Origin of the sequence: Amycolatopsis sp. NPDC057786, from assembly GCF_042797905.1 — a bacterium.
Lineage (GTDB): Bacteria > Actinomycetota > Actinomycetes > Mycobacteriales > Pseudonocardiaceae > Amycolatopsis.
In genome coordinates this window covers 14,461-103,723 of record NZ_JBHVKW010000017.1, presented here as the reverse complement: position 1 = coordinate 103,723, position 89,263 = coordinate 14,461, and the positions used below count along the sequence as shown (strand labels likewise).

General features: G+C 68.7%; 86 protein-coding genes, 1 other RNA gene and 1 pseudogene. 37 read left to right on the top strand and 51 right to left on the bottom strand.

The genetic code is table 11. The annotated features are described in order from the left end of the window. The first annotated feature begins 398 nt into the window (after nucleotides 1–398). From ACFVM3_RS13230 to ACFVM3_RS13210, 5 genes are all read left to right on the top strand, one after another. A complete protein-coding gene (locus ACFVM3_RS13230; RefSeq protein ID WP_378438349.1) occupies nucleotides 399–1,691 on the top strand; it encodes an extracellular solute-binding protein in 1,293 nt (430 codons plus the stop codon). After that, on the top strand, nucleotides 1,688–2,674 hold the full coding sequence (locus ACFVM3_RS13225) for a carbohydrate ABC transporter permease (protein WP_378438347.1): 987 nt from the start codon (nucleotides 1,688–1,690) through the stop codon (nucleotides 2,672–2,674). The genes ACFVM3_RS13230 and ACFVM3_RS13225 overlap by 4 nt, the downstream gene beginning before the upstream one ends. After that, entirely contained in the window at nucleotides 2,671–3,501 is an 831-nt protein-coding gene (locus ACFVM3_RS13220; protein ID WP_378438345.1) for a carbohydrate ABC transporter permease, read from the top strand. Before ACFVM3_RS13225 ends, ACFVM3_RS13220 begins: the two co-directional genes overlap by 4 nt. Before the next feature lie 3 nt (nucleotides 3,502–3,504). Continuing rightward, on the top strand, nucleotides 3,505–4,950 hold the full coding sequence (locus tag ACFVM3_RS13215) for a glycoside hydrolase family 3 protein (RefSeq protein WP_378438343.1): 1,446 nt from the start codon (nucleotides 3,505–3,507) through the stop codon (nucleotides 4,948–4,950). A gap of 144 nt (nucleotides 4,951–5,094) precedes the next feature. Further along, entirely contained in the window at nucleotides 5,095–6,060 is a 966-nt protein-coding gene (locus tag ACFVM3_RS13210; RefSeq protein WP_378438341.1) for an LLM class flavin-dependent oxidoreductase, read from the top strand. 13 nt (nucleotides 6,061–6,073) lie between these two features. Here the strand turns inward: ACFVM3_RS13210 and ACFVM3_RS13205 are convergent, their stop codons facing one another. Genes ACFVM3_RS13205 through ACFVM3_RS13190 form a run of 4 tightly spaced genes read right to left on the bottom strand, consistent with a single transcriptional unit; the run spans nucleotide 6,074 to nucleotide 9,349 of the window. Beyond that, the gene (locus tag ACFVM3_RS13205) at nucleotides 6,074–6,940 is read right to left on the bottom strand and encodes an NAD(P)-dependent oxidoreductase (protein ID WP_378438339.1); all 867 of its coding nucleotides are present in this window, start codon (nucleotides 6,938–6,940) and stop codon (nucleotides 6,074–6,076) included. Between the two features lie 37 nt (nucleotides 6,941–6,977). Continuing rightward, complete coding sequence (locus tag ACFVM3_RS13200) at nucleotides 6,978–7,601, bottom strand: NADPH-dependent F420 reductase (protein ID WP_378438337.1); 624 nt, start codon at nucleotides 7,599–7,601, stop codon at nucleotides 6,978–6,980. A gap of 33 nt (nucleotides 7,602–7,634) precedes the next feature. Beyond that, nucleotides 7,635–8,369, bottom strand: a complete 735-nt coding sequence (locus ACFVM3_RS13195; protein ID WP_378438336.1) for an SDR family NAD(P)-dependent oxidoreductase — start codon at nucleotides 8,367–8,369, stop codon at nucleotides 7,635–7,637. Nucleotides 8,370–8,413: 44 nt separating this feature from the next. Next, entirely contained in the window at nucleotides 8,414–9,349 is a 936-nt protein-coding gene (locus ACFVM3_RS13190) for an SDR family oxidoreductase (RefSeq protein ID WP_378438334.1), read from the bottom strand. A 176-nt stretch (nucleotides 9,350–9,525) separates the two neighbouring features. Between ACFVM3_RS13190 and ACFVM3_RS13185 the strand changes: the two genes are divergently transcribed. After that, nucleotides 9,526–10,419, top strand: coding sequence for a LysR family transcriptional regulator (locus tag ACFVM3_RS13185; RefSeq protein ID WP_378438332.1), 894 nt, complete (start codon nucleotides 9,526–9,528; stop codon nucleotides 10,417–10,419). Between the two features lie 381 nt (nucleotides 10,420–10,800). On the opposite strand, the pseudogene ACFVM3_RS13180 reads toward ACFVM3_RS13185, so the two are convergent. The 3 genes and pseudogenes from ACFVM3_RS13180 to ACFVM3_RS13170 form a co-directional block, all read right to left on the bottom strand. Then, a pseudogene (locus ACFVM3_RS13180) lies at nucleotides 10,801–11,532 on the bottom strand (GNAT family N-acetyltransferase); the annotation flags it as partial. Between the two features lie 54 nt (nucleotides 11,533–11,586). Further along, nucleotides 11,587–12,681 (bottom strand): glycosyltransferase family 4 protein, encoded by a 1,095-nt coding sequence (locus ACFVM3_RS13175; protein WP_378438330.1) that lies wholly within the window; start codon nucleotides 12,679–12,681, stop codon nucleotides 11,587–11,589. A gap of 79 nt (nucleotides 12,682–12,760) precedes the next feature. Beyond that, the gene (locus tag ACFVM3_RS13170; protein WP_378438328.1) at nucleotides 12,761–13,549 is read right to left on the bottom strand and encodes an inositol monophosphatase family protein; all 789 of its coding nucleotides are present in this window, start codon (nucleotides 13,547–13,549) and stop codon (nucleotides 12,761–12,763) included. An 18-nt stretch (nucleotides 13,550–13,567) separates the two neighbouring features. On the opposite strand from ACFVM3_RS13170, the gene ACFVM3_RS13165 reads away from it, so the two are divergent. Next, nucleotides 13,568–14,263, top strand: a complete 696-nt coding sequence (locus ACFVM3_RS13165) for a creatininase family protein (protein ID WP_378438326.1) — start codon at nucleotides 13,568–13,570, stop codon at nucleotides 14,261–14,263. Here ACFVM3_RS13165 and ribA read toward each other — a convergent pair. Genes ribA through ACFVM3_RS13140 form a run of 5 tightly spaced genes read right to left on the bottom strand, consistent with a single transcriptional unit; the run spans nucleotide 14,219 to nucleotide 19,087 of the window. Next, entirely contained in the window at nucleotides 14,219–15,811 is a 1,593-nt protein-coding gene (gene ribA / locus ACFVM3_RS13160) for a GTP cyclohydrolase II (RefSeq protein WP_378438324.1), read from the bottom strand. The two genes, ACFVM3_RS13165 and ribA, sit on opposite strands and share 45 nt — an antisense overlap. Further along, nucleotides 15,808–16,626, bottom strand: coding sequence for an SAM-dependent methyltransferase (locus ACFVM3_RS13155; protein ID WP_378438322.1), 819 nt, complete (start codon nucleotides 16,624–16,626; stop codon nucleotides 15,808–15,810). The genes ribA and ACFVM3_RS13155 overlap by 4 nt, the downstream gene beginning before the upstream one ends. Beyond that, entirely contained in the window at nucleotides 16,623–17,690 is a 1,068-nt protein-coding gene (locus tag ACFVM3_RS13150) for a glycosyltransferase family 4 protein (RefSeq protein WP_378438320.1), read from the bottom strand. The genes ACFVM3_RS13155 and ACFVM3_RS13150 overlap by 4 nt, the downstream gene beginning before the upstream one ends. Next, nucleotides 17,687–18,085 carry a 6-pyruvoyl tetrahydropterin synthase family protein gene (locus tag ACFVM3_RS13145; protein WP_378438318.1) on the bottom strand — a complete coding sequence of 133 codons (399 nt, stop codon included), beginning with the start codon at nucleotides 18,083–18,085 and terminating at the stop codon, nucleotides 17,687–17,689. The genes ACFVM3_RS13150 and ACFVM3_RS13145 overlap by 4 nt, the downstream gene beginning before the upstream one ends. A 21-nt stretch (nucleotides 18,086–18,106) precedes the next feature. After that, a complete protein-coding gene (locus tag ACFVM3_RS13140; protein ID WP_378438316.1) occupies nucleotides 18,107–19,087 on the bottom strand; it encodes a zinc-binding alcohol dehydrogenase in 981 nt (326 codons plus the stop codon). Between the two features lie 60 nt (nucleotides 19,088–19,147). On the opposite strand from ACFVM3_RS13140, the gene ACFVM3_RS13135 reads away from it, so the two are divergent. Beyond that, nucleotides 19,148–19,843, top strand: coding sequence for a CDP-alcohol phosphatidyltransferase family protein (locus ACFVM3_RS13135; RefSeq protein WP_378438314.1), 696 nt, complete (start codon nucleotides 19,148–19,150; stop codon nucleotides 19,841–19,843). Here the strand turns inward: ACFVM3_RS13135 and ACFVM3_RS13130 are convergent, their stop codons facing one another. The 4 genes from ACFVM3_RS13130 to ACFVM3_RS13115 all read right to left on the bottom strand — a co-directional run bounded on the left by ACFVM3_RS13130 (nucleotide 19,844) and on the right by ACFVM3_RS13115 (nucleotide 24,521). Continuing rightward, a complete protein-coding gene (locus ACFVM3_RS13130) occupies nucleotides 19,844–20,206 on the bottom strand; it encodes a tautomerase family protein (protein WP_378438312.1) in 363 nt (120 codons plus the stop codon). A 1-nt stretch (nucleotide 20,207) separates the two neighbouring features. Further along, nucleotides 20,208–20,771: a TetR/AcrR family transcriptional regulator gene (locus tag ACFVM3_RS13125; RefSeq protein WP_378438310.1), complete on the bottom strand. Its 564-nt coding sequence runs from the start codon at nucleotides 20,769–20,771 to the stop codon at nucleotides 20,208–20,210. A gap of 471 nt (nucleotides 20,772–21,242) precedes the next feature. Further along, a complete protein-coding gene (locus ACFVM3_RS13120) occupies nucleotides 21,243–21,824 on the bottom strand; it encodes a hypothetical protein (RefSeq protein WP_378438309.1) in 582 nt (193 codons plus the stop codon). A gap of 120 nt (nucleotides 21,825–21,944) precedes the next feature. Beyond that, nucleotides 21,945–24,521 (bottom strand): EAL domain-containing protein, encoded by a 2,577-nt coding sequence (locus ACFVM3_RS13115; RefSeq protein ID WP_378438307.1) that lies wholly within the window; start codon nucleotides 24,519–24,521, stop codon nucleotides 21,945–21,947. Nucleotides 24,522–24,655: 134 nt separating this feature from the next. Here ACFVM3_RS13115 and ACFVM3_RS13110 point away from each other — a divergent pair, with 134 nt between their 5' ends. The 3 genes from ACFVM3_RS13110 (at nucleotide 24,656) to ACFVM3_RS13100 (ending at nucleotide 27,247) form a co-directional block, all read left to right on the top strand. Next, nucleotides 24,656–25,807, top strand: a complete 1,152-nt coding sequence (locus ACFVM3_RS13110; RefSeq protein ID WP_378438306.1) for a beta-ketoacyl synthase N-terminal-like domain-containing protein — start codon at nucleotides 24,656–24,658, stop codon at nucleotides 25,805–25,807. Between the two features lie 81 nt (nucleotides 25,808–25,888). After that, nucleotides 25,889–26,554 carry a DUF998 domain-containing protein gene (locus ACFVM3_RS13105; RefSeq protein WP_378438304.1) on the top strand — a complete coding sequence of 222 codons (666 nt, stop codon included), beginning with the start codon at nucleotides 25,889–25,891 and terminating at the stop codon, nucleotides 26,552–26,554. A 66-nt stretch (nucleotides 26,555–26,620) separates the two neighbouring features. Further along, on the top strand, nucleotides 26,621–27,247 hold the full coding sequence (locus tag ACFVM3_RS13100) for an AAA family ATPase (RefSeq protein ID WP_378438302.1): 627 nt from the start codon (nucleotides 26,621–26,623) through the stop codon (nucleotides 27,245–27,247). Nucleotides 27,248–27,381: 134 nt separating this feature from the next. Here ACFVM3_RS13100 and ACFVM3_RS13095 read toward each other — a convergent pair whose 3' ends face one another. From ACFVM3_RS13095 to ACFVM3_RS13080, 4 genes are all read right to left on the bottom strand, one after another. Beyond that, a complete protein-coding gene (locus tag ACFVM3_RS13095) occupies nucleotides 27,382–28,536 on the bottom strand; it encodes a 4-hydroxybenzoate 3-monooxygenase (protein ID WP_378438300.1) in 1,155 nt (384 codons plus the stop codon). Between the two features lie 72 nt (nucleotides 28,537–28,608). After that, nucleotides 28,609–29,556: a non-homologous end-joining DNA ligase gene (gene ligD, locus ACFVM3_RS13090; RefSeq protein WP_378438298.1), complete on the bottom strand. Its 948-nt coding sequence runs from the start codon at nucleotides 29,554–29,556 to the stop codon at nucleotides 28,609–28,611. 71 nt (nucleotides 29,557–29,627) lie between these two features. After that, entirely contained in the window at nucleotides 29,628–30,143 is a 516-nt protein-coding gene (locus ACFVM3_RS13085) for a lytic polysaccharide monooxygenase auxiliary activity family 9 protein (protein ID WP_034317732.1), read from the bottom strand. Between the two features lie 211 nt (nucleotides 30,144–30,354). Next, nucleotides 30,355–32,844 (bottom strand): CHAT domain-containing protein, encoded by a 2,490-nt coding sequence (locus tag ACFVM3_RS13080; protein ID WP_378438360.1) that lies wholly within the window; start codon nucleotides 32,842–32,844, stop codon nucleotides 30,355–30,357. 753 nt (nucleotides 32,845–33,597) lie between these two features. On the opposite strand from ACFVM3_RS13080, the gene ACFVM3_RS13075 reads away from it, so the two are divergent. Then, entirely contained in the window at nucleotides 33,598–34,209 is a 612-nt protein-coding gene (locus ACFVM3_RS13075) for a hypothetical protein (protein WP_378438297.1), read from the top strand. Beyond that, nucleotides 34,148–34,540, top strand: coding sequence for a hypothetical protein (locus ACFVM3_RS13070; RefSeq protein WP_378438295.1), 393 nt, complete (start codon nucleotides 34,148–34,150; stop codon nucleotides 34,538–34,540). The genes ACFVM3_RS13075 and ACFVM3_RS13070 overlap by 62 nt, the downstream gene beginning before the upstream one ends. A gap of 185 nt (nucleotides 34,541–34,725) precedes the next feature. Here the strand turns inward: ACFVM3_RS13070 and ACFVM3_RS13065 are convergent, their stop codons facing one another. Next, entirely contained in the window at nucleotides 34,726–35,184 is a 459-nt protein-coding gene (locus tag ACFVM3_RS13065; RefSeq protein ID WP_378438293.1) for a hypothetical protein, read from the bottom strand. A 156-nt stretch (nucleotides 35,185–35,340) separates the two neighbouring features. Here ACFVM3_RS13065 and ACFVM3_RS13060 point away from each other — a divergent pair, with 156 nt between their 5' ends. Both ACFVM3_RS13060 and ACFVM3_RS13055 read left to right on the top strand, forming a co-directional pair. After that, nucleotides 35,341–36,237, top strand: coding sequence for an ABC transporter ATP-binding protein (locus ACFVM3_RS13060; RefSeq protein ID WP_378438292.1), 897 nt, complete (start codon nucleotides 35,341–35,343; stop codon nucleotides 36,235–36,237). Further along, on the top strand, nucleotides 36,227–37,051 hold the full coding sequence (locus ACFVM3_RS13055) for an ABC transporter permease (protein ID WP_378438290.1): 825 nt from the start codon (nucleotides 36,227–36,229) through the stop codon (nucleotides 37,049–37,051). The genes ACFVM3_RS13060 and ACFVM3_RS13055 overlap by 11 nt, the downstream gene beginning before the upstream one ends. Nucleotides 37,052–37,096: 45 nt before the next feature. On the opposite strand, the gene ACFVM3_RS13050 is transcribed toward ACFVM3_RS13055, so the two are convergent. The 3 genes from ACFVM3_RS13050 to ACFVM3_RS13040 all read right to left on the bottom strand — a co-directional run bounded on the left by ACFVM3_RS13050 (nucleotide 37,097) and on the right by ACFVM3_RS13040 (nucleotide 39,158). Further along, complete coding sequence (locus ACFVM3_RS13050; protein ID WP_378438288.1) at nucleotides 37,097–37,954, bottom strand: oxidoreductase; 858 nt, start codon at nucleotides 37,952–37,954, stop codon at nucleotides 37,097–37,099. 86 nt (nucleotides 37,955–38,040) lie between these two features. Continuing rightward, nucleotides 38,041–38,715 (bottom strand): TetR family transcriptional regulator, encoded by a 675-nt coding sequence (locus ACFVM3_RS13045; RefSeq protein WP_378438286.1) that lies wholly within the window; start codon nucleotides 38,713–38,715, stop codon nucleotides 38,041–38,043. Between the two features lie 29 nt (nucleotides 38,716–38,744). After that, nucleotides 38,745–39,158, bottom strand: coding sequence for a PGPGW domain-containing protein (locus ACFVM3_RS13040; protein WP_125681394.1), 414 nt, complete (start codon nucleotides 39,156–39,158; stop codon nucleotides 38,745–38,747). 139 nt (nucleotides 39,159–39,297) lie between these two features. Between ACFVM3_RS13040 and ACFVM3_RS13035 the strand changes: the two genes are divergently transcribed. Beyond that, nucleotides 39,298–39,639, top strand: a complete 342-nt coding sequence (locus ACFVM3_RS13035) for a YciI family protein (protein ID WP_378438284.1) — start codon at nucleotides 39,298–39,300, stop codon at nucleotides 39,637–39,639. A 176-nt stretch (nucleotides 39,640–39,815) separates the two neighbouring features. Here the strand turns inward: ACFVM3_RS13035 and ACFVM3_RS13030 are convergent, their stop codons facing one another. Further along, on the bottom strand, nucleotides 39,816–40,400 hold the full coding sequence (locus tag ACFVM3_RS13030) for an FMN reductase (protein WP_378438283.1): 585 nt from the start codon (nucleotides 40,398–40,400) through the stop codon (nucleotides 39,816–39,818). Then, nucleotides 40,397–41,470, bottom strand: coding sequence for an LLM class flavin-dependent oxidoreductase (locus tag ACFVM3_RS13025; protein WP_016331687.1), 1,074 nt, complete (start codon nucleotides 41,468–41,470; stop codon nucleotides 40,397–40,399). Before ACFVM3_RS13025 ends, ACFVM3_RS13030 begins: the two co-directional genes overlap by 4 nt. Before the next feature lie 135 nt (nucleotides 41,471–41,605). On the opposite strand from ACFVM3_RS13025, the gene ACFVM3_RS13020 reads away from it, so the two are divergent. Then, nucleotides 41,606–43,030 (top strand): glycoside hydrolase family 76 protein, encoded by a 1,425-nt coding sequence (locus ACFVM3_RS13020; protein ID WP_378438280.1) that lies wholly within the window; start codon nucleotides 41,606–41,608, stop codon nucleotides 43,028–43,030. On the opposite strand, the gene ACFVM3_RS13015 is transcribed toward ACFVM3_RS13020, so the two are convergent. After that, entirely contained in the window at nucleotides 43,014–43,907 is an 894-nt protein-coding gene (locus tag ACFVM3_RS13015) for a hypothetical protein (protein WP_257488903.1), read from the bottom strand. The two genes, ACFVM3_RS13020 and ACFVM3_RS13015, sit on opposite strands and share 17 nt — an antisense overlap. 278 nt (nucleotides 43,908–44,185) lie before the next feature. On the opposite strand from ACFVM3_RS13015, the gene ACFVM3_RS13010 reads away from it, so the two are divergent. Continuing rightward, nucleotides 44,186–46,237: a type IIA DNA topoisomerase subunit B gene (locus ACFVM3_RS13010; RefSeq protein WP_126737099.1), complete on the top strand. Its 2,052-nt coding sequence runs from the start codon at nucleotides 44,186–44,188 to the stop codon at nucleotides 46,235–46,237. A gap of 29 nt (nucleotides 46,238–46,266) precedes the next feature. Next, on the top strand, nucleotides 46,267–48,753 hold the full coding sequence (locus ACFVM3_RS13005; protein ID WP_378438278.1) for a DNA topoisomerase (ATP-hydrolyzing) subunit A: 2,487 nt from the start codon (nucleotides 46,267–46,269) through the stop codon (nucleotides 48,751–48,753). Between the two features lie 276 nt (nucleotides 48,754–49,029). Here ACFVM3_RS13005 and ACFVM3_RS13000 read toward each other — a convergent pair whose 3' ends face one another. The 5 genes from ACFVM3_RS13000 to ACFVM3_RS12980 are packed head-to-tail and all read right to left on the bottom strand — an operon-like array spanning nucleotide 49,030 to nucleotide 53,608. Then, on the bottom strand, nucleotides 49,030–50,250 hold the full coding sequence (locus tag ACFVM3_RS13000; RefSeq protein ID WP_378438276.1) for an acyl-CoA dehydrogenase family protein: 1,221 nt from the start codon (nucleotides 50,248–50,250) through the stop codon (nucleotides 49,030–49,032). Further along, nucleotides 50,247–51,116: an SDR family oxidoreductase gene (locus ACFVM3_RS12995; RefSeq protein WP_126737102.1), complete on the bottom strand. Its 870-nt coding sequence runs from the start codon at nucleotides 51,114–51,116 to the stop codon at nucleotides 50,247–50,249. Before ACFVM3_RS12995 ends, ACFVM3_RS13000 begins: the two co-directional genes overlap by 4 nt. A gap of 10 nt (nucleotides 51,117–51,126) precedes the next feature. After that, complete coding sequence (locus ACFVM3_RS12990) at nucleotides 51,127–51,969, bottom strand: MaoC/PaaZ C-terminal domain-containing protein (RefSeq protein WP_378438273.1); 843 nt, start codon at nucleotides 51,967–51,969, stop codon at nucleotides 51,127–51,129. After that, the gene (locus ACFVM3_RS12985; RefSeq protein ID WP_378438272.1) at nucleotides 51,966–52,397 is read right to left on the bottom strand and encodes an SRPBCC family protein; all 432 of its coding nucleotides are present in this window, start codon (nucleotides 52,395–52,397) and stop codon (nucleotides 51,966–51,968) included. Before ACFVM3_RS12985 ends, ACFVM3_RS12990 begins: the two co-directional genes overlap by 4 nt. Before the next feature lie 17 nt (nucleotides 52,398–52,414). After that, the gene (locus ACFVM3_RS12980) at nucleotides 52,415–53,608 is read right to left on the bottom strand and encodes a lipid-transfer protein (RefSeq protein ID WP_378438270.1); all 1,194 of its coding nucleotides are present in this window, start codon (nucleotides 53,606–53,608) and stop codon (nucleotides 52,415–52,417) included. 173 nt (nucleotides 53,609–53,781) lie between these two features. On the opposite strand from ACFVM3_RS12980, the gene ACFVM3_RS12975 reads away from it, so the two are divergent. The 3 genes from ACFVM3_RS12975 to ACFVM3_RS12965 are packed head-to-tail and all read left to right on the top strand — an operon-like array spanning nucleotide 53,782 to nucleotide 56,361. Continuing rightward, nucleotides 53,782–54,729 (top strand): hypothetical protein, encoded by a 948-nt coding sequence (locus ACFVM3_RS12975; RefSeq protein WP_378438268.1) that lies wholly within the window; start codon nucleotides 53,782–53,784, stop codon nucleotides 54,727–54,729. A gap of 9 nt (nucleotides 54,730–54,738) precedes the next feature. After that, nucleotides 54,739–55,446, top strand: coding sequence for an RraA family protein (locus ACFVM3_RS12970; protein ID WP_378438266.1), 708 nt, complete (start codon nucleotides 54,739–54,741; stop codon nucleotides 55,444–55,446). Between the two features lie 30 nt (nucleotides 55,447–55,476). Beyond that, entirely contained in the window at nucleotides 55,477–56,361 is an 885-nt protein-coding gene (locus tag ACFVM3_RS12965) for a LysR family transcriptional regulator (RefSeq protein ID WP_378438264.1), read from the top strand. Between the two features lie 120 nt (nucleotides 56,362–56,481). Here the strand turns inward: ACFVM3_RS12965 and ACFVM3_RS12960 are convergent, their stop codons facing one another. After that, entirely contained in the window at nucleotides 56,482–57,276 is a 795-nt protein-coding gene (locus ACFVM3_RS12960; RefSeq protein ID WP_378438262.1) for a DsbA family protein, read from the bottom strand. A gap of 2 nt (nucleotides 57,277–57,278) precedes the next feature. Continuing rightward, nucleotides 57,279–57,767 (bottom strand): MauE/DoxX family redox-associated membrane protein, encoded by a 489-nt coding sequence (locus ACFVM3_RS12955; protein WP_378438358.1) that lies wholly within the window; start codon nucleotides 57,765–57,767, stop codon nucleotides 57,279–57,281. A gap of 91 nt (nucleotides 57,768–57,858) precedes the next feature. Between ACFVM3_RS12955 and ACFVM3_RS12950 the strand changes: the two genes are divergently transcribed. Beyond that, nucleotides 57,859–58,686, top strand: a complete 828-nt coding sequence (locus tag ACFVM3_RS12950; protein WP_378438261.1) for a glutamate ABC transporter substrate-binding protein — start codon at nucleotides 57,859–57,861, stop codon at nucleotides 58,684–58,686. Further along, nucleotides 58,683–61,076 (top strand): ATP-dependent helicase HrpB, encoded by a 2,394-nt coding sequence (gene hrpB, locus ACFVM3_RS12945; RefSeq protein ID WP_378438259.1) that lies wholly within the window; start codon nucleotides 58,683–58,685, stop codon nucleotides 61,074–61,076. Before ACFVM3_RS12950 ends, hrpB begins: the two co-directional genes overlap by 4 nt. Here hrpB and ACFVM3_RS12940 read toward each other — a convergent pair. Continuing rightward, nucleotides 61,061–61,849 (bottom strand): ion transporter, encoded by a 789-nt coding sequence (locus ACFVM3_RS12940; RefSeq protein WP_378438258.1) that lies wholly within the window; start codon nucleotides 61,847–61,849, stop codon nucleotides 61,061–61,063. The genes hrpB and ACFVM3_RS12940 overlap by 16 nt on opposite strands. 135 nt (nucleotides 61,850–61,984) lie before the next feature. On the opposite strand from ACFVM3_RS12940, the gene ACFVM3_RS12935 reads away from it, so the two are divergent. The 3 genes from ACFVM3_RS12935 to ACFVM3_RS12925 are packed head-to-tail and all read left to right on the top strand — an operon-like array spanning nucleotide 61,985 to nucleotide 64,676. Then, the gene (locus ACFVM3_RS12935) at nucleotides 61,985–62,902 is read left to right on the top strand and encodes an ABC transporter ATP-binding protein (protein ID WP_378438256.1); all 918 of its coding nucleotides are present in this window, start codon (nucleotides 61,985–61,987) and stop codon (nucleotides 62,900–62,902) included. Then, nucleotides 62,899–63,933, top strand: coding sequence for an alpha/beta hydrolase family protein (locus tag ACFVM3_RS12930; RefSeq protein ID WP_378438254.1), 1,035 nt, complete (start codon nucleotides 62,899–62,901; stop codon nucleotides 63,931–63,933). The genes ACFVM3_RS12935 and ACFVM3_RS12930 overlap by 4 nt, the downstream gene beginning before the upstream one ends. Further along, the gene (locus tag ACFVM3_RS12925; RefSeq protein ID WP_378438252.1) at nucleotides 63,930–64,676 is read left to right on the top strand and encodes an ABC transporter permease; all 747 of its coding nucleotides are present in this window, start codon (nucleotides 63,930–63,932) and stop codon (nucleotides 64,674–64,676) included. Before ACFVM3_RS12930 ends, ACFVM3_RS12925 begins: the two co-directional genes overlap by 4 nt. A 273-nt stretch (nucleotides 64,677–64,949) precedes the next feature. On the opposite strand, the gene ACFVM3_RS12920 is transcribed toward ACFVM3_RS12925, so the two are convergent. Continuing rightward, nucleotides 64,950–65,495 carry a TetR/AcrR family transcriptional regulator gene (locus ACFVM3_RS12920; RefSeq protein ID WP_378438250.1) on the bottom strand — a complete coding sequence of 182 codons (546 nt, stop codon included), beginning with the start codon at nucleotides 65,493–65,495 and terminating at the stop codon, nucleotides 64,950–64,952. Between the two features lie 43 nt (nucleotides 65,496–65,538). On the opposite strand from ACFVM3_RS12920, the gene ACFVM3_RS12915 reads away from it, so the two are divergent. After that, nucleotides 65,539–66,660 carry an FAD-dependent monooxygenase gene (locus tag ACFVM3_RS12915; protein ID WP_378438248.1) on the top strand — a complete coding sequence of 374 codons (1,122 nt, stop codon included), beginning with the start codon at nucleotides 65,539–65,541 and terminating at the stop codon, nucleotides 66,658–66,660. Here ACFVM3_RS12915 and ACFVM3_RS12910 read toward each other — a convergent pair. Together ACFVM3_RS12910 and ACFVM3_RS12905 are read right to left on the bottom strand one after the other, a co-directional pair. After that, nucleotides 66,605–67,279 (bottom strand): response regulator, encoded by a 675-nt coding sequence (locus ACFVM3_RS12910; RefSeq protein WP_378438246.1) that lies wholly within the window; start codon nucleotides 67,277–67,279, stop codon nucleotides 66,605–66,607. The two genes, ACFVM3_RS12915 and ACFVM3_RS12910, sit on opposite strands and share 56 nt — an antisense overlap. Beyond that, nucleotides 67,254–68,834: a sensor histidine kinase gene (locus tag ACFVM3_RS12905; RefSeq protein WP_378438356.1), complete on the bottom strand. Its 1,581-nt coding sequence runs from the start codon at nucleotides 68,832–68,834 to the stop codon at nucleotides 67,254–67,256. Before ACFVM3_RS12905 ends, ACFVM3_RS12910 begins: the two co-directional genes overlap by 26 nt. A gap of 139 nt (nucleotides 68,835–68,973) precedes the next feature. On the opposite strand from ACFVM3_RS12905, the gene ACFVM3_RS12900 reads away from it, so the two are divergent. Genes ACFVM3_RS12900 through ACFVM3_RS12890 form a run of 3 tightly spaced genes read left to right on the top strand, consistent with a single transcriptional unit; the run spans nucleotide 68,974 to nucleotide 70,703 of the window. Beyond that, nucleotides 68,974–69,183: a hypothetical protein gene (locus ACFVM3_RS12900; protein WP_034322109.1), complete on the top strand. Its 210-nt coding sequence runs from the start codon at nucleotides 68,974–68,976 to the stop codon at nucleotides 69,181–69,183. Next, complete coding sequence (locus ACFVM3_RS12895; RefSeq protein ID WP_378438244.1) at nucleotides 69,180–69,929, top strand: hypothetical protein; 750 nt, start codon at nucleotides 69,180–69,182, stop codon at nucleotides 69,927–69,929. The genes ACFVM3_RS12900 and ACFVM3_RS12895 overlap by 4 nt, the downstream gene beginning before the upstream one ends. Nucleotides 69,930–69,935: 6 nt before the next feature. Further along, complete coding sequence (locus ACFVM3_RS12890) at nucleotides 69,936–70,703, top strand: hypothetical protein (protein ID WP_378438242.1); 768 nt, start codon at nucleotides 69,936–69,938, stop codon at nucleotides 70,701–70,703. On the opposite strand, the gene hutI is transcribed toward ACFVM3_RS12890, so the two are convergent. Genes hutI through hutH form a run of 5 tightly spaced genes read right to left on the bottom strand, consistent with a single transcriptional unit; the run spans nucleotide 70,666 to nucleotide 77,464 of the window. Next, entirely contained in the window at nucleotides 70,666–71,808 is a 1,143-nt protein-coding gene (gene hutI, locus ACFVM3_RS12885; RefSeq protein ID WP_378438241.1) for an imidazolonepropionase, read from the bottom strand. The two genes, ACFVM3_RS12890 and hutI, sit on opposite strands and share 38 nt — an antisense overlap. Beyond that, nucleotides 71,796–73,091, bottom strand: coding sequence for a formimidoylglutamate deiminase (locus ACFVM3_RS12880; protein ID WP_378438239.1), 1,296 nt, complete (start codon nucleotides 73,089–73,091; stop codon nucleotides 71,796–71,798). The genes hutI and ACFVM3_RS12880 overlap by 13 nt, the downstream gene beginning before the upstream one ends. Continuing rightward, complete coding sequence (locus tag ACFVM3_RS12875; RefSeq protein ID WP_378438237.1) at nucleotides 73,088–74,284, bottom strand: allantoate amidohydrolase; 1,197 nt, start codon at nucleotides 74,282–74,284, stop codon at nucleotides 73,088–73,090. Before ACFVM3_RS12875 ends, ACFVM3_RS12880 begins: the two co-directional genes overlap by 4 nt. Continuing rightward, on the bottom strand, nucleotides 74,281–75,933 hold the full coding sequence (hutU, locus tag ACFVM3_RS12870; protein WP_378438235.1) for a urocanate hydratase: 1,653 nt from the start codon (nucleotides 75,931–75,933) through the stop codon (nucleotides 74,281–74,283). The genes ACFVM3_RS12875 and hutU overlap by 4 nt, the downstream gene beginning before the upstream one ends. A gap of 4 nt (nucleotides 75,934–75,937) precedes the next feature. Further along, nucleotides 75,938–77,464: a histidine ammonia-lyase gene (gene hutH, locus ACFVM3_RS12865; RefSeq protein WP_378438233.1), complete on the bottom strand. Its 1,527-nt coding sequence runs from the start codon at nucleotides 77,462–77,464 to the stop codon at nucleotides 75,938–75,940. A gap of 349 nt (nucleotides 77,465–77,813) precedes the next feature. Between hutH and ACFVM3_RS12860 the strand changes: the two genes are divergently transcribed. Further along, the gene (locus tag ACFVM3_RS12860) at nucleotides 77,814–78,599 is read left to right on the top strand and encodes an IclR family transcriptional regulator (RefSeq protein WP_378438231.1); all 786 of its coding nucleotides are present in this window, start codon (nucleotides 77,814–77,816) and stop codon (nucleotides 78,597–78,599) included. Here ACFVM3_RS12860 and ACFVM3_RS12855 read toward each other — a convergent pair. Beyond that, nucleotides 78,587–78,802: a hypothetical protein gene (locus ACFVM3_RS12855; protein WP_125680489.1), complete on the bottom strand. Its 216-nt coding sequence runs from the start codon at nucleotides 78,800–78,802 to the stop codon at nucleotides 78,587–78,589. The two genes, ACFVM3_RS12860 and ACFVM3_RS12855, sit on opposite strands and share 13 nt — an antisense overlap. 481 nt (nucleotides 78,803–79,283) lie before the next feature. Next, nucleotides 79,284–79,656: a transfer-messenger RNA gene (gene ssrA / locus ACFVM3_RS12850) on the bottom strand. A gap of 155 nt (nucleotides 79,657–79,811) precedes the next feature. Here ssrA and ACFVM3_RS12845 point away from each other — a divergent pair. The 5 genes from ACFVM3_RS12845 to ACFVM3_RS12825 all read left to right on the top strand — a co-directional run bounded on the left by ACFVM3_RS12845 (nucleotide 79,812) and on the right by ACFVM3_RS12825 (nucleotide 84,071). After that, complete coding sequence (locus tag ACFVM3_RS12845; protein WP_378438230.1) at nucleotides 79,812–80,489, top strand: sensor domain-containing protein; 678 nt, start codon at nucleotides 79,812–79,814, stop codon at nucleotides 80,487–80,489. Continuing rightward, the gene (locus ACFVM3_RS12840; protein ID WP_378438228.1) at nucleotides 80,486–81,625 is read left to right on the top strand and encodes a sensor histidine kinase; all 1,140 of its coding nucleotides are present in this window, start codon (nucleotides 80,486–80,488) and stop codon (nucleotides 81,623–81,625) included. Before ACFVM3_RS12845 ends, ACFVM3_RS12840 begins: the two co-directional genes overlap by 4 nt. Nucleotides 81,626–81,677: 52 nt before the next feature. After that, a complete protein-coding gene (locus ACFVM3_RS12835; protein WP_125789213.1) occupies nucleotides 81,678–82,319 on the top strand; it encodes a response regulator transcription factor in 642 nt (213 codons plus the stop codon). A gap of 81 nt (nucleotides 82,320–82,400) precedes the next feature. Then, on the top strand, nucleotides 82,401–82,652 hold the full coding sequence (locus ACFVM3_RS12830) for a hypothetical protein (protein WP_378438226.1): 252 nt from the start codon (nucleotides 82,401–82,403) through the stop codon (nucleotides 82,650–82,652). 93 nt (nucleotides 82,653–82,745) lie between these two features. Next, nucleotides 82,746–84,071, top strand: a complete 1,326-nt coding sequence (locus tag ACFVM3_RS12825; RefSeq protein ID WP_378438224.1) for an acyltransferase — start codon at nucleotides 82,746–82,748, stop codon at nucleotides 84,069–84,071. On the opposite strand, the gene ACFVM3_RS12820 is transcribed toward ACFVM3_RS12825, so the two are convergent. The 6 genes from ACFVM3_RS12820 to ACFVM3_RS12795 all read right to left on the bottom strand — a co-directional run bounded on the left by ACFVM3_RS12820 (nucleotide 84,061) and on the right by ACFVM3_RS12795 (nucleotide 88,929). After that, a complete protein-coding gene (locus ACFVM3_RS12820) occupies nucleotides 84,061–84,957 on the bottom strand; it encodes an amidohydrolase family protein (RefSeq protein WP_378438222.1) in 897 nt (298 codons plus the stop codon). The genes ACFVM3_RS12825 and ACFVM3_RS12820 overlap by 11 nt on opposite strands. Further along, nucleotides 84,954–85,436 carry an SsrA-binding protein SmpB gene (gene smpB / locus ACFVM3_RS12815; protein ID WP_038518755.1) on the bottom strand — a complete coding sequence of 161 codons (483 nt, stop codon included), beginning with the start codon at nucleotides 85,434–85,436 and terminating at the stop codon, nucleotides 84,954–84,956. The genes ACFVM3_RS12820 and smpB overlap by 4 nt, the downstream gene beginning before the upstream one ends. 52 nt (nucleotides 85,437–85,488) lie before the next feature. After that, nucleotides 85,489–86,382 (bottom strand): permease-like cell division protein FtsX, encoded by an 894-nt coding sequence (ftsX, locus tag ACFVM3_RS12810; RefSeq protein WP_378438221.1) that lies wholly within the window; start codon nucleotides 86,380–86,382, stop codon nucleotides 85,489–85,491. Between the two features lie 51 nt (nucleotides 86,383–86,433). After that, nucleotides 86,434–87,123 carry a cell division ATP-binding protein FtsE gene (gene ftsE, locus ACFVM3_RS12805; RefSeq protein WP_005168409.1) on the bottom strand — a complete coding sequence of 230 codons (690 nt, stop codon included), beginning with the start codon at nucleotides 87,121–87,123 and terminating at the stop codon, nucleotides 86,434–86,436. Nucleotides 87,124–87,258: 135 nt separating this feature from the next. Next, nucleotides 87,259–88,362, bottom strand: a complete 1,104-nt coding sequence (gene prfB, locus ACFVM3_RS12800; protein WP_034322242.1) for a peptide chain release factor 2 — start codon at nucleotides 88,360–88,362, stop codon at nucleotides 87,259–87,261. Nucleotides 88,363–88,428: 66 nt separating this feature from the next. Then, entirely contained in the window at nucleotides 88,429–88,929 is a 501-nt protein-coding gene (locus ACFVM3_RS12795) for a PadR family transcriptional regulator (RefSeq protein ID WP_034322153.1), read from the bottom strand. Nucleotides 88,930–89,263: the final 334 nt, after the last annotated feature.

Sequence of the window (89,263 nt, the reverse complement as noted above, 5' to 3'; positions counted from 1 at the left end):
CGAAAGCCACTTTCGCAACCTTCACCGTTGCGAAAGTGCTTTCGCAACGCGTCGGCGACTCCGATCCGCACGGTGATCACCATGCCGTACCCCCTCTCGGCGAACGCGAACCCCGCCTTCGTCCGAACGGCGCAGCGGCCTCCCGCCGAATGCCCCGATCACCGGTACAGCCAAAGAAAAACCGCATGTCAGCGTGCCTCGCGAGGCACTGACGACAGTGCCGAAATCCGATCATCCGCGTGATCATGCGCTCACTCAAGGTGAAAGATTGCGGCTCGTTTACAACGAACCGGCCACCTGCTTGACAGTCGGAGTGGTACGTACCACGCTGCCCGCATTGGTCTACACCATTTTGTGGGAGCCCGGCATGGTGGCCGGGCATCGAAAGGACGGCACGAGTGAAGCGCTGGCTCAAGATGGCTGCGGGCGCCGCCGCCATCACCCTCGCGACGGCGGGCTGCGCCGGTTCCGGCAGTGGCGACAGCACGAATTCGAGCGCTCCGGCCTCGAACGGCACGCTCACGGTCTGGCTCATGACCGGGACCGCCCCGGAAGCCCTGACGAACTCGCTCCACAAGGAATTCGAAGACGCGCACCCCGGCGTCAAGATCAAGTACGAGATCCAGCAGTGGAACGGTATCCAGCAGAAACTGACCACCTCGCTGGCCAGTGACAACCCGCCGGACGTGATCGAGCTGGGCAACACCCAGACCCCCGCGTTCGCGAACCAGGGCGTGCTCGCCGACCTCACCTCGAGCGTCGGCGACTTCAACGGCGCCCAGTGGCTCCAGGGCCTCAAGGCATCGGGCGAATTCGACGGCAAGACCTACGGCGTCCCGTTCTACGCGGCCAACCGTGAGGTCATCTACCGCAAGGACATGTTCGAGCAGGCCGGTATCACCGCGACGCCGAAGACGCGCGCGGAGTGGCTCGACGCGATCACCAAGCTCAAGGCCAAGTTCGGCAGCGACCCCGAGTTCCAGGCCGTCTACCACCCCGGCCAGAACTGGTACGAGCTGCTGTCCTACATCTGGGACGAGGGCGGCGACATCGCGCAGGCCAACGGGAAGTCCTTCAAGTCCACTCTGGACACCCCGCAGGCCAAGGCCGGGCTCGAGTTCTACAAGCAGCTCACCGACGCTTCGGGAACCAAGGCGCCGAAGGACGCAGACGAGGCCACCCCGCAGCAGGCCGGCATCTACGGCGCGGGCAAGGTCGCGATGATGATCGGTGTCCCTGGCGAGGTCGACACCGCGGCCAAGACCGACCCGACGATCAAGGAGAAGTCGGGCGCGTTCCCGATCCCCGGCAAGACCGCCGACAAGTCGGCCCCGGTCTTCCTCGGCGGCTCGAACCTGGTCATCCCGGCCAACAGCAAGAACGCGGCCGCGGCCAAGGACTACATCAAGCTGTTCTCCACCCCGAAGTACCAGACCGAGCTGGCCAAGGCCGGTTACGTCCCCGGTACCTCGACCGACGTGTCCGCGCTCGACGCGAACCCGCTCACCAAGGTCATGGCCGAGGCGTCCAAGAACGGCCGCGCCGTGCCGACCAGCCCCAAGTGGGGTGACGTCGAATCGGGCCAGAACCCGATCAAGGACATGCTGACCGCCTACCTGACCGGAACGAAATCGCTCGACCAGGCGACCGCCGACGCCAACGCAGCGCTCGACAAGCTCATCGGCGGATGACCACGACCGAAGATGTGACGACGCCGGCGGGGTCCTCCCCGCCGGCTTCGCCGCGCATCAAGCCGCCGAAGTCGAATCGGCGCCTCCGTCTCGGCGAACGGACGGCGCCGTATCTGCTGATCCTCCCCGCGCTGGTCGCGATCCTGGTCCTGCTGGGCTGGCCGACACTGCAGCTGATCGGGATCAGTTTCCGCAAGCTCGACCTCCGTGAGCTGGTCTCCGGAGAGATGGTCTGGGTCGGGTTCGAGAACTTCTCCGAGATCCTTTCCGACCCCGAATTCTGGGAGATCACCGTCCGCACGCTGGTGTTCACCGCCGCGGTCGTGATCACCACCCTGCTGCTCGCGCTGTTCATGGCGCTGCTGATGCGGCATCTCAACCCGGTCGTCCGAGTGGTCCTGCAAGTCGCGCTGATCCTCGCGTGGGCGACCCCGGTACTCGCGACGACCACGGTCTTCCAGTGGATCTTCGATCAGCAGTACGGGATCCTGAACAAGACGCTCGCGAAACTCGGCTTCGACGGGTTCATCGGGCATTCCTGGTTCTCCACCGGGCCGAGCACGCTGACCGTCATCGGTCTGCTGGTCGTCTGGCAGGCCGTGCCGTTCGTGGCGTTCACCCTGTACGCCGGGCTTCTCGGCGTTCCGAAGGAGCAGTACGAGGCCGCGGGCATCGACGGCGCGAACGCCTGGCAGGCGTTCTGGGCGGTCAGCTGGCCCGCGATCCGGCCGATCCTGACCATGGTCACGTTCCTGTCGGTCCTGTGGGACTTCAAGCTGTTCGCCCAGGTGTGGGCGATCCGCCAGGGCGGGCCGGACGGCGCCAGCACGACACTGCCGGTCTACATGTACCTCAAGGGCCTCGCGGGCAACCACTTCGGCCTGGCGGCGACCGCCGCCCTGCTGATGATGCTCGTGCTGATCCTGCTCACCGCCCGGTACGTCCAGCTGCTGGTGCGCACGAAGGAGGCCGACCTGTCATGAAGAAGTCCCTGATCCAGCGGATCGGCCTCGGCACGTTCGGGGTGATCGTGGCCCTCCTGTTCGTCTTCCCGACGTACTGGATGGTCACGTCGTCGCTGAAGACGCCGGGCGAGGTCCTGTCACCGAACTACGACCTCATCCCGCTCTCGGTGACGTTCGAAAACTTCGTCACGGCGCTGACGAAGCCCGGGTTCACCACCTATCTCGCCAACAGCCTGATCGTCACGATCGGCGCGGTGCTGTGCTCGCTCGTCGCGGGCGTGCTGGCCGCGGTCACCTTGTCCCGCATGCGCTTCCGCGGGCGCAAGGGTTTCCTGATGCTGGTGCTCGTCGCGCAGCTCGCACCGTTCGAGGCGCTGCTGATCCCGATGTACCTGCTGATGCGGGACGCCGGGTTGCTCAACCAGTTGCCTTCGCTGCTGCTGGTGTACTTCGCGGCGACACTGCCCTTCACGTGCTGGATGCTTTACGGCTTCGTCAACGGCATCCCGTACGACCTCGAAGAAGCCGCGATGATCGACGGTTGCAGCCGGGCGGGCGCGTTCCGCCGGGTGACGCTGCCGCTGCTCGCACCGGGACTGGTGACCACTTCGGTGTTCAGCTTCATCACCGCGTGGAACGAGTTCCTGTTCGCGTTCGTGTTCATGCGCGACCAGAGCAAGCAGACGCTGCCGGTGTGGCTTTCGTCGTTCCGGACCGCGTTTTCCGTGGACTGGGGCGGCATCATGGCGGCGTCGGTGATCTACGCCGTGCCCGCGCTGGTGTTCTTCATCCTCGTCCAGCGCAAGCTCGTGTCCAACCTGACCGCAGGCGCAGTGAAGGGATAAGCGTTGTCTTCACCGGAAAAGCTGGCCGAATCCGTTCTCGTAGCGGGCTTCGACGGCACGACCGCACCGGATTGGCTGCGGCGCAAGGTGGCCGACGGCCTCGGCGGCGCGATCCTCTTCGGCCGCAACGTGGTCGACGACGAGCAGGTGGCGGCGCTCAGCGCGCGGCTGAGGGCGGAACGGCCCGATGTGCTCATCGGGATCGACGAGGAGGGCGGTGACGTCACCCGGCTCGACGTCGCCACCGGCTCGTTCGTCCCGGGGCCGCTCGCGCTCGGCGCCGCGGACGACGTCGAGCTGACGACCTCGGTCGCGGCGGCGCTCGGGGAACGGCTGGCCGCGTGCGGGGTGACGATCAACTTCGCCCCGTGCGCGGATCTGACGCTCGCGGCGGAGGATCCCTCGATCGGGGTGCGAGCGTTCGGTTCGGACCCGGTGAAGGCGTCGCCGCATGTCGCGGCGTACATCACCGGCCTGCAGAAGTACGGCGTGGCCGCGTCGGCCAAGCACTTCCCCGGGCACGGGGCGGCGACCGACGATTCGCACCACGCGCTCCCGGTGCTGCCCAGGACCGAGGCGGAACTGCACGAGCTCGAACTCGTCCCGTTCAAGGCGGCGATCGCGGCGGGGGTCCGCGCGGTGATGACCGGGCACCTCGTCGTACCCGCGTGGGGTGAGCTGCCCGCGACGCTCAACCCGAAGGCGCTCACCGACGTCCTGCGCGGCGAACTCGGCTTCACCGGCGCGGTGGTCACCGACGCGCTCGACATGGGTGCCGTCGCCGGCGAACTCGGCAAGACCGAGGGGGTCGGCCGGGCGTCGGTGCGGGCCCTGATCGCCGGTGCCGACGCGCTCTGCCTCGGCGGTGTGTCGTTCGAAGAGGACGAGCTGAACCGGATCGCGGCGGTCATCGCGGCCGCCGTCAAGTCCGGTGAACTGCCGCTGGAGCGGCTGGCCGAGGCGTCGGAGCGGGTCGCGGCGCTCGGCACTCCCCCGGTGTCGACGCCGATCTCGCCGGTGGATCACGGGCTCGGGCTGGAGGCGGCGCGCAAGGCGTTGCGGATCAAGGGATCGCCGAAGCTGGCCGGGCCACCGCTGGTGATCGACATCGAGACCGAGCCGATCGTCGCGGCGGGCCCGATGCCGTGGGGGCTCGGCTCGCATCTGACCGAACTCGTGCCCGGCACCCGGACGCTCAAGGTCGGCGCGGACGGGATCGCGACCGCGATCGAGGCCGTCCACGGCGCACGCGACGTCGTGATCGTGACACGCGAGGCGCACCGGCACCCCGAGGTGCGCGAGTTCCTCGACTGGCTGCGGGAGTCCACTGTGGACTACATCCGGGTCGAGACCGGCGTACCGGGACCGGACTCGGGCGACGGTCCGCGGATCGACACGTTCAGCGGGTCCTACGTGAGCCTCCGGGCCGCGGCCGAATACCTGGCCTGACCCTGTCGCATTTCGTCCTCTGAATGCGGTAATTGCGTATGCATGTACCGCGTTCAGAGGACGAATCGCGTTATTCGGTTGCGGCGCCGGGACCGGAGTGTTGTAGTCCCTGAAGATCGGTACCCGGCCCAGGAGTTGATCGACTTGGTTGCACGGCTCGGAGTCAGGATCCCGCGCGAACTGCCCGCCGCCCGGCTGAAGAGCCTGGCCCGGCGCGCGGAACAGGAAGGCCTGGACGAGGTCTGGATCGTCGAGGACTGCTTCTACGCGGGCGGCATCGCGACGGCGTCGGCGGTGCTGGCGGCGACCGAGAAGATCACCCTCGGCATCGGCATCATGCCCGCCGTGGCGCGGAACCCGGCCATCGCGGCCATGGAGATCGCGGCGCTGGCGGAGCTGTACCCAGGTCGGCTGATCGTCGGGTTCGGGCACGGGGTGCCGAGCTGGATGCGGCAGATCGACGCGTGGCCGAAGTCGGCGCTGGCCGCCTTCGAGGAGACCCTGACGGTGATCCGGCGGCTGCTGGCCGGTGAACGCGTTTCCTTCGAGGGAAAGCACGTCCGGCTCGACGAGGTCGAGCTGGAGTTCCCGCCCGCGCTGCCGCCGAAGCTCATCGCCGGCGTGCGCGGCCCGAAGTCGCTCGCGGCGGCGGGGCGGGTCGCCGACGGGACGCTCCTCGCCGAACCGGCGACACCGGAGTACGTCCACGCGACGCGGGACCTCACCGGCGTCGAAGGTCATACGATCGCCACCTACAACTGGCTGGCCCTCGACGCCGATCCCGAGCGGGCCCGCGAGCGCGCCCGGGCCGACGTCGCTTCCGCGATCGGGCCGAACTCGGGCCCGGCGCTGGAACCGCTGGACTTCGGCGCCGAACTGCTGGCCGAGGTCGCCGCCGTGAACGGCGACCGGGCGGAACTGGCACGGCGGCTGCGGCCCGAGTGGATCGACCGGCTGAGCATCAGCGGGCCGCTCGACCGTTGTGTCGAGCAGATCCGCGCGCTGTACGCGGCCGGGACCGAATCCGTCATCCTGCTCCCCCTGCTCGGCGAGCCGGAGGAGGAGGCCTTCGCCGCCGCGGGCCGGATCGCGGCGGCCCTGCGCGGCTGACCCCTGCCCGCGTTTAGTCCTCTGAATGCGGGCGGGCGCCGAGCGCCTTGACGACGGCCACCATGTCCTCTTCGCCGAAGCCGAGCCGCGCGGTCTCGGCGTAGAGGGCGCGGGACGCCTCGATCAGCGGCAACGTGAGTCCCGCTTCCCTCGCCGCCGCCGCGATCAGCTCGACGTTGGCCAGGACGTTCGCGATCGAGGCCTGCGGCGCGAAGTCCTCCTCGACGAGTTTGGGCGCCTTGACCCGCACGATCGGGCTGGCCAGCTGCCCGGCGCCGAGGACGTCTGCGAGCAGGCCGAGGTCGAGCCCATGCGTCCTGGCGAAGTGCACGGTCTCGGCCAGGCTGGTCACGACGGCGGTCAGGTGCACGTTGACCGCCAGCTTCATCAGGAGCCCGTTGGGTACCGGCCCGCACTCCACGGTCTCCCGGCACATCGGCCCGAAAAGCTCCCTGATCTCCTCGATCGCGGCAGGATCGCCCGCGAGCATGGCGACCAGTTCACCCGCCTCCGCCGGAACCCGCGAGCCGGAAACCGGTGCCTCCACGTACTTCGCCCCGGCCGCGAGGAGCTCCGACTCGATCGCGCGGGAATGCTCCGGCGCCGTCGTTCCCATGTGGACGATCGTGCGGCCCGCCAGCGCGGACCGCCCGCGGTCGAGCACCGCGTCGACGGCGGCCGCGTCCTTCAGCATCAGGATCACGACTTCGCACCGCTCGAAGAGCTCCGCCGCGTCCCCGGCGACCTCGGCCCCAGCCACCGCGGTCCGGCCTGGCGTGCGATTCCATACGAGCAACGGGATCCCGGCCCGCGCCAGGTTCACGGCCATCGGCCCACCCATACTGCCCAGCCCGGCGAAACCGACTCTGGAGATGCCCATGGGACCTACTTTGCCCGATGGCGGGCGGTGCCGGGGCTCAGCCGGTGAATTCGTCGACACCGAGGGCGAAGTCCCAGTGGCCGACCCCGTTCCGGGCGAGGCCCATCGTGACCACCCCCATTCCTTCCAGCCAGTGCGCCATTTTCAGGCCGCCGACGTCCAGCGGGCGCAGCCCGAGGCTCTCGATGAAGGCCGCCACGCCCGCCTTCGCCCGCGCGTCGTCGCCGGCGATGAAGACGTCGGGCCTGCCCTTCTCCAGGACATTACGGAAGACGGTGTTGAACGCCTTCACCACGCTCGCGCCCGCCGGGGCCACCTTGGCGGCTTCCCGCGCGATCGAGGTCTCCTCGCGGTGGGCCAGTCCGTCGGACGTGGCGTTGAAGGGGTTGCTGATATCGACGATGACCTTGCCCGCGAGGGCGTCTCCGTACTCGGCGACGACCGGGACGACACCGTCGGCCAACAGGGCCGTGACGACGATGTCCCCGGCCGGGACGGCACCCCACTCGCCCGCCGTCGCGCCGCCGCCCAGTGCCTTGGCCAGGTCATCGGCCTTGGCCTGATCCCGTCCCATGACCTCGACGGTGTTGCCGCCCGCGACCGCGAGCGTGCCGATGGTCCGGGCCATGTTCCCCGTGCCGATGAGGCTGATGCTGCTCATGAGATGTGCTCTCACTTTCTGTTCTCGAGTGGTTCAGACGGCGGTGGTGCCGCCGTCGGCGACCAGTTCCAGGCCGTTGACGTAGCTGGAGTCGTCGGAGGCGAGGAACAGGGCGACGGTGGCGATTTCTTCGGGACGGCCCATCTTTCCGCGAGGAATGAGGGATTCGAACGCGTCCTTGGTCGCCTCGTCGAACAGTTCTTCCTGTTTGGCGGTGGCGACCTGGCCGGGGGTCAGGACGTTCACCCGGATCTTGCGGTCGCGCAGTTCGTTGAGCCAGACGCGGGCCCAAGCCTGCTGGACGGCTTTGCTTCCCGCGTAGAGGCTCCAGCCGGGGAAGGCGCCGAGGGAGGCGTTGGATCCGGTCATGAGGATCGAGCCGTTGTCGTTGATCAGCGGCAGTGCCTTCTGCACGGTGAACAGGGTGCCGCGCGCGTTGAGCCAGAAGGCACGGTGGAACTGTTCCTCGGTGATCTCGCCGAGGGCGGCGGGTTCGCCCATCCCGGCGCTGGCCCACAGCACGTCGATCGAGCCTTTTTCCCGTTTGACGATGTCGTACAAGCGGTCCAGGTCGTCCAGATCGGCCGCGTCACCCTGAACGGCGGTGACGTCGCGGCCGATCAGCTCGACGGCGTCGTCCAGTGCTTCCTGCCGCCGGGCCTGGATGAAGACGTGCGCGCCTTCGTCTACGAACAGCTCGGCGCCCGCCAAGGCCATGCCGGTGGATCCGCCGGTGATCACCGCTACCTTGCCATCGAGCTTTCCCACGATCACTCCTTTGAATTAATGGGTAGATACCGTCAGACGGCGGATCAGACGGCGGAGAAGTAATGGCCGTTGTCCAAATCGGCGAGCAGGCCGGGCTGTGCAGGTTCCCACCCGAGGGTCCGGCGGGTGATGAGACTGGACGCCGGATAGTTCTGGGTGACTATGTTCGCGAGGAATCCGAAATATCCCGGCACCATCAGGACATCCGCGGGAATACTCACGGCAGGCAGGCCCAGACGGCCGCCGATGGCCTCGGCGATCTCGCGGAGCGGGATGCCGCCGTCCGCGATCGCGTGCCAATATTCGCCTGCCTGCCCTTTCTCCAGTGCCAGACGGAACAGGGAGGCGGCATCGCGGATGTGCACGGCGTTCCACAGGTGCGCGCCGTCTCCGGGGTAGCCGACGAAGCCCTTCTCCTTCGCGATCGCGATCAGCTGCACGAGGAAACCGGCGCGATCGGTCGTGCTGTGGGCGATGTTGGCGATTCGCACGATCGAAGACCGCACTCCCCGCTCGGCGAGGCCGATCACGGCGGTTTCCACGACGTTCCGAACCCGCAGCGTGCCCTGATACTCATCGCCTCCGGGAAGGGCCGGGTCCTCCTCGGTGACCGGACGGCCCAGGTTCCCCGGCGAGCCGATGCTCCCCGCCGCGACCAGCGGCTTGCCGGTTCCCGCGAGTGCCTCGCCGTACGCGAGCATGATCGGGAGCTCCGCCGCGGCCACGGCGTCGATCCCACCGGACGGAAGCAGGTCCTGCCGGTGCGCGACGTGGATGACGCCGTCGGAATCCGCGGCCGCCTCCTTGAGCCCGTCGAGGTCCTCGATGTCTCCGCGACGCACCTTCGCGCCGAGCGCGGACACCGCCGCCGCGGCGGTGTCCGACCGGGCCAGGCCGGTGACCTCGTGCCCGGCGGCGATGAGCTCGGGAATGATGTACGAACCGGAATGGCCGGTCCCGCCGGTGACGAAAACGCGCATTGGCGTGCCTGCTTTCCGGAGTCGAAAAGGACGCGATGGACGGCACTGAATTCCTGCTTCGAATTCTTTTTCGCCCCATCCGTTACTTATTCAGGTTGCCATTGCCCCGAGTAGGTGTCCAAGACCGTTTCCGGTTGTGGTGATACCCTGAAGGCATCACCAGACCGGGAGGCGCCATGGATCTGGACCTGCGCAAACTGCGCTACTTCCTCGCCGTCGCCGACCGGTTGCACTTCGGCCGCGCCGCCGAGGAACTGCATATCGCGCAACCGGCGCTCAGCCGCCAGATCCGCGCGCTGGAACAGGATCTCGGCGCCCCGCTGTTCACCAGGGATCGCCACGGCGTGGCGCTGACCGACGCGGGCACGCAACTGCTGGCCGACGCCGGTCCGCTGCTCGCCTCCGCGCACGCGGTCCGCCGCCGGGTGACCGTGGCGGCCCGCGGCGGCCGTCGGCTGGCGGTCGGCTTCCGGACCGGCATCCCGGTCATCCCGGCGGCCCGCGCGTTCGAGGCCCGGCATCCGGACGTGGTCTTGGACGTACAGCGGATCGAATGGGACGACCAGGCCCCGATGCTGCTCGACGGCCGCATCGACGTCGGCTTCGTGCGGCTGCCCATCGACGAGACCGGACTGCGCGTGACCCCGCTGTACACCGAGCCGCTCATGGTGGTGCTGCCCGCCGACCACCGGCTGGCGGGCAAGGAAGAGGTCACCGAGGCCGACCTGGCCGGTGAGCCGCTGGTCTGGCATGCCGGCCCGGGCACCCAGCCCACCAGGCGCCCGCACCCCGACTCCGGGCTCCGGGCGCGCGGCGTGGAGGAGAAGCTCGAGCACGTCGCGGCAGGCCGGGGCATCTCGTTCGTGGGGCGTTCGGAGACCGTGTTCTACTCACGGCCCGACATCAGCTACGTACCCATCCCGGAACTCGCGCCCGAACAGGTGTGCCTCGCGATGGCGGCATCGCGAACCTCGCCGCTGGCCGACGACTTCTTCGCCGCGGCGCAGGCGACGGCCGAGATCACGGCGGAATGCGGGAACTACGATTTGGGTGCGGCCGTCTCGGAGTGAGGCCTGTTTCGTCGTCGTGGGGATGTCATGAAGGGCCCCTTTGAGACGATGAAGGTCTCAAAGGGGCCCTCACTACATAAGAGCTCGACAGCCGGGCCGTCGGAAGCGCTGTAGGAGCCGCTCGCTCATCCTCACGTCTCGTGAAGGTTGTTGAGGGGTAAGGCAAACGTGTCGTGTCGGGTGGTTGGCCCGCGGCAAGGGGAGACCGCCACGCCATATCCGACTTACCCCTCAAGAGAAGCCGAATCGCCACTCACGACCAGCTGGACCGGCCGGAGCGTGTCGCGAAAGCCACTTTCGGGACATCAGACGTCCCGAAAGTGGCTTTCGCGACACCGCACCGCACCATGCCACGGCGCCCTGCTGCCCCGGCCCAACGGCAGGGTTCTCCATCCACACGTTCGCCTCCACGTAGACCCCGCAGTCCCGCTCGACGTTCGCGTGCACCGGCGCGATCCCGCCCGGGATCACGTTGTCACCATCGGCGAGTTTGACGCCGGTCCACTCGTGCCAGTCCGCGATCGAGCCCGAGATCGTCACCGCGAACGGGCACACCTTGATCATCCGCGCGCCGAGCCGTTCGTGGGTGCGCAGCCAGCGGTCGGCGAACAGCCCGTCCTCACGCCGCCGGACGGCGTATTCCTCCATGGGCACGTCGGGTTCGTCCTCCTTGCCGATCGGGCGCACGGAGACGATCAGCCGCTTCAGCCCGGTCTCGGCCGCGCGCGCCTTCAGTGCCTTCAGCATCGGCGTGGACAGTCCCGTCCCGCGCATCCGTGGCGCCACAACGACTTCGAGGGCGCACAGGGTGTCCGGCGCCCGGTCGTCCATGAGATCCTGCGCGGCCCACTGGATCGCCTCGTCCCAGCCGTGCGCCGGGAGGTCGCGGCGGTCCTCGGCCGGATAGGTCAGGGGGACCGACAGCGCCCGCGCGATCGGTTCGCCGTCGTCGTCCAGCGCGATCAGGAAGTACCGGGACCAGTGACGCAGGAACCGGTCCGGCGTGATCATCTTGCCGCTGAACCCGGCGTAGATGAACTCACCGCCGACATCGCCGAGATTCAGCGCGGGCTCGAGGAGATCGGGGCGGGACGCAAGATCGACGATTCGCATGTCGCCAAGTCAAGCGAGCCGGTGACCGGCCCGATAGCTGCTTCCGGGCGATGGTCAAGCGGGCTGACGCGGCGCCGCCTGCAACCGGGAAAGGACGTCGGTGAGCCTGCCGGCGGCGACGTCCCATTCCTCCAGGACGCTGCTCCGCGCGAGCGCCGCCGTCCGCAGGGAATGGCGGAGTTCGGCGTCGAGCGACCAGCGCAGCAACGCCGCCGCGAGCGCCGAAGGGTTGTTCGGCGGCACCAGCAGGCCGGGGACGCCACCGCCGGGCGCCGTGCCGAGCGCGTCGTGCACGCCGGCGGTTTCGGTGGCCACCACGGGGATCCCGCGCGCGAGCGCCTCGGCGACGACCAGCCCGGACGTACCGCCGCGAGCGGGCAGGACGAGCAGATCCGCGCCGTCGTAGACCAGGTCGAGGTCGTCCGGCGGCTGGATGAGGCTGATCCGCGAACCGAGCCCGAGCCGTTCGACCGTCCAGCGCAGCTCGTCGACGTACGCGGGATCGTGCTGCGTCGCGCCGGCGAACACGCATTTGAACGCCAGTTCGTCGATCGTCGAAAGCGCGCGGATGAGCACGTCCTGGCCGTGGCGCGCGGTCATGGGCGCGAGACACAACAGCCGGGAGACGCCGTCGGCCCCGGCGGCGAGCGGGGCCGCGTCCGTGCCGGGTGTCGCGACGTAGACCCGCGTCGGGTCGAGGTCGTGCCGGTCGATCAGCTGCCGCGCGAGCCACGGCCCGGTGGCGACGATCATGCCTGCCAGCCGCAGGGTCTCCCGTTCGCACGCGTCGAGTTCGGCGGCCTGCGCCGGATCGAGCGCGGGGTCGTCGGCGAGCGGCCGGTGGACCAGGACGGCGAGGCGCAGCCGCCGCGCGTGCGGGACCACGATCTCCGGCACCCCGCAGGCGACCGTACCGTCGATCAGGACGACGGTGTCGTCGGGCAGCGCGGCGAGCGAACGGGCCAGTCTCGACCGGGACAGCGGCCCCGGTATCGGCCATTCGCCCGCGATCGGCAGTTCCAGCAGCGGGAGGCCGGTGGCCGGGAGGTTCTGGCACATCCGGCGGTCGTATTCACCGCTGACGTCCTCGGTGTCCCCCGGCAGGACGAAGACGACCGGTTCGGTCACGCGGACATTCGAGGTGAACACGGTTACCTCCAGATGCGGGCGCCTTATCTGGAGACACGGATACGACGCCCGTCCGGTTCAACTCCGGAGGCGGAAAGTTTCACCCGTGCACGCGGGCGATCGCGGCGACGATCTCGTCACGCAGCCCGGCACCGACCGCGATGGTGGCCGCCGAACGCACCGTGTGGTCACCGCCGTCGGTGTCGACGACCACTCCCCCGGCCTCGCGCACCAGCAGGACACCCGCCATCGTGTCCCAAGGCTGGTTGGAGAGGATGACGCTCGCGTCGAGTTTGCCGTCCGCGACCCAGGCCAGGTCGATCGCCGCGGAGCCGAGGAAACGGACCCGCTGCACCCGGCCGCCGAGTTCGGCCAGCAGCGCCATCCGGACGCGGTTCTTGACCTCCGCGCCTTCCCCGACCGCGAAGTCGCCGATACTCACGATCGCGTCGGACAGCTTCGTCGCTTTCGACGCCTCAAGACGCTCTTCACCGACGTACGCGCCTTGCCCTTCGGCGGCGGTGTAGGTGACGTCGAGGAACGGCAGGGAGATCGCCGCGACCGTGCTCTTGAGACCGTCGACGAGCCCGAGCGAAACGCCGCACAGCGGGATGCCGCGCGCGAAATTCGCCGTGCCGTCGACCGGGTCGAGTGCCCACCAGAGGTCCTTGTCGCCCTGATGCCCGCGTTCCTCGCCGAGGATGCCGATCTCCGGCGTCTCGCGGGCCAGGAATTCGCGGAGGGCGTCCTCGACGGCGAGATCGACGTCGGTCACCATATCGCGATCACCTTTGGCGGCAACGGAAAACGACGTCATCGAGCGGATGATCCCGGTCGCCTTGGCGACGGCCTCGCGGGCGACGGACAACAATGCGGCGTGATCGGTCATATGGGTACCGTAGCCGGAATGGACCTGTTCCCGACGGCCACGACGGCCGACGAACGCACCCGCGGCGCCGAGGTCGCGGTGCTGCCCGTCGGCAGCTTCGAACAGCACGGAGCGCACCTCCCGCTCGCCACCGACGCCCTGATCGCGACGACGATCGCCGGCGCCCTCGCCGCGGCGTACCCGGTGCTGCGGCTCCCGCCGATCACGATCGGCTGCTCCCACGAACACGCGGACTGGGCGGGCACGGTCAGCGTTTCGGCCGCGACCCTGTACGCCGTCGTGAACGACGTCGCGGCCTCCCTACGCCGTTCCGGCATACAGAAACTGGTGCTGGTGAACGCGCACGGCGGCAACTACGTCCTGTCCAACGTGGTCCAGGAGTCGACATCGCCGATGGCGCTCTTCCCCGGCGTCGAGGGCTGGCAGGCGGCGCACGACGCGGCCGGGCTGGAGACGTCGCTGGACAGCGACATGCACGCCGGGGAGCTGGAGACCTCCCTTCTGCTGCACGCGCACCCGTCGCTGGTCCGGCCCGGTTTCACCGAGGCGGATCACCTCGCCGACGACAGGCGGCACCTGCTGACGGTGGGACTGCGCCCGTATTCGGAATCCGGGGTGGTCGGGCGGCCTTCGCTGGCGACGGCGGAGAAGGGACGGCTGGTGCTGGAGTCACTGGTGGAGAGCTTCGGGGACACCCTGGCCGCTCTCGGCTGACTCGATCAGGTCCAGATGCGGCAGGAAGTGGTGCATCCGCTCCTGTTTCGTCCGCAGGTACCGCAGGTTCTCGTCGTTCGGCGTGACCAGCAGCGGCACCCGCTCACTGATCCGCACCCCGTGCCGTTTCAGCTGGTCGACCTTCGCCGGGTTGTTGGACAGCAGCCGCACCGACCGCACCCCGAGGTCGTTCAGGATCTCGGCCGCGGCACGGTAGTCGCGCGCGTCCACCGGCAGCCCCAGCGCGATGTTCGCCTCGACGGTGTCGAGCCCTTCGTCCTGCAGCCGCATCGCCTTCAGCTTCGCGAGCAGGCCGATTCCGCGTCCTTCGTGTCCTTGGGCGTACACGAGGATTCCGGCCCCCTCGTCGACGATCGCCTTCAGCGCGGCGGCCAGCTGGTCACCGCATTCGCAGTGCATCGAGCTGAAGACGTCTCCGGTGAGACATTCCGAATGGACCCGCGCCAGCGTGCCGAAGGCCGCGACGTCGCCGTGCACGAGCGCCATCTGTTCGGTGCCGTCGGCGTCCAGGTACCCATACGCGCGGAAGACGCCGTACCGGGTGGGCAGCCTGGTCTCCACGACCCTCTCGACGATCATCGGGTTTCTCCTGTCTGTTCGGTGACTCCTGACAGAACGCACGAGCAGGACGCCCGCACCGGGAAGGCTGGAGAAGAGCGCGAGCACGCCGTAGACGACGGCCACGGTGACGCCCTGCGCCGAACCGAGCCCCGCCGCGCCGAACAGCAGCGCGCAAACCCCTTCGCGCGGGCCCCAGCCGCCGATGTTCAGCGGGAGACCCATCGCGAGCAGGGCGAGGATCATCAACGGCAGCAGGTCGCCGACCGGCGCGGTGATCCCGGCGGCGCGCGCGGCGACGACGAACAGCGCGAGATGCCCGGCCAGGGTGGCGATCGAAAGCAGGCTCACGCCGGGCCAGGTCTCCTTGGTCAGCAGACCGAGCCGGACGTCGGCGAGGGTGACGGCGAACCCGCGGCGCCATTTCGATCCACTGTGGATCCACCGCTTCCCGGCCGTCATCCCGGTGACGATCAGTGTGAGGGCGAGCGCGACCACCACGATCCCGGCGCCCGTGACGACTCCGTCGATCGGCGACGGCACCACGGAAGGCGCGCTCAGCACGACGGCGACCGAAGCGCCGACGACCGCGATCTGCCCGGCCGTGCGCTCCAGCACCACCGCGCGGACGCCGCGCGGGACGTCGCCGGCTTCGCGGCCGTGCTGCACGGCCCGGTTGACGTCGCCGAGGACGCCGGCGGGCAGAACACCGTTGAGGAACAACGCGCGGTAGTACTCGCCGACCGCGCTCGGCAGCGACAACCGCAGACTGAGCCGCCGCGCGACCAGGCACCAGCGCCAGGCACTGAAAACCGTGGTGGCGAAACCGATCCCGAGCGCGGCGGCGATGCCGGCGGCGTCGACCTCGCGCAGCCCGGCCAGGAACGCGCCCGTCCCCAGCTGCCAGACGAGCACCCCGAGGATGCCGAGCGCGCCGAGGATCCGAAGCCACGGCCAGCACCGTTTCACGCAGGCACCACCAGGAGGTCTTCGTGCTGGATCACCGCGTCCAGCTCGCCCGCCGCGCACTGCGCGAGCCGCCATCGCAGGTAGGCGTCCCCGTCCGCCGCCAACTCCGGCCGCTGCTCGCAGGCGGCGCCGACCCAGCCGGTGAGCCATTCCGCGGTCAGCGCGGCCTGGTCGGCCCCCAGCCGCCATGGGCTGGGAGCGCGCCGAACGGTGGCGCCGAGCCGTTCGAAGACGCCGAACGCGACGTCCACCGCGTCCGGTCCGAGCAGCCACCGGCCGTCGGTCACGCGGCGCTGGTGCGCGTTGAAGGCGTCGGAGACCTCGATGTCGAACTTGTCCTTGGGCGACAGCACCACCCGGCCCGAAACGCTCAACGTGAACAGGACCCCGCAGCCCGCTTCGACGCAGGCCTCCGCCAGCCGGGACATCTCCTCGGCGGTGAGCAGATCGAGCAGCGCCGACGCCGCCACGAGCGAGGTCCCGGCGAAGTCCTCCGCGCGGAACTCGGTGATGTCACGCTGTTCGGTGACGACGGTGACCTCGCTTCCGTCCAAAGCGTGTTCCGGACGGCTGGTGCGCGACAGCGCGTGAGTGAGCAGGTCGGCGTCGCGGTCGTGCAGGATCCAGCGCTGACGGCCGGGCAGCCGCACCGCCAGCCAGCGGCCGAGCGAACCGGTGCCACAACCCAGATCCCGGATGACGACCTCTTCCCTTCCGGCCAGGAACGCGCGCACCGGTTCGATCAGCTCGGTCGCGCGGGCGGCGGCGTCGGCGTCCTCACGCAACTGAAGCCAGCTCGGGGCGAACTTGGTCATGCCGCCGTCCTTTCGCTCAGCAGCACGGCGGCGACACCGCGGGCCGTCTCGTCCCAGCCGGTCAGCGTCTCGCGGCGAAGGCGGGCGGAGGCGCGAAGACGGTCACGCAGTTCAGGCTCGGTGAGCCAGCGGCGAAGGGCCGCGGCCAGCGCGTTGACGTCCTCACCGGGGACGAGCATCCCGGGCACACTGCCGTCGGACGCCTGGCCGAGGGTGTCCGGCAGCGCGTCGACGGCCGTCGTCAGCACGGGAACCCCGTGTGCGAGCGCCTCGGTGACGACCATCCCGTAGGTCTCCGCGCGCGACGGCAGCACGAGAAGGTCTGCGGCCGCATACGTCGCTTCGAGCGCTTCGCCGGATCGAGGGCCGACAAGGGTGAACCGATCGCCGAGCGTGTGCCGACGCAGGCGTTCGACGTAACGGGTCTCGCGGGGAATCGCACCGACGCACTCACAAGTCCACGGTAGATCTTTGAGCGACCTCAACGCTTCCGCGAGCGTGCCCTGTCCCTTGCGCGGAGTCACGTTGGCGACGCAGACCAGCCGCGTGCCGGCCCGGTTGCCGGAAGCGACTTCGGCCCTGTCCACCCCGGGCGGCACCACGTGCACGCGATGCGGGGCGAGGTCGTGGTGCTCGATGAGCCGTCGCGCCGCCCAAGCGCTGGTCACGACCACGGCCTCGACCGCGGTGAGCGTCTCCCGCTCCAGCCGGTCCAGCTCGGCGGCGAGCGAAGGCGACAGTCCCGTCTCGTCGGCCAGCGGGAGATGCACCAGCACCGCGATCGACAGTCGTCGCGCGGACGGCCCGATCACTTCCGGCACCCCGCAAGCGACCAGTCCGTCGAGCAGGACGGCCGCACCGTCGGGCAGTCCGGCGAGTTCACGCGCCAGCGCGGCGCGTGCCCCGGTGTCGGGCCGCGGCCAGTTCCCGCGCACGGCGATCTCGTGGACCTCCAGCCCCATCGCGGTGAGGCCGTCGCACAGCCTCCGGTCGTAGACGTTGCCGCCGCTGGGCGCGCCCACGTCGTCGATGTCGTTGGGCAGGACGACGTGGAGACCGGTCACAGCGCACGCTCGTAACTCGCCCAGGCGACGTGGGACTCGTGCAGCGAGACGGTGAGCCCTTCGAGCCCGCGCGCCCCCTCGCCGAGCGCTCCGGCGTGGACGCGGTCGGCGAGCCTGTCCGCGATGACCTTCGCGAGGAACTCGGTCGAGGTGTTGATCCCGGCGAACTCGGGCACGTCGTCGAGGTTGCGGTAGTTCAGGTCGGCGAGCACCGCTTTGAGCTCTTCGGTCGCCTTGCCGATGTCGACGACGATGTTGTCGGCGTCCAGTTCGGACCGGCGGAACGTCGCGTCCACCAGGAAGGTCGCCCCGTGCAGCCGCTGCGCGGGGCCGAAGACCTCGCCTCGGAAGCTGTGGGCGACCATGACGTGGTCGCGGACGGTGATACTGAACAACGGACCTCCTCCGATCGTGCCTTAACGCGTGTCCTCCATCTGATAGGTCACACGGAGGCAGAGCGTTCCTGGTTCATTCGCGGCCAGACGCGGCATGACGTCCGGTAGTTCTCGGAACAGACAGTGCCCGCTGACCAGCACTTCGAATCCTGGATCGGCCAGCAGGCGCAAGGCGAGCGCCAAGCGGTCGGCGTAGCCGCGGTTCAGGCGACGGGACGGCGAGACCATGCCGACCTGGCTGGAGCGGATCGCCAGCCGCCGGGAATGGAAGTTCTCGCCGAGCGGGACACTGACGCGGCGGTCGCCGTACCAGCTCAGCTCGATGACCTCGCCCTCCGGCGCGAGCAGCTCCAGTGATCGCGCGAGCCCCGCCTCGCTCGCGCTCGCGTGCACGACGAGGTCGCAGTCGCCCAGCGCGTCCTCCGGTGTCGAGAAGTCGACACCGAGCGCCTCCGCGACCTTCGCGCGCTCCGGGTCCACGTCGATCAGCTGGACCCTGGTCGCGGGAAACCCGGCCAGCAGTTTCGCGACGCTGCTGCCCACCATCCCGGCGCCGACCACGGCGATCCGGTCGCCGAGTTTCGGCGACGCGTCCCAGACGGCGTTGACCGCGGTCTCGATCGTCCCCGCGAGGATGGCGCGCTCCGGCGGGACCCCGCGCGGCACCGGCGTCACGGCCGACGCCGGGACGACGTAGCGCGTCTGGTGCGGGTAGAGGCAGAAGACGACTTGCCCGGCCAAGTCTTCCGGACCACGTTCGACCACGCCGACATTGAGGTATCCGTACTTCACGGGCCCAGGGAAGTCGCCGTCCTGGAACGGCGCGCGCATGGCCTCACGTTGACTCGGTGGGACCTCGCCGCGGAAGACGAGCGTCTCGGTGCCCCGGCTCACGCCCGAGTACAGGGTGCGGACGAGTACTTCCCCGTCGCCGACCGGAGGGAGGGAGACCGGCCTGATCTCACCGTCGCCGGAACCACTGAACCAGAAGGCGCGTTCCATCGTGTCCTCTCATGTCGGACCCTGGAAGCGGGGTCACTGCCACCATAACGAGGAGGCCTCGTGATCAACCCCGGAGTTTTCCTGGGGGTCCTCGTCCAGCTGGCGCTGCTGGGGACGCTGGACGCCGTCGCCGGGCTGGGCCCGCTGGGCTGGCTCGCCGGAGCGGCCTACGGCCTCGCCGTCGGCGGATTCCTGACCTACGGCCTGAACCGGAGCACCGCGCGCTCCCTCGGCCCGGCCGACGCCGTCACGCTCGGCAGGTCCGGGCTGGTCGGCTGCGTGACCGCGCTCGTCGTCGACACCGCGGGCCGGGAGATCGCCGCGATGGTCGTCCTCGCGTCGATCGCGCTCGTCCTGGACGCCGTCGACGGCCAGGTCGCGCGCCGCACCGGGACGGCGTCCCCGCTCGGCGCGCGGTTCGACATGGAGGTCGACGCGTATCTGATCCTGATCCTGAGCGTGGTCGTCGCGCAGTCGCTCGGGCCGTGGGTGCTCACGATCGGCGCGATGCGCTACGTGTTCGTCGCCGCGAGCAGGCTTTGGCCGTGGCTGAACGCGCCGCTTCCGCCGAGCATGGCGCGCAAGACGGTCGCGGCGGTCCAGGGCATCGTGCTGGTCGTGGCGGCGTCGACGATCCTGCCGCTCTGGGTGGGCTTCGTGGTCACGCTGGGCGCGCTGGCGCTGCTGACGTGGTCGTTCGGGCGCGACACGTGGTGGCTGCTGGAGCAGCACGCCTTCACCGCCGCTCCGGCGTGATCACGCGTACTGCGCTTCGCCGTTCCCGATCGACCAGTTGACCGGATCGGTCTCCATGATCGTGATGAGCACGTTCCGCGGCTCGGTCCCCGAATACTCCTCGGCGAGTTCCGTGATCCGCCGGTAGAGCGACTTCTTCTGCTCGTCGGTGCGCCCCGGCCGCATGGTGATCGAGACGAACACGACCCCCTCGTCGCGGTGGATCCCCAGGTAGTCGTCGTATTTCAGGGTGCTCTGGCCGTTGAGGACCTGGAAGCGGTCGTCGGCCGGGATGCCGATCGTTTCGACCATCGCGTCGTGGACCGCGTTGCCGAGGGCTTCGAGCTTGCCGGTCCCGATGGCGTCGATGCGCACGAGGGGCATGTCAGTTCTCCTTGGTGGCGAGCAGGCCGAGGGCGCCGTCGACGGCTTTCGCGAAGACGTCCGGTGAGCCGGCGGCGCGGGCGAGGATGTAGCCGCCCTGCAGCGCGGCGACCAGCGCGGTCGCCGTGGCGAGCGGGTCGAGCTTCGCGTCGAGTTCACCGGCCGCGCGGCCCTCGTCGAGCAGCTCGGCGAGGCGGCCCGTGAGCCAGCCGAAGAACTCCTCGACCGGCTTGCGCAGATCCGCGTCGGCCATCACGTCGGGATCCTGGGCGAGCCTGCCGACCGGGCAACCCTTGAGCACGGCGCGCTCGCGGCGCAGGTAGACGGTGATGCGCTCGACGGCCGAGCCGGGCCCGGAGAACTCGGCCTCCGCCCTGGCGCGAAGGTCGTCGGCGCTGCGGACGATCGCGGCGAGCGCGAGTTCGGACTTGCCCTGGAAGTGGTGGTACATGCTGCCCTGGCCGGCGCCGGAACGTTCCTGGATCGCCTTCGGGCTGGTGCCGACGTAGCCGCGCTCCCACAGAAGTTCGCGAGTGCTCTCGATGAGCTTTTCCCTCTTGTCCACGACCTGACCGTACATACTAGTAGGTACAGTGAGCAAGGGGGAGCAAGGGACCTTTGCTACCACTTTCGCGAGAACCCGCAGGTCAGGGCCCAGGTCTCCGCATTTAGCCGACTAACTGCGTCCCCCTCCGAAGGCCGACGGCCGTGAAGGCCTCCTTCCCTACCCTCAAAGTAGGCAAGGAGGCCTTCACGGACAGCGAGATCGCCACAGGCGCCCCACGCGTCACCCCAGGCGCGTGAAGCCCATGCCCAGGTACATGAAGGCCCCCTTCCTTGCGCCTAAGTACAGCAAGGGGACCTTCATGTACCGCCAGATCGTCACAGGCGCCCCAGCGTCCTCAAGCCTCCCACCCGACGCACGTGAAGCCCCTTCACACGGCTCAGCCGAGGAAACTCGACCTTCGCACGTGTCCCAAGTTCGTGAAGGGGGGCCCTGGGTCCCTCAAGGAGGCCTTCACAGACCACCCAAGCCTCAAGACCGCGAGTCCTGCCCGAACCGCTCCCACTCCCGATCCCAAGCCGCCCGCCGCGCCCGGTTCAGCAGCTGCCGCGCGACCAGATACCCCGCGGCCAGCAGCGCCACCGCGGCCAGCCACACCCCCACCCCGACACCGATCCCCGCACTGGTCGCGTCCATCGGCATCACCGGCGGCTCGGCCACGGCGCCGGACTCGTCGAGCCACACGGTCACCGCGTCCCCCGCCGAAGCACCGAGGTCGGCGCTCACGAGAGCCTCCTGAAAGCCCCCATCCGGCAACGCCCACCGCGCCGCCACCGAAGCCGTCTCCGCGGAAGGCATCCCGTCGACGCCGACACGCGCCGGCGGCGCGTCCTCGAGCAGGAAAGCGGTCGTCGAGTGCCGCGAAGCCGTCTCAAGAGCCGAGCGCGCCATCATGGTGGCGTAGGCCTCCGAGCCGGCCGCCGCGGCCAGCGGTACACCCAGCAGCGCCGCCAAGACGCCGCCGACGAGGATCACCGCCTCGATCCGGTCCGGGATCCGGGCCAGCGGATTCCGGCCGAGATGGATTCGGCGCCACAGGAACACGAGCCACATGACGGACCTCCTTCACCGGCCCCCACCGACAAGACTGCGCCGGAAAGAACCGGAGTAACAGGAGGCTTTGGTCCCGTCAGCGGCTCTCACCAGGGACCACGTACGCGGCGGCCGCCCGGTTCATCGCATGACGTGTTCGTACGCGCGCTTCAGGTCCTCGACCCGGCCCGGAGGCGCGACCAGCGGTCCCTTCGCCCAATCGCAGCCGAGTTCGTGCAGGACCTGCAGTTGTCGCGCGGTTTCGACCCCTTCGGCGACCACCACGAGGTCGACGGCGTGCGCCATCGCCATGATCCCGGCGACGATCGGCTCGGCGTCGCTCGACCTGCCGAGGTCGGCCACGAACGAGCGGTCGATCTCGATCACGTTGAGATCGAGGCGGCACAGCTGGGCGAGCGAGGAATACCCGGCGCCGAACCGTTCCGCGGTCACCCGCACCCCGGTCTTCCGCAGCGCGTCGACCGTGTCGGCCGCGTCTTTCAGCGCCGTCTCGTCGACGTCGAGGCACAGGTCCTGCGGCCCCAGCCCCGCGGCTTCCAGGGTTGTCTGAACCACTTGCAGCAACGCGGGATCGCCCAGTTGGCGGACCGAAAGGCTCACATTCACATTACAGTTCACACCATGATCGGCACGCCATCGAGAGATCTCGCGGGCGGCCTTGGCGAGGACCTCCGCCCCGATGACCGTCAAAAGATCGCCGTCGTCGGCGATCTCGGCCAATTCCGCCGGATCGATCGGCCCGCGCTCCGGATGAGCCCAGCAGGACTTCGCCTTCACCGCGACCATGTCACCGGTCCGCAAATCGACGACGGGCTGATAAACGGTCTCGACCAGGCCTGCGGCGACGGCATTGCGCAGATCCTGTTCCAGCGCGAAACGGTCTTGTACTCGTTTTCGCATGATCGGCGCATAGAACGCATATCGCCCCGGCCCGAAAGTCTTGGCCTGATACATCGCCAAATCGGCGTCTTCCAGCAATTCGTCGGCGCTGCGCCGATCGCCCGGTTCGGCGATCACTATTCCAATACTCGTATTTATATGCAGTTCGCGGCCGTGCACGGTCAGCGATTCGGCGAGCCGCCGCTGGAGATGGTCGGCGAGTGCCCGCACCTCGGCGGCTTCGGTATAACCGGTGGTGATGACCAGAAACTCGTCCCCGCCGAGCCGACCGACCAGGTCCGAAGGCCCGGCGGCGGCCCGCAGCCGGTCGCCGATGATGCGCAGCACCTGGTCGCCGACGGTATGACCGAGCGAATCGTTGATGATCTTGAACTTGTCGAGGTCGATGAACATCACGGTGGTCGTATGCGCCGGATCCGCGTTCGTGCGGCGCAGGTGGTTCAGCGCGAGGGTGCGGTTCGCGAGCCTGGTCAGCGGATCGTGGGTGGCCTCGTAGGCCAGCCGTTCGCTGATCGCCCGCCGCTCGGTGATGTCGGCGAAAGACGTCAGCACGGAGGGCACGCTCTGCCCCGGCGCCATCAGCGGACCGGAGGTCAGCGAAAGCCATCGGTGCGCGCCGTCGCGCCGCCGCACCTGCACGACCCGCCCGGTCTCGACCTTGCCGGAACGCCGCACCCGCGCGGACGGCAGATCGTCGACGGGCACCGGGGCACCGTGCTCGTCGTGCAGCCGCAACGTCCGGCTCTCCAGGCCGACCAGGGAACCCTGCGGCACCCCGGCGATGCGGTGCGCCGCGGAGTTCGCCAGTTCGATCCGCCCGCCCGGGCCGACCAGCAGCACCCCCTCGTCGAGCGTCTCGACGACGGTGGCGAATTCGGCCTCGGCCCGGCGCTGCGCGGTCTCGTCGGCGCACAGCAGCACGTAACCGTCGAACATCTCGGCCGCGGAGACCCGCACGGCCAGTGCCGTGCCGTCGGCGCTGTAATGCGTCGCCTGCACGACACCACCCGAGGCGACGACCTGCCGCGGGCTCATCGGCGCGCCGACGACCTCGGCCACCGGAACCCCGATGACCTGGTCGAGATCATGGCCGTAGACGGCCTCCGCCGCCGGATTCCAGCTCGTCACGAGCCCGTCGGGGGAGGTCGCGATGATGGCGTCGCTCGCGTGGCCGACCAGCGCGGCCTGAAACCGCAGACCGGCCTCGGCCGCCTTCTGCGTGGTCAGGTCGCGCATGATCACCTGGTACGCGGGTTTGCCCTCCCACGTCGTGAGCACCGCCTGCGATTCGACGGTGACACGCCTGCCCTGCAGGGTCCGCAAGGTCATCTCCGTCGGCTCACTGAACGAGCCGGGCGAAACCAGCGAGCCGATCCGCGCCAGCAACGCGTCCTGCGAGCCGGCATCGACCAGGTCGGTGATGTGCATCCCGATGATCTCGGTCGACACCTTCGCGCCCACGAACCGCATCGTGGCCGAGTTCACGAAGACGACTTTGCCCCGCTGATGGACACAGATCCCGTAAGGGCTCGCCTCCACCATCGTGAGATATTGCGTTCCCAATGCGCCGCCGTCGGAATTTTGCTCCAAAAGGCGGTACCCCTGACCGAGAAAGGCGAGCGCGGGTTCACCGCGCTGATCCCTCTCGGCGGACAACTCGGTCAGCAGACGGACGAGCGACGCGTGCCGGTCGGGTTTTCCCACCGTGCGGGTCGCGGTGCCGTTCGCTGGCGAGGAATCCTGATCCGAGGGCCGGTGGGTGTCGGGAGTCCCACCTTCGAGATCGTCAGGATCCATCTGATCCAAACCCCCTACTCGACTGATGTAGCTTCCGATTAGATCACTAAATCGACGTAGCCGTCCTCCCCGGACAGCTGATCGGTGCGGCCATTCCACCCCAGCGTTGACCGAATGTAGTTGAAGGGAAACACGTGCGGAGCAAAACAGACATCTGCGGCATCGGCGCCGTAACCGCCTACGGCTGGGGCCGCGAATCACTGTGGGAGGGCCTGGCGAGCGGCGTCCCCTGCGCCCAATTCACCGAAGGCTTCGGCGAAACACCGGATCGACCGGGCTGGGTCGCCCACGTCCCCGAGGGCGGCCGGGACAGGGACGGCAGCCTGCACGCGCGCGCCCTGCTCGCGGCGGCGCGAGAAGCCATCGAAGACGCCGGCGCGCGGGGCTGGACGCCGGGCCGCCGGGTCGGCGTGATCTCCGGCGGCGTGCGCGAGGACCTGCGCACCTGGGACCGGCTCATCGAGATGGGTGAGCAGCTCATGTACCGGCGCGAATTCATCGGCATGATGCCCTCGACCCCGATCGCCACCCTCATGGCGGAGTTCGGTTTCCACGGCCCTTCCATGGCGACGTCCGCGATGTGCGCGACCGGCGGCGCCGCGGTGCTCACCGCGAAGATGTGGCTGGACGCCGGCATGGCCGACGACGTGGTCGTGGTCACCACGGATCTGTCCGCGACCAGGCCGATGGTGCGGAACTTCGTGCACTGCGGGGTGGCGGTCACCGACGTGCCCCCGCTCGAGGCGTGCCGACCTTTCCAAGAGGGCACAAGGGGTTTCACCTTCTCCGAGGCCGCGGTCGCGGTGGTGCTGACCCAGCGGAAGACCGAGTCGTACGCGACGCTGCGAGGCGGCGCCATGACCCACGAGGCGCACAACGCGATGGCGCTCGACCCCGATCCGACGAACGCGATCGCGGCGGTGACCGGGGCGCTGGAGAACGCCGGCGCCGCGCCGTCCGACGTCCGCTACCTCAACGCGCACGGAACGGGTACGAAACTCTGCCACCGCACGGAATCCCGGATCCTCGAAGCGGTCTTCCCCAAGGAGACCGAGATCTACTCGATCAAACCGTTGACCGGGCACAGCCAGTCGGGCAGCGCGCTGACCGAGATCGCGGCGATCTGCCTCGCGGCGGAGCGCGACCTGGTCCCGGCGCCGAAACCGGTGGCGGAAGGGCATTCGCAGCTGATGGACGGGCCGTCCCGGCCGGAAAGCGGGCTCACTGTCAAGACGTCGATCGGGATGGGCGGCTACGTCGCGGCCGTCGTGCTGGAGACCGCCTAGCGAGCAATTCGATAACACACGGTCTCTTCGCCGTCACGAGCTGTCATCATGTAGCGACAAGCACTGAGCACGGAGGCGACCATGGGCCCGCGAACGGCGACCGACAACCTCGTCCACAACTACCTGTTCTTGCGGCGTGCCATAGGTTTCCTCGGGATCGGGCTGCCCTTCGTGCTGGTCTTCGGGAAGATGGCCGTCGACGGCGGCGGCCTGCTCAACTCGATCAGCGGGTACTACTACTCGGGAATGCGGGACGTCTGGGTCGGTGTCATGTGCGCCATCGGCGTCTTCCTGTTGTCCTATCGGGGTTACGGCCGGGTCGATGACATCGCGGGCAACATCGCCGCCGTGGCCGCCGTCGGGGTGGCGCTCTTCCCCACGACACCGGCGAACGGCGACCGTACGGACGAGATCGTCGGTCTGCTGCACCTCGGCTTCGCCGCGGTCTTCTTCCTCACCTTGGCGTTCTTCTGCATCGTGCTGTTCACCAAGTCGGACAAGGAGATCCCCGGCGCCCGCAAACCCGTGCGGAACCAGCTGTACGTCGTGTCCGGCGTGATCATGCTGGTGTGCCTGGCGTTGATCGTGCTCTGCGGGCTGGTCTTCGACGACCTGACCAAGGATCTCTACCCGGCGCTGTGGCTGGAGTCGATCGCGATCCTCGCGTTCGGTGTCGCGTGGCTCACCAAGGGCGGGACCCTGTTGCCGGACAAGCCGGTGACGGCGGGGACCCGCGTGACGGCCTGACCAGTGCCGGAGCCGCGCCGGTCAAGGTAAAGGAACCTTTGCGCTCGGCCGGGTCGTTGACCCCTCATGACCGATCGCATCGCATTCCGCCTCGGCCGCCGCGACCTGCTGGTGGTCGCGGGGATTCCCGGGGCCGGCAAGACCACCCTGCTGTCCCGGGCGGCGACCGGCGCCCTACCCGTGCTCGACTCCGACCAGGTCCGCGCGCGGCTGCGCGAACGGCTGCCGCCCTCGGTGCCGTACCGGTTCTACCGGCCGGTGGTCCACCTTTGGCATCGCGCGCGGGTTGTCCGGTCCGCGCTGGCCGACGGCGGCCCGCTCATCGTGCACGAGCCCTCGACCCGCGCGACGACCCGCGGGCTGCTCGCCCTGCTCGGCATGGTGAGCCGCCGCCCGGTCCGGTTGCTGTGGCTCGACGTCACCCCGGAGGACGCCCGCGCGGGCCAAGTCGCGCGCGGGCGCGTCATCCGGCGGCACTCGTTCGCCCGCCACGTCAAGAGGGCCGAGAAGGTGCGCCGCGCCCTGCGCGACGGCTGGGTGCCGTCAGGCTGGAGCGGCGCGCGGATGGTGACCCGCGAGGTCACCGGAGCACTGCGCTTCGTCACCGAGGAGGAGCCGGGGAGAGACCGCTCAGGCGACGTCCGGCTCCTTCGCGTCGAGCGGCCCGCGGCACCCGCCGTCCGCGCCGGCTAGCGGTTCCGGTTCGGGTTCGTCCGCGGGCATCGGACGGTTCGGGTGCGGGTTCAACGGCGTCCAGCGGATGCGTACCGGCATCGTCGTTCGTCCTTTCCCTCTTCACCGGAATACGGACGTGACGAGCGATCGGTTCAGATCCCCACGTAGTTCTCGGCGAAGAAGTCCTGGTGCGCGCGGGAAACCCGCAGGCTCTCCAGCCGCGCGTCCCGCAGGGCCCGCTGGAAGACCGCCTCGTCGTCGTATCCGGCGGGGCCGTGCAACAGGTTGATCATCCAGAGGGAGAACTCCTGCGCGCGCCAGATCCGCGGCAGGCATTCGGCGGAATAGCGCTCGAGTGCCGTCGTGTCGCTCTCGATGTGGGCCTTGATCAACGCGTGCGCGAGGATCTCGGCCTCCATCAACGCCAGATTCGCGCCCTTGGCCGCGGCGGGACTGATCAGGCTCGCGGCGTCCCCCGCGAGGAACAGGTTCCCCCGCTGGATCGTGTCCATCACCCGCGAGGCCATGTCCACGATCCGGCGCTCGATGATGGCGCCGCGTTTGAGTTCGCCGTAGCGGTCGGCCCGCATTCGCAGGTGCAGTTCGTCCCAGATCCGGTCGTCTCCCCAGTTCTCCGGATCCTCGCCGCGCGGTACTTCGAGGTAATAGCGCGTCACCGTCGGCGTCCTGGCCATATGCCCGGCGAAGCCGCGTTCGTGGATCGCGTAGCCGATCGCGGACATACTCGGCGGCGCCTCGGCGAGGATCGCGAGCCACGAGATGTCGTGGTCCCGCCGGAAGACCCTGGCGGGCACGGATCTCAGCGAGATCCCGCGTCTGCCATCGCAACCGGCGATGTACTTGGCACGCAAGAGAAGATCATCGGCGATGACCGTCGCGTCCATCCCCGACACCGAGGTGACCTCCGTGCCGAATCTGATCTCCCCGCCGCGGGCGAGGAATTCGGCGATCAGATCGGCGACCAGGAACTGCTGCGGATAGACGGTGTGCACCTCACCGTTCCCGAGTTCGCCGTACTTGAGCTCGAATTCGGCCTGCTCGTGACGAAAAGCGCAGGTGTCGTGCCTCAGGCCTTTCTCGAGCAGTCCCGCGGCGAGCCCGTTCTCGGTGAGCACACGGACGCTGTTCGCGGCGAGAAAGCCCGCCCTGGCCCGGTTTTCGACATGGGCACGGCTTCGGCGCTCCAGGACCAGGCAGTCGATTCCGGCGGCCCGTAACAGGTTTCCCAGTACGAGCCCCGCCGGACCGGCCCCCACGATCACCACGTCGGCATCGATCTTTCCCACGAAAGCCCCCAGTACCTTCGCCCGCCCCCAGTGCGGTCCAAGGTACACAAAACGCCCTGACGCCGTGGGCGTTCATTCGTTCTGAGCGCGCGCCCTCGCCCTGCGTTTCCCTTCGTGCATCGCCACGACACGGGCGATCGGGATCGTGTGCCCCTGCTCGACGAGGTCGGCGGGCAGCGTCTGCGGTTCCGGCATCGCCTCGGCCCACGGATCCTTGTCCCCGAGGAGACCGGGCGCCGTACGGATGGTGAAATCGGCGGGGACCACGTTTTCGAGCTCGTCCCAGGCCACCGGGAACGACACGGTCAGCCCCGGCCGCAACCGGGGGCTGTACGCCGCCGCGACCGTGTTCCCGCCCGCCCGCGTCGAATCGAGGAACACCTTCCCCTCGCGGTCTTCCACGATGTACGCGGTCGTCGCGACCGCCGGGTCGACCTGCTCCGCACGGGCGGCGAGGGCGCGGGTCGCGGCCGCGACGTCTTCGAAGCCCTGCCCCGGCGTCAGCGGGACGAAGATGTGCACGCCCTTGGAACCACTGGTCTTCACCGCCCCGGCGAGCCCGGAGTCGGCGAGGGCCTGCCGCACCAGCATCGCGGCCTTCACGACATGGGCGAAATCGTCCCCGGCGGGCGGGTCGAGGTCCAGCACCAGATGGGTCGGCCCGGCGTCGGCGTCCACGGTCATCAAGGTCGGGTGGTATTCGACGGCGCGCTGGTTCGCGAACCACAGCAGCGTCCGGCGGTCGTCGCAGAGCGCGTACGACACCTGCCGTTTCGACCTCTCGGCCCACATCCCGTGCCGTTTGACCCAGTCCGGCGTGTATTTGGGCAGGTTCTTCTGCATGAACGGGTCCTGGCCGCGAAGGATGCGGACGACCGAAAGCGGCCTGTCCTCCAGAACCGGGAGAACGCGGCCCGCGACGGCGTCCAGATAATCCACCAGGTCGCGTTTGGTCGCACCCTCGAACAACGGCTGGTCGAGGTTGGTCAGCTTGACGCCGTCACGCTCCTCATCGCTCATGAGGTGAGCGTGGCACAAAAAAACTCGTGAGTGGTAGTGATGGCGTCACTACCACTCACGAGAGTCGGCACCTAGCTGATGTTGGCGTCGATGCAGGCGTAGAAGGCGTTCGCCGTGTCGTAGACGTTCCAGCGGGCGAGGATCTTGTGCCGCCCGCTCTGCTGCAGGTTCACGCTGTGGGTGACCGTGGCACCCGGCTGCGCGCCACCGTCGTTGAAGCTGGCGACCTTGGCACCGTCGACGAAGTACTCCCAGGTGCTGGTGCGATGACGAGCCGTCAGCGTCCACCGGAACGTGGTGGTCCGGCCGAGGGAATGCACCTTCCAGCCCTTGCTGTCGTCGTTGAGGTCCGCGAAACGGCCGACGCCGCCGTTACAGCTCATGAGGCCCTTGGGGCCCTCGACACTTTGCGGCTCCCATTTGATGGAGCCACAGGAAACGGTGTTCTGCGCGCACTGCGCCTGCCTGCTCGCGGGCGAGGAAACGTAACCGTGCGCGTTGGCGGTGCCCGCCGGGATCGCGACCAGAGCCGCCGGCACCATCGCCGCACCTGCCGCCAGGGTCAAAAGCCGTCGTTTGAAGCTCATGTCTACCCCTTTCCCATCTCTACACCCACCGCGGACTCGAGATTCCTGGGTCACAGCGAGCGAAATACCAATGAAGGTCGGGACACATCCGCCGAAACGCCGAGCGAGCGAATGTGGTCTAGACCATAATTGGTTCAGACGACTCGGTCAAGAGTAACCAACCGGGCACTTGGAGTCGTGAAGATCGAACAGGGGTTGTCAAGCCGGACGTTCAGCCCGCACCCAAACAGACGAAGGGTCGCCGGAACGGGTCAACGGCGATGGTGTCAGCCAAGGCCGTCGCCGGTCCGGCCCCTTCGGCGAGTCCGCGGTGGTAGTCGTCCATCGCGGCCGCCGCGGCCTCGTCACCGACTCGGCTCAAGGGCGCGATCACCGTCCGCGAACCGCTCGCGAGCAGCGCGCTGGCGAAACCGAGGACCTCGTCGCCGGGCCGGATCCGGTTCAGCGCCAGTTCACAGGCCGCGAAGACGACTTGCGCCGGCGGCTGCGCGAGCCCGGCCATCTCGTGCGCGAAGAGCGCGCCGTCGGCCAGTTCCAGCCGGGAGAACAGGGCGTTCTCGGGTTCGTGCGCGCCGTGCGCGGCGATGTGCGCGAGCTTCGCGCCGTCCAGCGCGCGCAAGACGGCGGACACGGTCGCGTCGGCCCCGGTCAGCGTATGCGCGGACCGGTAATGCGTGGCGAGTTTGTCCAGCTCACCCCTGGTCCCGACGAGGCCGGGCCCGCGGACGAGGACGACCTTCCGCGCGCGGGGCGTCGTCGAGCGCTCCGCGCCCAGCCACGCCGTCGCCGAAGGGGCGACGACGATAGGCCGTGACCGCAGCGCCGGCAGCACTCCCCAAGGCACGGCGAACAACGGGCCGGTCGGCACGACGACCAGACCTCGGTCCCCCAGCAGCGCTTCGAGCGGCCGGATCAGCCGGCCGTCCAGCCGTTCCGCCTGTTTGCGCGCCGAAGCGAGCACCGACTGGACCAGCGGCGCCGGCAACCGATCCGGCGCCAGTGCGTCGAGATCGATGTTCAGCATCCGCGCGGACTCAGCCGCCCGCTCGGCCGAACCGAGCCGCACCAGTTCGCACCGTCCGCCGACGACGACCATCGCCACCAGGTCGTCCCCCGACGACGCGAAACTCACCAGCGCGCGTTCGCCCAGCTCGTCGGCCACCTCGGCGAGCCGCGCGACCGGCCTCGGCCTGCCCCATCGGCCCGTATGCCACCCGAGCCGATGCGCCTCGCGCAACCGCTCGGCGTACTTGGAACGCAACGCCGCCGTCGGATGCCCGTCGTGCTGCGCCTGGTGGATCGCCTGATCGAGCCCCCGGACCTCACCGACCCGCTCGGCGAGCTCCGGATCGGCCACCACAACAGGTTCGTACCGGTAACTTTGCGCGCGGGTCCGCTCCGTCCAGCCGAACAACCGGGCCGCGTCAGCGCGCTCCAGCACGATCTTGACGGCCAGATCCGCCAGCTCCCTGCCGTGCAGCGCCGTCCCGGACACCAGCTCGATGCCGCCCATCCGATCGCGGACGCGGTCGAGTTCGGTGAGCCCGGCCCGGATCTCGGCCAGCGCCCTGCTCTTGTCGCCCTCGGCCACCGCGAGTTCCGCCCGGCAAAGCCGGCGCAACATCCGATAATCGACCGACGTCAGCCGCCCCGGCCGCGGAATCCGTTCGAGCAACTCGGCCGCACGTTTGCGTTTTCCCTTGCGCAGCTCGACCCGGACGGCCAGCATCCGTGCCAGCGCCGCCTGATCGGCGAGCCTCGGCATCGGCATCCCGTTCGCCGCGCGCAGCGCACGTGACGTCAAGGTCGGCGGGATCACGTTGGTGTGCAAGGCTTCCTGCACGTCGGCACGGAGTCCGACGATGGTCGCGTTGGCGACACAGGTCTGGCAACCCCAGCGCAGCATCCTGCGACGTGCGGACGCGGCATAGGAACGGGCGAGTTCCAGATCATCGCTCATCAGCGCTGCCGACGCGCGGAAGAGTTCGCCATACGCCAGCTCACGGGTAACCGTCCGTTGCGCACGCATCACCGGAAGCGCCTCGTCGAGAAATCCGCCCGCCTCGTCAGAGAGGCCCGCTGTCAGCAACGCCTGCGCCTGATCCAACCGGAGCAGGGGAGGCACCTCGCCTCTCAGTGAGCGGTAAATCCGCTCACTTTCCTGATAAAGCCGCAGTGCGGCCGGGACATTGCCGATTCTGAGCTCCAAGGAGCCCAAGGGCCTTCGGACATCACCGGCCGTCAGGCTCAGGCCATGCTGGTCGGCCAGCGCGATCGCTTGGACCAGGTCTTCGCGAGCTCGCCGGACATTACCCAACCTGGTGAAGGCGAGACCTCGCGTCGCCATGGTGTTCACCAACGGGTCGAGCTGCGAAACCCGGTCTTCGGCGGTCTCGAGGCTCTTCTTCTTGTGCACCAACGACGAATCGAAGTACACGATGCTCTCGTCATTTCGCCCGGCGGCCATGAGCAGCAAGGCGTAGTTATGGTCCACGGACCCGCTCAGTTCGGACCGAAGCCCAGGGTCGGGCACGGCGTCGAGCAGACGCCTGACGTCGTCCAGCCCGGCCAGGCCCGCGGCCACACCACCACTGGTCTCCGAGGAAAGCGCGGCGAGCGAGTTGGCCAAGCGAATCCGCACCACAAGCCAGTCGGAACGGATTTCGTCCGCGACCGGATGGATCGAATCGAGCAGCATCATTCCGCGGCGAAGCAACCGGTAGCCCTCTTGGGAACGTGCTGCACACGCCGCATCGACCCCGGCCCGGTGCAGGGCACGGGCCTCACGGACGGCCTCGGCTTGAGCTGACTCGGTTACGACCACAGGTCTATGACAGCACAGTCCGTAGCCGAAAGAGGCCCGCCCTCGGGCTTTGCCCGATCGGGCGGGCCGAAACCCCCGGCCGATAGGTCTCAGGAAGTGGGCGGGGGCGTCTGGATACAGCCACCGCCACAATCGAAACGAGGGTTTCGATTGTGCTCACAATCAGGGCCGTGCTGGTGTTCTCCCTGGTCAGGCTTGGGCTGAGCCGGGTCGAGCGGCTCCTCCTCGCCGATGGGGTCCTTGACGTCCGTAGGTGTCGACATTTGACGATCTCCTCCCCTGATGATCTTTCTTTGTCGTACCAGGCAGCCTCGATTACGACGGCCCCCTCTGTTCGCAGGCCCTCTTCCTGCGAACGGGGCAATAGTGCCACAACGGAGCAGTGATCGGGAGCGATTACCTACACTGAGTCATCGTCGGCACCCAAAAGGGGGACGCCTGGTTAGCGAGCCTCACGATCTCGGCCACATGGCCGCGCCGCACCACGCGAAGACGGTGAATCGAGATCATTCCACTGCGCCATCCGGCCTAAGATCCAAAAATTCTTGCCACACAAGGGTTTCCGGCCGAAGAGGCGGGGAACTCGCGACCTGTCGGGGGTTGACCGGCGAATATCCGGAGGAGATAACGATGCCCACGTGGTTGGTCATCATCATCGTCATCGCCGCGATCCTTGTGGTGGGCGCGGCCGTCTGGTTCGTCGTCGCGGAACAACGCAGGCGGCGATTGCGAGAAACGTTCGGTCCCGAATACGACCGGGTGGTCGAGGAACACGAAAGCCCGAAGGAAGCCGAACGTGAGCTTTCGTCGCGGGTGAAACGACATTCGGATCTCGACATCCGGCCGCTGCCGGCGACCACAAAGGACCGGTACGCCCAGGAATGGGCGCTGATCCAGGAACAGTTCGTCGACCGTCCGTCCGGCGCCGTCGTCGAGGCGGACCGGGTGCTGGTCTCCTTGATGGCCGAGCGCGGCTACCCGACCGAGGGGTACGACCAGCAACTCGCGGATCTGTCCGTCCGGCACGCGAACGCGTTGCGGCACTACCGCGCCGGACACGACACACTGGTTCGCCATCGGGAATCCGAAATGTCCACAGAGGACATGCGCGAAGCGATGAAGCACTACCGCGAAGTGTTCGAAGAGCTGTTGACCGAGGACGGCGAAGGAGCGGAAGGCCATGGAAAGCAGGCCCCTGGAAACCGAGGGAACGGATCGGCTCGGCGAGGAACCGACCGCTGACGGGCAGGCCTTGAGCACCGAGGACTTGGTGGCCGCCGATTCCGGGCACACCGACGAAGACGAAGCGCGGACGTTGTTCGCCGACGCCGACGTCGACAGGTTCCGTGAGAGCTGGCAAGGCATCCAAACGGCCTTTGTGGACGATCCGCGGCGGGCGGTCAAGGAGGCCGATGAACTCGTCGCGGTCGTGATCCAGAACCTGGCCACGACGTTCGCGGACCACAAGAAGGAACTGGAATCCGCGTGGAGCCAGGGCGAACCGGCGACCGAAGACCTCCGGATCGCGCTGCGCCGCTACCGGTCGTTCTTCAACCAGTTGCTGAGCGCGTAGGCGAAACCTCGGCTGGCTCGGTATCAGTCGTACCTCTGGGCCCTGCTTGGCCGGAGGTTGCGAAAGCCACTTTCGAGACGTCTGATGTCCCGAAAGTGGCTTTCGCGACACCACCTCCAGAACCCAGGCCGGGTAGCCACGTAGGCACCGAAGGCACCTAACCGTCCTTGCCACTCACGAGTCTTTCACGCGCCCGTGGTCGAACCGGGCCGCACGATCATCAGCACCGTCACCACCACCCAGAGCAGATTGAACATCCCCGTGTACATCGCCACCCGCCCCGCCGTGACCGGTTCCGACGGCTTCTCCGCGCCCAGCGCGGTGAGGATCGCGTTCTGCCCCGGCAGGACCAGCAACGCCAGCACGCCGGCGGCGGCCGCGGTGAGCACGATCGACGCGATCACCCACAGGTCGCCGAAGACCCGCATGCTGCCCGCGGTCGCCAGCCCGAAGAACGGCACCGCGATCCCGAAGATCGCGTAGACGCGGCAGATCCGGTTGAGCGCGCGAAGCACGGACAGCCCGGAACCCGGTTCGGCGAAGGCCTTGCGCGCGGCGGCGGGGAACATGCTCGCCGCGACGGTGACGGGTCCGACCGCGATGACGGCGGCGAGCACATGGAGGATCAGAAGGACTTTCGACACGCCGCCGAGCCTATGATCGTCACCCCTCCCTCCGGTACCGGTGTTTTCGACAGATGTCGCAGGATTCCGGCCATCCGGCTACGTCCGGCGACGTACGCGGAGTGCCGCCCGTGAACGGATGTGGCGACGGCCTCTCCCGCGACACCATTCGTCACCATGAACCTTCCCGTGGACACAGACGAACTCACGAAACGGTACGGCGAGCAGCTCGCCGTCGACCGGATGAAGCTGACCGTGCTGCCCGGCGAGATCTACGGTTTCCTCGGCCCGAACGGTGCGGGCAAGACGACGACGTTGCGGATGCTGCTGGGGCTCGTCCGGCCGACTTCCGGCAGCGTCCGGCTGTTCGGCAGGCCGCCCGGCGATCTCGACGGCGTCGGCGCGCTGATCGAATCGCCGGGGTTCTACCCGTATCTGTCCGGTTCGGACAATCTCAAGGTGCTGGCCCGGTACAGCGGAACGGATCCGCTCCGCGTCGGCGAGGTGCTCGCGATGGTCGACCTCGCCGATCGCGGCAAGGACCGGTACTCGACCTACTCCCTCGGCATGAAGCAGCGGCTCGGGGTCGCCGCGGCGCTGCTGAAGGATCCGCGGCTGCTGATCCTCGACGAGCCGACCAACGGGCTCGACCCGGCCGGGATGGCCGACATGCGGGTGCTGATCCGCAGGCTCGGCGCGGAGGGCTGCACCGTGCTGCTGTCGAGCCACCTGCTGGGCGAGGTCCAGCAGATCTGCGACCGGGTCGGCGTCGTCTCGCGCGGGCGGCTGGTCGCGGAGAACACGGTGGCCGAGCTGCGCGGCGGCACGGTGCTGCACATCGAAACCGACGAGATCATGCGCGCCGCGGACCTGGTGCGGCACTGGATCGGCGCGGAGAACGTGCGCGTGAGCGGGACCGGTCTCGACCTGACCGTCGACCCGGACCGCGCGTCGTGGCTGAACCGCGAACTCGTCACGGAAGGGATCCCGGTACGCGAACTGCACGTCCGCGAACGGGATCTGGAACAGGTCTTCTTCGAGCTCACCGGAGAGGTGGCGGATCATGTGGGGTAGTTGTACCGCCGAGCTGGCGAAACTCGTCCGGCGTCCGGCGAACTGGTTCATGCTGGGGATCGCGGTCGTGCTCGGCCTGACCTTCACCTATCTGCTGCCGCTCGCGGGCGCGGCGGGTTCGTCGAGCGGGGCGCCAGGGACGGATCGCGGGCTGGCCGCGACCCTTCCGGCGAATCTGGTCGGCAACTCGATCGGCGGGCTGCCGGTGTTCCTCGGGGCGATCCTGCTGGTGATCGGGGTGCTGGCCGTCGGCACCGAATACGGCTGGAGCACGTGGAAAACCGTGCTGACACAAGGACCTTCGCGACTGACCGTCTACAGTGGAAAGTTGTTCGCGCTCGCCGTCGCGGCACTGACCGTCGTGCTGACGAGCTTCGCGACCGGCGCGGTCACTAGCGCGCTCATCGCCTCTTCGGAGGGCGAGCCGCTGAACTGGCCGTCGTTCGGCTCGCTGCTGACGGGGATCGGCGCCGGCTGGCTGATCGCCATGACCTGGGCGGCGCTCGGCGCGGCGCTCGCCATCGCGATGCGCGGGGTGGCGCTGCCGATCGGGCTCGGCCTGGTGTGGCTGCTGGTGGTCCAGAACCTGCTGTTCGGGGTGGCGGCCCCGCTCGTGGACTGGGTCGGCACGCTCCAGCTGGCACTGCCGGGAGCCAACGCCGGTTCGCTGGCCGCGTCGCTGGGCGCTTCGGGCGCGACGCCGGGGATCGGGGAACTCGTCGGTGCCTCACAGGCGACGCTGGTCGTGGCTAGCTACCTGGTGGTCTTCGCCGGTCTCGGCGGCTGGCTGCTGCGGCGCCGGGATGTCCTCTGAAAGATCCGTGAAGGCCCCTCCCCAGTGAGGGGCCTTCACGCGGGATCAGGCGAGGGCGTCGAGATCCGCGATGACGTCCGCGGGCAGTTCGAGTTTCGCGGCGGCGACGTTCTCGTGCAGGTGCAGCAGCGACGACGTGCCGGGGATCAGCAGGACGTTCGGCGACCGCTGGAGCAGCCACGCGAGCGCGACCTGCATCGGCGTCGCGTCGACCCGGCGGGCGCAGTCGTCCAGGACACCGGACTGGAGCGGCGTGAACCCGCCGAGCGGGAAGTACGGCACGAACGGGATGTTGATGGCCGCGAGGGCGTCGAGGAGGCCGTCGTTGGCGCGGTTCGCGACGTTGTACTCGTTCTGCACGCAGACGACCGGCGCGATGGCGCGGGCTTCCTTGACCTGTTCCGCCGAGACGTGGCTCAGGCCGAGGTGCCGGATGAGACCCTGCTGCTGGAGCTCGGCCAGCACCTCGAACGGCTCCGTGATCGAGACCGGGATCGGGAAGACGCCGTGCTCCCCCGCGAGCCGCAGGTTGACGACGTCGAGCACGTCGACGCCGAGGTTGCGCAGGTTGTCGTGGACCGCGGAGGTCAGCTCCTCGCGCGAGAGCGCCGAAGGCCAGCCCTTGTCCGGAGTCCGCTTCGCGCCGACCTTCGTGACGATGTGCAGGTCGTCCGGGTACGGGTGCAGCGCCTCGCGGATCAGCTCGTTGACCGTATGCGGACCGTAGAAGTCGCTGGTGTCGATATGGGTGATCCCCAGCTCGACCGCCTCGCGGAGGACGGCGATCGCGGTTTCGCGGTCGCTCGGCGGCCCCCAGATGCCGGGGCCGGACAGCCGCATGGCGCCGTAGCCCATCCGGCTGACGGTGAGATCGCCGAGGGTGAGGGTGCCGCCTGGGCTCATGATCGCTCCTTGTGCAAGTGGGTTCGGCTCACCTTATGCAGGCTCGCCCGTCCTGGCGCGTGCGGGAAGGGAGCAAGGGACCTTTGCTACCACTCGGGGCTCTGACCTGCGCGAACGAGCAGGCCCACCAGCTGGTTCGCCAGTCCCTCGGTCAGCCCGTCGACGAACATGACGTGACCGGCGGGCGCTCCGCGTTCGGCCAGGACCGTCGCCACGGCCTCCCCTGGGTTCGCGTAGGGCCACAGCCCCGCGACGAGGATGAAGACGGCCTTCGCGAAGTGCCCGGCCGCTTCGGCGTCCAACGGGGCATGAGCGCGGACGAGGCCGGCGAGCCGTTCGGTCCGTTCACCCGCACGGGTCTTGAACGTCCGGGCGGTCTCCACGGAGATGTTGCGTTCGAGCACGGCGGCCATCGTGCTGATCAGCTCGCACAGCAGGCGCCGCCGCGAGATCGACGTCGCGATGACGGCCGCGACACGCTCGTACGCCGGCTTCGCGCCGTCAGGAACGCTTAGTTCACCTTCGAGCTCGTCGAGCCACGCGACCCAGACCGAATCGAGGACTTCCAGGAAGACCGCCTCGCGGCTGTCGAAATACCGCAGCACGTTCGATTTGGCCAAGCCCACCCGATCGCTCAGCTCTCGCAGGCTGACCCGGGAGACGGGCCGCTCGGCCAGGAGTTCGCGCGCCGCATCGAGGATCGCGGCGCGCCGGGCCTCGACCTGTTCCGGCCGCCGTGCGCGCTGGAAGTCGGGGGCCACGCGCCGCACGGTACCAGACCACCCGGCTGTTATTCGGCGTTCGCGGCCCTCCTGGCCTGCACCCTCTTGTAGCTCCAGATCAGCAACGCGAACAGGATGAGCCCGGACAGGATCAGGCTCGACCCGGTGCTCCAGCCCCCGAGCGGCAGCCCCGGCACGAGTCCCCACACGACCCCCGCGGCCAGCAACCCCAGCCCCGCCAGCACCGAACCCGCGATGCGCAGCGGCGACGAAACACTGTCCTCGGCCGCCTTCATCGCCCTGTCGCGGATCGGATCGACGTACTTCTCCACCACGGGGAACTCCGAGGCCAGCACGAGCAGACCCGCGAGTACGAGCAGCAGACCCGGCCCTGGCAGCACGAGGAGCGCGATGCCGACCAGCAGGAGAACGCCGCCCGCGATCAGGATCAAGACCTGCTTGACGGGTTTTCCGATGCCCACCGTCTTCTCCTCGCCGTCGTCCCTTTCGTCGATTGTGCCGGTCGCGCCGCGAACGCGCTGGTCCGAATCGTGCGCGGCCTGTCTGTATCGGACGAGCCCGTTCGTCGGGGATGGTGAACAGGCTCAGACAGGAGGACCGATGCGCTACATGTTGCTGATCTGCGGAAGCCCGTACCCCGGCGCGGACGACAGTGAAGGCCCGCTGGACGAAGAGACGCAGGTGTGGGTCGACGAGATGACCGCTCGCGGGGTCCGGCTGTCCGGCAGCAGGCTCCGGTCGGCGGCCACCGCGACCACCGTGCGCCACCGCGATGGCGAACTGCTCATCTCGGACGGGCCGTTCGCGGAGACGAAGGAACAGATCCTCGGCTACGACCTGATCGAGTGCGCCGATCTCGACGAGGCGATCGAGATCGTGTCGAAGCATCCGGTCGCGAAGTTCGCGACCATCGAGATCCGGCCGCTCTGGCCGACCCCCTGAACACGCCTCGCGAGTGAGAGGTGTGGGGATATAGGGACGTTGAACGTCCCTATATCCCCACACCCTGTCGTGACCGGACCGGTCACGACAGACTGTGTGGATTTCTGGTCATCCAACGCCCCAAAATCCACACAGTCGGCGTCCCGGAGCCACTCGCGAGAGCAAAGGTCCCTTGCTCACTCCCCCGCGCGCAGCAGCTGCTCGAACGGCACGAACCCGCTGTCCGGAGCCACGGCCGTTCCCTCCGACGACAGCCGGGCAGCCAGCTCCCGCCCCGCCCGCGAAGCCCGCGTGTCGAGGTCGCCCGGAGACGCCCAGTCCGACGAAGCCGCGTACACCGCCGTCGCGACTGGCTCGGCGCGAAGGTAGGCGAAGAGCGGACGCAACGCGAAGTCGAGCACCAGCGAGTGCCGTTCGGTTCCGCCGGTGGCGCCGATCAGCACCGGCTTCCCGTCAAGCGCCTTCTGGTCCAGCACGTCGAAGAACGACTTGAACAGCCCGCTGTACGACGCGGTGAACACCGGCGTCACGGCGATCAGGCCGTCCGCGGCGGTCACCGTGTCGATGGCCGTCCGCAGTGCGGGCGAAGGGAATCCGGTCAGCATGTTCTTCGTGACGTCGACGGCCAGGTCGCGGAGTTCGATCACTTCGATCTCCACGTCCGGCAGCGCCGCCCGAGTCGCCAAAGCGAGCTTGTCGGCGAGCAGCCGCGTCGAGGAGGGCTGGCTCAACCCCGCGGTCACCACTGCGATCGTCGTCATGCCAAAACCTCCAACCGAGAAGCGTGAGTCGGCGCTTCAGGCACGTGCGCCGGGCGAAGCGAGTCGAGTTCCTTGCGCAGCACCGGAATCACGTGCTCGCCCAGCAGGTCGAGCTGTTCCAGCACGGTCTTCAGCGGCAGTCCGGCGTGGTCCATCAGGAACAGCTGACGCTGGTAGTCGCCGAAGTGCTCGCGGAAGGTCAGCGTCTTGTCGATCACCTCTTGGGGGCTGCCGACGGTCAGCGGCGTCTGCTCGGTGAACTCCTCCAGCGACGGCCCGTGCCCGTACACCGGCGCGTTGTCGAAGTACGGCCGGAACTCCCGCACCGCGTCCTGCGACTTCGGCCGCAGGAACACCTGGCCGCCCAGTCCGACGATGGCCTGGTCCGCCTTGCCGTGCCCGTAGTGCTCGTACCGCTCGCGGTAGAGGTTGATCAGCGCCTGGAAATGCTCCTTCGGCCAGAAGATGTGGTTCGCGAAGAACCCGTCGCCGTAGTAGGCGGCCTGTTCCGCGATCTCCGGGCTGCGGATCGAACCGTGCCACACGAACGGCGGAACACCGTCGAGCGGCCGCGGCGTCGAGGTGAACTCCTGCAGCGGCGTCCGGAACTTGCCGGACCAGCTGACCACGTCCTCGCGCCACAACCGGTGCAGCAGGTGGTAGTTCTCGATCGCCAGCGGGATGCCCTGCCGGATGTCCTGCCCGAACCACGGGTACACCGGGCCGGTGTTGCCGCGCCCCATCATCAGGTCGACGCGGCCGTCGGCGAGGTGCTGCAGCATCGCGAAGTCCTCGGCGATCTTCACCGGGTCGTTCGTCGTGATCAGCGTGGTCGAAGTGGAAAGGATGATCTTCGACGTCTGCGCGGCGATGTAGCCGAGCATCGTCGTGGGCGAAGAAGGCACGAAGGGCGGGTTGTGGTGCTCGCCGGTCGCGAAGACGTCGAGGCCGACTTCTTCGGCCTTGAGCGCGATGCGCACCATCGCCTTGATCCGCTCGTACTCGCTGGGCGCCTCCCCGGTGGTCGGGTCGGTCGTCACATCGCCCACTGTGAAGATTCCGAACTGCATGACCTGCTCCCTGGGCCGGGGTTACGTTGCTTGAGCGTTCAACCTCACGCGCGCAAGAAGTATTCCAGACCATCGGCGCGAGCTGAAAGGGTGACTTGATCGGCCCGGAAAGTGGCCGCCCTCACACTCGAATCCATGTGGCTCACCTCCCTGCTTGTGACAACGTTGACATTCACTTTCACGCCGGCCACCACCACTCCCGAACCCGCCGTCGCGGCGACGATCTGCGCCAAGTACTGCGACAGCCGCGACCCCGCATTGGCCGTCGGCGAAAGAAGACCCGCCACGGCGACCGTCTGGGGCCGCGGCATCACGCTTCATCTCTCCGACGGCGACAACATGGGCTGGGGCAGCATCGGCAACGGCGATCCCGGCGACGAGGTCTGGCTCGACCGCTCCTTCGACGGCGGCCGCACCTGGGCGGGCGACAGCCGGATCGGCGACACGAAGATCCCGTCCGGTCAGCGCGGCTGGCGGACCCTGATGTTCAACGTCGACGACCCCGCCACCCACCGCTTCGGCGCCCTCCGCGCCTGCGGGAAGGCGAGCAACCGGCCGGAAATCGCCTGCACGCCGTGGTTCCGCACCACGGTCGCCGCGAACGACCGCGCCGAAGCCGCGGCCACCGCGCTCATGCAGTTCTACGACAACGGCACCGGACTCTGGCAGACCACGGGCTGGTGGAACTCGGCGAACGCGCTCACCGCGATCCTCGACTACAGCACCCGCACCGGCTCGCGGAACTACCGCCACGCCATCGCCAACACCTTCGACCGCAACCGTGGCGACAACTTCACGAACGAATACATCGACGACACCGGCTGGTGGGCGCTCGCCTGGATCCGCGCCTACGACCTGACCAAGGACCGCCGCTATCTCGACACCGCCGTCATCGCGGCGAACTACATGTACTCCTATCGCGACGGGACCTGCGGCGGCGGGCTCTGGTGGTCGACGGCGAAGACGTACAAGAACGCCGTCACCAACGAGTTGTACGTCAAGGTGGCCGCGTCACTGCACAACCGGCTCCCCGGCGACACGCTTCAGCTCGCGCGGGCACGCGAGGTCTGGGACTGGTTCCGCGCGAGCGGCATGATCAACGGGAGTTCCCTGATCAACGACGGCCTGAACTCCTCCTGCGCCAACAACGGGCAGGCCGTCTGGAGTTACAACCAGGGCATCGTCCTCGGCGCGCTGGTCGAACTGAACCGCGCGACCGGTGACGCCACCCTGCTCACCACGGCCCGGCGGCTCGCGGACGCCTCCACGACGACGTCGCTGCTGCACTCGAACGGGATCCTCCGCGACCCGTGCGAGTCCGGTGACTGCGGCGCCGACGGGCCTTCGTTCAAGGGCGCGTACGCCAGGGGGCTCGGCGAGCTGGACCGCGCGCTCGCGGCCAGGCCTTACCGCGCTTACCTGACGCGGCAGGCGAACGCGACGATCGCGAACAACCGCACGTCGCTCGATCAGCACGGCCTACGCTGGGCGGGGCCGGTCGACAAGATCGACGCCGCCCGTCAGCACAGCGCGCTGGAGGTCCTCACGGCAGCCCTCTGAGCACCGGATCCGGAACGTGCAGCCAGGCGCGGACCTCGGTCTCCTTCTCGTGCACGAGCACCTGCCGGTAGCTCATCGTGTCGAGACCGGGGCCGCCCTGGTCCTGGACGTCCTCGTGGAACCGGTCGGAGACGAGCACCACCACGGGCGACTCGCCCGGCGCTTCGGCGAGCGCGTCGCGCAGTACGCGTGAATCGAGCAGCCGCGCGAGGAGCACCTTCGGCCGTCCCGTCACGCCGTACTCGTCGAGCGCGATCTCCCCGGCGTGGATCGCCACCCGCACCCGGATCCGCAGGCCGGGCTCGGTGGCGACGTTGTACCTGGCCAGTTCCGCGGTCAGCCGTGAGAGAAGCGGATACACCAGGCGGAACTTCGGGAAATGCGGCGGGACGACGACGATCATGCCGTCCCCGGTGTCGCGTTTCAGGCAGGCGTCCCAGGCGATGCCGCTGGTCTCGAAGGCTTCGGCCAGCATGCCGAAGAGCATCCTCCGGACCCGGACGAAGACCTCGCTGCTGCGCCCGACCTGACCGAATCCGGCGATGTCGATCGAGAACAACCCGCAGTGCATGCCGGACTCGACCCACGCCGTCGGCGGCGGATAGAGGATCTTCCGCCGCAGCAGGGCGAGGTGCACACAGGCCACGGTGACCAGGAGGATCGTGCCGAAGAGCCAGGCGAACGAGAGCATCGCCTCCGACTCGCCTTCCGCCGCGGCCCGTTCGAGCAGGAGCAGCATCGCGACGGCGACACCGCCGTAGCCCAGCACGAACAGCCACAGGACGGCACGCCGCAACCGGATCGCGGCGTGCGCGACCGGTAACAGCGCGAGCATGCCGAACGACCCGACGACCACCACGAAATACCAGAGACTCACGACGCGTTGTGCGGTCGAGACGCGTGTGGGACCGGTTCCGACGGCCACCTTCTTCCCCCCGTCACCGTGTGACACCGGGAACGATAACGCCTCATCCGAGCCGGGAGGAAGTCGCTTTCCCCAGCCGTGACCCGGCCATCGGGACGGCGTGATGCGCCACACCGGAGGCTCGGGAGGACGAAGCTGTCGGAGGGGACGGATATCCTCCAGTACGGTGTCGCGTTGAACACCACCTCCACGAGCTAGTTCGCGAGCCATGACTCCAGGAGAAGTACCCAGTGACTGCTGAGACCCTGTACGGGGCCGACGACCTGACGCATCTCGAGGGTCTGGAAGCGGTCCGCAAGCGCCCCGGGATGTACATCGGTTCCACCGACAGCCGCGGCATCAACCACCTGTTCTCCGAGGTCGTGGACAACTCGACCGACGAAGGTGTGGCGGGTCACGCCACGAAGATCGTGGTCACCCTGCACGCCGACGGCAGTGTCCAGGTCGACGACGACGGCCGCGGCATCCCCACCGGCACGCACGCCAAATCCGGTCTGTCGGGCGTCGAGCTGGTGCTGACGAGGCTGCACGCGGGCGGCAAGTTCGGCGGCTCCGGCTACAAGACCTCCGGTGGCCTGCACGGCGTCGGCGCCTCGGCGGTGAACGCGCTGTCGCATCGCTTCGACGTCACGGTGAAGCAGAGCGGCAAGGTCCACCAGATGTCGTTCGCGCACGGCGTCCCCGGCGTGTTCGACGGGCCCGGCCCGAAGGCGAAGTTCACCCGCAAATCCGGGCTGAACATCACCGGCAAGATGAAGCGCGGCGAGCGATCCGGCACGTCGATCCGGTACTGGTACGACTCGCGTTACTTCGAAAGCGGCGCCGCGCTCGACGTCGAAGGCGTCCGCGCGAAGATGCGCAACACGGCCTTCCTCGTCCCCGGCGTCACGTACGTGCTTCGCACCGCCGTCGACGACTCGATCAGTGAAGAGACCTTCCACTACCCCAACGGCCTCGCCGACATGGTCGACTTCCTCGCCCCGTCCGACGAGAAACCCGTCTGCGGCACGCTGATCATCAACGGCGAGGGCACGTACAAGGAGAACGCGGCCGACGCCAGCGGGGTCATGCAGTCCAATGTGGTGCGTCACGCGGAGGTCGAGGTCGCGCTGCGCTGGGGCACCGGCTACGAGCGCACGGTGGAATGCTTCACCAACACCATCCGCAACGTGCACGGCGGCACGCACCGCCGCGGTTTCGACCGCGCGGTGCTGAAAGCCTTGCAGGACGCCATTTCCAAGACCCGCGGGCTGCTCAAGCCCAAGGAGGAGATGCCGACCGTCGAAGACGTGCTCGAAGGGATGACGGCGGTCGTCCACGTCCGCCTGCCCGAGCCTCAGTTCACCTCGCAGACCAAGGACGAGCTGTCCACCGCCGGGATCACCAGGGTCATCCAGGGCATCGTCGACAAGCACATCCGCGCCTGGACCGAAGAGCGCAAGACCAAGTCCGAGGCGAAGATCGTGCTGCAGAAGGTGGTCGACGCGGCACGCGTCCGGCTCACCCAGAAGCAGCAGAAGGACGCCGCCCGGCGCAAGACCGCGCTCGAAGGCGCGGCCATGCCGCCGAAACTGGTCGACTGCCGCACCACCGGCGTTTCCCGCAGCGAGCTGTTCCTCGTCGAGGGTGACAGCGCGCTCGGTTCGGCGCGGATGGCGCGCGTGTCGGAGTACCAGGCGCTGCTTCCCTTGCGCGGCAAGATCCTCAACGTCCAGAAGGCGTCACTCGGCGACACCTTGAAGAACGCCGAGATCGCCTCGATCGTGCAGGTGCTCGGCGCGGGCAGCGGGCGCACGTTCGACCTGTCGACCATGCGCTACGGCCGGGTGATCCTGATGGCCGACGCGGACGTCGACGGTTCGCATATCCGCACACTGCTGATCACGCTGTTCGCCAAGTACATGCGGCCGGCGATCGAGGACGGCAGGCTCTACGCCGCGATGCCGCCGCTGCACAAACTGGTCACCAAGGGCCGCAACCCGGAAACCCATTTCACCTTCACCCAGAAGGAGATGGAGACCAAGTACGCGGAGCTGGAGCGGGCGGGCAAGCAGATCGTCACGCCGGTGCCGCGGTTCAAGGGTCTCGGCGAGATGGACGCCGACGAACTGTGGGAGACCACGATGAACCCGGCCACCCGCTCGGTCCGCCGGATCACCCTCGACGACGTCGAAGCCGCGGAGAACGCGCTCGAACTGTTGATGGGCGAGAAGGTCGAGCCACGCCGCAACTGGCTGGTCGAATCCTCCGACCGGGTCGACCGCGAAGCCATCGACGCCTGATTTCGTTGCTATTCAAGGAGCTTTGAGCAATGGCACGCCGTAAGGGCACCACCACCAAGGTCGATCCCGCCGCGTTCGACAAGCCCGGCGCGAACGTCTTCGACAACTCGCTGAAGACGGAGATCGAGGATTCGTACCTGGAGTACGCCTATTCGGTCATCCACTCGCGGGCGCTCCCGGACGCGCGGGACGGGCTGAAGCCGGTGCACCGCCGGATCATGCACTCGATGAACGAGAACGGCTACCGGCCTTCGCACGCGTACGTGAAGTCGGCGCGTGTCACCGGCGACGTGATGGGCAAGTACCACCCACACGGTGAGACGGCGATCTACGACGCCATGGTCCGGCTCGCGCAGGATTTCTCGCTCAACGTTCCGCTCGTGGACGGGCACGGGAACTTCGGCTCCCCCGACGACGGTCCGGCCGCCTCGCGGTACACCGAGGCGCGGCTGTCCCCGGAAGCGATGCTGCTGGTCGGTGAGCTCGGCGAGGACACCGTCGACTTCCGGCCGAACTACGACGGCTCGCTCGAAGAGCCTTCGGTGCTGCCCGCGGCGTTCCCGAACCTGCTGGTCAACGGCACTTCCGGGATCGCCGTCGGGATGGCGACCAATATGATCCCGCACAACATGAGCGAGGTCATCGGCGCCGCGCGCTGGCTGATCAACCACCCGAACGCCACCCTCGACAAGCTGATGGAGTACGTCCCCGGCCCCGACCTGCCGACCGGCGGTTCGCTGCTGGGCCTCGACGAGGTGCGCCGCGCGTACGAGACCGGCCGAGGCGTCGTGCGCATGCGCGCCAGCGCCGAGACCGGGCCGCTGGAGGGCAGCCGCGGCCGCCAGGCGATCACCGTCACCGAGCTGCCGTACGGCGTCGGCCCGGAGAAGGTGATCGAGAAGATCACCGACGAGGTCAACAAGTCCAAGCGGCTCACCGGGATCGCCGACGTCAAGGACCTCACCGACCGCGAGAACGGCACGCGGCTGGTGATCGAATGCAAGGTCGGCGTGAACCCGCAGGCGCTGCTGGCGGACCTGTACCGGCTCACGCCGCTGGAGCAGTCGTTCGGCATCAACAACCTGGTGCTGGTGGACGGGCAGCCGCAGACGCTGGGGCTCAAGGCGCTGCTGGAGGTCTTCCTCAGCCACCGCTACGAGGTCGTCACCCGCCGCACGCGGTACCGGCGCCGCAAGCGCGAAGAGCGCCTGCACCTGGTCGACGGCCTGCTGATCGCCCTGCTCGACATCGACAAGGTGATCAAGCTGATCCGCGACAGCGAGAACGCCGCGGCCGCGAAGGACGGCCTGATGAAGCGGTTCAAGCTCTCGGAGATCCAGGCGACCTACATCCTGGACACCCCGCTGCGGCGGCTCACCAAGTACGACCGGATCGAGCTCGAAGCCGAGCAGGACAAGCTGCGCGGGGAGATCGCCGAGCTGTCGAAGATCCTCGACGACGAGTCGGTGCTGAAGAAGGTCGTCTCGGCCGAGCTGGCCAAGGTCGCCAAGGACCACCCCACCGAACGCCGCACCGCGCTGATCGACGGCGACCTCAAGGAGGTCCTCGCCGCGTCGAAGCCGTCGGGGCCGCTGGAGGTCGCCGACGACCCGTGCCAGGTGATCCTGTCGGCCACGGGGCTGGTCGCGCGGACGGCGGCGGAATCGGAGGAAGCGTCGGAGGTTCGGCGCCGCAACGGCCGCGTCAAACACGACTCGGTGTCCGCGGTGGTCCATTCGACCGCCCGCGGTCAGGTGCTTCTGGTGACGAACCGCGGCCGTGCGTTCAAGACCGACGTGCTGCCGCTGCCGGTGCTGCCCGAGCAGGCGGGCACGGTGTCGCTGCGCGGCGGGATGGCCGCGAAGGAACTGGTGCCGCTGGAGAAGGGCGAGCGCGTCATCGGGCTGGCCCCGCTCGGCGAACAGGCGGCCGGCTCCCCGGGCCTCGCGCTCGGCACGAAGCACGGTGTCGTGAAGGTGTGCGCGCCGGAATGGCCGGTCCGCTCGGACGAGTTCGACGTGATCAGCCTGAAGGACGGCGACGAGGTCGTCGGCGCCACCTGGCTCACCGACGGCGAAGAGACGCTGGCGTTCCTGTCGTCCGAAGCGTCACTGCTGCGCTACCCGGCTTCGCTCGTGCGGCCGCAGGGCCTCAAGGGCGGTGGCATGGCCGGGATCACCGTGCGCGGTGAAGCGGAAGTGGTCTTCTTCGGCGCGATCCGCACCGACGACGCCGAACACGGCGAGCCGATGGTCGTCACCGCGACCGGCGCGAGCGTGAAGGTGACCCCGTTCAGCGAGTACCCGGCCAAGGGCCGCGCGACCGGTGGTGTCCGGGCGCAGCGGTTCCTCAAGGGCGAGACACGGCTGGTCGTCGGCTGGATCGGCCCGCGTCCCGCCGGCGCCTCACGCACCGGTGACCCGGTGGAGCTCCCCGAAGTCGACGTCCGCCGCGACGGCTCCGGCCACGCGCACCCCGGCCCCGAGGTCGTCGGTCACCTCATCGAACGGGACTAACCCCCCGCCCACCCGTGTCCGGAGCCGTAACTCACGTGATCGAAGCCGTAACTCACGTGCTTGGAGCCGTAACTCACGTGCTTGGAGCCGTAACTCACGTGCTTGGAGCCGTAACTCGCCCATGACGGGAGTTACGCCTCCAAGCACGCGAGTTACGCGCTCAATCACGCGAGATACGTCTCCAGACACGCGAGTTACGGCTCCAAGCACACGTGATCCGGCTCCTGGCACGCGGGGGTTCGGGCCCGGAGTGGTAGCAAAGGTCCCTTGCTCTCCTCAGCGACCGAGCAGACCCTTCGCGATGTGCGTCACCTGGATCTCGTTGCTGCCCGCGTAGATCATCAGCGACTTCGCGTCCCTCGCCAGTTGCTCCACCCGGTACTCCGCCATGTACCCGTTCCCGCCGAACAGCTGCACGGCCTCCATCGCCACCTCGGTGGCCGCCTCGGACGAGTACAGCTTCATCGCCGAAGCCTCGGCCAGCGTCGGCATCTTGCCCGCGCGCAGGGTCTCGATCAGCTGGAACACCATGTTCTGCACGTTGATCCGCGCGACCTCCATCTTCGCCAGCTTGAGCTGGATCAGCTGGAACCGCCCGATCTCCTGGCCCCACAGCTTCCGATTCTTCGCGTAGTCCACGCAAAGCCGGTGGCATTCGTTGATGATCCCGAGCGCCAGCGCCGCGACACCGATCCGCTCGACGGCGAACCCGGACTTCACCTCGGCCTTGCTGTCGCCGTCACGACCGGTCTCGGATTCACCGAGCAGCCGGTCCTTCCCGAGCCTGACGTCGCTGAAGAACAGCTCACCGGTCGGCGAGGACATCATGCCCATCTTCTTGAACGGTTTGCCCTGCGTGAGCCCGGGCATGCCCTTGTCCAGCACGAACGTCAGCACTTTGCGGTCACGGACCGCGGTGTCGTTGCCTTCGTCGAGCTTGGCGTACACGATGATCGTGTCGGCGTAAGGCCCGTTGGTGATGAACGTCTTCTGTCCATTGAGGACGTACTCGTCACCGTCGCGCCGCACCGACGTCTTCATCCCACCGAAAGCGTCCGAACCGGAGTCCGGCTCGGTGATCGCCCACGCGCCGACCTTCTCGAACGTCGCCAGCCCGGGCAGCCACCGTTCCTTCTGCGCCTGCGTGCCCTTGGTCAGGATCGTCTGCGCGGTCAGCCCGATGCTCACGCCGAGCGAGGCGACGATGCCGAGGCTGACCCCGGCCAGTTCGCTCACCGCGATGAGCGCCATCGCCTCCTGCCCGCCGAACGCCAAGCCACCGCCACCGCCGCCGGAGCCGCGATCCCCAGACAGCAGTTTCGACACCGATTCCCGCGCGAGCGCGTCGATGCCGAAGGACGCGAACATCTTCCGGATGATGTCGTACGGCGGCAGCGTCCCGCTTTCCAGCGCGTCGAGGTGCGGCCGGATCTCCTTGTCGATGAACTCCCGGATGGCGTCCCTGATCAGCAGTTCGGTCTCGGACCACTCGATCACGGCAGCCTCGCCGCGATGTCGTCGATCTCCCAGGCCGCCTCGGTTTCGATCACCTTGACGTCATGCCAGCCCGCGAGTTCGGAGATCGCGCCACCCTGCACCGCGAACACCTTGCCGGTGAGCGGACATTTCTCGGTCGCGAGGTAGGCCACCAGCGGCGAGATGTTGGCCGGGGAGAACGCGTCGAACTCGCCTTCCTCGACCTCTTGGGCGAAGATCGCGCCCATGCCCGGCGTCGCCAGGGTGAGCCGAGTACGCGCGATCGGCGCGATCGCGTTGACCCGCACGCCGTAGCGTTCCAGTTCCTCGGCGGCGACAAGCGTCAGCGCGGCGATCCCCGCTTTCGCCGCGCCGTAGTTCGCCTGCCCCGCGTTCGGCAGTGTGGTCCCGGACGCCGACGCGGTGTTGATCACCGAGCCCGCCACCGGTTCGCCGGCCTTGCTCGCGCTCTTCCAGTACGCGGCCGCGTGCCGCAGCACCGCCGCGTGCCCCTTCAGGTGTACCGCGATCACGGAATCCCATTGGGACTCCTCCAGCCCCGCGATGAACGCGTCGCGCAGGATGCCCGCGTTGTTCACGACGACGTCGAGCCTGCCGAACTCCCCCACCGCCTGCGCGACCAGTTCCTCCGCGCCCGCCCAATCGGCGACGTTGGCCGTGTTCGCCACGGCCTGCCCGCCCGCCGCGCGGATCTCGTCGACGACCTCCTGTGCGGGCCCGGTGTCGCTGCCGCTGCCGTCGTTCGCGCCGCCGAGGTCGTTGACCACGACGCTCGCGCCCTCGCGTGCGAACAGCAGCGCGTGCTCGCGGCCGATCCCGCGTCCGGCGCCGGTGATGACGGCGACCCGCCCGTCGAGTGCTCCCATGGCTTTGCTCCTACTCCGCGAATTCCGCGAGACCGTCCTTGATCACGACGGTTTCGCCGACGGTGGTTTCGAACTGGTAGCTCCCGCCACCCGCGCTCCAGATGGACGTGGTCAGGTCTTGCCCGGGCAGCACCGGTTTGGCGAACCGCACGGCGAACCGCTTCAGTCTGTCCACATCGGACCCGGCGACCTCGGTCAGCAGCGCCCACGAGGTGAACGCCATCGTGCACAGGCCGTGCGCGATGATCCCTGGCAGCCCCGAATCCTTCGCGACCTCTTCGTCGAGATGGATGGGCATGGGATCGCCGGCGGCGGGCGCGTACCGGTAGGTCTGGTCGTCGTCGACGTGCTGGCTGACCTTCGCCACCGGCGCCCGCGAGCGCAGGTCTTCGTCGAACTTGTGCTCCGGCCCGAGTTCGCCGCGCGTCTCGCCGGTGTCGAACCCGCGCACGAACAGGGTCACGTACTGCTCGTTGACCAGGTCGCCGCCCTCGGTCCGGCACTCGAGGTGGATGGTGCCGCGCGTGCCGTTCTTCAGTCCTTCGTAGCCGGTCATGCGCGCCCGCGACACGAGCTTGTCACCTGGGCGGATCGGCCGGTGGAACCGGAATTCCTGCTCTCCGTGCACGATCCGGCCGAACAAGCCGACCGGGACGACCTCGAGCGCGGGTTCCATCAGCGACTCGAACACCGGCACGATCGCGAACACAGGGCTCGCGACGTCCCCCGCGAGATGCGCCGGGATCGGGTCGTTGGTGGCCTTCGCGTACTCGATCAGCCGCTCGCGGGTCACCTCGAACCGTGACTCGTCGGTCCACTTGCCGAGCCCGCCGGGGTCGAACCGCTCGGTCACGAGACCAGCGCCTTGAAGTTCTCGAGGGAGGCGTCGAGGTTCTTCTTGCCGTCCTTCTCGACGGCCTTGCCGAGCGCGCCGACGATCATCTGGCCGGCGAACTCCGCGTCGATGCTGGCGAGCGAACCTTCGCCGGCCGCCTCCACCGACAGCTCGAACTTGACCTTCACCCCGGCCATCCCGGTCCCGGAGATCGCCAGCTTCGACGGCGCCTCGAACTCGTCGACGGTCCAGGTGATCGTGTTCGGCATCCCGAGCATCGTGACGACCTCGGAAGCCTGGGCCCCCTTGGAGAACTCCGCCGGGACCTCGCCCTTCCACTTGGTGTGGATGGTCAGCCACTTCTCGAAGTTGTTGGGATTGGAGAACTCCGCCCACACCTTGTCGGGAGCGGCGGGGAGTTCGACGGAGGCACTGATCTTGCCCATGGTTCTTCCTTTCGGGATCAGCGCTCGGCGCGCTGGTAGGCGGTGACGACGGCGGCGCCGCCGAGTCCGATGTTGTGCTGCAGTGCGGCCTGAACGCCGTCGACCTGGCGTTTGTCCGCGGTTCCGCGCAGCTGCCAGGTCAGTTCGGCGCATTGCGCGAGGCCGGTGGCGCCGAGCGGGTGTCCCTTGGAGATCAGCCCACCGGACGGGTTGACGACCCACTTCCCGCCGTAGGTGGTGTCCCCGGAGTCGACGAGTTTCCCGGCTTCGCCCTCGGCGCAGAGCCCGAGCGCTTCGTAGAGCAGGAGTTCGTTGGCGGAGAAGCAGTCGTGCAGTTCGATGACCTGGAAGTCCTCCGCGCCGAGCCCCGCCTGGTCGTACACCTGGCGGGCGGCCTGGACGTTCATGTCGTAACCGATGATGTTCTTCGCGGTGCCGTCGAAGGTGCTGGCGAAGTCGGTGGTCATCGCCTGCCCGACGATCTCCACGGCCTGCCCCGATAGCCCGTGCGAGTCCACAAAGGACTCGCTGGCGAGGATCGCCGCGCCCGAGCCGTCCGACGTCGGTGAGCACTGGAGCTTGGTCAGCGGGTCGTAGATCATCCGCGAGTCCAGGATGTCCTGCAGCGAATAGCTTTCCTGGAACTGCGCGTACGGGTTGTTCACCGAGTGCCGGTGGTTCTTCTCGCCGATCTTGGCGAAGTGTTCGGCGGTGGTGCCGTAGGTCTTCATGTGCTCGCGGCCCGCCGCGCCGAACATCCACGGTGCGGGCGGGAAAAGGACCTCGGAGATCTCCGCGAGCGCCTGGATGTGCCTGCCCATCGGCTGCTCGCGGTCGTCGTAGGTCGAGCCGAGTGATCCAGGCTGCATCTTCTCGAAACCCAGCGCGAGCGCGCAGTCCGCGCGGCCACCCCGGATCGCCTCCGCGGCCAGGTACAGCGCGGTCGACCCGGTCGAGCAGTTGTTGTTGACGTTGACCACCGGGATGCCGGTCATGCCCAGTTCGTAGACCGCCCGCTGCCCCGAGGTCGACTCGCCGTAGACATAGCCGACGTAGGCCTGCCGCACCTCGTCGAAGGAGATCCCGGCGTCTTCGAGCGCCTTGGTCCCGGACTCCTTGGCCATCTGCGGGTAATCCCAGTCCTCGCGACGTCCGGGCTTCTCGAACTTCGTCATGCCCACGCCGACGACGTACACCTTGTTGGCCACCACGACGCTCCTTGTCGTTGCTGTTGGAACTGAAGATACAGACAGGACTGTATTTATCAACCCCTTACATACAGGTCTGAACGGATGTTACTTAGGGCACGTTGCGTGTCAGGTGACGCAGACAGGCGGCTCGCACCCCCGTTAAACAGGGCGAACACAACTCACAGGGGGATTCGATGAAACGTACGAGCTTGGTTTTGACGGCCACCGTCGCCGCCGGACTGCTGTCGGCAGGCACCGCGTCGGCGACCGACTGGACGATGAGCTACCTGCCGGTGCCCTACGGCACCGTCCAGGTCGTGGCCACCGACGGGGCCGGAAGCTACGCGGGACACTCCGAATACGGCTTGCTCACCTGGTCGGGAGGGACCGTTCAGAACCACGGCATCCCGGCGGGCCACGACAGGGTCGAGACCGTGGACGAGAACGCGTCGGGGTCGATTCTCACGAACGGCTACGCGATTTCGACCCGCACTTATCGTTCGTTCGTCTTCGAGAACGGCGGCTTCCAGCTTCTGGGGAAGGTGCCGAACTACGCCCAGACGCGGGTCGTCGGCATGAACGACCGCGGCGACGTCGTCGGCTCCGTGCACAACGACCCGCGATTCGGTTCCTGGGCGGCGCTCTGGCCCGCCGACGACCGCGCGCACCCGGTACTGCTGGACAGCCCGCCGCTGCTCCGCCCGGTGGACATCGACCATGACGGCACGATCCTGATGCAGGAACAGTTCGGCGGCACCTGGCTCTGGAAGGACGGCGTGGCGCGGCAACTCGTCCTCCCGGAGGGTGTCCGCGAAGCACGCGCCCTCGCGATCCGGGACGGCAAGGTGCTGGCCGACGTCCAGGGCGGCGCCCGGCTTTGGACGGCCTACGACACCTCTGTTCCGGTGCCGGACTCCATGACGGCGGTCTCACTCAACAGGTCCGGGACCGTCACCGGTTGCTTGAGGACCCCGGACTTCTCCACGATTCCCGCGGTGTGGTCGCCGGGCGGCGCGGTCGAGACGCTTCCCGCGCCTTCTCCCGGCTGCGGCGCACTCGTGGGCGAGAACGGTGAGGTCATGGGCTCGGTGCGGGATGACAGCAGCCCCAACCACAAACCCGTGGTGTGGCGCCGTGGCTAAAGTCGGGCTATGGATCCCGAGGAGCTTCGGCAGCGGTTCTCCCTGCTGACCACCGCGCATCTGACCGACGGCTGCGTCCGCGCCGGCGTCCCGGTCCGGTGCGCGCCCGCCGGCACGCACGCCGTCGTGCCAGGTAGCCGCGTCGCCGGGCGGGTCACCCCCGCCCGGCACGTCGGCAGCGTCGACGTCTTCCTGGAGGCGTACGAAAACGCGAACCCCGGCGACGTCCTCGTCGTCGACAACGGCGGCAGGCTCGACGAGAGCTGCGTCGGGGACCTCGCGGTGCTCGAAGCCGAGGCGGCCGGACTGAGCGGCGTGGTCATCTGGGGGCTGCACCGCGACACCGCCGACGTCAAGAAGATCGGGCTGCCGGTGTTCAGCCTCGGCTCGATCCCGACCGGTCCGCTCTCGGTCTCCGCCCGCCCGGACGGCGCGCTCGAATCGGCCGTCGTCGGCGAGTGGACGGTGACGCGGCAAGACCTCGTGTTCGGCGACGAGGACGGCGTCCTGTTCGTCCCGGCCGACCGGGCGGACGAGGTCCTGGACCGCGCCGAGGGCATCCGCGACACCGAGCGGCTCCAGGCCGACCGGATCCGCGCCGGAGAGTCCCTTCGCGAGCAAGTACGCTTCGCCGACTTCCTCGCGGAGCGCGCGAAGTCGCCTTCGCTGACGTTCCGGCAGCACCTGCGAGCGGTCGGCGGCGCCATCGAGGAGTAGCAAGGGACCCTGACCGAGAACCTGGGGATTATGGAACTGCGGGACATCGAGATCTTCCTGGCGCTGGCCGATGAATTGCATTTCAGCCGCACCGCGGAACGTCTGCACGTCTCGCAGGCACGGGTGAGCCAGACGATCAAGCAGGTGGAGCGCCGGATCGGCGCGCCGCTCTTCGCCCGCACCAGCAGGCGGGTCCGGCTCACGCCGATCGGCGAGCGGTTGCGGGACGACCTCGGTCCCGCCTACCGCGCGCTGCACGAAGGCATCGACCGCGCGATCGCGGCCGGACGCGGGATCGGCGGCGTGCTGCGGCTGGGTTTCGAAGCACCCGGCGTCGCCGACCTGATCGAAGACCTCCTGGACCGTTTCCGGCAGCGCTACCCGGAGACTGAACTTCTCATCCGCGAAGCCGATTTCGCCGATCCGATGGCGATGCTGCGCTCGGGCGAGGTCGACGTGCTGGTGACCCTGCTCCCGGCCGACGAACCGGATCTCACGACCGGACCGGTCGTGCACACCGAACCGATGGTGCTCGCCGTGTCGTCGAAACATCCTTTCGCGCGACGGAAGTCCGTGACCCTGGACGACCTCGCCCGCGACACCGTCCTTCGCGCGGCGCATCCGCCGGAGCCGTACTGGGTCGAGGAACCACGCCAATGGCTGACACCGGCCGGACATCCCGTGACGCGGGGCAAGCCCTTCGCGACCTTTCAGGAACTGCTCGCCGCGATCGCCACCGGGGCCGGCATCTGCCCGCTCGCCGCACACGCGCGGGAGTACTTCAGCCACCCGCGAATCCGCTTCGTGCCCTTCGCCGGCTCACCCGACGTCGAGTGGGGCCTCGTCTGGCCGCGCTCCGCGGAGACGGCCCGCGTACACGCCTTCGCGACCGTCGCCGCCGCCTCGCGCCCCTGACCAGCGAAAAGGGAGCAAGGGACCTTTGCTACCGCCCCGCCACCCCGCCCCACCGACCGAACAGCGTGAAGGCCCCCTTCCCTCGGCTGAGCCGAGCGACGGGGGCCTTCACGGGCCGAGCTAGCTGACCACCTTCTGCACCCAGTCCTGCTCCAGCTTCACGACCTGCCCGTTCGCGGTCACGGTCGGCGTGCCGAAACCGGGGCCGTTGCCGAAGTCCTGCTGCAGCGACGGATCCGTGGAGATCTTCTTGTACGCGTCCTGGATCTCCTGGTCGTAAGCGCCGCTGTTGACCTTGAGCGCGAAGGCCGGGTCGGTGATACCGACATCCTGGCCGAGCTTGATCAGCTGCGCCTTGTCGAATCCGCGTCCGCCTTCCTCCGGCTGGTCCTTGAACAGCGCGTCGTGGAAGGCGACGAACTTGCCCGCGTCGGCGGCGGCGAGCGAGGCGTTGGCGGAGTCCAGTGAGTAGCCCGGCGGGTCGGAGCGCTGGTTCAGCATCGGCAGCATGTGGTACCGGACCTGCAGGGTCCCGTTGTTCACCTGCTCCTCGATCTGGCCCTTGAACGACTCTTCGAACTGCTTGCAGACCGGGCAGAGGAAGTCGGCGTAGATGTCGACGGTCTTCTTCGCCTCGGGCTTGCCGACGACGACGGCCGCCCCCTCGCGCTTCTCGACCACACCGGGCGCCGACGTGGTCGGCTGAGCCCCGATCACCTTGCCCTCGGTGCTGTCCTTGCTGGACGTCGTCCAGACCACGCCACCGATCACCAGCGCGGCGAGCACGACCACCGCGACGGTGATCGCGACGACCTTCTTCTTGTCGCCGCCCGCGACGCCCCTGGCCTGTGCCACCGAGCGCGACGCGGTCTGCTGCTGCTTGCGTTTCCGAGCGTTGCGCTCAGCTCCACCCACGATTATTCGTTCCCTTCAGCGATACCCACATAGTCGTCGTCCGCGGGGGCTTCGGAGTTCCCGAGCCAGCCGTCCACGGACAGCCAGGTCCGCGGCCGCACGATCAGCCAGACACCCAGTAGCGCGAACCCGAGGTCTCTGGCGATCTCCTGCGGATACCTCGTCTGATCCGCGGCGATCTGACCGCCACCACCGAAGCAGCCGCAGTCGATGCTCAGCCCGCGCGCCCAGGATTGGACGATCGCGGCGATGAGCACCGCGAGCAGCAGCACCGACAGCACCGACACCCACCGGGTCACGAACCCGGCGAGCAGGAACAGGCCGAGCGCCAGTTCGACGAGCGGCATCCCGATCGCGACCGGGCGGACGAGCCCGTCCGGCAGGACGTCGAACGCCTGGACCGCGATGTAGGTCTGCCCCGGATCGCTGATCTTCAGCGCTCCGGAGACCAACCAGACGGCGGCCAGTCCGAGCCGGGCGAGTGTGCCCACGGCGTCGAGTACGACTTGGGGCGGTCTACGCACGGGCCTAGGCTAACCGCCGACCCTGAGAACAACGTGAGGCGGCGGACGGAGGCACCCGATGAGGGGACGTGCCCTGCTGATGGCCTGCTTGATGCTGGTCACAGCGGCGGCCTGCGGCGAAGAGGCCGGCCCGTCGGATTCCCTCGTCGCGCGCGCCGTCGCGTCCAACAAGCTCACCATCGGCATCCGCTTCGACCAGCCTGGTCTTTCCCGGAGGACGATGGACGGCCGGTACGTCGGCTTCGATGTCGACGTCGCGAAGTACGTCGCGAGCGAATTGGGGGTCGACGAGGATCACATCACCTGGCACGACAGCAGGCCGTCGTCCCGCGAGACGGACATCACCTCGGGGATCACGGATCTGATGGTGGCGACCTACTCCATCACCGAAAAACGGAAACAGGTCGTCGGTTTCGCCGGACCTTACTTCGACACGGGCCAGGATCTGCTCGTCCGGCTCCGGTCGACCGACATCACCGGCCCCGAGAACCTCAACGGCCGCAAGCTGTGCGCCGTGGGCGGCACCACCTCCGCCGAACAGGTCCGCGACAAGTTCGCGCAGGCCGTCCAGCTCGTCGAATACCCGCGCTACCAGGACTGCGTCACGGCGCTCCTCGCCGGACAGGTCGACGCGGTGACCACCGACGACGTCATCCTCGCCGGTTACGTCGCGCAGAATCCGGAACTGCTTCGAGTCGTCGGCAAGCCGTTCTCCAAGGAGAAGTACGGTGTCGGCCTGCGCAAGGAGGACACCGAGGGGCGGGCGGCGGTGGCCAAGGCGATCCAGAAGATGATCTCGTCCGGGGAATGGCTCGAATCGCTGAACCGCAACATCGGCCCGTCCGGCTACCGGATCCCGCCTCCGCCACAGGTCACCGAGAAGTGACCCTTCCCGATCTGCCGGTTCGTGCCGTCCTGCCCGAACTCGAAGCCGCGCTCGACGCCCATGGCACCGCCGTGCTCGTCGCGCCCCCAGGGACCGGCAAGACCACGTTGGTGCCGCTCGCGCTGGACAACGGTGAGGGCCGGGTGATCGTCGCCGAACCGAGGCGGCTGGCGGCGCGGGCCGCGGCGGCGCGAATGGCGTCCCTGCTGGGCGAACGGGTCGGTGAGACGGTCGGCTATTCGGTCCGCGGTGACCGCAAGGTGTCGTCCTCGACGCGGATCGAAGTGGTGACGTCGGGCTTGCTGGTCCGGCGGGTACAGGGCGATCCCGAACTCGCCGGGGTGTCGACCGTCCTGCTCGACGAATGCCACGAACGCCATCTCGACGCGGATCTGCTGCTCGCCTTGTTGCTGGACGTGCGCGCCGGGCTGCGGGACGACCTGCGCCTGCTCGCGACGTCCGCCACCGTGGCCTCCGGGCAGCTGGCCGCGCTGCTCGGCGACGCGCCGGTGATCACGGCGCACGCGAGGACCTATCCGGTCGACGTCTCGTACTCCCCGCCCGCACGCGGCGAACGGATCGAGTCGACCGTCGCCCGTGTGATCCACAAAGCACTGTCCGAAGGAGACGGTGACATCCTCGCGTTCCTTCCCGGCGCGGGCGAGATCGCCAGGGTGAGCGGCCTGCTCGGCGGCCTCGACGCCGACGTGCTGCCCCTGCACGGGCGGCTGTCGGCGGCGCACCAGGATGACGCGTTGCGCCCGCGCGCCCGCCGCCGGGTGGTGCTCTCGACGTCGGTCGCCGAGTCCAGCCTGACGGTGCCGGGCGTCCGTGCGGTGGTGGACTGCGGACTGTCGCGCGTGCCCCGTGTCGATCACCGGCGTGGCCTGCCCGGCCTGGCGACGGTACGCGTGTCGGCCGCGGTCGCGGAGCAACGCGCCGGCCGCGCCGGACGCGAGGCGCCGGGCCGCGCGTACCGGTGCTGGGCGGCGCACGAACAGGGTTCCCTGCCCGCGTATCCCGAACCCGAGATCCGGACGGCCGAGCTGGCGCGGTTCGCGCTGGAGCTCGCGTGCTGGTCAACGCCGGACGGTTCCGGCCTCTCCTGGTGGGATCCGCCCGGTGAGGGTGCGCTGGCCGCCGGGCGCGCGTTGCTGACCACGCTCGGGGCGACCGCGGAAGACGGCACGGTGACCGAACGAGGCCGGAAAATGGCCGGTCTGGGCCTGCACCCGCGGCTGGCGAGGGCGTTGCTGGACGGCGCGGCGCGGACCAACGCGCGTTCGGCGGCCGAAGTCGTCGCACTGCTGGACAGCGGTGGCACGCTGACCGACCTCGAAGCCGAGTTGCGGCGAGTACGCGGTGACGAGCGCTGGAAGCGTGACGTACGAAGGCTTTCCCAGCTGGTTCCCGACGGCGGCAAAGCGTCCGATCCGGCACTGGTCGTGGCGCTGGCGCACCCCGAGCGGCTCGCGCGACGACGTTCCGCGGGCACACCGGTGTACCTGATGGCCGGGGGAACGGCGGCCGAACTGCCGCGCGGCAGCGGACTGGCCGACGTCGAATGGCTGGCGGTAGCCGAAGCGACCCGTGATCCCGGCCGTGCGCAAGGGATCATCCGGCTCGCCGCGCCCGCGGACGAAGCTCTCGCCGTGCGCGCCGCACCGAACCTGGTGTCCACAGTGGACGAAGTGCACTGGTCGTCGGGAGACGTCGTTGCGCGGTCGGTGCGGCGACTCGGCGCGATCACACTGTCGGAGAAACCGTTGCGCTCGCCCTCGCCGGACGCGATCCGCGCCGCGCTGCTGGACGGGCTGCGCACCGAAGGGCTCGGCCTGCTGCGATGGTCGGAAGACGGGAAGAGACTGCGCGAGCGGCTGGCCTTCCTGCATCGCGTGCTGGGACCACCTTGGCCCGCGGTCTCCGACGCGGATCTTCTGTCCACTTTGGATAGCTGGCTCGATCTCGGCTCGGCCCGTCGACGATCCGACCTAGCCACACTGGACGCCGGTGCCGCCCTGCGCGGACTACTGCCATGGCCTGAAGCGTCGCGTTTGGACGAACTGGCGCCGGACCGCCTGGAGGTGCCGACGGGTTCGCGGATCAAGGTCGACTATTCGGGTGAACAGCCGGTGCTCGCCGTCAAACTGCAGGAGACCTTCGGCTGGCTCGCGACGCCGGAACTGGCGGGCGTCCCCGTCGTGCTGCACCTGCTCTCGCCCGCCGGACGGCCCGCGGCGGTCACCGCGGATCTGGAATCGTTCTGGCGCAACGGTTACGCGGCCGTACGCGCCGATCTCCGCGGACGCTACCCGAAGCATCCCTGGCCGGAGGACCCGCTGACCGCCGCGCCCACCCGGCGCACTTCACGAGGTCAGTCCATCAACTGATGTTGAGGCCTGGTCGGCAACTGCGCCGCCAGCTCCTCGTCGTCCTCGCGCTCGTTCAGCCCCAGCTGCACCGCGCTGCGGATCTGCTCCCGGTTCTCCCGCACCACATGCGCGAAGAACTCGTCCGTCCGCGGATCGGTCAGCACTTCGAGGATCACGCGCATCGCGGTGTCGATCACCGAACGCACCACCTCGTCGTGGAACGGCAGCTTCGAGAGCCGCCCTGCCTGCGGATCGTTCTTGAGCTTCTCCGCGATGATCCCCCGCAGCAACGTCTGGTTCTCGCCGAGTGAGCGCGCGAGATTCTGCGGATAGTTCCCGGTTTCCAGCACTTTGACGACCTCGTCGAGCACCGCGATCGTGATCGGCTTCTTGATCGCGAGCACGATCGGCCGGGAAAGCCGTTCGACCAACCGCTGCGTGAACCGTTCCCCGAATGCGCGGTCCGCCGTACGGGCGAGCCGGACCAGCACCACGATGATCCGCAGCAGCCGGAACCCGCGCAGCGCCGGATGGGCGATCGGGATCATGCCGAGGATCTCGTACCAGTTGCGCAGTGGGAACCACTTCTCCCAGCCGTTGCGGCGCCAGCGCCAGAGGAATTCCAGGGCGAAGATCCCGCACACCGTCGTGTCGATGACGAAGACACGATGCGCCGTCTCCTCCGAATGAGGGAAGAACGTCACGTAGGCGAGCAGCCCGACGGAGAACACGGCGAGGACGAGCATCACCAGGTCGAGCGGATTCACGCGCCGGTGTTCGCGGGTGGTCATGGCGCCGATTGTGCCTTTCCGCGGCGACTCGTGCCGAGCGGCACCTGCCGAAAGTAAGGGGTGGCCGATGACTTCGGGGCAATGCCCTCGGGTGCCCCCGCGCCGGAGGATTCAGGGACACGAAGGAGGACGCGGATGATCACGCTTCGAGGACTCACGAAGCGCTATGGCGAGAAGACGGTGGTCGACGGGCTGACCTTCGCCGTCGAGCCGGGCAAGGTGACCGGTTTCCTCGGCCCCAACGGCGCGGGCAAGTCGACGACCATGCGGATGACGCTCGGCCTCGACGCGCCGAGCGCGGGCGACGTGCGCATCGGCGGCAAGAAGTACGAGGACCTGCGATTCCCGCTGCGCGAGGTCGGCGCGCTGCTGGAGGCCAAGGCGCTGCATCCGGGCCGGAGCGCGGGCAAGCACCTTCTGGCGATGGCGCGCAGCAACGGGATCCCGGCGAACCGCGTGGACGAAGTCCTCGCCACGGTGGGCCTCACCGATGTCGCGGGCAAACGCGCCGGGACGTTTTCCCTCGGCATGGGGCAACGTCTCGGGATCGCCGGCGCCCTGCTGGGCGACCCGGGTGTGCTGATGTTCGACGAGCCGGTGAACGGTCTGGACCCCGACGGTGTCCGCTGGGTGCGGCAGCTGATGCGTTCGCTCGCGGAGGAGGGCCGCACGGTGTTCGTGTCGAGTCATCTGATGAGCGAGATGCAACTGACCGCGGACCGGCTGGTCGTCATCGGCAAGGGAAAGCTTCTCGCCGACGCGCCGGTCGACGAGTTCATCGCGGGCAATTCGCGGACGTCGGTCCTGGTGCGGGTGCCCGCTCCCGCCGACCTGCGTGTCCTCGAACAGCGCCTGCGCGCACTCGGCGCGACCACGGAATCCGATCAGGACGAACTGCTCGTGCACGACCTGCCCGTCCACCTCGTCGGCGACGCGGTACACGAACTCGGGATCCGGGTGCACGGGCTGGCCGAGCGGACCGCGTCACTGGAACAGGCGTACATGGAACTGACCGCGTCGTCGGTCGAATACGGAACGGGAGTCGCGGCATGAAGTCGCTCATGGTCATGGTGGCGGTGATCGCCGGCCTGCTGGGGGTGCCGGCGGCCGCGTCGGCGGCACCGGAACTGTCGCTGCCCGCGCCGGGCGGCCCGCTTCCGATCGGGCTGCGCACGCTGCACCTCACCGATCAGCGGCGAGCCGACCCTTGGGTGCCGGAGAAGCGGCGCGAACTGATGGTCAACGTCTGGTACCCGGCCGTCCCGATCGGCCGCGCGCCGCTGTACATGACCGAGGCCGAGTCGGCGGCGACGGTCGCCGGGCGGAAACTCGACCTGCCGCCGGACGCCCTGAGCAAGGTGCGGGTCCACTCGCGGGAGAACGCGCCTTCCCTGCCCGGACGGCGTCCGCTGGTGGTGCTTTCGCCGGGCGCGGGCAACAACCGGATCACCCTGACCTCGGTGGCCGAACACCTTGCCGCGCAAGGCTTCGTGGTCGCCGGGATCGACCACGCCTACGAAGCATGGGCGACGGAGTTCCCCGACGGGCTGCGCCAATGTGTCGCTTGTGGACGGCCGGAGGACCCCTGGCCCGCCGCGATCGCGAACCGCGCCGTGGACACGACGTTCGTCGTCGACACCCTGCTGAAGGACCGCCGGTGGTCGATCGACGCGACGAAGATCGGGATGGCCGGTCACTCCGCCGGGGGTTCGGCGACCGCCGCCGCGATGGTCGCCGACCGGCGGATCAAGGCGGGCGTGAACATCGACGGCCCGTTCTTCGGCACCGTCTCCCTCGACCGGCCGTTCCTGCTGCTGACCAGCCCGACCGGCGAGAAGTACTACCAGGCGTCGTGGGACGAGACCTGGCCGCGGCTCACCGGGCCGAAGAGGCAGGACCTGGTCGAGAACAGCGGTCATTCGTCGGTGACCGACGCCGCGATCCTGATCGACCAGCTCGGGCTGCGGCCGCATCTCCCGCCGTCCGAGGTCGAGAACCAGTACGGATCGATCGGCTCGCGGGAGGCGCTGAAGTTCTTCCGTGACGAGCTGACCGGATTCTTCAAGCAGTGGAGCGCACGATGAACACGATTTCTTCGGAATGGACGAAGTTCTGGTCGGTCCGGTCCACCTGGTGGTGCCTGATCAGCGGGCTCGCCCTGATGCTCGCCTACTCCGGCGCGCTGGGCCTGGCCGCGGACGCCGGCGTCGAACGCTCGATGGCCCCGCACGCCGTGGTGGCCGGGGCGGCGTTCTATCTCACCCAGTTCGCCGTGGTCGCGCTGGCGACGCTGTTCATGACGAGCGAGTACGCCAGTGGCAGCATCCGCTCGACCCTGCAGTGGGTCCCGGTGCGGAACCGGGTCCTCGCGGCGAAATCGGCCGTCCTGCTGCCGGTGCTGTTCGGCTACGGCGTGCTGAACACCCTCGCCGGTGTGGCGGTCTCGGCGCCGCTGATCCCCGCGCCCGACTCCTCGGTGGGCGAGATCCTCGCGACCGCGGCGGGCATGGGGGCCTACTTCGCGCTGCTGGGTCTGCTCTGCCTCGGACTGGGGACGGCGCTGCGCTCGACGGCGGGGACGATCGTGACGGTGTTCGTGCTGCTGGTGATGATCCCGATGTTCGCCGGTTCGCTGGGCTGGGAAGACCTCGTGAACTACTTCCCGGGCTTCGCCGGTGTCAACGCGATGGTCACGTCGGGGCAACCGAACCCGATCTTCGGCGGCGTCGCGCCCTACGCGCCCTGGGTCGGCGTCGCGCTCTGTGCGGCTTGGGCGGCGGCTGGTCTGGTCACCGGGTCCACGGTGCTCAGGCGTCGAGACGCCTGACGGGGGAGCAAGGGACCTTTGCTACCACTTGTCTCAACATTGAGAGAAGTGAGAGCAAAGGTCCCTTGCTCCCTTTCACAGGTGACCGTGTGGATTTTGGGACGTCAGATGTCCCAAAACCCACACAGTCGGTAGGCGCCACTACCCGGAGTACAGGGTGTGTGGAAACAGGGACACTCAACGTCCCTATTTCCACACACCCTCGCGTGGCAGCAAAGGTCCCTTGCTCTCTTTCCGCAGGTCAGAGCCCCAAGCGGTAGCAAAGGTCCCTTGCTACCCCGCCACCCCGAGCCCCGCCAACACCTCCCGCGCCCCTCGCGTCAGCTCCTCCAGCTCCGGCGGCCGCAACGACCCCGTCCCTGCCAGCGCGTCGAAGATCGTCCCCTCCAGCCACGCGACGAGCACCCGCGCGTGCCGTTCCGGCTCCGCCGATCCGCACGCCGCGAGCACCTCGGCGCACCGCCGCCGGATCACCAGCCCGCCCCGGTCGTAAGCCTCGCGCAGCTCCGGCCGCCGCGTCGCCTCCAGCGCGAACTCGTACCGCGCGAGCATCCGCGTCCGCCCGTTCGTGATCGCCGCATGCGCGAACCCCGCCACATACTCGGCCAGCCGTCCGGGCGGCGGGTCGAGGGTGACCTCGTCGAGTTCGATCATCCGCGAGATCGCCAGCTCAAGCAGCGCCGCCCGCGTCCGCGCGTAGTACGAGGTCGAACCCGGCGGCAGTCCGGCGAACCGGTCGACGGCGCGATGCGTCAGCCCCCGCATGCCCTCGGCCGCGATGACCTCGATGGCCGCGTCCCCGATCGTCGCCTTTCGCACTCTACAAGTGTAGTAGTACTCTACAGCTGTAGAGGAGGTCGCCATGCGCAAAGCGATCGTGATCGGCGGAGGAATCGGCGGACTGAGCGCCGCCATCGGGCTGCACGGCATCGGCTGGGAGGTCACCGTCCTCGAACAGGCGCCGGAGCTCACCGCCGTCGGCGCGGGCATCTCCCTGTGGCCGAACGCCCTGCGCTCACTCGAAACGCTGGGCGTCCGCCTCACCGGACAACAGGAACAGTCCTCCGGCGGCCTCCACGACCGCGACGGCCGCCGCATCACCCGATGGGACGCCGAGGCGTTCCGCCGTCACCACGGCCGCCCGCTCGCCGCCATCCACCGCGCGGATCTCATCGGCGCGCTCCGCGACGCCCTGCCCGAAGGCTGCGTCCGCACCGGCGTGGAAGTCACGAGCCTCGACGATCTCGACGCCGACGTCATCGTCGCCGCGGACGGAATCCACAGCACGGCGCGCAAGCGACTCTGGCCACGCCATCCCGAACCGGTGTACAGCGGCAGCACGGCCTTCCGCGCGGTGACCACCCTCCCCCATCCGACGGAACTCAGCACGAGCTGGGACGACGGCGCCGAAATCGGTGTCATCCCGCTGCACGACGGCCGCGTCTACTGGTGGGCGAGTTACGTCGCCGAAGCGGGCGTCCGCCACGAGGACCCGAAGTCGTATCTGCGAAACCGCTTCGGCGGCTGGCACGAACCGATTCCCGAACTCATCGAGGCGACCGCGCCCGAGACGCTGCTCCACCACGATCTCCTCCTGCTCGGCACCCCCCTGCCCACCTACGTCCAAGGCCGCGTCGCGCTCCTCGGCGACGCGGCCCACGCGATGCCGCCGTTCCTCGGCCAGGGCGGCTGCCAGGCGATCGAAGACGCCGTCGTGCTCGCCGCCGCGCTCAGCACCACCGAAGACGTCGACGCGGCACTGAAGAGTTACGACGAGCAGCGCCGCCCGCGCAGCCAATCGGTGGTCAAAGCGTCGGTCCAGGCCGGAAAGATCGGGCCGCAGCTACGCAATCCGCTCGCCGTGGCCGTCCGCAACGGCGTGTTCCGGCTGCTCCCCGGCGCGCTCACCGCCCGCATCGGCGCCGGCGTCAGCGGCTGGACTCCCCCTGTCCCCCGCCGACCAGCCCCGCCTCGTACGCGGTGATCGCGGCCTGCACCCGGTTCCGCGCGCCGAGCCGGTTGAGGATGGTGCTGACGTAGGCCTTCACCGTGCCCTCGACCACGAACAGCTTCGCGGCGATGTCCGCATTGGACAGTCCAGAACCGAGCAACGCCAGCACTTCCTGCTCACGCGGGGTCAGTTTGCCGATCAGTGCCTTCGCCTCTTCGGCGCGGGAGACCTGATTGCCGGAGAAACGGGCGATGACCCGCTGCGCGACCTTCGGTGACAGGAACGCCGCGCCGCCCGCGACCGCGTGGATCCCGCCGAGCAGTTCACGGGGATCGCCGGATTTCAGCAGGAATCCGCTCGCGCCGAGGCCGAGTGCGCGTTCGATGTAGGCGTCCTCGCCGAACGTGGTCAGCATGATCACACCCACCTCGGGCAGCAACCGGCGGATCTCCTCGGCCGCCTTGAGCCCGTCCATGACCGGCATCCGGATGTCGAGGAGCACGACGTCCGGCCTGGTCGCGCGGACCTGCTCGACGGCGGCGCGCCCGTCCTCGGCCTCCGCGACCACCTCGATCCCGGCGTCCGCGGCCAGGATCGCCGACACCCCGGCGCGGATCATCGCCTCGTCATCGGCCAGCACGACCCGGATCATCCGGGTTCCCCCTTTGCTCGTCTTCACTGATCAAGTCCTTCGCCACGAGTTTCCCCTCGGCGAAGCACAGCCGGTAGGCCTCGTAGTTCAAGTTGAACACGGTGCGCTCGGTGCCGTAGTACTCGCAGGTCGCCCCGGCGGGCACCGGCGGCTCCACCGTGCGCGGCCGCGCGATCCGCTGACCGTCGGGCAGGAGGGACGCGATCTCGGCGCGCGTCTGGCCGACGCGGATGCGGTCGTAGTCGCCGGCGGCGAGTTCGGAGCGGTACCACTGGACGAGGAACACCGCACCGCTGATCCCGACCACCAGGCCGAACAGCCCGATCGGCACGACGATCGCCTGGATCAGGCTGCGCCGCACGTCCCGGCGCGCACGCTCGAGTTCTCTCGCCGACGTCGACTGCCCCACCTCGGCGTCCATCGCCGCCTGGCTCTCCGGCGATTCCTCCGACGGCGCGGCGTCGTGCGGCAGGGTCGCGCTCACCTCGAATCCGCCGTCGAGCGGCCCTGCCCGCAGGGTCCCGCCGACCAGCCGGACCCGTTCTCGCAGGCCGATCAGCCCGCGCCTGCCCGAAGCCCGGCCCGGCAACGGCCCCGCGGGCGGCGCGGTGTTGGTGACCACGACGTCCGTCCGCCCCGCCGACCGCGCGACCCGGACGGTGACGGCGGCACCCGGCGCGTGTTTCACCGCGTTCGTGACCGATTCCTGGACCACGCGATACGCGGCGCGGTCGACCATCTGCGGTTCGTCGCCGAGCGGTGCGTCCACAGAGGACTCGATCAGCACGCCCGACGCCCTGGTGCGGTCGAGCAGTTCGTCGATGGTCTCGTGCACCGGTTCGGTCGGCGCGTCGTCCTCGCGCAGGACCCCGATGATCTCGCGCAGCCGTTCGGTCGCCGTCGCGGCGCTCTGCCGCAGTTCGCCCGCGGCCTGCCGCTGCCGCTCGTCGAGCCCGCCCGCGACCTCCAGCGCCGCCGCGCGCACCGCGATGAGGCTCAGTTCGTGGCCCAGCGAGTCGTGCATGTCGCTGGCGATCCGGGTGCGCTCGCGCAGCCGCGCGCGGTCGGCGATGAGCCGCTGACGGCTCTCCATCTCTTCGGCGCGACGCCACCCGTCGCGCGCCATGTCCTCGCGCTGCCGGATGTAGCGGCCCAGCAGCCACGGCGTCACCGACGCGAAGACGAGAACGCCGAGCACCGCACCCCAGGACGCGAACCCGTCCTTGCTCCACACCAGGGCCACGGGGACCGCGACCACCGAAACGACGGCGAACAGGCGCAGCATCGGCTTCGCGACCGGCTGCCGGTAGCCGGCGAGGTAACTCACCGCGACGAGGACGAACCCTTCCCAGATCGGCACCCGGCCGCCGAAGCTGCCCATGACGACAAAACTCGCGAACATGGCGATCGCGAGGGAGACCAGCGGATACCGGCGCGACACCGCGATCGCGGCCGTGGTCGCGACGAGCCCGAAGAGCAGTTCCCAGTGCCTCGTACTGGATCCGGCGTCGATGACCACCCAGCCGCAGAGCCCGAGCCACAGCGCGACGTCCATGACCAGCCGCCGCCCACGCCGGACGGGCTCCTCAGCTTCCTTCACGTCTCAGGACGCTACAAGCCGTGACGAGCGCTCCGCCATGGACGAAAGTAAAGGTCCCCTGCTTCCCCCGTCCGATAAGGCATGATGATCGACCATGGCCGAGCGCACACTCACCGGTCAGCTAGGCGGTCCTGTCCCGGCAGGTATCGAAGCGCTGGCCGACCACGAGAAGCAAGACCTCTCCGACGCGCTGCGCGACGCGCGCCACCGCCAGGCCAAGGCCTTGGCCGAAGCGGGCGAAGAGGGCCTGAAGTACGTACCCGCGCTGCTGCGCGGCACCGTTCGCAAGGTGGTGGGCCTGTGACCACCGAGAACTTCGCCGCGCAGGCCGAGATCCTCAAACTCGCCCGCGTCCTCGGCACCACCCCGGAGCGGCTGTCGTACCTCGAACACGTGGACCCCGCCGAACTCCAGGCGTTCCGCGAACAGGTGACGGACACGCTGTTCGACGCCAATCTCGCCGCCCTCGAGCGGATGGCGATGGCGAGCAAGCTCGTCCCGAGCCCGATCCTCGCGAAGATCGCCGAGAAGGTCTTCGGCCCGCTTCTGTGCGCGCGGATCGCCGGGCTGGTGGACGTCTCCCGTGGCGTCGACGTCGCGAAGCGGCTGAAGCCGCCCTTCCTGGCCGACGTCGCGGCCGAGCTGGACCCGCGCCGCGCGAGCGCGATCATCGCCAGGATCCCGCTCGACACCGTCGTCGCGGTCGCCGTCGAACTGGTGCGCCGCGAGGACTGGATCACCGTCGGCCGGTTCGTCGGCCACTTGCCCGATCCGACGGTGCGCCGGGCGCTGGCCGTCATCGGCGACGAAGCGCTGATCCGGATCGCCTTCGTCCTCGACGACAAGAGCCGGATCGATCACGTCCTCGGGCTGCTCCCCGAAGCCCGGTTCCGCGGCCTCCTCCAGGTCGCGGCGGCCGACGAGGGCCTGTGGGCGCCGGTGCTCGACCTGCTCACCCACCTGAGCGAGAAGCGGGTCGAGCAGTGGTCGCCTCTGCTCGGCGAACTCCCGCCGGAACTGCGCGTCCGTGTCGAAGAGACCCTCCGGTAGCGCGACGTGAACAACGTTTCGGTGATCTCCGCGGTGGTCTCGGTGACCGGCGCGGTGCTGACCGCCGTGCTCGGCGGGGTGTTCGAGGCACGCAGGCGGCGGACCGACCGCGAGCAGCTCCGCCGGGACCTGGTCAGCCGGTACCGGGATCCGCTGCTGCAGTCGGCGGCGTCCTTGGCTTCGCGGTTGCGCAACGGAATCGACCTGCTGTCGGGCAGGGAAGTCCACCAAGCGGCGCCGGGGACCGAGCGGCAGGACGAGTACAACCGCTACGAGAGCCTTTACCGGCTTTCCGCCTACCTCGGCTGGGTACAGATCATGCATCAGGAGGCCCACTTCCTGGACATGGGAAGCCGCAGCAGGAACAGGCGGCTGATGCGTCATCTCGGCGCTGTCAAGGCCGCGCTGTCCGGGCACACCGAGCCGAGCGACGCCCGCGTGTTCCTGCTCCTGGGCGGCGAGCAACAGGCCATCGGCGAATTGATGATCGACCCGGACAGCCCGGATCGCCCCCGGTGTCTCGGCTACGTCCAGTTCCGGCGTAAATACCGGGACGACGCCGAATTCGCCGAATGGTTCGCCCCGTTGCTCGAAGAAACCGGCAAACTCCTGGAACATCGAGAGCAGGGCGTCGCACGGCTCACCACCGTCTACAACGCCCTGATCGACCTGATCACCTATCTCGATCCCAAGAAGGTCTGGATTCTCGGGCCGAACCGCAAGTTCGAACGCGCGCTCACAAGCGGTTCCCCCGACGCCACACCGACGACGTGAGCGGAACTCCCGGCCGGTAGGCGAGGTGCGTCGTCGAAGGCGCCTCCAGCACGTGAAGGTCGGCACGCGCCCCCGGCCGCACGAAACCGACATCGTCACGCCGCAACGCGCGAGCCCCGCCCGCCGTCGCCGCCCACACCGCCTCGTCGATCGTCATCCGCATCTGCAGCACCGCGGTCGTCACGCAGAACGCCATCGACGTCGTATACGAGCTGCCTGGGTTCGCGTTGCTGGCCAGCGCGACCGTCGCCCCCGCGTCCAGGAGCCGCCGCGCCGGCGCCAGCGGCTGCCGGGTCGACAGGTCGCACGCGGGCAGCAAGGTCGCGACGGTGTCCGAAGCGGCGAGAGCCTCGACGTCCGCCTCGCCCAGGTACGTGCAGTGGTCGACGCTCGCCGCCCCCAACTCGACGGCGAGCCGCACGCCCGGCCCCTCCCCCAGCTGGTTTCCGTGCACCCGGAGCCCGAGCCCGCGTTCCCGCGCCGCCTTCAGCACCCGCCCGGACTGCGCCTCGTCGAAGGCGCCGGTCTCGCAGAACACGTCCGCCCAGCGCACGAGCGGCGCGACTGCGTCGAGCATGTCGCCGCACACCAAGTCCACATAGGACTCCGCGTCCGCGCCCGGCGGCACGAGATGCGCACCGAGGAACGTGACCTCGTCGGCCACCTCGGCGGCGATCCGCGCCGACCGCGCCTCGTCTTCGACGTTGAGCCCGTATCCGGTCTTCGTTTCCAGACAGGTCGTGCCCTGCCTCGCCGCTTCGTCGACGTGCCGCCGCAGATTCGCCGCCAGCTGCTCGTCGGAAGCCGACCGTGTCGCGTCGACGGTGACCGCGATCCCTCCGGCGCTGTACGCCTTCCCGGCCATCCGCGCCTCGAACTCGGCGGTCCGGTCCCCGGCGAAGACCAGGTGCGTGTGACTGTCCACCCAGCCGGGCAGCACCGCGCGACCTTCGACGTCGACCCGCTCGTCCGCGTCGGGCGCGTCCGCGGCGGCGCCGACCCAGGCGATCGTTTCGCCGTCGACGACGACGGCCGCGTCGTGGAGCTTGCCCAGTTCGGCGTCGTTCGTGGTGAGCTCGCCGATTCCCGTGATCAGGACTGCCACAATGCCTCGATCTCCTTGGCCAAGACCGTTTCCGGCCGGTCGATCAGCTGATGCGCGCCATCGCGGACGATTTCGCGCCCCGCGACGACGACGTCCCGGACGTCCGCGCCGGACGCGGCGAAGACCACCCCGGACGGCTCGATCCCGGCGGTCCGCACCGAACCGAGGCCGACCGTCACCAGGTCCGCGCCCGCGCCCGGAGCCAGCTCGCCGACCTCGTCCCAGCCGACCGCGCCGTGATCCGTCGCCGCCGCGAGCAGTTCCTCCGCGGTGAACCGGCCGCGCTGCTCGCTGGCGAGCCGCTCGTTCAGCTCCAGCGCCCTGGTCTCCTCGAACGCGTCGACGACCGCGTTGCTGTCACTGCCGAGCGACAGCCGCACCCCCGCGTCCAGCAGCGTCCGCGCGGGGCCGATGCCGTCACCGAGATCCCGTTCGGTCGTCGGGCAGAAGCAGGCACGGCTCCGCGCCTCGCCGAGCTGCTCGACGTCATCCGAGGTCAGATGCGTCGCGTGTACCGCGGTGAGCCGCTCGCCGAGCACACCGTGGTCGTGGAGCAGCCTCGTCGGCGTCCGGCCATAAGCCGCAAGACATTGCTCGTTCTCCGCCCGCTGCTCGGAAAGATGGATGTGCAGTGGCCCGGTTCCACGGTCCACTTCGGACAGTTGTTCTTCGGGAACGGCGCGCACGGAATGGATCGCGCCACCCACCCGGAACGTCTCGTCCTCGCGCAATTCGCCGACTCGTCGCGCCCAGTTCGAGGCCGTCCCGTCGGAAAACCGCTGCTGGACTTCGTCGGGTTCGATTCCGATGCCGCCGGCGAGATAGCACGTGTCCAGCAACGTCAGCCGGATCCCGGCGTCCCTGGCGGCCTGCCGCAGCGCCTCGCCCATCGCGTTCGGCTCCGCGTAAGGCTTTCCGCCCGGCGCGTGGTGCAGGTAGTGGAACTCGCCGACGCTCGTGTACCCGGCCAGCACCATCTCCGCGTAGACCCCGCGCGCCAGACGGTAGTACGAATCCGGGTCGAGCCGTGACGCGAGCGAGTACATCCGCTCGCGCCACGTCCAGAAGGTTCCGCGATCGTGATGCGTCCGGCCGCGCAGCGCGCGATGGAACGCGTGCGAGTGCCCGTTGGCGAATCCCGGCAAGGTAAGTCCATTGAGGACAGTTCCTTCACGAGGCACGTTCGCCGTCACCGACGTGATTTCGCCGCCGTCGACCTCGATCCGGACGGCATCGGCGATCCCGTCCGGCAGCCACGCACGTTCACACCAGTATGTCGTCATGTCGACAGTTGCTCCAGGACGTCCGCGAGCGCGCGGGCACCGTGGTCGACGTCCGCCGCTTCGGAGAACTCCTCCGGCGAATGGCTGATGCCGGTGGGATTGCGCACGTAGAGCATCCCGGACGGGACGAACCCGGCGAGGATCGCGGCATCGTGCCCGGCGCCGGTCGGCAGTTCCGGCGGGCCGCCCAGCCAGGTGCCGAGGTCACGGCGCAGCGCGTCGTCGAAGATCACGTCGTCGGAGTACGACTCCCTGGTGACCTCGACGCGGCAGCCTTCCTGCCCTGCCGCGTCTTCGGCCAGTTTCGCGATCTCGGCGACCAGCTCGGGCGTATCCGTACCCGGCACCCGCGCGTCCAGCCACAAGTCCACAGTGGACGCGATGACGTTGGTCCCGCCGGGAATGGGCACGAGCCTGCCGACGGTGGCCCTCGCGTCGGCGGTCGCCTTCGCCAGTTTCCGCACGGCGAGCACGGTCTCGGCCGCCGGGATCATCGGGTCACGACGATCGCCGATCAGCGTCGCACCGGCGTGGTTTCCCTGCCCCTGGAAGGAGAATCGCCATCGGCCGTGCGCGATCACGGTGTTGCCGACGGCGACCGGCGAGCCGAGGTCGATCAGCCCGCGTCCCTGCTCGACGTGCAGTTCCAGGAACCGCCCGATCAACCCGAGCCGCTCGGAGTCCCGCCCGATCCGCTCGGGGTCGAGGCCGGATTTCGCCGCCGCTTCGGCGAACGTGACACCGTCCGGGTCGCGCAAGCCGCGTGCCTTGTCCGCGTCGATCGTCCCGGTCAGCAGGCGCGAGCCGAGGCACGGCACACCGAAGCGGCCGCCCTCCTCCTCGGCGAAGACTACGACGGCGAACGGCTTCGCGGGGCGGAATCCCTTGGCCTGCAAGATCTCCACCGCGTCGAGCGCGCTCGCGACGCCGAGCGGGCCGTCGAAGGCACCGCCGCCGGGCACCGAGTCGAGATGGCTCCCGGTGACGACCGCGTCCGGGCCGGGTGTGCCCCACCAGGCCCAGACGTTGCCGTTGCGGTCGGTCTCGACACCCAGTCCCAGCCGCCCGGCACGCTCGACGAACCACGCGCGGAGTTCGGTCTCGGCCGCGTCGAAGGCGTGGCGGGAGTAGCCGCCGCGCTTTGGGTCGCGGCCGACGTCCGAGATCTCCTCCAGCAGCGAGGACGCGGTCACTCGGCGTCCCGCATCGGCACGCGCACGCCACGCTCGTCGGCGACGTCGGCGGCGCGGTCGTAGCCGGCGTCGACGTGCCGGATGACGCCCATGCCCGGGTCGTTGGTGAGCACGCGCTCGAGTTTCTGCGCGGCCAGCAGGGTTCCGTCTGCCACGCTGACCTGGCCCGCGTGGATGGAGCGGCCCATACCGACGCCGCCGCCGTGGTGGATCGACACCCAGCTGGCGCCCGACGAGGTGTTGACCAGCGCGTTCAGCAGCGGCCAGTCGGCGATCGCGTCGGAACCGTCGGCCATGCCCTCGGTCTCGCGGTACGGCGAGGCGACGCTGCCCGAGTCGAGGTGGTCACGGCCGATGACGACCGGTGCCTTCAGCTCGCCGCTGGCGACCATCTCGTTGAACCGCAGGCCCGCGAGGTGCCGCTCGCCGTAGCCGAGCCAGCAAATCCGCGCCGGAAGCCCCTGGAACGCGACGCGTTCACCGGCCAGCCGGATCCAGCGCGCGAGGGATTCGTTTTCCGGGAACAGTTCCAGCATCGCGCGGTCGGTCGCCGCGATGTCCTCGGGGTCACCCGACAGCGCCGCCCAGCGGAACGGGCCGTTGCCCTCGCAGAACAGCGGGCGGATGTAGGCGGGCACGAAGCCCGGGAAGTCGAACGCGCGCTCACAGCCGCCGAGTTTCGCCTCACCACGGAGGGAGTTGCCGTAGTCGAAGACCTCGGCGCCCTTGTCGAGGAAACCGAGCATCGCTTCGACGTGCTCCGCCATCGACTCGCGGGCGCGCTCGGTGAACTCGTCGGGCTTCTTGTCCGCGTAGTCCTGCCACTCGTCGACGCCGACACCCTTGGGCAGATAGGAAAGCGGGTCGTGCGCGGAGGTCTGATCCGTGACGATGTCGACCTCGACGCCGCGGCGCAGCAGTTCGGGCAGTACCTCGGCGGCGTTCCCGACCACGCCGACGGACAGCGCGCGCTTCTCCTTCTTCGCGGCCTCCACCCGGCGGATGGCGTCGTCGAGGTCGTCGGCGACCTCGTCGAGGTAGCGGGTCTCGACGCGGCGGTGGGCGCGCTGCGGGTCGCATTCTATGACGAGCGCGACGCCGTCGTTCATGGTGACGGCCAGCGGCTGCGCGCCGCCCATGCCGCCGAGACCGGCGGTGACGGTGAGCGTGCCCTTGAGGCTGCCACCGAACCGCTTCTTCGCGACGGCGGCGAAGGTTTCGTACGTGCCCTGCAGGATTCCCTGCGTGCCGATGTAGATCCAGGACCCGGCGGTCATCTGGCCGTACATGGTCAGGCCCTGCGCCTCCAGGCGGCGGAACTCGGGCCAGGTCGCCCAGTCGCCGACGAGGTTGGAGTTCGCGATGAGCACGCGCGGCGCCCACTCGTGCGTGCGGAACACGCCGACCGGCTTGCCGGACTGGACGAGCAGCGTCTCGTCCTGTTCCAGGCTGGTCAGCTCGCGGGTGATCGCGTCGAAGCTGGCCCAGTTGCGGGCGGCCTTGCCGGTGCCGCCGTAGACGACCAGGTCCTCGGGGCGCTCGGCGACCTCGGGGTCGAGGTTGTTGTGGAACATCCGCAGCGCGGCTTCGGTCTGCCAGTTCTTCGCGGTGAGCGTGGTGCCTCGGGCGGCACGGACCGTGCGGGTCATGGGCTCAGACCTCCAGTTGGGCCGCGGCGAGGACGGCACCCGACGCGACGAGTTCTTCGGCGGCGGCGATCTCCGGCGCCAGATGACGGTCGGGGCCGGGGCCCTCGACCTTGGTACGGACGAGATCCCGGACCCGGCCGGTGACCGGCGACGGGACCAGGGGCGCGCGCATGTCGAGTGCGCGCGCGGCGGTGAGCAGTTCGATGGCGAGGACGGTGTTGAGGCCTTCGACGGCCTTGCGCAGCTTGCGCGCGGCGGACCAGCCCATGGAGACGTGGTCCTCCTGCATGGCGCTGCTCGGGATCGAATCGACGGACGCCGGCACCGCGAGCCGCTTGAGCTCGCTGACGATGGCCGCCTGCGTGTACTGGGCGATCATGTGGCCGGAATCGACGCCGGGGTCGAACGCGAGGAACGGCGGCAGGCCGTGCGAGCGGGCCTTGTCGAGCATGCGGTCGGTGCGGCGCTCCGCGATGCTCGCGACGTCCGCGAGCGGAATGGCGAGGAAGTCGAGCACGTACGCGACCGGGGCACCGTGGAAGTTGCCGTTCGACTCGACGCGGCCGTCGGACAACACGACCGGGTTGTCGACCGCGGACTGGAGTTCACGCTCCGCGACGAGTTCGGCATGCGTGAGACTGTCGCGCGCGCCGCCGTGCACCTGCGGCGCGCATCGGAGGGAGTAAGCGTCCTGGACACGGTTGCAGTCGGGACCGCGGTGGCTCTCGACGATCTTCGAGCCCTGGAGCGCCGTCCACATGCGGAGCGCGCTTTTTGCTTGCCCGGGGTGCGGGCGCAGCGCCTGGAGATCGGCCGCGAAGGCGCGGTCGGTGCCGAGGAGCGCTTCGACGCTCATCGCCGCGGTGATGTCGGCGGTGTCGAGAAGCTTGCGCAGGTCGGCAGCGGCGAGCAGGAGCATGCCGAGCATTCCGTCGGTCCCGTTCGTGAGGGCGAGGCCCTCCTTCTCCGCGAGAACGACCGGCTCGATGCCAGCGTGCTTCAGCGCTACGCCGGCCTCGACGACTTCGCCGTTGTACTCGACTTCGCCCTCTCCCATCAGCGCGAGCGCGACAGCGGCGAGAGGCGCGAGGTCGCCGGAGCAGCCGAGGGAGCCGTACTCGTGAACGAGCGGGGTGATCCCGGCGTTGAGCAGGGCCGCAAGCGCTTGCGCGGTCTGCGGCCGGATGCCGGTGTACCCGCTGGCGAGCGTGCGGAGGCGCAGCAGCATCAGCGCGCGCACGACTTCGGTCTCTACGACCGGGCCCGCACCGGCCGCGTGCGACCGGATCAGCGACCGCTGCAGGGCGGTACGGCTCTCGAGCGGGATGTGCCTGGTCGCGAGCGCCCCGAAGCCCGTCGAAACGCCGTACGTCGGCGTCTCGGCGTGCGCGAGGTTGTCGATGTGCTGCCGCGTCGCGGCGAGGTTCTTCTCGGCCGCTTCGCTGACCGCGACGGGCGAGTGGTCACGGGCGACCGCGACGACCTGTTCGGGCCGAAGCGGTTCGGAGCCCAGAAGTACGGTTTCCGGCATAGCCCCATTGGACAACGCCATGCCCGCTGGTGGGCGGCCCCAACCGGTGGTTGTGTCTGGTATCCAAGACACACACGGTGGGAGCAAGGGACCTTTGCTACCGCGGCGGCGGAGGGTGTGTGGAAATAGAGACGTTGAGTGTCCCTGCTTCCACACACCCCTTGCTCCGCGTAACGGCGCTGACCGACTGTGTGGATTTTGGGACGTCAGATGTCCCAAAACCCACACGGTCACCGCGCCCGCCTGCCAAAAGAGAGCAAGGGACCTTTGCTACCGCTTCTCTCAACGTTGAGACAAGTGGTAGCAAAGGTCCCTTGCTCCCCCCGCCGAAGCGAAACAGGAGGTCGGCATGGGTGAGAGCAGCGAGGTCCCCGCCCTGCGCCGCGGCCTCGGCATCCTTCGCGCCCTCGCGGCGCGCCCGGGCCCGGTGTCGGCGGCCGCGATCGCGCGCGAACTCGGCCTCCCGCGTTCGACGACGTATCACCTGCTCGCCGAACTGGAGGCCGCCGGTTTCGTGACGCACCTGCCCGCCGAGCGCCGGTACGGCCTCGGCATCGCCGCGTTCGAGCTTGGCTCGGCCTACCTGCGGCACGATCCGCTGGAGCGGCTCGCGCTCCCGCTGCTGCGCAAACTCGCCGACCGCGTCGGCCACACCGCGCATCTGGGCGTACTTCACGGCAACGAGTCGCTCTACCTGGTCAAAGAGCGCCCCACCCGCCCGGAAACCCTGGTGACCGAGGTCGGCGTCCGGCTGCCGGGCCAGCTCACGGCCTCGGGCAGGGCGATACTGCGGCATCTGCCATCGCCGCACGTCCGCGCGCTCTTCCCGAACGCGTCGGCGTTCGTCCTGCGCACCGGCCGCGGCCCGCGCACCCTCGCCGAACTGCGCCGGACGCTGAACGCGGAGGGCAGGCTCGGCTGGGCGGTCGAAGACGGGCACGTCACCGAAGGATTCGCCTCGGTGGCCTGCCCGGTCTTCGACCACGGCGGCCGGCCGATGGCCGCGATCAGCGTGACGCTCCGCCACCTCTGCCCGGGAGCAGAGGGGTGCGACGAGACTTGGCCGGACCTCGCCGAGGAGGTCCGCCTGACCGCGGCCGAACTGACCACCCGGATCGGGGGTCAGATGCGCTGAGCGTGCTTCTTCTGGACTCCCTCGAGTCCGAGCATCGCCAGCAGTTCAGCACAGTCGAGGGCATCCGAAGCGTGCCCTGCGACGGTTCGTGCGGCCCTGCCGTTCTGCAGCGTGAGGCGGACTTCTTCCTCCGCTCGCACACCGGCCATCCGGCTCTGGTCTTCAGCGGGGTCGGGACGACTGGAATGCCTAGCCCAGGTCATCTGCCACCTTCTTCCGGCCCTCCGGCGACACGGGGTCGTTTCGAAAGAGGGCCATGGTCGGACACTCAGCATGACATCCCACCTCGCGGCAGTTCCCGGCGCGGGTGAATTGAGACAAAAAAGATCCAGATTTCGCTACTCTGCGTGATTCCCAAAAGACTCGAGCCGGGCATTGAACGGCGCTCCCGTGTCCGGCACCAGATGCCCCTCCCCGCACGAGCACTCCGGCCGATGGTCCCCGGTGAACTCGGCACCGACCTCGAAATCCTGTACACCGTCCGGTGATTTCCCCGTGTCCGGGACGGTCCGGCGCGGTTGACGTCCACCGCTCGGCCAACGGCCGCCGAGCAGCACCCCGTGCACGAGCACGACACGCGGACCGGATCCCATCGATGCACATGAAGGCGCATCAACCCGTGCCACCCCGGCCGACACAAAGAAGCGGCCCCACCCCCTCAGGGGGCAGGGCCGCATCGTCGACCAGTGGAGGTGCCGGGAATTGAACCCGGGTCCTCTGGCGCATCACCAGGGCTTCTCCGTGCGCAGTCCGCTATGTCTCTACTTGGCCCCTTCAGTCACGCGAACAAGCTGAAGTGACGAGCCCAGCCACTGTTTGTTTCCCAACCACACCCCGTAGCCGGGTGTAGCGGTAAGCCTCCTAGCTGATGCCGGTGACCGGGTCGGAGGCGACCCCGGACCGACAGAGTTGCTCTACTGCTTAGGCAGCAAGAGCGAACTCGCGCTGGCTCTTAGGCTCGGCGCTTATTGGTTTGCGATGACGCTTACGGTGGTCTCTCGCCTGCACCGGCACGCTTCTCCTGATTCAACGACCAAAGTCGAAACCGTTCACCCCCTTGGTGGGATACAACCTGTACATCATAACTCGATCGGCAACCGGGTTATTCCCGCAGGTGGGGCTAGCCCCACCCGGGAGATGCCCGTGGGCACCATGTCAGCGAGCGCGCGCGAGCGCGATGCTGGTCTCCTCGCACCAGAGAGGAGCACGACCATGAGCTCGCTAGCGGCCGAGCGGGAGCTGAGCAGGGCCGATCCGTCGTTCGGCGGCTCGCTGGTCTACCTGCTGATGAACCTGCCGATGGGCATCGTGGCGTTCGCGCTCCTGATGTCGTTCTTCTGGCTGGGCGTCGGCACGGTGATCGTCTGGATCGGGCTGCCGATCCTCGCGCTGGTGATCCTGTCGGTCCGCGGCGCGGCCCGGATGGAACGCGCCAGGGTGTACGCGCTGCTCGACCGCTACATCGACCTGCCGTACCTCCCGCTTCCCGCTGCCGGCCAGTCCGTGCGCTGGAAGGCCCGGCTGAAGGACGGCTCGACCTGGCGCGATCTCGCCTACTTCTTCCTGCTCTTCCCGCTCGGCATCATCGAGTTCGTCCTGGTCACGGCGTTCTGGTCGACCAGCCTCGGCCTCGCGGGCCTGCCGATCTACTACCGCTTCCTGCCTGGCGGCGAGTACCGCTTCCCGGACTGGGAAAACGCGTGGTTCACCGTCGATTCGACGGTCTCGGCGCTGCCTTGGGCGGCGCTCGGGGTGCTCTGCATCGCTCTGTCGGTAGCGTTGACGAAGGCGCTGGCCGGGATGCACGCCCGGCTGGCGACGGCGCTGCTCGGGCCGACCCACGCCCAGCGCCGCCGTCTGGAGGATTCATGGGGCGAGGTTCACGGATGACGATCGACCAGCAGGTACGGCAGGTGGGGATCCCGCGACCGCGGCCCTTGAGATCGATCCTCTACATGATCGTCAGCTTCGTCTTCCGGCTCCTCCAGTTCGTGCTCATCGTCGTCGGCCTGGCGGTCGGTATCGCGACGGCGGTGGTGTGGATCGGCTTCCCGATCCTCATGGCCACGACCAGCTTCATCCGCTGGTCCGCCGACCGTGAGCGGGGCTGGGCGCGCACGATGCTCGAAACTCCCCTTGAGCCGGTCGAACGCCTGCCGGTCGAAGGGCTTTCGCTGGTCAAGCGCTGGCTGACCCGGTTGACCGACGCGACCACGTGGCGCGACCTCGCCTACCTGATGGCGGCGTTCCCGTTGGCGTGTCTGGAGCTTCCGATCGCGATCGCGTCGATCGTCCTGCTGCCGATGGCCATCTGGGTCACCCCGTGGCTCGGGTGGCTGCATGGAAACCTGGCGTTCTCGCTGCTCGGCCCGAACCGCACGCAGCGGCTGGAGCAGAAGGCCGAGCGGTTGCAGGCGTCGCGGGCTCGCGGGGTCGACGCCGCCGAGGCCGAACGCCGCCGCATCGAGCGCGACCTGCACGACGGCGCCCAGCAGCGCCTGGTCGCCGTCGCGATGAGCCTCGGCCGCGCGAAGTCGAAGTTCGACCAGGATCCGGACGCTGTGCGCGAGCTGATCGACGAAGCGCACCTCGACGCCAAACTCGCGGTGTCGGAACTGCGCGATCTCGCCCGCGGCATCTACCCGGCCGTGCTCGGCGACCGCGGTCTCGACGCCGCGTTGTCCGCGCAGGCCGCGAAATCGCCGATCCACGTCGACGTCGAGGTGGACGTCGAACCCCGGCCCCCCGCGGCGGTCGAGACCACGGCCTACTTCATCGTCGGCGAGACGCTGACGAACATCGCGAAGCACTCGGGAGCGACCGAGGCGGGCGTCAAGGTGTGGCGCACTGAAGCGATGGTCATCGTCGAGATCACCGACAACGGGCACGGCGGCGCCGAAGTCCGGCCAGGTGGCGGCCTCGCCGGGCTCGCCGACCGGGCGGCCACGATCGACGGCGTGATCACCGTCGTCAGCCCGCCCGGTGGCCCGACGGTGATTCGCGCGGACCTGCCGTGCCAATGGTGACCCGCTCGTGAGTGAATAGGCTCTGCCATTCACTCACGACGCTGGGGGCAGCATGCGGGTTGTCATCGCCGAAGACGCGGTTCTGTTGCGCGCGGGGGTGATCCGCCTCCTCGCCGACGAGAACATCGAGACCGTCGCGGCCGTGGACAACGGTGACGACCTGCTGGGCGCGGTCAAGGAGCACCGGCCGGACCTCGCGATCGTCGACGTGCGGATGCCGCCCACCTTCACCGACGAGGGCCTGCGCGCCGCGCTGGGCGCCCGTGAGGTCATCCCTGGCCTGCCGGTTCTCGTGCTCTCCCAGTACGTCGAGGAGAGCTACGCCGTCGAGCTCCTGTCCGGCGGCGCGGGCGGAGTCGGTTATCTGCTCAAGGAACGCGTCGCCGACGTCGGGGATTTCCTCGACGCGGTCAAACGTGTCGCCGGCGGTGGCACGGCCATCGACCCGGACGTCATCGCACAGCTGATGGCCCGCGGCCGCAAGAACCCGCTCGACGCGCTCACCGCCCGCGAGTCCGAGGTGCTGGGGCTGATGGCGCAGGGCCTGTCCAACACCGCGATCGCGAACTCGCTCGTCGTCTCGCACGGCGCGGTCGAGAAGCACATCGGCAACATTTTCTCGAAGCTCGGCCTCGAAGCGAGTTCGGTGGAACACCGCCGGGTCCGCGCGGTACTCACTTACTTAGGACGCTGAAGTAGCTCTTGGTGGCGAAGCCGTCACTCACCTAACATGGGCAGACTGTTGGTGAGCGACGGCCGAACCGAGGGAGGACCCATGACCGACAGGCCCTCCCACAGCGCCCGCTTCTTCGGCGGCCCCCTCGACGGACGCGTCCAGGAACTCGGTGACACCGAGCCGGTCGCGGGTACCGTCCTCAAACACGTCCATCTGCACGACGGGCCGAAGATCGAGACCCGCTACGAACTCGGCCTCGCCGAGGACGACTGCTGGGAATTCCGGCTCTGTTCCGCTCCCGTCCCGGAGCCCGCGCCGCGGCCGGAACCTGAGCCGGACGGCGTGGGGTAGGGAAAACTCCACCTTCCGAGGGCGAAAACAGGAAGATCGATACGGCGGTCCGCACCGCTGTTTTCGCGGCCTCCAAGCACCAGGCTCTTTTCCATGCACACAAGCGGGAAGCAGGGCCGGGACAGGTTCCTGGACATCGTCCGAGCGGTCGCGATCCTCGCGGTCGTCGTCCAGCACTGGGGAATGCCGGTGCTCTCGTACGCCGACGGCCATCTCTCGACCGGGAACGCCCTCGCGACCCCCGGCTGGTGGGTCATCACCTGGCTCAGCCAGGTCATGCCGCTCGTCTTCTTCGCCGGCGGCGCGGCGAACCTGATCTCGTTGGGGCGCGCGGAAAGTTCCCGTTCCTGGCTCGCGGCCCGCCTCAAGCGGCTGATGATCCCGGTGCTGCCGCTGGTGGCCGTCTGGCTGTTCGTCCCGGACATCCTGCGCGGGATGGGCATTCCGGAGCAGCCGCTGCAGGTCGGCGGAGCGATCGCCGCGCAGCTGCTGTGGTTCCTGGCCGTGTACGTGCTCACCGTGCTGCTCACCCCGCTGATGGCCGCCGCGCACCGGCGCTGGGGCCTCAAGGTCCCGCTCGTGATGCTCGCCGCCGCCGTCCTCGTCGACGTCGCCCGCTTCAACGACCTCGGCCTGATCGGTTTCGCGAACGCGATCTTCGTCTGGATGGCCGTGCACCAGCTCGGTTTCCACTACACGCAAGGCCGTCTCGGCTCGCTGAGCCGCAACGCCGCGCTGGGCATGTCGGCTGCTGGATTCGGCATCACCGCGCTGATGGTCGCCTTCGGCCCGTACCCCGCGAGCATGATCGGCATGCCGGGCGCCCCGGTGTCGAACATGAGCCCGCCGACCGTGCTGCTGGCGTTCCTCGCGATCGGCCAGATCGGGCTCCTGCTGGCCTTCAAACCGCGGCTGAACGCCCTGGCCGCACGGCCGAACCTCGACGCCGCGCTGAAGTGGATCGGCCCGCGGTTCATGAGCGTCTACCTGTGGCACATGCCGGCGCTGATCGTCGTCTCTGGGGTCGCGGTCTACGGGCTGGGTTACGAAACCCCCGAACCGGGTTCCGTGCTGTGGCTGACGATGCTCCCCGCGTGGCTCGGCGCCTGCGGGCTGGTGCTTCTCGGCCTACTGCGGATGTTCGCCCGTTTCGAAACGCAGGGTTCCGGCCCCGCGTCGACCGCCCACACGCCTCAGCTGGTAGTGGCCGGGCTGGCGATCGCGGGCGGTCTGCTCGGGCTGGCCGCGCACGGTTTCGCCCCGCTGAGCGACGGTCTCGCCCAGGGCCCGGCGCCGTGGGTGGCGCTGGCGACGGGTGGATTCCTCCTGGCGGGCAAGCAGATCCAGGTTTCGGAGCTGGGAACGCGGTTGCTCGGCCGCGCCGTCTCGGTCACCGAGGTGGCGCAGCTCAAACGCTGAGCAGTTTCGCGGGGGTGTCGTGCAGCACCGCCCGCAGGAACGGCTCTCCCAGGCGATCGTCGGCGGCCCAGCCGGCGATCGCCCGCAGCTGTGTGGCGTACGAGTACGGGATGTTGGGGAAGTCGGTGCCGAGTACGACGCGGTCGGGGAATTCGGCCAGCAGATCGGTCCAGTCCGGCGGGAGCGGGTTGCCGCGTGAGGTGAACTCGACCCCGACCATCGTGGTGTCGAGGTACACGCGCGGATACTTCCTGGCCAGCTCGAACGCGAAGTCGATCTCCGGCATGCCGGCGTGCGCGAGCACCAGCGTCAGGCTGGGATGCCGGACCAGGACCTCCTCGAACAGCCGTAGCCCGGTGTAGGCGCCCTTCAACGGACCGTGTCCACAGTGGACGACCACCGGGACACCGGCGTCCGCCAGCGCGCCCCAGACGCCGTCCAGCAGGTCGTCACGCGGGTCGTAGGCGCCGACCTGGACGTGTGCCTTGAAGCAGCGGGCGCCCGCGCGCAGCGCACCGTCCACAACGGACAGCGCGCCGGGCTCCGGGTAGAACGTGCCGGTCGGCACCGCCTCCGGAACGCGTTCCGCGAACTCCAGCGCCCACGAGGTCAGCCATTCGGCCATGCCCGGCTTGTGCGGATAGACCAGCGGCGCGAACTTGCGCACACCGAACGAGCGCAGGGTTTCGATCCGCTCTTCTTCCGGCGTGCGGTAGTGCACGGGCCAGGCCATGCCGTAGTGCTCTTCGGCCTGGTCGAAGTAGGCCCACACCTTGTCCATGACCTGCTTCGGCAGGAAGTGCAGGTGCAGGTCCACGAGCCCGTCGATGCCGAGCGCCGAGATCCAGCCGGGGATCTCGGCGTCGGACGCGGGCCCGTGGATCAATCGTTGTACCGGCCCTTGAGCGCCCGGCCCATGGCCCGGCTGATGGTGCGCTCCGCGTCGCGTTTGGCGATGTCCTGCCGCTTGTCGTAGGACTTCTTGCCCTTCGCCAGCGCGATCTCGACCTTGACCTTGCCGTCCTTGAAGTACATCGACAGCGGGACCAGTGAGAGGCCGCTCTCCTTGGTCTTGCCGATGAGCTTCTCGATCTCCTGGCGGTGCAGCAGCAGTTTCCGGGTGCGCCGCGGCGTGTGGTTCGTCCACGTGCCCTGCACGTACTCCGGGATGTGCACGTTCCGCAGCCAGACCTCGCCGTCGTCCACCGTGGCGAACGCGTCGGCCAGCGATGCCCGTCCTTCACGCAGGCTCTTCACCTCGGTACCGACGAGCACGAGACCGGCTTCGTAGGTATCGAGGATGGAGTAATCGTGGCGAGCCTTGCGGTTCGACACGATCACCTTGTGTCCACGTTCCTTGGGCATAGCGGCGACTCTACGTGAGTTTCTGTGTCCGGGCAGGTGGTTATCGGGGCGGCTAGTGGCGCACGTACAGGCGCAGCGTCACGTAGCCGGTGATCGCCGAGATGACGATCGAGACGGCGAGCAGGATCGGCGCCACCGGGAACAGCAATTCGAGCATGCCGACCGCGGGGAACACGTCCCCGGTGAGCACCAAGTCGAGCAGCAGCACCTTGGTGAGCACGAGGAACACGATGCCGATGACCGCACCGACCAGGCCGGCGACCACCGCCTCCAGGAGGAACGGCAGCTGCGTGTACCACCGGGTCGCGCCGACCAGGCGCATGATGCCGACCTCGGTGCGCCGGGTGAACGCCGACACCTGGATCGTGTTGGCGATCAGCAGCAGCGCGGCGATGGCCATGATCAGCGCGGCACCGAAGGCCAGGTTCCGCACCCCGTTGAGCGCGTTGAACACGCGGTCCAGTGCCTTCTGCTGGTCGTCGACCTTGGAGACGCCCGGTTTGCCGGTGTACTCCTGGATGATCGCCTGGCTGCGCTCGGGGTTCTTCAGCTTGACGTGGAGCGACGCGGGCAGCGCCTCGGGCCCGGTCAGCGCGAGCAGTTCCGGCTGGCTCTCGAACATCTTCTTGAACCGCTCGTAGGACTGCTCGCGGTTCTCGAAGACGACCGACTCGACACCCTCGTTGCCCTGCAGCTGCTGGCGCAACGTCTGGCAGGCGGACTGCGAGCAGTTCGGGTCACCCGCGCTGATGTCGTTGACCAGATAGACCGAAACCTCGACGTCGGCGAGGAAGTTGGCCTTCATCTTGTCGATCGTGCCGACGGCCAGCAGGCCGAAGCCGAGCATGGCGAGGGAGACCGCGGTGGTGAGGATCATCGCGATGGTCATCGTGACGTTCCGGCGCAAGCCGGTGACTACCTCGCTGAAGACGAAACTGGCGCGCATCGGGGTTGATGTCCCTTGGAAGTCGTGGGTTACGGAGGAGGGCGGGGCCGGTCAGCGGCCGATGCCGTAGACGCCTCGGGCGTCGTCACGGATGACCTTGCCGAGCTGGAGCTCGACGACCCTTCGCCGCATCGAGTCCACGATCGAATGGTCGTGGGTGGCCATCAGCACCGTCGTGCCGGTGCGGTTGATCCGCTCCAGCAGCAACATGATGTCCTGGCTGGTGTCGGGGTCCAGGTTCCCGGTCGGCTCGTCGGCGAGCAGCACGAGCGGGCGGTTCACGAAGGCACGGGCGATCGCGACGCGCTGCTGCTCACCACCGGAGAGTTCGTTGGGGAGACGGTCGGCCTTGCCGTCGAGGCCGACGAGTTCGAGCACCTCGGGCACGACCTTGCGGATCGTGGGGCGCGGCTTGCCGATGACTTCGAGCGCGAAGGCGACGTTCTCGGCGACGGTCTTGTTCGACAGCAGACGGAAGTCCTGGAAGACGCAGCCGATGGTCTGCCGCAGCCGCGGCACCCGGCGACGGGCGAGCTTGGCGACGTCGAAGTTGGAGACCATGACGCGACCCTTGCTCGGCACCTCTTCGCGCAGCAGGAGACGCAGGAAGGTCGACTTCCCGGATCCCGAGGGACCGATCAGGAAGACGAACTCGCCTTTGTCGATCTCGACCGACACCCTTTCGAGGGCGGGACGGGTCGAGGTCTTGTAGACCTTGGAAACCTCTTCGAGCCGGATCACGGTTCGGCATACTACCCATGCCCGTCGTTAAGCCCGGGTAGCCCGGTCCCGGCGGCCAAGCGAGCAAGGGACCTTTGCTCTCACTCTCTTTCGGAAAGTGGTAGCAAAGGTCCCTTGCTCTCTCACGCAGGGTTGTTACGCGGCTCCGGACTGCTTGCGCCAGCGGATGCCGGCCTCCAGGAAACCGTCGATCTCGCCGTCGAGCACGGACGACGGATTGCCGACCTCGAACTCGGTCCGCAGGTCCTTGACCATCTGGTACGGGTGCAGCACGTAGGAACGCATCTGGTTGCCCCAGCTGGAGCCGCCGTCCTTGAGCGCGTCCATCTCGGCGCGCTCCTCCTCCTTCTTCCGCTGCAGCAGCCGCGCCTGGAGAACCTTCATCGCGGCCGCCTTGTTCTGCAGCTGCGACTTTTCGTTCTGGCACGAAACGACCACGCCGGTCGGGATATGCGTGATCCGCACCGCCGAGTCCGTCGTGTTCACGCTCTGCCCACCGGGGCCGGACGAGCGGTACACGTCGACGCGGATGTCCTTCTCGGGGATGTCGACGTGGTCGACCTCCTCGACCTCGGGCATCACCTCGACGTGCGCGAAGGAGGTCTGGCGGCGGCTCTGGTTGTCGAACGGCGAGATGCGCACCAGCCGGTGCGTGCCCTGCTCGACCGAGAGCGTGCCGTAGACGTAGGGCGCCGTCACCTTGAAGGTGGCGGACTTGATGCCCGCTTCCTCGGCGTAGGAGATGTCGTAGACGTCCGTGGGGTAGTTGTGGCGCTCGGCCCACCGCAGGTACATCCGGAGCAGCATCTCGGCCCAGTCGGCCGCATCGACACCGCCCGCCTCGGACCGGATGGTGACCACGGCGTTGCGCGGGTCGTATTCACCCGACAGCAGGGTGCGGACCTCGAGCCCGTCGATGTCCTTCGTGAGCGCCGTGAGCTCGGTCTCGGCCTCGGCCACACTGGCGGAGTCGCCCTCGGCCTCGGCCAGTTCCGCGAGGATGCCCAGGTCGTCGAGCCGCTGTCGCAGCTCGGAAATGCGTCGCAGCTCACTCTGCCGGTGGGACAACTGGCTGGTGACCTTCTGCGCCGCTTCGGGGTCGTCCCAGAGGTTCGGGCTGGATGCCTGTTCCTCCAGCTCGGCCACCTGGGCACGCAGCGCATCCAGGTCCATCACCGACTCGATCTGCGTCAGCTTGCCGGTCAGGTCCTTCAGTGCCGCATCGAACTCATCACTCACGTCGGCCAAGGTTACGGCAAAACCCACGACCGGTTGCGGGGAACCGGCCGTGGGCACCTGTCCGGGTCAGGACTGGGGGATGGAATCCAGCAGTTTCAGTGCGGCTTTCGCCTGCGCCTGCGCGAACTCGGCGACGGCCTTGGCGTACGGGCCGTCGGCGGCCTTGGTGGCGGCCTTGGCCTCGTCGAGCTGCTGGGTGTAGCTCGCGCGGGCCGACTCGAGCAGGGCCGAGCGCTGCTTGACCGTCAGCGAACCGGCGTGCACGAGACGCAGGATCAGCGGGCTGCGGAGGTGGTCAGGACCGGCTTCGGAGGTCAGCCACGTCTTGAACGCCTTCTTGCCCGCCGCGGTGATGAGGTACTGCTGGCTCGACCGCGGGCCCTGCTTGCCGAGGCGGACGAGGCCCTCCTTCGACAAGGCGGGGAGCTCCCGGTACACCTGGCTGCGGGTCACGCTGAAGAAGGCGCCGAAACGCTCACCCGCCCCCGCGACCAGTTGCCCGCCCGTGGCGGGACCGTCGTGGAGAAGACCGAGCAGTGCGGCGGCTGTTGCATTCAATTCGGACACGTCCTCTACGGTCCCACTTTTCGGAACCTGTGTCCACTGTGGTCAACACATCTGTCCATTGTGGCTAGTGATATGCGCTCATTCGGCCCAACGCACTACGCCTGTCCACAATGGACCGGACACGCTACGCAACCGGCGACGGCCACGGACAGCGGTACCCGTCCCCCGCCCCGACCAACGACAGGGAGTGAGCACCGCGCGAACCACGGAATCCCGGAAACGAAGAAGCGGGGGGGGGGGGGTTTGGCCGCACCCCGCGGGGGGTTTTTTGGGTTGGGGGGGGGGGGTGTTTACGGGCCCCCCCGGGGGGTTTTGCCCCCCCCGGGCCCCCCCG

Excerpts from the sequence above, each read along its gene's own strand:
- ACFVM3_RS12900 (WP_034322109.1), top strand. The coding sequence starts at position 68,974 with ATGGCCGAGCGCACACTCACCGGTCAGCTAGGCGGTCCTGTCCCGGCA.
- ACFVM3_RS12995 (WP_126737102.1), bottom strand. The coding sequence starts at position 51,116 with ATGGGAGCACTCGACGGGCGGGTCGCCGTCATCACCGGCGCCGGACGC.
- ACFVM3_RS12880 (WP_378438239.1), bottom strand. The coding sequence starts at position 73,091 with ATGACGACATACTGGTGTGAACGTGCGTGGCTGCCGGACGGGATCGCC.
- hutH (WP_378438233.1), bottom strand. The coding sequence starts at position 77,464 with ATGCCGGAAACCGTACTTCTGGGCTCCGAACCGCTTCGGCCCGAACAG.
- ACFVM3_RS12860 (WP_378438231.1), top strand. The coding sequence starts at position 77,814 with ATGGGTGAGAGCAGCGAGGTCCCCGCCCTGCGCCGCGGCCTCGGCATC.
- ACFVM3_RS13035 (WP_378438284.1), top strand. The coding sequence starts at position 39,298 with ATGCGCTACATGTTGCTGATCTGCGGAAGCCCGTACCCCGGCGCGGAC.
- ACFVM3_RS13200 (WP_378438337.1), bottom strand. The coding sequence starts at position 7,601 with ATGAGCAGCATCAGCCTCATCGGCACGGGGAACATGGCCCGGACCATC.
- ACFVM3_RS12975 (WP_378438268.1), top strand. The coding sequence starts at position 53,782 with ATGAAACGTACGAGCTTGGTTTTGACGGCCACCGTCGCCGCCGGACTG.
- ACFVM3_RS12825 (WP_378438224.1), top strand. The coding sequence starts at position 82,746 with ATGCACACAAGCGGGAAGCAGGGCCGGGACAGGTTCCTGGACATCGTC.
- ACFVM3_RS13050 (WP_378438288.1), bottom strand. The coding sequence starts at position 37,954 with ATGAGCCCAGGCGGCACCCTCACCCTCGGCGATCTCACCGTCAGCCGG.
- ACFVM3_RS12965 (WP_378438264.1), top strand. The coding sequence starts at position 55,477 with ATGGAACTGCGGGACATCGAGATCTTCCTGGCGCTGGCCGATGAATTG.
- ACFVM3_RS13140 (WP_378438316.1), bottom strand. The coding sequence starts at position 19,087 with ATGGAACGCGCCTTCTGGTTCAGTGGTTCCGGCGACGGTGAGATCAGG.
- ACFVM3_RS13030 (WP_378438283.1), bottom strand. The coding sequence starts at position 40,400 with ATGACGACGATCGCAGTGGTGACCGCGGGGTTGAGCCAGCCCTCCTCG.
- ACFVM3_RS12830 (WP_378438226.1), top strand. The coding sequence starts at position 82,401 with ATGACCGACAGGCCCTCCCACAGCGCCCGCTTCTTCGGCGGCCCCCTC.
- ACFVM3_RS12985 (WP_378438272.1), bottom strand. The coding sequence starts at position 52,397 with ATGGGCAAGATCAGTGCCTCCGTCGAACTCCCCGCCGCTCCCGACAAG.
- ACFVM3_RS12970 (WP_378438266.1), top strand. The coding sequence starts at position 54,739 with ATGGATCCCGAGGAGCTTCGGCAGCGGTTCTCCCTGCTGACCACCGCG.
- ACFVM3_RS13115 (WP_378438307.1), bottom strand. The coding sequence starts at position 24,521 with ATGGATCCTGACGATCTCGAAGGTGGGACTCCCGACACCCACCGGCCC.
- ACFVM3_RS13070 (WP_378438295.1), top strand. The coding sequence starts at position 34,148 with ATGGAAAGCAGGCCCCTGGAAACCGAGGGAACGGATCGGCTCGGCGAG.
- ACFVM3_RS13155 (WP_378438322.1), bottom strand. The coding sequence starts at position 16,626 with ATGACCAAGTTCGCCCCGAGCTGGCTTCAGTTGCGTGAGGACGCCGAC.
- ACFVM3_RS12925 (WP_378438252.1), top strand. The coding sequence starts at position 63,930 with ATGAACACGATTTCTTCGGAATGGACGAAGTTCTGGTCGGTCCGGTCC.
- ACFVM3_RS12835 (WP_125789213.1), top strand. The coding sequence starts at position 81,678 with ATGCGGGTTGTCATCGCCGAAGACGCGGTTCTGTTGCGCGCGGGGGTG.
- hutU (WP_378438235.1), bottom strand. The coding sequence starts at position 75,933 with ATGACCCGCACGGTCCGTGCCGCCCGAGGCACCACGCTCACCGCGAAG.
- ACFVM3_RS12930 (WP_378438254.1), top strand. The coding sequence starts at position 62,899 with ATGAAGTCGCTCATGGTCATGGTGGCGGTGATCGCCGGCCTGCTGGGG.
- ACFVM3_RS13205 (WP_378438339.1), bottom strand. The coding sequence starts at position 6,940 with ATGGGCATCTCCAGAGTCGGTTTCGCCGGGCTGGGCAGTATGGGTGGG.
- ACFVM3_RS13020 (WP_378438280.1), top strand. The coding sequence starts at position 41,606 with ATGTGGCTCACCTCCCTGCTTGTGACAACGTTGACATTCACTTTCACG.
- ACFVM3_RS13080 (WP_378438360.1), bottom strand. The coding sequence starts at position 32,844 with ATGATGCTGCTCGATTCGATCCATCCGGTCGCGGACGAAATCCGTTCC.
- ACFVM3_RS13185 (WP_378438332.1), top strand. The coding sequence starts at position 9,526 with ATGGATCTGGACCTGCGCAAACTGCGCTACTTCCTCGCCGTCGCCGAC.
- ACFVM3_RS12905 (WP_378438356.1), bottom strand. The coding sequence starts at position 68,834 with ATGGACGTCGCGCTGTGGCTCGGGCTCTGCGGCTGGGTGGTCATCGAC.
- ACFVM3_RS13225 (WP_378438347.1), top strand. The coding sequence starts at position 1,688 with ATGACCACGACCGAAGATGTGACGACGCCGGCGGGGTCCTCCCCGCCG.
- ACFVM3_RS12935 (WP_378438256.1), top strand. The coding sequence starts at position 61,985 with ATGATCACGCTTCGAGGACTCACGAAGCGCTATGGCGAGAAGACGGTG.
- ACFVM3_RS12855 (WP_125680489.1), bottom strand. The coding sequence starts at position 78,802 with ATGACCTGGGCTAGGCATTCCAGTCGTCCCGACCCCGCTGAAGACCAG.
- ACFVM3_RS12915 (WP_378438248.1), top strand. The coding sequence starts at position 65,539 with ATGCGCAAAGCGATCGTGATCGGCGGAGGAATCGGCGGACTGAGCGCC.
- ACFVM3_RS13100 (WP_378438302.1), top strand. The coding sequence starts at position 26,621 with ATGACCGATCGCATCGCATTCCGCCTCGGCCGCCGCGACCTGCTGGTG.
- ACFVM3_RS13130 (WP_378438312.1), bottom strand. The coding sequence starts at position 20,206 with ATGCCCCTCGTGCGCATCGACGCCATCGGGACCGGCAAGCTCGAAGCC.
- ACFVM3_RS13025 (WP_016331687.1), bottom strand. The coding sequence starts at position 41,470 with ATGCAGTTCGGAATCTTCACAGTGGGCGATGTGACGACCGACCCGACC.
- ACFVM3_RS12845 (WP_378438230.1), top strand. The coding sequence starts at position 79,812 with ATGAGCTCGCTAGCGGCCGAGCGGGAGCTGAGCAGGGCCGATCCGTCG.
- ACFVM3_RS12940 (WP_378438258.1), bottom strand. The coding sequence starts at position 61,849 with ATGACCACCCGCGAACACCGGCGCGTGAATCCGCTCGACCTGGTGATG.
- ACFVM3_RS13055 (WP_378438290.1), top strand. The coding sequence starts at position 36,227 with ATGTGGGGTAGTTGTACCGCCGAGCTGGCGAAACTCGTCCGGCGTCCG.
- ACFVM3_RS13060 (WP_378438292.1), top strand. The coding sequence starts at position 35,341 with ATGAACCTTCCCGTGGACACAGACGAACTCACGAAACGGTACGGCGAG.
- smpB (WP_038518755.1), bottom strand. The coding sequence starts at position 85,436 with ATGCCCAAGGAACGTGGACACAAGGTGATCGTGTCGAACCGCAAGGCT.
- ACFVM3_RS13220 (WP_378438345.1), top strand. The coding sequence starts at position 2,671 with ATGAAGAAGTCCCTGATCCAGCGGATCGGCCTCGGCACGTTCGGGGTG.
- ACFVM3_RS13190 (WP_378438334.1), bottom strand. The coding sequence starts at position 9,349 with ATGCGCGTTTTCGTCACCGGCGGGACCGGCCATTCCGGTTCGTACATC.
- ACFVM3_RS13075 (WP_378438297.1), top strand. The coding sequence starts at position 33,598 with ATGCCCACGTGGTTGGTCATCATCATCGTCATCGCCGCGATCCTTGTG.
- ligD (WP_378438298.1), bottom strand. The coding sequence starts at position 29,556 with ATGAGCGATGAGGAGCGTGACGGCGTCAAGCTGACCAACCTCGACCAG.
- ACFVM3_RS13005 (WP_378438278.1), top strand. The coding sequence starts at position 46,267 with ATGGCACGCCGTAAGGGCACCACCACCAAGGTCGATCCCGCCGCGTTC.
- ACFVM3_RS12840 (WP_378438228.1), top strand. The coding sequence starts at position 80,486 with ATGACGATCGACCAGCAGGTACGGCAGGTGGGGATCCCGCGACCGCGG.
- ACFVM3_RS13085 (WP_034317732.1), bottom strand. The coding sequence starts at position 30,143 with ATGAGCTTCAAACGACGGCTTTTGACCCTGGCGGCAGGTGCGGCGATG.
- ftsX (WP_378438221.1), bottom strand. The coding sequence starts at position 86,382 with ATGCGCGCCAGTTTCGTCTTCAGCGAGGTAGTCACCGGCTTGCGCCGG.
- ACFVM3_RS13170 (WP_378438328.1), bottom strand. The coding sequence starts at position 13,549 with ATGACCGATCACGCCGCATTGTTGTCCGTCGCCCGCGAGGCCGTCGCC.
- ACFVM3_RS13120 (WP_378438309.1), bottom strand. The coding sequence starts at position 21,824 with ATGTGGCTCGTGTTCCTGTGGCGCCGAATCCATCTCGGCCGGAATCCG.
- ACFVM3_RS13105 (WP_378438304.1), top strand. The coding sequence starts at position 25,889 with ATGGGCCCGCGAACGGCGACCGACAACCTCGTCCACAACTACCTGTTC.
- ACFVM3_RS13165 (WP_378438326.1), top strand. The coding sequence starts at position 13,568 with ATGGACCTGTTCCCGACGGCCACGACGGCCGACGAACGCACCCGCGGC.
- ACFVM3_RS12910 (WP_378438246.1), bottom strand. The coding sequence starts at position 67,279 with ATGATCCGGGTCGTGCTGGCCGATGACGAGGCGATGATCCGCGCCGGG.
- ACFVM3_RS12950 (WP_378438261.1), top strand. The coding sequence starts at position 57,859 with ATGAGGGGACGTGCCCTGCTGATGGCCTGCTTGATGCTGGTCACAGCG.